The 115,343-nt window shown below is 53.4% G+C and carries 103 protein-coding genes, 1 tRNA gene, 3 pseudogenes and 1 riboswitch (1 of these 108 running past the window's edge); of the genes and pseudogenes, 51 read left to right on the top strand and 56 right to left on the bottom strand.

The window, feature by feature from the left end:
• The 6 genes from ygjK to ebgR all read right to left on the bottom strand — a co-directional run.
• Positions 1 to 170, bottom strand: the beginning of a protein-coding gene (gene ygjK, locus QNN88_RS14770) for an alpha-glucosidase (protein ID WP_414240888.1). The gene continues 2,182 nt to the left of window position 1, outside the view; 170 of the gene's 2,352 nt are visible here — the first part of the coding sequence; its start codon is at positions 168 to 170; the stop codon falls past the left edge of the window.
• 16 nt (positions 171 to 186) lie between these two features.
• Complete coding sequence (gene ygjJ, locus QNN88_RS14765; protein ID WP_414240887.1) at positions 187 to 1,248, bottom strand: protein YgjJ; 1,062 nt, start codon at positions 1,246 to 1,248, stop codon at positions 187 to 189.
• A gap of 46 nt (positions 1,249 to 1,294) precedes the next feature.
• Entirely contained in the window at positions 1,295 to 2,728 is a 1,434-nt protein-coding gene (locus tag QNN88_RS14760; RefSeq protein WP_414240886.1) for an amino acid permease, read from the bottom strand.
• Positions 2,729 to 2,787: 59 nt separating this feature from the next.
• Positions 2,788 to 3,237, bottom strand: a complete 450-nt coding sequence (locus tag QNN88_RS14755; RefSeq protein WP_414240885.1) for a beta-galactosidase subunit beta — start codon at positions 3,235 to 3,237, stop codon at positions 2,788 to 2,790.
• Positions 3,234 to 6,326, bottom strand: a complete 3,093-nt coding sequence (ebgA, locus tag QNN88_RS14750; RefSeq protein ID WP_414240884.1) for a beta-galactosidase subunit alpha — start codon at positions 6,324 to 6,326, stop codon at positions 3,234 to 3,236. The genes QNN88_RS14755 and ebgA overlap by 4 nt, the downstream gene beginning before the upstream one ends.
• A 195-nt stretch (positions 6,327 to 6,521) precedes the next feature.
• Positions 6,522 to 7,505 carry a transcriptional regulator EbgR gene (gene ebgR / locus QNN88_RS14745; RefSeq protein WP_414240883.1) on the bottom strand — a complete coding sequence of 328 codons (984 nt, stop codon included), beginning with the start codon at positions 7,503 to 7,505 and terminating at the stop codon, positions 6,522 to 6,524.
• Positions 7,506 to 7,723: 218 nt separating this feature from the next.
• Here ebgR and QNN88_RS14740 point away from each other — a divergent pair, with 218 nt between their 5' ends.
• On the top strand, positions 7,724 to 8,056 hold the full coding sequence (locus QNN88_RS14740; RefSeq protein ID WP_414240882.1) for a tRNA-binding protein: 333 nt from the start codon (positions 7,724 to 7,726) through the stop codon (positions 8,054 to 8,056).
• Positions 8,057 to 8,151: 95 nt separating this feature from the next.
• Here QNN88_RS14740 and ygjG read toward each other — a convergent pair whose 3' ends face one another.
• A complete protein-coding gene (ygjG, locus tag QNN88_RS14735) occupies positions 8,152 to 9,531 on the bottom strand; it encodes a putrescine aminotransferase (RefSeq protein ID WP_414240881.1) in 1,380 nt (459 codons plus the stop codon).
• A 430-nt stretch (positions 9,532 to 9,961) separates the two neighbouring features.
• On the opposite strand from ygjG, the gene QNN88_RS14730 reads away from it, so the two are divergent.
• A complete protein-coding gene (locus QNN88_RS14730; protein ID WP_414240880.1) occupies positions 9,962 to 11,482 on the top strand; it encodes a methyl-accepting chemotaxis protein in 1,521 nt (506 codons plus the stop codon).
• A gap of 310 nt (positions 11,483 to 11,792) precedes the next feature.
• Complete coding sequence (locus QNN88_RS14725) at positions 11,793 to 13,358, top strand: methyl-accepting chemotaxis protein (protein WP_414240879.1); 1,566 nt, start codon at positions 11,793 to 11,795, stop codon at positions 13,356 to 13,358.
• Here the strand turns inward: QNN88_RS14725 and QNN88_RS14720 are convergent.
• Positions 13,355 to 13,909 (bottom strand): PadR family transcriptional regulator, encoded by a 555-nt coding sequence (locus QNN88_RS14720; RefSeq protein ID WP_414240878.1) that lies wholly within the window; start codon positions 13,907 to 13,909, stop codon positions 13,355 to 13,357. The two genes, QNN88_RS14725 and QNN88_RS14720, sit on opposite strands and share 4 nt — an antisense overlap.
• Positions 13,910 to 14,148: 239 nt before the next feature.
• On the opposite strand from QNN88_RS14720, the gene QNN88_RS14715 reads away from it, so the two are divergent.
• Positions 14,149 to 14,916 (top strand): siderophore-interacting protein, encoded by a 768-nt coding sequence (locus QNN88_RS14715; RefSeq protein WP_414240877.1) that lies wholly within the window; start codon positions 14,149 to 14,151, stop codon positions 14,914 to 14,916.
• Between the two features lie 34 nt (positions 14,917 to 14,950).
• Here QNN88_RS14715 and QNN88_RS14710 read toward each other — a convergent pair whose 3' ends face one another.
• Both QNN88_RS14710 and QNN88_RS14705 read right to left on the bottom strand, forming a co-directional pair.
• Entirely contained in the window at positions 14,951 to 16,528 is a 1,578-nt protein-coding gene (locus QNN88_RS14710; protein ID WP_414240876.1) for a rhodanese homology domain-containing protein, read from the bottom strand.
• A 2-nt stretch (positions 16,529 to 16,530) separates the two neighbouring features.
• Positions 16,531 to 17,130, bottom strand: coding sequence for a cysteine dioxygenase (locus QNN88_RS14705; RefSeq protein WP_414240875.1), 600 nt, complete (start codon positions 17,128 to 17,130; stop codon positions 16,531 to 16,533).
• Between the two features lie 107 nt (positions 17,131 to 17,237).
• Between QNN88_RS14705 and QNN88_RS14700 the strand changes: the two genes are divergently transcribed.
• The 8 genes from QNN88_RS14700 (at position 17,238) to QNN88_RS14665 (ending at position 24,761) form a co-directional block, all read left to right on the top strand.
• Positions 17,238 to 18,131, top strand: coding sequence for a LysR family transcriptional regulator (locus tag QNN88_RS14700; RefSeq protein ID WP_414240874.1), 894 nt, complete (start codon positions 17,238 to 17,240; stop codon positions 18,129 to 18,131).
• A 150-nt stretch (positions 18,132 to 18,281) separates the two neighbouring features.
• Complete coding sequence (locus QNN88_RS14695; RefSeq protein ID WP_414240873.1) at positions 18,282 to 19,367, top strand: LLM class flavin-dependent oxidoreductase; 1,086 nt, start codon at positions 18,282 to 18,284, stop codon at positions 19,365 to 19,367.
• 1 nt (position 19,368) lies between these two features.
• Positions 19,369 to 20,523 carry an acyl-CoA dehydrogenase family protein gene (locus QNN88_RS14690; RefSeq protein WP_414240872.1) on the top strand — a complete coding sequence of 385 codons (1,155 nt, stop codon included), beginning with the start codon at positions 19,369 to 19,371 and terminating at the stop codon, positions 20,521 to 20,523.
• On the top strand, positions 20,507 to 21,469 hold the full coding sequence (locus QNN88_RS14685; protein ID WP_414240871.1) for an ABC transporter substrate-binding protein: 963 nt from the start codon (positions 20,507 to 20,509) through the stop codon (positions 21,467 to 21,469). The genes QNN88_RS14690 and QNN88_RS14685 overlap by 17 nt, the downstream gene beginning before the upstream one ends.
• Positions 21,466 to 22,512: an ABC transporter substrate-binding protein gene (locus QNN88_RS14680; protein WP_414240870.1), complete on the top strand. Its 1,047-nt coding sequence runs from the start codon at positions 21,466 to 21,468 to the stop codon at positions 22,510 to 22,512. The genes QNN88_RS14685 and QNN88_RS14680 overlap by 4 nt, the downstream gene beginning before the upstream one ends.
• Positions 22,493 to 23,491: an ABC transporter permease gene (locus tag QNN88_RS14675; RefSeq protein WP_414240869.1), complete on the top strand. Its 999-nt coding sequence runs from the start codon at positions 22,493 to 22,495 to the stop codon at positions 23,489 to 23,491. The genes QNN88_RS14680 and QNN88_RS14675 overlap by 20 nt, the downstream gene beginning before the upstream one ends.
• The gene (locus tag QNN88_RS14670; protein ID WP_414240868.1) at positions 23,485 to 24,273 is read left to right on the top strand and encodes an ABC transporter ATP-binding protein; all 789 of its coding nucleotides are present in this window, start codon (positions 23,485 to 23,487) and stop codon (positions 24,271 to 24,273) included. Before QNN88_RS14675 ends, QNN88_RS14670 begins: the two co-directional genes overlap by 7 nt.
• A 149-nt stretch (positions 24,274 to 24,422) precedes the next feature.
• On the top strand, positions 24,423 to 24,761 hold the full coding sequence (locus QNN88_RS14665) for a DUF1889 family protein (protein ID WP_414241026.1): 339 nt from the start codon (positions 24,423 to 24,425) through the stop codon (positions 24,759 to 24,761).
• 107 nt (positions 24,762 to 24,868) lie between these two features.
• Here QNN88_RS14665 and QNN88_RS14660 read toward each other — a convergent pair whose 3' ends face one another.
• From QNN88_RS14660 to QNN88_RS14645, 4 genes are all read right to left on the bottom strand, one after another.
• The gene (locus tag QNN88_RS14660) at positions 24,869 to 25,447 is read right to left on the bottom strand and encodes a serine acetyltransferase (RefSeq protein ID WP_414241025.1); all 579 of its coding nucleotides are present in this window, start codon (positions 25,445 to 25,447) and stop codon (positions 24,869 to 24,871) included.
• Between the two features lie 297 nt (positions 25,448 to 25,744).
• Positions 25,745 to 25,954: a hemolysin expression modulator Hha gene (gene hha / locus QNN88_RS14655; protein ID WP_414240867.1), complete on the bottom strand. Its 210-nt coding sequence runs from the start codon at positions 25,952 to 25,954 to the stop codon at positions 25,745 to 25,747.
• A 95-nt stretch (positions 25,955 to 26,049) separates the two neighbouring features.
• Positions 26,050 to 33,555, bottom strand: a complete 7,506-nt coding sequence (locus QNN88_RS14650; protein WP_414240866.1) for an autotransporter outer membrane beta-barrel domain-containing protein — start codon at positions 33,553 to 33,555, stop codon at positions 26,050 to 26,052.
• Between the two features lie 1,491 nt (positions 33,556 to 35,046).
• Positions 35,047 to 35,122: transfer RNA gene (locus QNN88_RS14645), tRNA-Ile, on the bottom strand.
• 125 nt (positions 35,123 to 35,247) lie between these two features.
• On the opposite strand from QNN88_RS14645, the gene mug reads away from it, so the two are divergent.
• A complete protein-coding gene (mug, locus tag QNN88_RS14640) occupies positions 35,248 to 35,754 on the top strand; it encodes a G/U mismatch-specific DNA glycosylase (protein ID WP_414240865.1) in 507 nt (168 codons plus the stop codon).
• A 44-nt stretch (positions 35,755 to 35,798) separates the two neighbouring features.
• On the opposite strand, the gene rpoD is transcribed toward mug, so the two are convergent.
• The 3 genes from rpoD to rpsU all read right to left on the bottom strand — a co-directional run bounded on the left by rpoD (position 35,799) and on the right by rpsU (position 40,032).
• Positions 35,799 to 37,643, bottom strand: coding sequence for an RNA polymerase sigma factor RpoD (gene rpoD, locus QNN88_RS14635; RefSeq protein ID WP_414240864.1), 1,845 nt, complete (start codon positions 37,641 to 37,643; stop codon positions 35,799 to 35,801).
• 234 nt (positions 37,644 to 37,877) lie between these two features.
• Positions 37,878 to 39,623 carry a DNA primase gene (dnaG, locus tag QNN88_RS14630; RefSeq protein ID WP_414240863.1) on the bottom strand — a complete coding sequence of 582 codons (1,746 nt, stop codon included), beginning with the start codon at positions 39,621 to 39,623 and terminating at the stop codon, positions 37,878 to 37,880.
• A gap of 193 nt (positions 39,624 to 39,816) precedes the next feature.
• On the bottom strand, positions 39,817 to 40,032 hold the full coding sequence (gene rpsU / locus QNN88_RS14625; protein WP_001144069.1) for a 30S ribosomal protein S21: 216 nt from the start codon (positions 40,030 to 40,032) through the stop codon (positions 39,817 to 39,819).
• A gap of 227 nt (positions 40,033 to 40,259) precedes the next feature.
• Here rpsU and tsaD point away from each other — a divergent pair, with 227 nt between their 5' ends.
• Positions 40,260 to 41,273 carry a tRNA (adenosine(37)-N6)-threonylcarbamoyltransferase complex transferase subunit TsaD gene (gene tsaD / locus QNN88_RS14620; RefSeq protein ID WP_414240862.1) on the top strand — a complete coding sequence of 338 codons (1,014 nt, stop codon included), beginning with the start codon at positions 40,260 to 40,262 and terminating at the stop codon, positions 41,271 to 41,273.
• A 123-nt stretch (positions 41,274 to 41,396) separates the two neighbouring features.
• Here the strand turns inward: tsaD and ureG are convergent, their stop codons facing one another.
• From ureG to ttdA, 10 genes are all read right to left on the bottom strand, one after another.
• Positions 41,397 to 42,014 (bottom strand): urease accessory protein UreG, encoded by a 618-nt coding sequence (gene ureG, locus QNN88_RS14615; RefSeq protein WP_414240861.1) that lies wholly within the window; start codon positions 42,012 to 42,014, stop codon positions 41,397 to 41,399.
• A 9-nt stretch (positions 42,015 to 42,023) separates the two neighbouring features.
• Positions 42,024 to 42,698: an urease accessory protein UreF gene (locus QNN88_RS14610; RefSeq protein ID WP_414240860.1), complete on the bottom strand. Its 675-nt coding sequence runs from the start codon at positions 42,696 to 42,698 to the stop codon at positions 42,024 to 42,026.
• A complete protein-coding gene (ureE, locus tag QNN88_RS14605; protein ID WP_414240859.1) occupies positions 42,698 to 43,156 on the bottom strand; it encodes an urease accessory protein UreE in 459 nt (152 codons plus the stop codon). Before ureE ends, QNN88_RS14610 begins: the two co-directional genes overlap by 1 nt.
• 9 nt (positions 43,157 to 43,165) lie before the next feature.
• Positions 43,166 to 44,869: an urease subunit alpha gene (gene ureC, locus QNN88_RS14600; protein WP_414240858.1), complete on the bottom strand. Its 1,704-nt coding sequence runs from the start codon at positions 44,867 to 44,869 to the stop codon at positions 43,166 to 43,168.
• Positions 44,862 to 45,182: an urease subunit beta gene (locus QNN88_RS14595; protein ID WP_414240857.1), complete on the bottom strand. Its 321-nt coding sequence runs from the start codon at positions 45,180 to 45,182 to the stop codon at positions 44,862 to 44,864. Before QNN88_RS14595 ends, ureC begins: the two co-directional genes overlap by 8 nt.
• 9 nt (positions 45,183 to 45,191) lie before the next feature.
• Positions 45,192 to 45,494, bottom strand: a complete 303-nt coding sequence (locus QNN88_RS14590) for an urease subunit gamma (protein WP_414240856.1) — start codon at positions 45,492 to 45,494, stop codon at positions 45,192 to 45,194.
• 9 nt (positions 45,495 to 45,503) lie between these two features.
• Positions 45,504 to 46,328 carry an urease accessory protein UreD gene (locus tag QNN88_RS14585; RefSeq protein WP_414241024.1) on the bottom strand — a complete coding sequence of 275 codons (825 nt, stop codon included), beginning with the start codon at positions 46,326 to 46,328 and terminating at the stop codon, positions 45,504 to 45,506.
• Positions 46,329 to 46,451: 123 nt separating this feature from the next.
• Positions 46,452 to 47,915 (bottom strand): anion permease, encoded by a 1,464-nt coding sequence (locus QNN88_RS14580; RefSeq protein ID WP_414240855.1) that lies wholly within the window; start codon positions 47,913 to 47,915, stop codon positions 46,452 to 46,454.
• 48 nt (positions 47,916 to 47,963) lie between these two features.
• Complete coding sequence (gene ttdB / locus QNN88_RS14575) at positions 47,964 to 48,569, bottom strand: L(+)-tartrate dehydratase subunit beta (RefSeq protein WP_042324302.1); 606 nt, start codon at positions 48,567 to 48,569, stop codon at positions 47,964 to 47,966.
• Positions 48,566 to 49,477 (bottom strand): L(+)-tartrate dehydratase subunit alpha, encoded by a 912-nt coding sequence (gene ttdA / locus QNN88_RS14570; RefSeq protein ID WP_414240854.1) that lies wholly within the window; start codon positions 49,475 to 49,477, stop codon positions 48,566 to 48,568. The genes ttdB and ttdA overlap by 4 nt, the downstream gene beginning before the upstream one ends.
• A 210-nt stretch (positions 49,478 to 49,687) precedes the next feature.
• Between ttdA and ttdR the strand changes: the two genes are divergently transcribed.
• Positions 49,688 to 50,620, top strand: coding sequence for an L-tartrate utilization transcriptional activator TtdR (gene ttdR, locus QNN88_RS14565; RefSeq protein ID WP_414241023.1), 933 nt, complete (start codon positions 49,688 to 49,690; stop codon positions 50,618 to 50,620).
• 33 nt (positions 50,621 to 50,653) lie between these two features.
• Here the strand turns inward: ttdR and plsY are convergent, their stop codons facing one another.
• Complete coding sequence (gene plsY / locus QNN88_RS14560; RefSeq protein WP_414240853.1) at positions 50,654 to 51,271, bottom strand: glycerol-3-phosphate 1-O-acyltransferase PlsY; 618 nt, start codon at positions 51,269 to 51,271, stop codon at positions 50,654 to 50,656.
• Between the two features lie 106 nt (positions 51,272 to 51,377).
• On the opposite strand from plsY, the gene folB reads away from it, so the two are divergent.
• Entirely contained in the window at positions 51,378 to 51,743 is a 366-nt protein-coding gene (gene folB / locus QNN88_RS14555; RefSeq protein WP_042998186.1) for a bifunctional dihydroneopterin aldolase/7,8-dihydroneopterin epimerase, read from the top strand.
• Between the two features lie 150 nt (positions 51,744 to 51,893).
• The gene (gene bacA, locus QNN88_RS14550) at positions 51,894 to 52,715 is read left to right on the top strand and encodes an undecaprenyl-diphosphate phosphatase (protein ID WP_042324294.1); all 822 of its coding nucleotides are present in this window, start codon (positions 51,894 to 51,896) and stop codon (positions 52,713 to 52,715) included.
• A gap of 104 nt (positions 52,716 to 52,819) precedes the next feature.
• Here the strand turns inward: bacA and QNN88_RS14545 are convergent, their stop codons facing one another.
• Together QNN88_RS14545 and QNN88_RS14540 are read right to left on the bottom strand one after the other, a co-directional pair.
• On the bottom strand, positions 52,820 to 54,061 hold the full coding sequence (locus QNN88_RS14545; RefSeq protein WP_414240852.1) for a multifunctional CCA addition/repair protein: 1,242 nt from the start codon (positions 54,059 to 54,061) through the stop codon (positions 52,820 to 52,822).
• 65 nt (positions 54,062 to 54,126) lie between these two features.
• A complete protein-coding gene (locus QNN88_RS14540; RefSeq protein WP_042998183.1) occupies positions 54,127 to 54,747 on the bottom strand; it encodes a TIGR04211 family SH3 domain-containing protein in 621 nt (206 codons plus the stop codon).
• A gap of 241 nt (positions 54,748 to 54,988) precedes the next feature.
• Between QNN88_RS14540 and QNN88_RS14535 the strand changes: the two genes are divergently transcribed.
• From QNN88_RS14535 to hldE, 3 genes are all read left to right on the top strand, one after another.
• Positions 54,989 to 56,290, top strand: coding sequence for an inorganic triphosphatase (locus QNN88_RS14535; protein WP_414240851.1), 1,302 nt, complete (start codon positions 54,989 to 54,991; stop codon positions 56,288 to 56,290).
• Between the two features lie 105 nt (positions 56,291 to 56,395).
• Positions 56,396 to 59,224, top strand: coding sequence for a bifunctional [glutamate--ammonia ligase]-adenylyl-L-tyrosine phosphorylase/[glutamate--ammonia-ligase] adenylyltransferase (glnE, locus tag QNN88_RS14530; RefSeq protein ID WP_414240850.1), 2,829 nt, complete (start codon positions 56,396 to 56,398; stop codon positions 59,222 to 59,224).
• Positions 59,225 to 59,271: 47 nt separating this feature from the next.
• Complete coding sequence (gene hldE / locus QNN88_RS14525; protein WP_414240849.1) at positions 59,272 to 60,708, top strand: bifunctional D-glycero-beta-D-manno-heptose-7-phosphate kinase/D-glycero-beta-D-manno-heptose 1-phosphate adenylyltransferase HldE; 1,437 nt, start codon at positions 59,272 to 59,274, stop codon at positions 60,706 to 60,708.
• 121 nt (positions 60,709 to 60,829) lie between these two features.
• Here the strand turns inward: hldE and QNN88_RS14520 are convergent, their stop codons facing one another.
• Positions 60,830 to 60,889 carry a type I toxin-antitoxin system Ibs family toxin gene (locus tag QNN88_RS14520; RefSeq protein WP_414241022.1) on the bottom strand — a complete coding sequence of 20 codons (60 nt, stop codon included), beginning with the start codon at positions 60,887 to 60,889 and terminating at the stop codon, positions 60,830 to 60,832.
• 326 nt (positions 60,890 to 61,215) lie between these two features.
• Between QNN88_RS14520 and glgS the strand changes: the two genes are divergently transcribed.
• The gene (gene glgS / locus QNN88_RS14515) at positions 61,216 to 61,422 is read left to right on the top strand and encodes a cell surface composition regulator GlgS (RefSeq protein ID WP_414241021.1); all 207 of its coding nucleotides are present in this window, start codon (positions 61,216 to 61,218) and stop codon (positions 61,420 to 61,422) included.
• Between the two features lie 33 nt (positions 61,423 to 61,455).
• On the opposite strand, the gene ubiK is transcribed toward glgS, so the two are convergent.
• Positions 61,456 to 61,752: a ubiquinone biosynthesis accessory factor UbiK gene (ubiK, locus tag QNN88_RS14510; protein ID WP_042324283.1), complete on the bottom strand. Its 297-nt coding sequence runs from the start codon at positions 61,750 to 61,752 to the stop codon at positions 61,456 to 61,458.
• Between the two features lie 132 nt (positions 61,753 to 61,884).
• Positions 61,885 to 62,034, top strand: a riboswitch (FMN riboswitch).
• A gap of 105 nt (positions 62,035 to 62,139) precedes the next feature.
• Here ubiK and ribB point away from each other — a divergent pair.
• The gene (gene ribB / locus QNN88_RS14505) at positions 62,140 to 62,793 is read left to right on the top strand and encodes a 3,4-dihydroxy-2-butanone-4-phosphate synthase (RefSeq protein WP_414240848.1); all 654 of its coding nucleotides are present in this window, start codon (positions 62,140 to 62,142) and stop codon (positions 62,791 to 62,793) included.
• A 213-nt stretch (positions 62,794 to 63,006) separates the two neighbouring features.
• A complete protein-coding gene (locus QNN88_RS14500; RefSeq protein ID WP_414240847.1) occupies positions 63,007 to 63,183 on the top strand; it encodes a hypothetical protein in 177 nt (58 codons plus the stop codon).
• A gap of 19 nt (positions 63,184 to 63,202) precedes the next feature.
• Here the strand turns inward: QNN88_RS14500 and zupT are convergent, their stop codons facing one another.
• Positions 63,203 to 63,976 carry a zinc transporter ZupT gene (zupT, locus tag QNN88_RS14495; RefSeq protein WP_414240846.1) on the bottom strand — a complete coding sequence of 258 codons (774 nt, stop codon included), beginning with the start codon at positions 63,974 to 63,976 and terminating at the stop codon, positions 63,203 to 63,205.
• A 132-nt stretch (positions 63,977 to 64,108) separates the two neighbouring features.
• Between zupT and ygiD the strand changes: the two genes are divergently transcribed.
• The gene (gene ygiD, locus QNN88_RS14490; protein WP_414240845.1) at positions 64,109 to 64,906 is read left to right on the top strand and encodes a 4,5-DOPA dioxygenase extradiol; all 798 of its coding nucleotides are present in this window, start codon (positions 64,109 to 64,111) and stop codon (positions 64,904 to 64,906) included.
• A gap of 80 nt (positions 64,907 to 64,986) precedes the next feature.
• On the opposite strand, the gene QNN88_RS14485 is transcribed toward ygiD, so the two are convergent.
• From QNN88_RS14485 to tolC, 3 genes are all read right to left on the bottom strand, one after another.
• Complete coding sequence (locus QNN88_RS14485; protein WP_414240844.1) at positions 64,987 to 66,147, bottom strand: glutathionylspermidine synthase family protein; 1,161 nt, start codon at positions 66,145 to 66,147, stop codon at positions 64,987 to 64,989.
• Positions 66,148 to 66,152: 5 nt separating this feature from the next.
• On the bottom strand, positions 66,153 to 66,818 hold the full coding sequence (locus QNN88_RS14480; protein ID WP_414240843.1) for a DUF1190 family protein: 666 nt from the start codon (positions 66,816 to 66,818) through the stop codon (positions 66,153 to 66,155).
• 149 nt (positions 66,819 to 66,967) lie between these two features.
• Entirely contained in the window at positions 66,968 to 68,452 is a 1,485-nt protein-coding gene (gene tolC / locus QNN88_RS14475; RefSeq protein ID WP_414240842.1) for an outer membrane channel protein TolC, read from the bottom strand.
• Between the two features lie 204 nt (positions 68,453 to 68,656).
• On the opposite strand from tolC, the gene nudF reads away from it, so the two are divergent.
• From nudF to QNN88_RS14445, 6 genes are all read left to right on the top strand, one after another.
• A complete protein-coding gene (gene nudF / locus QNN88_RS14470) occupies positions 68,657 to 69,289 on the top strand; it encodes an ADP-ribose diphosphatase (protein WP_414240841.1) in 633 nt (210 codons plus the stop codon).
• Positions 69,286 to 69,708, top strand: coding sequence for a DUF1249 family protein (locus QNN88_RS14465; protein ID WP_414240840.1), 423 nt, complete (start codon positions 69,286 to 69,288; stop codon positions 69,706 to 69,708). Before nudF ends, QNN88_RS14465 begins: the two co-directional genes overlap by 4 nt.
• 24 nt (positions 69,709 to 69,732) lie before the next feature.
• Positions 69,733 to 70,560: a 3',5'-cyclic-AMP phosphodiesterase gene (gene cpdA, locus QNN88_RS14460; RefSeq protein WP_414240839.1), complete on the top strand. Its 828-nt coding sequence runs from the start codon at positions 69,733 to 69,735 to the stop codon at positions 70,558 to 70,560.
• Positions 70,560 to 71,141: an esterase YqiA gene (yqiA, locus tag QNN88_RS14455; RefSeq protein WP_414240838.1), complete on the top strand. Its 582-nt coding sequence runs from the start codon at positions 70,560 to 70,562 to the stop codon at positions 71,139 to 71,141. The genes cpdA and yqiA overlap by 1 nt, the downstream gene beginning before the upstream one ends.
• A gap of 27 nt (positions 71,142 to 71,168) precedes the next feature.
• Positions 71,169 to 73,061 (top strand): DNA topoisomerase IV subunit B, encoded by a 1,893-nt coding sequence (gene parE / locus QNN88_RS14450; RefSeq protein ID WP_414240837.1) that lies wholly within the window; start codon positions 71,169 to 71,171, stop codon positions 73,059 to 73,061.
• Positions 73,062 to 73,237: 176 nt separating this feature from the next.
• A complete protein-coding gene (locus tag QNN88_RS14445; protein ID WP_414240836.1) occupies positions 73,238 to 74,422 on the top strand; it encodes a PLP-dependent aminotransferase family protein in 1,185 nt (394 codons plus the stop codon).
• Positions 74,423 to 74,458: 36 nt separating this feature from the next.
• Here the strand turns inward: QNN88_RS14445 and QNN88_RS14440 are convergent, their stop codons facing one another.
• The 4 genes from QNN88_RS14440 to qseB all read right to left on the bottom strand — a co-directional run bounded on the left by QNN88_RS14440 (position 74,459) and on the right by qseB (position 77,500).
• Positions 74,459 to 74,773: a putative quinol monooxygenase gene (locus QNN88_RS14440; protein WP_414240835.1), complete on the bottom strand. Its 315-nt coding sequence runs from the start codon at positions 74,771 to 74,773 to the stop codon at positions 74,459 to 74,461.
• A gap of 30 nt (positions 74,774 to 74,803) precedes the next feature.
• Positions 74,804 to 75,385 carry an NAD(P)H-dependent oxidoreductase gene (locus QNN88_RS14435; protein ID WP_414240834.1) on the bottom strand — a complete coding sequence of 194 codons (582 nt, stop codon included), beginning with the start codon at positions 75,383 to 75,385 and terminating at the stop codon, positions 74,804 to 74,806.
• Positions 75,386 to 75,494: 109 nt separating this feature from the next.
• A complete protein-coding gene (qseC, locus tag QNN88_RS14430; RefSeq protein ID WP_414240833.1) occupies positions 75,495 to 76,838 on the bottom strand; it encodes a quorum sensing histidine kinase QseC in 1,344 nt (447 codons plus the stop codon).
• Entirely contained in the window at positions 76,835 to 77,500 is a 666-nt protein-coding gene (gene qseB / locus QNN88_RS14425; protein ID WP_414240832.1) for a quorum sensing response regulator transcription factor QseB, read from the bottom strand. The genes qseC and qseB overlap by 4 nt, the downstream gene beginning before the upstream one ends.
• Positions 77,501 to 77,651: 151 nt before the next feature.
• On the opposite strand from qseB, the gene QNN88_RS14420 reads away from it, so the two are divergent.
• The 5 genes from QNN88_RS14420 (at position 77,652) to QNN88_RS14400 (ending at position 85,207) form a co-directional block, all read left to right on the top strand.
• On the top strand, positions 77,652 to 78,044 hold the full coding sequence (locus QNN88_RS14420) for a YgiW/YdeI family stress tolerance OB fold protein (RefSeq protein ID WP_414240831.1): 393 nt from the start codon (positions 77,652 to 77,654) through the stop codon (positions 78,042 to 78,044).
• Between the two features lie 130 nt (positions 78,045 to 78,174).
• Positions 78,175 to 80,433, top strand: a complete 2,259-nt coding sequence (gene parC / locus QNN88_RS14415) for a DNA topoisomerase IV subunit A (protein WP_414240830.1) — start codon at positions 78,175 to 78,177, stop codon at positions 80,431 to 80,433.
• A 277-nt stretch (positions 80,434 to 80,710) separates the two neighbouring features.
• Positions 80,711 to 81,448, top strand: a complete 738-nt coding sequence (gene plsC / locus QNN88_RS14410) for a 1-acylglycerol-3-phosphate O-acyltransferase (RefSeq protein ID WP_414240829.1) — start codon at positions 80,711 to 80,713, stop codon at positions 81,446 to 81,448.
• Positions 81,449 to 81,511: 63 nt separating this feature from the next.
• Positions 81,512 to 82,924, top strand: a complete 1,413-nt coding sequence (gene ftsP / locus QNN88_RS14405; protein ID WP_414240828.1) for a cell division protein FtsP — start codon at positions 81,512 to 81,514, stop codon at positions 82,922 to 82,924.
• Between the two features lie 111 nt (positions 82,925 to 83,035).
• Positions 83,036 to 85,207, top strand: a complete 2,172-nt coding sequence (locus QNN88_RS14400; RefSeq protein ID WP_414240827.1) for a YgiQ family radical SAM protein — start codon at positions 83,036 to 83,038, stop codon at positions 85,205 to 85,207.
• Between the two features lie 73 nt (positions 85,208 to 85,280).
• On the opposite strand, the pseudogene QNN88_RS14395 reads toward QNN88_RS14400, so the two are convergent.
• The 3 genes and pseudogenes from QNN88_RS14395 to yqhD all read right to left on the bottom strand — a co-directional run bounded on the left by QNN88_RS14395 (position 85,281) and on the right by yqhD (position 89,019).
• A pseudogene (locus QNN88_RS14395) lies at positions 85,281 to 86,767 on the bottom strand (DASS family sodium-coupled anion symporter).
• A gap of 155 nt (positions 86,768 to 86,922) precedes the next feature.
• The gene (dkgA, locus tag QNN88_RS14390) at positions 86,923 to 87,750 is read right to left on the bottom strand and encodes a 2,5-didehydrogluconate reductase DkgA (RefSeq protein ID WP_414240826.1); all 828 of its coding nucleotides are present in this window, start codon (positions 87,748 to 87,750) and stop codon (positions 86,923 to 86,925) included.
• A gap of 105 nt (positions 87,751 to 87,855) precedes the next feature.
• Entirely contained in the window at positions 87,856 to 89,019 is a 1,164-nt protein-coding gene (gene yqhD, locus QNN88_RS14385) for an alcohol dehydrogenase (RefSeq protein ID WP_414240825.1), read from the bottom strand.
• A 193-nt stretch (positions 89,020 to 89,212) separates the two neighbouring features.
• Here yqhD and QNN88_RS14380 point away from each other — a divergent pair, with 193 nt between their 5' ends.
• Entirely contained in the window at positions 89,213 to 90,112 is a 900-nt protein-coding gene (locus tag QNN88_RS14380) for an AraC family transcriptional regulator (RefSeq protein ID WP_414240824.1), read from the top strand.
• Positions 90,113 to 90,160: 48 nt separating this feature from the next.
• On the opposite strand, the gene yghB is transcribed toward QNN88_RS14380, so the two are convergent.
• Positions 90,161 to 90,820 (bottom strand): DedA family general envelope maintenance protein YghB, encoded by a 660-nt coding sequence (gene yghB, locus QNN88_RS14375; RefSeq protein WP_414240823.1) that lies wholly within the window; start codon positions 90,818 to 90,820, stop codon positions 90,161 to 90,163.
• Between the two features lie 140 nt (positions 90,821 to 90,960).
• Complete coding sequence (gene metC / locus QNN88_RS14370) at positions 90,961 to 92,148, bottom strand: cystathionine beta-lyase (protein WP_414240822.1); 1,188 nt, start codon at positions 92,146 to 92,148, stop codon at positions 90,961 to 90,963.
• 249 nt (positions 92,149 to 92,397) lie between these two features.
• On the opposite strand from metC, the gene exbB reads away from it, so the two are divergent.
• Entirely contained in the window at positions 92,398 to 93,132 is a 735-nt protein-coding gene (gene exbB / locus QNN88_RS14365) for a tol-pal system-associated acyl-CoA thioesterase (RefSeq protein WP_414240821.1), read from the top strand.
• A 6-nt stretch (positions 93,133 to 93,138) separates the two neighbouring features.
• Positions 93,139 to 93,564 (top strand): TonB system transport protein ExbD, encoded by a 426-nt coding sequence (gene exbD / locus QNN88_RS14360; RefSeq protein ID WP_414240820.1) that lies wholly within the window; start codon positions 93,139 to 93,141, stop codon positions 93,562 to 93,564.
• A gap of 62 nt (positions 93,565 to 93,626) precedes the next feature.
• Here exbD and QNN88_RS14355 read toward each other — a convergent pair whose 3' ends face one another.
• On the bottom strand, positions 93,627 to 94,058 hold the full coding sequence (locus QNN88_RS14355) for a cytoplasmic protein (RefSeq protein WP_414241020.1): 432 nt from the start codon (positions 94,056 to 94,058) through the stop codon (positions 93,627 to 93,629).
• Positions 94,054 to 94,464: a hypothetical protein gene (locus QNN88_RS14350; protein WP_414240819.1), complete on the bottom strand. Its 411-nt coding sequence runs from the start codon at positions 94,462 to 94,464 to the stop codon at positions 94,054 to 94,056. Before QNN88_RS14350 ends, QNN88_RS14355 begins: the two co-directional genes overlap by 5 nt.
• 104 nt (positions 94,465 to 94,568) lie before the next feature.
• Between QNN88_RS14350 and QNN88_RS14345 the strand changes: the two genes are divergently transcribed.
• Positions 94,569 to 95,072: an ESA_00282 family adhesion-associated protein gene (locus QNN88_RS14345; RefSeq protein WP_414240818.1), complete on the top strand. Its 504-nt coding sequence runs from the start codon at positions 94,569 to 94,571 to the stop codon at positions 95,070 to 95,072.
• Between the two features lie 103 nt (positions 95,073 to 95,175).
• Here the strand turns inward: QNN88_RS14345 and QNN88_RS14340 are convergent, their stop codons facing one another.
• Entirely contained in the window at positions 95,176 to 96,216 is a 1,041-nt protein-coding gene (locus tag QNN88_RS14340; protein WP_414240817.1) for an aldo/keto reductase, read from the bottom strand.
• A gap of 81 nt (positions 96,217 to 96,297) precedes the next feature.
• Here QNN88_RS14340 and yghX point away from each other — a divergent pair, with 81 nt between their 5' ends.
• On the top strand, positions 96,298 to 97,185 hold the full coding sequence (gene yghX, locus QNN88_RS14335) for a YghX family hydrolase (protein WP_414240816.1): 888 nt from the start codon (positions 96,298 to 96,300) through the stop codon (positions 97,183 to 97,185).
• Between the two features lie 46 nt (positions 97,186 to 97,231).
• On the opposite strand, the gene QNN88_RS14330 is transcribed toward yghX, so the two are convergent.
• Entirely contained in the window at positions 97,232 to 99,610 is a 2,379-nt protein-coding gene (locus tag QNN88_RS14330; RefSeq protein WP_414240815.1) for an autotransporter domain-containing protein, read from the bottom strand.
• Between the two features lie 731 nt (positions 99,611 to 100,341).
• Between QNN88_RS14330 and QNN88_RS14325 the strand changes: the two genes are divergently transcribed.
• From QNN88_RS14325 to hybG, 10 genes are all read left to right on the top strand, one after another.
• A complete protein-coding gene (locus tag QNN88_RS14325) occupies positions 100,342 to 101,982 on the top strand; it encodes a methyl-accepting chemotaxis protein (RefSeq protein ID WP_414240814.1) in 1,641 nt (546 codons plus the stop codon).
• An 84-nt stretch (positions 101,983 to 102,066) separates the two neighbouring features.
• A complete protein-coding gene (locus QNN88_RS14320; protein WP_414240813.1) occupies positions 102,067 to 102,354 on the top strand; it encodes a DUF2623 family protein in 288 nt (95 codons plus the stop codon).
• Positions 102,355 to 102,543: 189 nt separating this feature from the next.
• Entirely contained in the window at positions 102,544 to 103,662 is a 1,119-nt protein-coding gene (gene hybO, locus QNN88_RS14315; protein WP_414240812.1) for a hydrogenase 2 small subunit, read from the top strand.
• Positions 103,663 to 103,664: 2 nt separating this feature from the next.
• Complete coding sequence (hybA, locus tag QNN88_RS14310; RefSeq protein ID WP_414240811.1) at positions 103,665 to 104,651, top strand: hydrogenase 2 operon protein HybA; 987 nt, start codon at positions 103,665 to 103,667, stop codon at positions 104,649 to 104,651.
• The gene (gene hybB / locus QNN88_RS14305; RefSeq protein ID WP_414240810.1) at positions 104,641 to 105,819 is read left to right on the top strand and encodes a Ni/Fe-hydrogenase cytochrome b subunit; all 1,179 of its coding nucleotides are present in this window, start codon (positions 104,641 to 104,643) and stop codon (positions 105,817 to 105,819) included. Before hybA ends, hybB begins: the two co-directional genes overlap by 11 nt.
• Positions 105,816 to 107,519 carry a hydrogenase 2 large subunit gene (gene hybC, locus QNN88_RS14300; RefSeq protein ID WP_414240809.1) on the top strand — a complete coding sequence of 568 codons (1,704 nt, stop codon included), beginning with the start codon at positions 105,816 to 105,818 and terminating at the stop codon, positions 107,517 to 107,519. Before hybB ends, hybC begins: the two co-directional genes overlap by 4 nt.
• Positions 107,519 to 108,013 (top strand): HyaD/HybD family hydrogenase maturation endopeptidase, encoded by a 495-nt coding sequence (locus QNN88_RS14295; RefSeq protein ID WP_414240808.1) that lies wholly within the window; start codon positions 107,519 to 107,521, stop codon positions 108,011 to 108,013. Before hybC ends, QNN88_RS14295 begins: the two co-directional genes overlap by 1 nt.
• Positions 108,006 to 108,494: a hydrogenase-2 assembly chaperone gene (hybE, locus tag QNN88_RS14290; RefSeq protein ID WP_414240807.1), complete on the top strand. Its 489-nt coding sequence runs from the start codon at positions 108,006 to 108,008 to the stop codon at positions 108,492 to 108,494. The genes QNN88_RS14295 and hybE overlap by 8 nt, the downstream gene beginning before the upstream one ends.
• Positions 108,487 to 108,828 carry a hydrogenase maturation nickel metallochaperone HypA gene (gene hypA, locus QNN88_RS14285; protein WP_414240806.1) on the top strand — a complete coding sequence of 114 codons (342 nt, stop codon included), beginning with the start codon at positions 108,487 to 108,489 and terminating at the stop codon, positions 108,826 to 108,828. Before hybE ends, hypA begins: the two co-directional genes overlap by 8 nt.
• A 30-nt stretch (positions 108,829 to 108,858) precedes the next feature.
• Positions 108,859 to 109,107, top strand: coding sequence for a hydrogenase maturation factor HybG (gene hybG / locus QNN88_RS14280; RefSeq protein WP_414240805.1), 249 nt, complete (start codon positions 108,859 to 108,861; stop codon positions 109,105 to 109,107).
• A gap of 40 nt (positions 109,108 to 109,147) precedes the next feature.
• Here the strand turns inward: hybG and yghU are convergent, their stop codons facing one another.
• Entirely contained in the window at positions 109,148 to 110,014 is an 867-nt protein-coding gene (gene yghU, locus QNN88_RS14275) for a glutathione-dependent disulfide-bond oxidoreductase (protein WP_414240804.1), read from the bottom strand.
• A gap of 195 nt (positions 110,015 to 110,209) precedes the next feature.
• On the opposite strand from yghU, the gene gss reads away from it, so the two are divergent.
• Complete coding sequence (gene gss / locus QNN88_RS14270) at positions 110,210 to 112,069, top strand: bifunctional glutathionylspermidine amidase/synthase (protein WP_414240803.1); 1,860 nt, start codon at positions 110,210 to 110,212, stop codon at positions 112,067 to 112,069.
• Between the two features lie 341 nt (positions 112,070 to 112,410).
• On the opposite strand, the gene QNN88_RS14265 is transcribed toward gss, so the two are convergent.
• From QNN88_RS14265 to QNN88_RS14240, 6 genes and pseudogenes are all read right to left on the bottom strand, one after another.
• Positions 112,411 to 112,875 carry an adhesin gene (locus QNN88_RS14265; RefSeq protein ID WP_414240802.1) on the bottom strand — a complete coding sequence of 155 codons (465 nt, stop codon included), beginning with the start codon at positions 112,873 to 112,875 and terminating at the stop codon, positions 112,411 to 112,413.
• Between the two features lie 20 nt (positions 112,876 to 112,895).
• Positions 112,896 to 113,381: a M23 family metallopeptidase gene (locus QNN88_RS14260; RefSeq protein ID WP_414241019.1), complete on the bottom strand. Its 486-nt coding sequence runs from the start codon at positions 113,379 to 113,381 to the stop codon at positions 112,896 to 112,898.
• A 186-nt stretch (positions 113,382 to 113,567) separates the two neighbouring features.
• Positions 113,568 to 113,732: pseudogene (locus QNN88_RS14255) on the bottom strand (EndoU domain-containing protein); the annotation flags it as partial.
• Between the two features lie 39 nt (positions 113,733 to 113,771).
• Positions 113,772 to 113,963: pseudogene (locus QNN88_RS14250) on the bottom strand (RHS repeat-associated core domain-containing protein); the annotation flags it as partial.
• A gap of 117 nt (positions 113,964 to 114,080) precedes the next feature.
• Positions 114,081 to 114,551, bottom strand: coding sequence for a hypothetical protein (locus tag QNN88_RS14245; protein WP_414240801.1), 471 nt, complete (start codon positions 114,549 to 114,551; stop codon positions 114,081 to 114,083).
• A 5-nt stretch (positions 114,552 to 114,556) separates the two neighbouring features.
• The coding region (locus QNN88_RS14240; RefSeq protein ID WP_414240800.1) for an RHS repeat domain-containing protein at positions 114,557 to 115,343 on the bottom strand (787 nt) is incomplete at its 5' end.

Below are 115,343 nucleotides of genomic sequence, written 5' to 3'. Positions count from 1 at the left end.
TCAAAAAACGGATTAAAGCGTTGATGGTCGTCGTAATCGTAATCGTGCATATAGCCAGGCGTACCGCTGCGGTTAATGACGTTTTTAAAATCATTAGCGGTAGTGGCATGGGCGGAAACACTCAGCAGCAGCGTACAGGCCAGCGGCGTGAGTAACGTGTGGATTTTCATGGTATCGCTGTCCTTCTTACCAATAGAAATATTGCATCAGGAAGATCTGATCGCTGGGATCGCCAGAAGCGTTCTGCATATAGAAGCGGCTGTCGAACGCCGTGGCAAAACGCCCCTTGCCGTACTCGTACCAGATGCCGAACTGCATGAAGGAGGTGGTCTCTTCGTCGGCATGATCCGGGCGATGTTTAGCCCATGTGTATGCGGTGGAGAGATAAACGCCTTTAAGCGCTTCATACATGGCGCTTACCATCGTGCCTGTTTCGCTCCCCGGATCATCCAGACCATTCGCGCGTCCGGTGTGGTGCCAGGCGCGAGCGGCAAAGTGAGGTGAGAGGAGACCGGTTAAAAAGAGCTGCCCGGTGCCATCGGTAACCTCCAGCCCGTTCATCCAGGTGACGCCTTCAGCCAGGTCATACTGCACGTAGCCGTTCATCATCGCCGGATAGGTGTATTTATCGTCATAGCGATCGTACTTGCCGAAGTGCAGCCAGGCTTTGCTTTCATTGTGATGCCCGGCGGGCGTTGCAGTTACGCTATAGCGCAGCGGGCCGGTCAGATTTTGCACCTTTAGCGCGGTCATAATGTCGCGGGTGTTGGGAATGACGTAACCGAGGTCCGGCGTGAAATCCCCCCACCATTGCAGGTCATCCAGCGAGGAGTCCTGACGCAGGCTCAGCATGATCTCCGTGTCATTGTCAGTGCGATAGCCGCCGTAAAAGCGATTGATGCCGCCTTCAAAGCCTCCCCAACTGTGATCGGGCACCCAGGCGTTACCGTCGTGATCGGCTTGTACCGTCCAGCCTTCGCCATAAACCAGGCCGAACCAGGAGCCGTACTTCATCTCCAGACCGCCCTCAATATAGGTGCCGTCGCTGTATTTATGTTTATTCTCGCCTTCTAAATCCATGTAGCCGCCGACGCCCATTTCGCCATAAAAACGAAAAGCGGGTGTAGTCATAGCGGGTGTCCGGGTGTCATCGTGTTCCGCCGGACGAGTCTCCTCGGCTGCGAGTGAAAAAGCGCAGCAAAAGGACAGGGCAACGAATGCCCTGCAATACGGGATAGACAATTCCATTTTTTATTCCATGCCTTAAAAATTGATAGCCTGTTTATTTTTATCGTTACTGGATAGTGGTCGCCGGAGCGGCTTCAATATCTTTTTCTTGTTGGGTTAATCCCTTTATATATTTGCTGTATTTCCACCATGCGAAGCCGAGGAAAATAACAATGCCGCCGACGTTATAAAAAATAATCGTCAAGATATTGCCGCCAGTCGGAAATGTGGAGGCAATGAAACCCACGGTAAAAATGACAATGAGCATTGAGACGACAATAATGCCGGTGCGCTGAGAACCCATACGGAAGTCACGAGGTAAATGGTCCAGTCTGGCGCGCAGGTTGAGATAAGCCAGCATGATGAATAATGGCGGCAGCATCGATGCCGCAGCGGTCATGTTGATGATGGTATTCATCAAATCCTGTACCGTATTGGATCCCAACATCGGGATAATCATCAGCGGAATGACAATAAAAAACTGGATCCACGCCGCGCGAGCGGGGACGCCGTTCTCGTTCAACGCCACGGTTTTTTTGCCAAAAATACCCTCAGGAATTTCGGAGAAAAAGATTTTAACCGGGGTTGCCGTCCACATCAGCAGGGAGCCGAACATCGCGGTAAAGGAGACCAGACCAACAAAGCGGTTCATTAGCACTTCCGGCAGGCCAAAGTATGCCGCCAGACCGTGGAAGACCTGCACGGAACCCCCGGTAAATTTCAGCTCTTTACTGCTGACAAAGACGTTAATCAGCACTGAGGAAATCGAATACAGAACGCCGATAAATAGGCCGGCAAGAATGATCACCTTCACAAACGATTTCGAGCCGCCTTTCACGTCGTTAACGTAGACAGCGACGGATTCGGCGCCACCTGCTGCCATAAAAATCCAGGTCGTGATGCCAAGGAATGCCCAGCTAAAGTTGGGGATCATCGCCTCAACGGAAATCGGATCGGCAGGCTGTACACCGCCAAGCAGCGCGGCACCGGCTAACAGAATGTAAGAGAGGGTCAGTAATAACATCAACGTTGAGGTGACTGACGTAATCGGCCCCAGCATTTTTGCCCCGTTGGTGGATACCCAGGTTGAGAAGGCGAAAAGAACCATGCTTAATACCGTTGTCGCGATCGGCGTCAGCATATATTCATAGCCGAGGAACGCATAGGAAGCATAGGCGATCACGCGGGGTAACAGCGAGGTAAAGAAGAACAAATTCACAAACCAGTAGGTATAGGCGGTAATAAACGCCCAGCGGCCGCCCAGCGAACTTTTTACCCACGCGTAAACGCCAGCTTCTGAGTTTTTGTTCAGTGAAACAAATTCCGCAATAATTAAGCAGAAAGGAATAAAGTAAAATATCGTGGCGAGGAAAAACATCGGCGCAGAGGCCAGCCCAAGCTCGATATTATTATTGATAACGTTGTTAAAACTGTATACGGCGGCAAAGGTCAGCGAAAGTAGTCCGAATTTGCCGATGGTGTTGCGCTTTATATTCGACATAACACACTTCCTATAGGGACAGGGTAGTAGGCGGCGCGACATTAATCGCGCCTGAGTTTTTATTTGTTATGAAAATAACCATCTTCGATGGTGACTTTGAGTACGACTTTTTTTACGGCATCCTGGCAAATAAAACGATACGCTTCACGGTTATCGCAAATGACCATTTGTCCTTCATGAATGTCGACGGTTTCACCGCAGCCTTTCAGGTATTCGCGATCGGTTTCGTCGCGGTAATATTCGACGACCTGCAACTGATCCTTAGCGGCGAACTCAATTTTCTGCTGCCCTTGCAGGTAATAATGAATTTCAAAATAGCGGCGATGTCCGGTAAACAGGGCATCCGTCGCCGAGTCGATTTGCACACGGTAGGTTAACGAATCGCCGATCGAGTGTGCGACGCCGGGCCGGATATTGTCGATGTTTTCAATGGCTTCAACGCAGCGCTGCCATTTCCGCCCGGAGGAATAGAGTTGGCGAAACTGCGCCAGATTATCGAGGATTCTCATAGTTGATTCTCGCTGTGCAAATTCGTGGAAAAGAAATCCCCGCCAAAGGTGTGACGAGCGATAGTTTGCGCGGTGGTGAAACCACCGGAAACCGGCAGCAGCGTGAAGCCGTAGCGAAAGTCGTTGAACCAGACGCGCCAGCTATCAAGCACTTCACTTCCCCAGGAGTTAGATCCCAGCCCAAGAAGTTGATGGTCCAGATTCAGCGTGATGTCATCGCTACGTGTAAGCTCATTACAGTGCTGCGCGGCAAACAGGTTTTCTGGGGTATAGCGCCAGGCGCTGAAGTTAATTGGCTGCTGCGGCACCACCAACAAGCCGTTACCCTGACGGTTGGTTAATGCCGCCCAGCGCACGTGCTGGCGGTTGCCGTTGTTTTGCGGGAAGGGATAGTTTTCAAACATCGCATCCACGCTGCTTTGCCAGATATCAATGATGTTGGCTTGCTGGCTGTCGGGATAGTTTTCACCAGGACCGCGCCCGTAATAAGCGACTTCGCTGAAATCTCCGTTAATACCCATCGTGAAACCTATGCATGGAATCACATGCGGATAGTCGCCGTAGTGTTCGCCGGAAAGCGTTACGTTAACCTGGCCATCTGGCGCAATGCGCCAGCGGTAGGTGCAGCGCATACCGAAATCAAATACCGGCGGGGCAATAATCGTACGGCTGGTAATCAGTACGGCATCCTCTGTCTGCTCAACGCTAAATTCGCGCAAATGCTCCTGCATAATGTGCAGATGGTTCGGCTGCCAGAGACCTTCAAATTCCTGCTTGTGGTTATCTATTGTCGGTTTGAAGAAGTTGATCTGCGGGGGACGCGTTATCAGCGCTTCGCCATTGACACTCCACGCTGTGGGTTTGCCGCTCAGTCTGGAGAAAGTCAGTTGGAAGCTGTCCCCACGAACGGTACAGCTCAGGCGATCGCTTTCCAGCACCAGCGGACAGGCCTGTGGTTGGTTGAATGGCGTAAGCGTCGCGGTGCAGGCCTTGAGCGGGAATTGATAGCAGGCAACAAGATGCCCCGCCTCGCTATAACGCGTGCGTGAGTCTTTCGTAACGGTGACGTTGAGGAACGTTTCCCGCGTATCCAGTTCCGGCAGCGTGCAACACAGTACGATTTCACTGTTGGGTGCAACATTGCGTGGTTTGATGTGTTGTGTGGAGAGCGTTTCGCCTTCGGCACGAACTTCCAGATTCAGGGTGTAGTCATCCAGCGAGGTAAACCACAGCTTATTTTCGATCCGCAATTCACCGCGTGACAGGTCTTGTGCAAATACTTTCACCGGGGCAATGACCTGTTTGTATTCTTTTAATCCCGGCCCCGGTGTCTGGTCTGAGTAAATCAGACCGTCAAGGCAGAAGTTATAGTTGTTCGGATAGTCGCCGTAATCCCCGCCGTAGTTGTACCAGACGTTACCGTTGTCATCCTTCGCCTGAATACCATGATCGCACCACTCCCAGACATAATGTCCCTGAATACAATCGTGCTGATAAAAGACGTTCTGATATTCCGTCAGGCCACCGGGGCCGTTACCCATCGCATGGGCGTATTCGCAGATAATGCGCGGCTTCGGATGTGGATATTCGCCAAACTCATTCATCAGCGGGACGCGTGTGTACATCGTGGAGATGATGTCAACGACTTCAGCGTCGCGGTCTTCCTCATAGTGAACCAGGCGACTCGGGTCCAGCGTTTTCGCGGCATGGCACATCGCGCGGATATTACAGCCGTAGCCGGACTCATTACCGAGTGACCAGATAATGATGGAGGGGTGGTTTTTCTGCGCATGGATATGGCGCACGATGCGTTCTACATACACCGGTTCCCAGTGCGGGTCGTCAGTGATCCTGCTGATATCGCCAACGTTGGCGAAACCGTGTGATTCGACATCCGTCTCAGCCATGACAAACAGACCGTAGATGTCGCACAGTTCGTAAAAACGTGGATCGTTTGGGTAGTGCGCGGTACGGACTGAATTGATGTTGTGTAATTTCATCAATTGCAGATCTTTTTCCACGCGATCCATGCCAACCGCCCGACCTTTTAAATGATCATTGTCGTGACGGTTCACGCCGTGCAGCATCACGTAACGGTTATTGATGTAAAACAGACCGTCGCGCACTTTAATATCGCGAAAGCCTACACGCTGCGGAACCACTTCCAGTATCTTTCCGGCGGCGTCTTTAAGGGTCAGAACCAGGTGATAAAGATAGGGGGTTTCAGCGGACCACTGCTGCGGATTTTTCACCGTAAATGCAAAGTGCGTAGCGGCGTGTTGATGGATGATCAGATTATCAATGGTGCCCGTATGGACCACCGATTCGCCATCAAACAGCACATAATCCAGCGTCGTGACTGCCGGGGTTGCCTTCAGGTTTTCCAGTTCAACGTCACAGGAGAGCGTCGCGTCGCGATAGTCGCAATCGAAATCGGTCTGTACGGTGAAATCCTGAATATGTGTCTTATCTCGACCGATAAGATAGACATCGCGAAAGATCCCCGCCGACCACCACATATCCTGATCTTCAACATATGTGGAATCAGCCCATTGCATCACACGTACGCAAAGAAGATTGTCGCCGGTTTTGACAACCGCGCTGATATCAAACTCTGCGGTCAGGCGACTGCCTTTACTGAAACCAACATAGTGGCCGTTTACATACACTTCAAAATAGGTTTCGACGCCGTCGAATTTGATGATGGTCTGTTTATCTTGCCACCCTTCGCTCAGGGTGAAGATACGCTGGTAGGCTCCGGTCGGGTTATCGCTTGGGACATACGGCACGTCGATGGGGAACGGGAAGCCTTCATCGGTGTATTGCAGTTTGCCATAACCTTCCATCTGCCACATGGAGGGCACCGTGATCGTATCCCAGCCCGCGATATATTCAGAGGTAAAGGTTTCGGGTACGTACAAAGGGTGCTCAAAGAAACGGAAGTTCCATTGACCGCTCAGTAGCAAAAACGCGCTGCTGGTTTCGCGGACAAAAGAGCGGGCTTTGGCAACGGAGTCATAAGGAAAAAAATAGGCGCGTGGCGGTAGTCTATTTTCATGAGTAAGCTGAATGTTTTCCCAGCGATTCATAGGGCCTCCCGGTGGAGAGAAATCGGAACCATGCAAGATAATGGTGATTAAGTGAATTACGGTGATTTTAGTAAAAATTTTACTAAAATATAGCGGGCATAGTGATTTACTTTAACTGGATCACGAAAAAGCGTGTTGGGGGAGAATCGAGACAGGCAACGACCCGCCCGGTACAAAGCCGGACAGGTGCAGAGATTAGTGGGTCGTACCGCGTAGTTTCAGTTTGCTGGGAACAAAGACCAGAAGCGGCAGCGCACGACCATCGCGGACTTTTTCGAAAAGCAGGTTTACCCCCTGGCTTCCCATCATTTCTGAGTGAATACGTACGGTGGAGAGCGGTGGGAAGGTGAAGCGCGCCGTCGGTATATCGTTCACGCTAATCAGTGAAATATCGCCAGGGATCGCCAGGCCGTGTTCGTGGATGGCTCGTAAAACGCCAATGGCAATAGAGTCAGATGCCACAAACAACGCGCGCGGATAATCGGCTTTCGCCAGCATCTGTTTCGCGAGTTCGTAGCCGGAGGAGCTGGAGAAACCGCCACGCCAGATATCCTCTTCCTGGACTACCTGCTTCAGACGTCCATATTCAACAAATGCCGCTTCACGGATATCGGCTTTACCGGGTTCGTCTTCACCACCGATAAATCCAATGCGGTTCACGCCCTGGGCGCTATAAAAATCAATGATCTCTTTACTGATTCGCACCAGATCGATGTCAACAGCATCATATTCGCTGCCGGGTTCGTGAAAGTCGATAAAGCAAATGTTGTCGGTCAGCGCAGTCGCTGCCGTGCGCAGGGCTGGCGACGGTTTACCGACAATTAAAATACCGGTGATGTTTCTGATATCGGGCAACCCGCTATGTTCATAGCAGTTGGTGAGCTCAATGCCCAGCTTTTCGCATTGTGTTTCAATGCCATGCCGGATTGCCAGATAGTAAGGATCGTTAATTTCGAGATCCTGCTGATAACTGTAAATGGCAAGGATATGGTGCTGGCTGACCGAACTGCTCTGACTTTTGCGGGCGCTGCTGGTTTTGTATTCGAGTTTTTCCGCGATCTCCAGGATGCGATGCTTCGTCTCTTCCTTCACGTTCAACGTGGGATCGTCATTCAGGACCCGGGAAACTGTTGCCAGGGAGACACGTGCTTCAATTGCAATATCTTTTAGTGTGGCCATGGTTACCTTATGTCAACGTTGCCCCGAGATGCATTTTCATTGTAAAGGAAGCGCTTTTCTATGCATCTGTTTTCAGTAAATAAAGCGTGAATATTTGACGCGCTCGGGGGAAAACCGAAGATTCTGAATGTGATCTGTACAACGTTTTCCTCCTCTCACGCGCCTCGGCAATAAAATGTTTTGCTATGATTTAGTAAAAATTTACCTGGAGGCATTATATGGAAAGCGTTGCGTTTACCGATTTTACGCGTATGGAGATTCGGGTTGGAAAGATCACTGAGGTAAAGCGTCATGAGAATGCTGACAAGCTGTATATCGTGCAGGTGAATGTGGGAGAAAGGACCCTGCAAACTGTTACCAGCCTGGTACCCTATTACGCGCAAAACGAGCTGTTAGGAAAAACGGTGGTGGTGCTGTGTAATCTGCAAAAAGTGAAAATGCGCGGTGAAACGTCAGAATGTATGCTGTTATGCGCAGAAACTGATGACGGCAGCGAAAGCGTATTGTTAACGCCGGAGCGTGCCACGCCCGCCGGCGTGAGAATTGTCTAATCGGTTAAAATACCGGGTGGCGGTTGCGTATATCCGGCCTACGGGCGCGATGCTATTGTAGGCTGGATACGCGCAGCGCCATCCTGTATTGCAGACTACACCTCTTCTACGCTTACCCGCAGTGCCGCCAGCGCTTTTCGTGCCGACTTCAGCACCAGTTCGCACTGCTCGATGGTAAGGGTGAGCGGGGGTTCGATGCGGATCGTTTTCGCGTTGTTGAGCGTCCCGGCAACCAGTACCCGCTGGCGGAACATTTCGCTCGCGAAACGGTAGCCTGTCTCATTGTCGACAAACTCGATTGCCATCAGCATCCCTTTCCCACGCGCATCCTGCACCAGGTCCGGGTACTCCCGCGCTAACTGACGAAAACCGTCGAGCAACATGTCGCCTTTTTGCTCTGCCTGCGCGGGCAGATTTTGCTCCAGCAGCACATTGATGGTGGCCAGCGCGGCCGCACAGGCCAACGGGTTACCGCCAAAGGTGGTGGTGTGCAGGAACGGGTTATCAAACAGTACCGAGAAGACCTCTTCGGTGGCGATCGTCGCGCCAATCGGCATTACGCCGCCACCCAGCGCTTTTGCCAGGCATAAGATGTCAGGCTGCACGTTCTCATGCTCGCAGGCAAACATCTTGCCGGTACGCCCCATCCCGGTCTGTACTTCGTCGAAAATCAGCAGCGCGCCAAACTCATCGCACAACTGACGCACGGCAGGGAGATAGCCCTGTGGAGGCAGGATCACACCGCCTTCGCCCTGAATGGGTTCCAGGATCACCGCCGCCACATCATCTCCGGTTTTTTTGCACTCGCTGAGCGCGGTACGCATAGCCTCGATATTGCCGAACGGCACATGACGGAAGCCCGGCAGTAGCGGCATAAACGGCTTGCGGAAAGTGGACTTGGCGGTAGCGGACAATGCGCCCAGCGATTTCCCATGGAACGCGCCGCTGGTGGCGATAAAGGTAAATTTGCCGCGCGGTGACTGGTACGCTTTCGCCAGTTTCAGCGCCGCTTCGACCGATTCGGTCCCGCTGTTGCTAAAGAAGCTGTATTTGAGTTTTCCGGGCGCCAGGGCAGCAAGGGTTTTTGCCAGCATAGCCCGCAGTGGGTCAAGCAGTTCCTGGCTGTGAAGCGGTTGCTTCGCAAGTTGATTCTGTACGGCGGAAACCACAACTGGATTACGGTGCCCCACGTTGAAAATTCCAAAACCTCCCAGACAGTCGACAAACTCCTGTCCCTGGGTGTCGACAAGCGTGTTCAGACTTCCCGCTTGCCACTCTACGGCTCCGTAATCCCCGCCGGCGGTAACAGATTTGCGATACTCTAAAAACCCCGGATTAACATGCTCTTTGAAGTAATCAATCACCTCTCGGTTAAGTGCTTTCATCTCCTCATGATCAAGCGTTCGCTTTTCAATGAGATTCAGTGCGTGTGCGCTACAGGCCAAAGCCGATGCGCTGGAAGGTAACCTGTTCAAAATAGACTCCCGGAGCTCGCGTATCACATGATACCGATTTAAGTATTGCAGGGATTGCGCCATCCCGGCGGCGCTGACGAAAATCGGGATAAACACCAGGGAGAACAGTTATTGCGCAACATTTAATCTCATTTGTTAACAGTTGTTGGGTTTTTGCGCAAAATGAAGACCGGGCGAGAGCGGTGTCAGAAGGGGCGATTGCGCTGAAATAGTGCAAAATTTGCGCGATAACGGTGCGGGTACTATAGTGCGATTTTATAGTTTCAATATGAAAGTATTTTAAATCAATCAATTAGAATTCGTACAAATTATGAGGTTTAATCGCAAATTGCGATCTAAATCAAATTTAACATCTAAAGATAAATCCGTTAGCGCCGAAATAACCTCTGACAAAAAGTTAACAACCAGATAACCTGCACAGGACGCGATTATGTCTTCTCAGCTCTACGTTACCCAGCAAAATACGCCGCTGGATGACGATACGACCCTCATGTCGACGACCGATCTCCACAGTTATATTACTCACGCTAACGATACATTCGTTAACATCAGCGGTTACGCGCTTAAGGAATTACTGGCGCAGCCGCACAATCTGGTGCGTCATCCGGACATGCCGAAAGCAGCCTTTGCCGACATGTGGTACACCCTGAAACAGGGCGAGCCGTGGAGCGGTATCGTCAAGAATCGTCGTAAAAATGGCGATCACTATTGGGTTCGGGCCAACGCCGTACCGATGGTGCGTGAGGGGGAGGTGACGGGTTACATGTCAATTCGCACTCGCGCGACGGACGACGAGATCGCCGCCGTTGAGCCGTTATATCAGGCGCTCAATGAAGGCCGCTGTCGACGCCGGATCCACAAAGGACTGGTGGTGCGTAAAGGCTGGCTCGGTAAACTGCCGGCAATGCCCGTGCGCTGGCGGGTTCGCAGCGTGATGGCGCTTCTCTATGTAGTGCTGGCGGCAACGTTGCAACTTTCTGCTGCCCCAGGGATCGCGCAACTGATGTGCGCGCTGGTGATGCTGTTGGGTACGGCGGCGTTTGAGTGGCAGATTGTTCGTCCGATTGAGAATGTGGCAAAACAGGCGCTGAAGGTCGCGACCGGTGAGCGCAACAGCGTGGCGCATCTTAATCGCAGCGACGAACTGGGGCTGACGCTTCGCGCCGTCGGGCAACTGGGGCTGATGTGTCGCTGGCTAATCAACGACGTTTCAAGTCAGGTGTCGAGTGTGAGAAACGGCAGTGAAACACTGGCAAAAGGCAACGACGATCTGAATAAGCACACTCGCCAAACGGTTGATAATGTACAGCAGACGGTGGCCACCATGAATCAAATGGCGGCATCTGTAAAACAAAACTCAGAAACCGCGTCCGCTGCCGATAAATTGTCGATTGCCGCCAGCAGCGCGGCGACGCAAGGCGGTGAGGCGATGGATACCGTGATTAAAACGATGGATGACATCGCCGACAGTACGCAGCGCATCGGCACTATCACCACGCTGATTAACGATATCGCGTTCCAGACCAATATCCTTGCTCTCAATGCTGCCGTTGAGGCGGCGCGGGCCGGTGAGCAGGGGAAAGGATTTGCGGTTGTCGCGGGCGAGGTACGCCATCTGGCCAGCCGTAGCGCCAGCGCGGCGAACGATATTCGTAAGTTGATTGATGCCAGCGCAGATAAAGTGCAATCGGGTTCCCGGCAGGTTCATGCGGCGGGGCGCACGATGGACGATATTGTCGCTCAGGTCCAGAATGTCACCCAGTTGATTGCGCAGATCAGCCATTCCACGCTGGAGCAGTCTGACGGGCTGACCAGTCTGACCCGTGCAGTAGATGAGCTTAATAACATCACGCAGAAGAACGCCGAGCTGGTTGAAGAGAGCGCTCAGGTGTCCGCCATGGTGAAACACCGCGCCAGCCGTCTGGAAGATGCTGTAACGGTACTGCATTAATTCCTGGTCAATTTTCCTGCCAACGCTTACCGTGATGGTAAGCGTTATTGTAATAATAATGTTAATGATATATTAAATAATACCACCTGCGGGTGGTTTTTTTATTTTATTCACGTGTTTCAATTTCTGTCTTCTGGCTATTTAGAAATGAGAAAAAATCGTTTATATAACGATCGGTCTGCCTTTATTCATCGTCAAAAACTATTTATAGACGTGGATAGATAATAAAAAGCGATCAATATCATAAAGTTAGTGAGTTTGTTACCGATAAAGGAATCTGTCTGAAGAAAACTATCTCCAGGGAGAATATATGTTTTTGCGTAACGTAAAGATTCGCTCGAAATTATTTATCGCGTTTGGTTTGTTTATTGTACTGATGATGGTGAGTTCGGGCCTTTCATTATTTAGCCTGGACCGGGCCAACCGCGGTATGCAAAACATCATTACCAATGATTATCCCATCACGGTAAAAGCCAACCAGCTCATTGACCATTTCCAGGATTTTGTCAGTACGCAGCAGTTGATGCTGATGGACGAGGAAGGGCGATGGACCCAGACATCGCAGAAAAAACTCGACACCATTAGCCAACAGATTACGGTACTGCTGGATGAGCTAAGCGCTGCGCCGCTGAATGCCGAATCGAAAAAGGTGATTGCCGGGATCCGCGACGTGCGTGAACAGTACCTTGCTTCCCGTTTCCGTATTTTACAGGCGCTGCAAAATCATAACCGTCAGGCGGCGATGCAGGAGATGATGACCACAACGGTCAATCTACAGCAGGCTTATAAAGCCAAAGTTCATGAACTGATTGCCATTGAAGATGCGCAGATGGTCAATGCTGGCGCGCAGGTGGAAAGCGATTTTCACACGAATCGGGCGCTGCTCAGCGCACTGGCGCTTATCGGTATTGCTGCCGGCTGTATGATGGGCTGGTATATCGTACGTTCCATCACCCGGCCGCTGAATGAGGCGGTGCAGTTTGCCGAAGCGATTGCCGGGGGCGATCTGACGCGTAATATCATCACCACGCAGAAAGATGAGACCGGCGTACTGCTGCATGCTCTCATGGCAATGAAAACCCGCCTGCTGGAGATTGTCCAGGAAGTCCAGAACGGCTCAGAGAATATTTCCAGCGCCGCAGCGCAGATTGTTGCCGGAAACCAGGACCTGGCCGCGCGAACGGAAGAACAGGCCAGTTCCGTTGAGCAGACCGCCGCGTCGATGGAGCAGATCACCGCCACGGTAAAAAACACCGCAGAGCATACCGGCGAGGCGACGAAGCTCTCTGCGGGGGCGGCAACGGTGGTGAAAAATAATGGCGAAATGATGAATCAGGTCACGCAAAAAATGCGCGTGATTAATGAAACCTCTCACCGGATGTCGGACATCATCAACCTGATAGACGCTATTGCCTTTCAGACCAATATTCTGGCGCTGAATGCGGCGGTTGAAGCGGCGCGGGCGGGTGAACATGGGCGCGGGTTTGCTGTCGTGGCGGGAGAAGTGCGGCAACTGGCTCAGAAAAGTGCCTCCTCTGCCAGCGAGATCCGTCATCTGATTGAGGATTCCACCGGGCAGACCCAGGAAGGGATGCTGTTGGTGGAGAAAGCCAATGCCCTGATTAATGGCATGGTGACTAACGTTGAAGAGATGGATGTAATACTGCGCGAGATCGGTCAGGCCAGCCGTGAACAGACTGACGGTATCTCGCAGATTAACAGCGCGATTGGCCTGATTGACGCCACCACGCAGCAGAACTCCTGTCTGGTCGAGGAGTCGGTTGCGGCGGCGGCGTCGCTAAACGAGCAGGCGTTACACTTAAAAGAGATGGTGAAAGTATTCCGTGTTCGTGAAGGTGACGCCCTGCCGGTTTAATCGAGCTGGGCGATTTCCAGCGCCGCGCGGTCGATCACGCCAATGATCTTTTTAAGCTGCGCGTCGCTGATCTCACCCTGATTCACCCGGAGATCCAGCACCGCTTTGAAGTTTTCCAGCGCCCGCTTCATCTGCGGATTCTTACGCAGCTCAACGCCAACATTGCGCGCCTGAACGCGTTCCTGAATGTGGCCGAGATGCTCACGATTCTCCTCCAGCCATTGCGCGCCGGTATCAGTGATGGTGATTTTTTTGCGTCCGCCATCCTCTTCGCTAATGGTTATAAATGCCTGATCCTGGAGAAAATCCAGCGTCGGGTAGATCACGCCAGGGCTCGGTGTATAGTTGCCCTGCGTCAGATTCTCGATGGCTTTGATCAGCTCATAACCGTGGCTGGCCTCGCGGGAGAGAATGTCCAGAATCACCAGACGCAGTTCGCCGTGACCGAAAAAGCGCTGACGCCGACCACCGCCGCCTCTACCGTGACGATGTTCGCAACCGTCGTGATGATGCCCTTCGCCTTTACAGCAGCCTTCATGAAGATGTCGCATGATGTTCTCCTGATACTAATTAGATATATCTAATCTATATCTAAATTGATATTTAAAGCAAGTGGTGTTAGCTCAAAAATTCTAACGCACTGAATTTAAATGTGAAAAACAAGTCAGGAAAGGACCGGTAAACCCTATCAAAAAAGGGCTTGCAATTCTGGCTATTAGCAATCATTATCATTTAAATCTCGATTTCGATATATCTGATTATCATACGACGACACAAACGAAGGCAAACAATGACGAATAAAACCTCACGCTATCCCCAGCGCGTGCGCAATGAACTGCGCTTTCGCGAACTTACCGTTCTGCGCGTAGAACGTATCGGTATCGGTTTTCAGCGTATTGTGCTGGGCGGCGAGGCGCTGGAAGGCTTTCGCTCGCACGGTTTTGACGATCACACCAAGGTCTTTTTTCCCGAGCCGGGAAGCCATTTCGTTCCGCCAACCGTAACCGATGAAGGCATTGTCTGGGGAGAGGGCGTGCGCCCCGCGTCCCGCGATTACACACCGCTGTATGATGAAGCCCGCCATGAACTGGCGCTGGATTTTTTCATCCATGATGGCGGCGTGGCGAGTACCTGGGCGTTGCTGGCGCGTGAAGGCGACAGGCTGACTGTCGGCGGGCCACGTGGTTCGCTGGTGGTACCGGAAGATTACGCCTGCCAGGTTTATGTTTGCGATGAGTCCGGTATGCCAGCGTTGCGTCGTCGTCTTGAAGCACTGAGTCGCTTACCGGTAAAACCGACGGTGACTGCGCTGGTGAGCGTCGCCGATCCGGCATATCAGGATTACCTCGCGCATCTGGACGATTTCGCGATTGAATGGCTGGGGCATGATGAGCAGGCGGTTGCCGCACGACTGGCGCAGATCGAGGTGCCGCAAGACGATTACTTCATCTGGATCACCGGCGAAGGGAAGGTGGTGAAAAACCTCAGCCGCCGCTTTGAGCAGGAACCGTTTGATCAACAGTTAGTGCGCGCCGCGGCGTACTGGCATAAGAAATAAGCGGTCGCCAGGCACTCCGGCAACGTGTGTGCCCTCAGACGGTGTAGAAACCGTGCGTACCGTCGCGCTCAAGCTGGGCTACCAGTCCGTACTCCCAGTCGAGATAAGCCTGCGTCGCGTGCGCAGAGTTATCCGTTCCTTCATAAGGGCGACGATAGCGATCGCGACGGGCGACCGCAAGCCGTTGTGCCCCGTGTTCCAGCGGAAGATTCTGCGCAATCCATGCCTGAGTGCCGCCTGTCAGGAGCTTCACCGGTTTGCCGGTCAGCGCGGCGACATCTGCTATCGCATAACGGGCAAGCAGACTACTGCCGCAGGTCAGAACATAGCGCCTGGCTTCTGGTATGTTTTCCAGCGCCTGCGGGAGCTGTGAGCGCGTCAGCCACCATGCGCCAGGAATATGCCGGGCGATATAGTTCGCGCTGGTGGTGAAATCAAGCAACACCGTGCCGTCCTGGGTTAAGTCATCAGCCAGTTGCTGCGGAGAGATCTCTTCGGCAATCGGGGCGGGCGGCAGCTCAGCGATGGCTGCGCCCGATGCCGTGAACGCCGCCGGGTTGGCGTTTAACACGGCCACTTCCCACCCCATCTGCGCTAGCCAGGAGGCCGTCATCGCGCTGCGCACCCCGTCGTCATCAATCAGCACTATCCGCGCTCCGCGAACGCTGGCGAAGTGGTCGGTCTCCTGGACCAGTTGCCCGCCGGGGGCGCTGATGCTGCCCGGCAGATGCGCGGTTTCGAACTCCTGCTGACTGCGAACATCAAAAAGATAGGTGGTGCGCGAGTCATCCTGTCGCCAGCGGGCAAGCGTGGCGTTGTCGATGAAAATGACCCCGGCACGTTCAGCCAGCGCCCGGGCCTGCACACGCGTAGCTTCGGGGGCGACAGCGGCATCGTCATAATAGCGTTGCTGCTGGTGCTCCAGCGTAAAGCCTGCCAGCGTCCAGCCAATCGTGCCATTACGCAGCGCGAAGACCGGATTTTCTATACCGGCGTTAATCAGTGACTGGGCGCCAATAATACTGCGGGTGCGTCCGGCGCAGTTCACAATCACCTGCGTTTCGCGATGAGGGACGAGGGCGGCAATGCGCTGCGCCAGTTCTGCTCCCGGTACGCTAATACTGCCGGGGATGCTCATCGTCTGGTACTCATCAAAGCGTCTGGCATCGACAATAACGATGTCTGCCTGCTGATCGATTAACGATTTCACATCCTGTGCGCTGAGCGAGGGTGTGGCTTTATTCGCTTCGACAAATTCACCGAAGGCTTTACTGGGGGAATTCACATCCTGGAACAGTTCACCTCCCGCCGCTTTCCAGCCAGCAAGCCCACCTTCCAGTTGTGCGACATCCGTATAGCCCCATTGTTGTAGTCGCGCGATCGCCAGCGCCGCTAATCCTTCGCCATTGTCATAGACCGTGATGGCGGTGTGGCGACGGGGTATGCGGCGAAAGATCTCCAGTTCGAGTTTGCTCAAAGGCAGATTCGCGGCAAACAGCGGGTGATTTTGGGCGAAGTCGGCCTCTTCACGGACATCGATAATCGCGACTTCTTCTTTCGCCAGTAGCTGCTGGCGCAACTGGCTAAAATGACGGGTCTGAAAACGGGCCATGGTCAATTTTCCTTTGAAAGATCCCAGATATTGGGGATGTGGCTGTTGGAGTACCCGGAGATAAACGGTTTAACTGTGCCGTCAGGCATGTAGACGGCACGTCTGACGGCGCCGATATTGCCGCCATAAACATGGATACTGATCGATGTGCGATCGGTATAGGCGTTGCTGACCCGATGAATGTCGCCATCCCATTGCGAGACGGTTTCGACCTGCCCAGCGTGGAGTGTTCCCTCGCCACCGAAGGGGAGGGGAACGCCGTGACGGTCGAGGCGAAAGCGTTCATTTTTTTCTGCTCCACGCAGCATGCCGATCGCTCCCCAGACCCGATGATCGTGAATCGGCGTGGCTTGTCCCGGCCCCCAGACAAAACTGACGACAGAAAAGCGCTGCGCCGAATCCACATGCAGTAAATACTGCTGGTAGTGCTGCGGATGCGGGAGGCTGTACGCCTCAGGCAGCCAGTCGTCGTGTTGCACCAGTTCGGCAACGTAATTTGCCGCTGTTGCCAGGCGTGCTGGTTCATCAACAGTATGCGAAGTGAGGTGCGCCAACTGTTCGATGAGCAGGCGTAACCGATCGAGTCTCAGAGGTGTTGTCATGGTGGATTCCTTACTGAAGCACTGGTCAACACCATAACAAAGGCCTTAATATTATATAAATGCATTTAATGCATATTCTAATATGCAAAATAGACATTAAGGAAACCATGCGTACTGATGACATTGATGCACTGCTGGCGGTCGTGCAGTTCTCCTCACTCAACCAGGCGGCAGAATATCTGGGTATTACGCAGTCAGCGATCACCCGCCGTTTGCAGCGCCTGGAACAAACCCTCGGCGCGACGCTGCTGGACAGACAAACTAAACCCCTGACGCTGACGGCAGTAGGACACCGGGTTTATGAGCAATGTCTGACCATTAAACGTGAAACGAAACGACTCGAAAGTCTGCTTAACAGCGATGCGGAACCCAGCGGCGTGCTGCGTCTTGGCGTCCCGCAGAGTATCAGCGAGCTGGCCCTGCAGCCCGCACTGACAGCATTGCAGGCGCATTATCCTCAACTGGATATCCGCGTCACCTGCGGCTGGAGTGGGCAGCTTCAAAAACGGCTGGAGAACGTAGAACTGGACAGCGTGCTGGCGATGGGCCCGGCGCAGCAAACTTTCCGGGAGGGGCTGCACGGGCGTGCGCTCTGTCCCCTGGACATTGTTGTCATTGCCGGTAAAAACCTGCGTCTGCGCGCACAGGATTTGCGGGACTGCGCTGCGCACGGCTGGCTGTTAAATCCGGACGGCTGTGGTCTGCGTGCGGGCCTGATTCGCACGCTACAGGCGCAAGGGCTGAGTCTACCCCTCAGTGTCGAAACGCCTTCGGCACAACTGCAAATTTCGCTGGTTGCGCAAGGGCTGGGATTGGGGCTGGTGCCAAAAGCAGCGCTAATGAAGCATCCGCTCCGCGATGAGATTGACATCCTGACGCTGGCAGATTTTCAGCCGCAGGTGCACATTTGGCAGGTCAGCACGCATGATCTCGGCAGCCTTCAGCATCCGGTGACTTTTTTTTCCGGGAAAGTAGTCCAGGCGCTGTCAGTAACTGACTGAAATTATTTGTTTATCTCTTAGTATGCGCATATGGCATATTAAGTTATGATAAAAATGCATTTAGTTCATTAGAACGTTGCGTATAGGGTAATTCTACATCGCCGCAGCTTGCGGCTTCCTGTACCCGACATCCTGACAGAAGGAGTTCTAATGAGCGTTCAGTTCATCGGCATGATTGGTCATCGCCTCTCTTCAGAAACTATCGCCCCCGTCGGCCCGATTTTCGATCGTGATTATATTGTGCGCTTTGCACAGACTCATGAGGCGGCGGGCTTCGATCGCCTGCTGGTCGGACACTGGTCCGATCAACCGGACGGCTTTCTGGTTACCGCGCTGGCGGGGCTGTCCACGCAAAAAATCCACTTTCTGCTGGCGCACCGTCCCGGGTTTGTCTCCCCAACGCTGGCGGCACGTAAACTGGCGACGCTTGAGCATCTGCTGGACGGGCGACTGGCGGTGCATATTATCACCGGTGGAAATAATGCGGAGCAACGCCGCGACGGCGATTATCTTGACCACGACCAGCGTTATGCGCGTACCGACGCCTTTCTTGAGGTGGTGCGCCAGACCTGGACGCAGTCTGCGCCGTTTGATGTTAACAACGCCTTTTATCAGGTCGAGCAGGCGTATTCCGCGATTCGTCCTCTCCAGCAACCGCATATCCCGATTTACTTTGGCGGTTCTTCCGATGCGGCCATCGCGGTTGCCGGTAAGCATGCCGACGTCTTCGCTTTGTGGGGCGAATCGCTGGCGCAGACGGAAGAGACAATTCACCGCGTGCGTGCAGAAGCCGCAAAACATCAGCGCGAAATAGATTTCAGCGTCTCGTTCCGCCCCATTATCGCGGATACCGAAGCGCAGGCCTGGGAAAAGGCGGAAGAGATCCTCCATATTGCCACCGAGCGTGCCGACAAAGTCGGCGGCGGTTACAACATCAAACCTGACAGCGTGGGTGCGCAGCGTTTGCGCGAAACCGCCGCGCTGGGCCGCGTAGTGGATAAACGTTTGTGGACCGGCATCGCCAGCCTGGTCGGCGGTGGGCAGAACTCCACGGCGCTGGTGGGAACGCCGGAGCAGGTCGCCGACGCGCTGCTGGATTACTACGATCTTGGCGTGCGTAATTTCCTGATCCGCGGCTTCGACCCGCTTAACGATGCGCAGGACTACGGTAAAGCGCTGCTGCCGATCACGCGTGAGAAAGTGGCGCAGCGTGATGCTCAGGAAAAGGCGTCCTGATATGCGCCCGCCCGTCACGCCTCCTACACCGGACGTGCTCACTCGCCTGACCGCTGAACTGGCTGAACAGGCAGGGGCGCTCGATAAAAAGGGTGATTTTCCGCATGACAATCTGGCCCGCCTGCAACAGCTGGGCTGGCTCAGCCTTGCCTGTCATGACGACACGGATCTCGCGACGCTCCAGCGGGTGATTAGCGCCATTGCCCAGGGCGAACCGTCTACGGCGCTGATCGTCTGCATGCAGTATCTGCATCATTTGCGGCTGGCCGATAACGATAGCTGGCCCTCAGCGTTACGTCAGCAGGTTACAGAAAGCGCCAGGGAAAAAGGGGCGCTGATTAACAGCCTGCGCGTGGAACCAGAACTGGGCTCGCCCGCTCGCGGCGGTTTGCCGCAGACGGTAGCGACCCGCACGCCGCAGGGCTGGCGAATCAACGGTCATAAAATCTACACCACTGGCATCGAAGGGCTGAGCTGGCTGGCGTTGTGGGCGCGTAGTGACGATCCCACGCCGCAGGTTGGTGTCTGGCTGGTGCCGCGAGAGAGTGAGGGGATTCGTGTGGTGAAAAGCTGGGATCACATAGGCATGCGGGCCAGCGGCAGCCACGAGGTGATCCTGACCGATGTGAGGGTTCCGCTGGAAAATGCCGTTGACACCTTTGCCTTCGACCAGCCACCTACGGCAAACGCTGAGCAGACGCGCCTGTTTGCCAATCGCCACACCGCACTGCTGGCGGCGATTTATGACGGCATTGCGCGTGCCGCCACGCAGTGGCTGATCGGCTGGCTGCGCCATCGCGTACCGGGCAGTCTCGGTCATCCGTTAGCGACATTACCTCGCGTGCAGGAGAGCGTGGGGCAAATCGACGAGTGGCTACTGGTAAACCAGAGCTTGCTGCGTCAGGCCGCAGCGCTGGCGTTGACCACGGAACAGGCCAATCTGGCTAAGGTCACTATCACGCAACATGCGGTGCAGGTGGTGGAAAAAGCGCTGTCGCTCACCGGCAACCACGGACTGACGCGTGATAACCCGCTGGAGCGCCATTATCGCAATGTCCTTTGTGGCAGAGTACATACCCCTCAACAAGACAGCGCCTGGATTGCTGCCGGTCGTCAGTCACTGACTCAACAGGATTATCATGAAAAAACGTTATAAATCGTGGCTTATCAGTGCGTTATTACTGGTTTTTAGTTCGCAGTCGTGGGCAGCGGAGCGCATTACATTGCGCATTGCCGATCAGAAAGGTGGTATGCGTTCCCAGCTTGAGGCGGCGAATGGTTTGCAGAACCTCACTTACGACATCAAATGGGCGGAATTTCCGGCGGCGGCTCCGCTCGCGGAAGCGCTTAATGCTGGAGCGGTGGATGTCGGTATCATCGGCGATGCGCCGCTGTTGTTTGCGCTTGCGAACGGCGCGCCGGTAAAAGCGGTAGCGGTGGATAAAAGTAATCCGGCAGGGACGGCGGTGCTGGTGGCAGACGGAGCGACGCTGAAAACAGCGCAGGACCTGAAAGGTAAACGTATCGCCACCGGTAAAGGCTCGATTGGACATTTTGTCGCGTTGAAAGCGCTGCAACAGGCCGGATTAAAACCGGAGGATGTGCAGTGGGTTTTCCTCGGACCGGTGGATGCCAAAATTGCGCTGGTCAGTGGCTCCGTGGACGCCTGGGCAACCTGGGAACCGTACACCACGCAAATGGTGAAAACAGCGCAGGGGAAAATACTGGTCAGCGGCGAAGGTCTGCTGCCGGGGAATACCTTCCTTGCGGCCACGGACACCACGCTTGCCGATCCGGCAAAACGTGCGGCGTTGCAGGATTACCTCAACCGACTGGCGAAGGCAGAACGCTGGGCCTATGCCAACCTCGACAGCTACGGCAAAACGCTGGGAGAGATTATTAAGTTCCCTCCTGAGATCGCCCGTGCGCAGTTTGCCAACCGCCAGTCGCGCTGGCAGGTCGTCGATACGAAGACCGTCAGCCAGCAGCAGGCCACGGCAGATTTTTATCAGGCAAACGGATTAATTCGCCAGAAGCTGGACGTGCAGCCGACCTTTTATCATGACTTCACCGTACCGCCCGCCACGGAGATCCTCCCATGAGCCTGACCTCTCTTTTTTCACGCCGTCAGTTTTTACGCCTGAGCGGTGGTGCGCTGGCGCTGCCTGCGCTTGGTGGTTTTTCTCCGGCGCTGTGGGCGCACGATCATGTTCCGCCGTCTTCGCAGAATCTGGCTCTGCGACTGCCGGAACCGGTCAAAATCAAGCTTGCGGTGAATAAGAGTGCGGTCTGTCTGGCACCTGTCACGGTGGCGGAGCAGCAAAAATTCTTCAGTAAATACAATCTGGATGTTGAGCTGGTGAACTTCGGCAACTCCACCGACGTCCTGCTGGAGGCCATCGCCACCGGAAAAGCTGATGCGGGAGTGGGGATGGCGCTACGCTGGCTGAAGGCGCTGGAGCAAGGCTTCGATGTGAAGCTGACGGCAGGAACGCACGGTGGCTGCCTGAACCTGTTAACCGCGAAACAGTCTCCCTTCACCCAACTGGAAAAACTGAAAGGCCAGACCATCGGCGTGACGGACATGGCCGGGCCGGATAAAAACTTCTTCGCCATTTTGCTTAAGCGTCACGGCATCGATCCGATTGCTGATGTGCAGTGGAAAGTGTATCCCGCCGATCTGCTCAGCGTGGCGCTGGATAAACAGGAGATCGCGGCGATCAGCGGTAGCGAGCCGTTCAGCTACCGTCTGCTGGAGACGGGTAAATACCAGTTGCTCGCCAGCAACATGACTGGTGAATATGCCAATCTGAGCTGCTGTGTGCTTGGCGTTAGTGGTTCGCTCGCACGGGATCATAAACCGGCTGCGGCGGCATTAACTCAGGCGATTCTGGAGGCGCACAGCTATGCCGCGCAGCATCCGGAAAGTGTGGCGGATGCGTTTATGGCTCATGCGTTAAACACTAACGTGGCGGAAGTGCAGGGCATTCTGCACGGGCAGGGGCATGGGCATCATGCGGTCGGCGAAGCGTTTGTTAACGAGATAGCCCAGTACGTGACGGATCTGAAGTTAGTTCAGGTGATTAAGCCGACCACCGATCCTCATCAGTTTGCGGAGAGTATTTATGTCGACGTATTTTCCTGAAACCGCGCTGCCCACCTCCTCACCGCGACGCGTACTGTTCTGGCGTAACGGCCTGCTCGCCGCGCTGAGCTGGCTGGCGACGGCAACGGTGACGCTCTGGTGGCCTAATCTGAACCGGGAGTGGCCGTTCAGCCAGAGTTGGGCGGGGATCCAGCTGGCGCTGAGTGGTGCGTTGTTGCTCTCTGCACTGACTTTTCGCTACTGGTCTGCGCGGGCGGTACGGTTACAAAATGCCGGGAAATGGCTGGTGGCGCTGCCGCTGCTGTTCAGCGTCTGGGAGCTGCTGACGGTTAAAACCGGTACGCTGCCGGTGCCTTTTTTTGCGCCGCCGCAGGCGCTGATTGAAGTGCTGCATGATGACTGGCGGCGTCTGCTGGAAAGTCTCGCGCATTCCTTGTTATTGCTGGGACTGGGAGTGATCGTCGGCACCTCGCTGGGGTTTGTCACCGGCATTGCCATCGGCTGGTCACAGCGTATAGGTTACTGGATGCATCCGGTGCTGCGTCTGTTAGGGCCGGTTCCTTCGACGGCGCTGTTGCCGTTATGTATGTTTATTTTTCCCAGCAGTTTTGGCGCCAGTGTGTTTCTGATTGCCCTGAGTACCTGGTTTCCGGTGACGGTGCTTACCTGGTCCGGCGTCACCAGTATCGACAAAGCCTGGTACGACGTGGCGCGTACGCTCGGCGCCAGCCAGCGTTTTCTCATCCTGAGAGTGGCGATTCCGGCAGCCTTGCCACATGTTTTTGTCGGCGTGTTCATGGGGCTTGGCGCGTCATTTTCGGTGCTGATTGTCGCTGAAATGGTCGGGGTAAAATCAGGGATCGGCTTTTATCTGCAATGGGCGCAGGGCTGGGCGGCCTATCCCAATATGTACGCCGCACTACTGGTGATGGCCTTTCTGTGTTCCGGTTTGATTAGTGGCCTGTTTCTGATCCGCGATCGTCTGTTGAGCTGGCAAAAAGGAGCAGTGCAATGGTGACGTTGGCTGAGAAATTCGACACGACGACGCAGGGCCTGACGATTGATATTCAACATCTCAGCCACGCTTTTCACCTCGGCAAAAAGACGCTGCCAGTGCTGGATAATCTCTCACTGACCATTCATCCAGGCGAAAGCGTTTCGCTGCTGGGGCCTTCGGGCTGCGGTAAGTCGACATTGCTGCGTCTGTTGGCGGGACTTGATCCGGTACAGAGCGGTCAACTCCTTGCCGATGGGCGTACGATTCAGCAACCTGAACCCGAACGGATTCTGGTGTTTCAGGATCCGACGCTCTATCCGTGGCGAACCGTGCGACAAAACGTTCTGCTTGGCCCACAGGCGCAGGGAAAGTCGGGGCTGGATGCGGCAGCGGATGCGCTGATTGCGCGCATGGGGCTTGGTGAATTTACGCATGCGTATCCGAAACAGCTCTCCGGAGGCATGGCGCAACGCGCGGCTCTGGCGCGGGCGCTGCTGAATCAGCCGCGTCTGCTTTTACTGGATGAACCGCTGGGCAAACTCGATTCATTGACGCGGATGAGCATGCAGCGTGAGCTGATTACGCTCTGGCAGAGCCAGGGCTATACCAGCGTGCTGGTCACTCACGATATTGAAGAGGCGCTGCTGCTCAGTGACAGAGTGATTGTGATGTCACCGCGCCCGGCGAAGATCCTCGCTGAATTTACCGTACCGCTGAGTTACCCCCGGCATCGTGACGCTCCACTTTTGTTACAACACCGGCAGGATATTTTGACGTTGCTGGGGCAGGAGCAGGACTGGTGACCGGGAGAATGACGTATTACGCAGGAGAATATAACCACCCTAAAAGACTGAAAATGTGAGGTCTGCTACTTTAGCTATGATTAACGAAATTTAATGATTTCTTTGAGGCTGAAATCGGTTTAAGGTCAAAGGGTCGTCTTGTGTTTTACATGGTAAATTTTAAGGATAAAAGTATGCCAGCAGTCATTGATAAAGCATTAGATTTCATCAACGGGATGAACACCTCGGCCACTTCTCCAGAACCCATGGATGAAAGCACGGCGAAAGGGATTTTGAAATATTTGAAAGAACTGGGCTGCCCGGCAAGTGCGTCGGATATCGTTGCGCGTGGGGAGCGGGAGGGGTGGAACCCTGGATTTACGCAAAAACTGGTTAAGTGGGCTCAGAAGTTTGAAGCCGGAGAGCGGGTTTTGATTAGAGACCCTGAGTATTTTTCATTGTATATGCGCGAGCAACTTCAGGAACTGGTCGACGTTGAGCGCGCGTGATATGCCCCATCACTCTGCCCCGATGCTCTCGCCGTTGCTGTGAGAGCATTCTTTTTGTGTTGTATTACTCGCTCAGGGCCTTAACTGGCCAGTAAAAACCGCGCTTTTTATCTGCTTTTCGGGATCAGTACCGGCGTTATCTTGTTGGTATAAATCGTATTATCAGGAATTGGCTTAAGTACCAGCGAATGCGCGCCAATGGTGACATTGTCGCCAATACGAATTTTTCCACCCAGAACGGAGGCGTTGCAGCCAATGTCTACGTTGTCTCCAATTTCAATCAATGTCTCTGCGGGTGGCGTTCTTCTGCCGATTGTCACGCCCTGTTTCAGATGCAAGTTTTTACCAATAACGCAGAGATCGGTAATCACGATCCCGGAGAAATGCGCTAAATCCAGACCCGGGCCAATTTTGGCCGTTAACGGTATTTCAACATCATAAAGGCGCAGAAGTTTTGCTTCTATTCGCTTTGCGAAACGCCGCTTAATACCGCCCCGGGTGTAGAGATAACAAGCTACTCGCCACCAGAACATATAATACTTTCTACGGTTGTTCCTGATACGGGTGAGCGCTTTGCGCCATGAGAAAGAGTGATCCCGACCAATGACTTCGACGCGTATGCACTCTTTAAGGAATTCCATGTTCATCGTTATGGGGAGCGTGTGATTGATACCGGCGGCAATCATACCTGACACATAACAAGATTCAATGAGTTTTGAGTGAAGGTGTATGCGTTCTGTGAGACGCTTGCCTGTGCATGACAAAGCTGGCTTTACTGGGCTTGTGATTCTTCAATAATAAAATTAACCATCTTTAGACTGAAGGGTCACGCTTCCGGAAAAAACGCCAGTACTGCATTACAGGCTAAAACATGTATTCAAACGGCTTTGGTTATTGAGAATATTGGCCTTTGGCAGATTATTCATTCAAACATTTTAAAAATTGCATTGTCCGCCATGTTATTACTCATCGTAGGACATCTATTATCGCACAAATGTCCAGACGGACATGGGAACCTTGTCATACAATTTATTGGTGACTATTTCTGCTAATCTGTGATCTGCTGCTGCATTAAAGCTTTCTAACTCGTCCATAGTCAGGCAATAGATATTCTTTTCGATGATCTTCTCGAGAGTTTCCTGGTTGGTGCATTGCCTCAACTGGAAAAGCCACTCCTGTTTTGTTTTACTCATACTTTGTTCCTGCTCATGATTACCGTAGCTGTCCTGCATTTCTGAAAAACAGGAGCCGTGTTGGCGACTCCTGCTTTTCAGGCTCCTTTATTTGACTACCAGCTGTATTTCACTCCTATCATGCCCTGAGTGTCGCTGTAGCCTTTATCGCCCATCTGCACGCCCACGTTGCCCCACACGCTCAAACGGTCATTCAGTTTGCCTTCCACCCCGGTGCGGACCTCGCCCAGGTTGCGGGCACCGTCACGGCTGACTTTGGTGCCTTCCATCTTCACGCCGAAGGACTCAGTGTTGTGGATCCAGTTCACCTCCACGAACGGCTGGAAGGTGCGCTGTTTTCCGTCATCCATTTTGTGGTGGCTGTTCAGGTACGTTCTTACCCCGAGGCGCGTCTGGATGTTACCGTCGCCTTCTGTTTCGATGCGGGTTCCGTCTTTGCGACGATGCCCATCGTCCTTCACGCCCATCCAGGTGACCTGCGCCTGAGGCTGGACATACCAGGTGTTCAGTGTGCCCTGGCTACCGTAAAATTCTCCGGCTTTCAGGGTATATCCCGCTTCGGCGGACGCGGTCAGACCTTTCGATTTGTAGCTGTCGCTGTCACGATTGTCTGATTCCACGCTGCTGTCGAACCAGTTGTACAGCATCCAGCTGTCCACATACATGCCGGTTTTGTCCGCATCGTTCTGGAACCAGGTACCGTACAGACCGGCGCTGTAACCGCTGACGCGTCCGTCAGAACTGTAGCCGGCGCGGTCGCTGCGGGTGTTGCTGTGCTCGTTCGCATAGCCGCCCATCACGCCCAGGTGCCAGCGGTCCAGACCGTCAGAACTCCACTGCGCGATATCGCCCCCCAGTTGCAGCACATAGCGGTTGCTCTGGGTTTTCAGTTGACCGTCACCTGCGCTGGAACGCTCGTGACCGCCGACTTGGCGCATCCACAGGCTGCTGACGTTCTCCTCGCCGTTGTACAGTGCATCGGTGTACTGCGGTTCACCGAGACGGTCGTGCAGACGGTGGTTAAACAGTGTGTTGGCCGCCGCGATATTGCTGATATAGCTGCCGGCTTCCGGGCGCAGGGCGTCCGGCGCAGTGGGGTCCACCGCAACCGGTGTTGGAACATCATGTGGCGGTATGGCGTTACCTTGCCATTTACTGGTCAGGTACCAGTTCTTCACGCCGTTACCGGTGCCTTTCGCCAGGGTATAGACATAGGCTCCGGCTTCCACGGTGCCGGTGGTCAGAGCAAAGTTCCCGGCTGAGTTGCCGTTAACCTCAATCACCTCGATACCGTTCACCGTCTGTGCACCGGTCCCGCCAGTATTGGTCACGCTGACACGGGTGTTGCCGGCTGTATTGCCCTGTACCGTCAGTTTGTCCGTCGCTGAGCTGTCATCGCCGAGTTTGGTATTGAACGCCAGCAGGCCGTTGTTCCCGGTGTAGTTGCCGTTGACCGTCAGGGAGTTGCCAGGCATTCCATCCTCACGGGTCAGCAGAACAGAACCGCTGTTGGTCAGGCTGCCGCCCACCATGAAGTCGGTCATCTGCATGGTCCCGCCCTGCATGACGTTGACATCCCCAGCGGTGCTGCCGTAACCGGTGAAACGGGCATCGTTTTGAACGTTCACCAGCCCGCTCGCCATATCCACCGCCGAAGCAGCGTCGCTGCCCAGCGCCAGCGTACCGGCGGTGATATCCGTGGTGCTGGTGAAGGCCGCAGAAGCCTGCGTCAGGGTCAGGGTACCTGTACCCGCTTTGGTCAGGCTGCCACTGCCGCTGACGCTGTTGCTGAGCGTCCAGTCGCTGGCGGTGTTCACTGTAAGTAATCCGTTATCATTGACCGCTGCGGTGCCGAGGTTGTTCTGCTCGCTGACGGTCAGATTACTGCCGCTGTCGATATTGAACATCCCGCTAAAGCCGCTATTGTCGCCGGAAATCTGCGCACGGGTGCTGTCAGTGGCATCCACGTCACCGGTACCGCGAATGCTGTTCGCCAGCATGCCGATAACGCTGTCCAGCGTCAGGGTACCTTCATTAGAAATATCGCCGGTTCCTGCGCCCTGAGCATCATTAATAATCACTTCCGCACCGTTGCTGATGGTGGTGGTGGCGCTCAGTCCGCTGTTGGCGCCTTCTATGGTAAATAAACCGTTATAAACATTTAAATTACCAGAGCCAGTCAGTATGCCCTCACTAATACCACCGTTTTGCAAGGTCAAAGTACCGCCATTGAAATGCAGGGTTGAGCTCTCCAGTGCCTCCAATTTACCAGCGCTCTGTATAGTATTATTAAGATCTACCATGGCGCTGTTATTTATTTGCAATGACTCCGTATTACCCAGCGCATGGTTAGCATCAGTTCTCAGAATACCAGACTGAACCTGAGTTAAACCTGTATAGTTATTAAGACCGTTAGAAAGTGAAACCTGTCCGGTTGTATTGATGGCAAGATCACCCGAACCAGAAATTTTCGCAGACATATCAGCATTCGCTCCAGTAGCATTTGCATACTCTGCTAACGTCAGCGTCTTCCCGTTACGAATATCGACTTCCTTCAGACCGTAATTTACATATAGACCGTCGCCAGGTGCGGTAGTTAAGCGGATACCATAGAGACCATCAGCGACAACTGAACCATTCTGTTCAATGGCGATATTTCTATCAGTTCCAAGACTGTTTCCGTCTTGATCAGTTAATGTAAGTGAACCACCGGAGCCGATAACAGTATTTGCATGTATTAACTGGATATCTGCATGAGTGTCATCTTGTTGCAGCAGATTCAGTGTCGTGTCTGGATCTGCTGTAAGTCCTGGATCAATCCATGGGTCAGCCAGAGTCACCTGAACGGTACCCGTACCGCTTGCCTGGAAGTTTCTACCATTTGTGCTGAAAGTGCCTGCACCAGCGACAAGCGTTTCTGCATGCAAAATATTGTCAGAATGAGTGGCTCCAGGAAGAGTAATACCCAGAATTAAATTACCACCGTTAAAAGCCAGTCCGCCTATTTGCTGGTCACCAGCATTTACTACAGTTGTATTTCCAACACTTGTCATCAGTGTTGATTTTGTCAATGCTGTCGCATTATCTCCAGAAAGTGAGAAAGTACTATTCTTAAGTTCGGTTACTCCGGAAAAACTTGAACCAACAGAATTTGCAAAGGTGAGTACATCTGTAGCTGAAGTCAGATCAACACTGATTAGCCCTTTACCCGTTAGCGCATTTGTAAAGATGAAGTTACCTGTACCATCCGTTGTCGCCCCGGCCACCTCCAGCGTCCCTTGAGTGGCAATATCAACTATGCTGGTACCGAGACCAGTATTACCACTTGTTGAATGTGTGGTGGTGGTAAGCGTACCGCCGTTGACAAGGGTAGTGCCACTAAAAGTATTCTCCGCGCTCAGAACCGTATGTCCCGCATCCTGCATAACAGAACCTTTTCCGGTAATCATTGGCGTGAATTGATAACCTCCGGCTGTGCTGGGATCAGTCTCCGTATGGTTAAATACTAATGTTGCTGAGCCTTCCCCCATAATCAGACTGTCTGCACCAGTAATAAATCCGGCCTCTGTTGCCGCCGAACCATGTGTAGCACCAATATTAAGTGTTCCAACACTTCCTGAAGTTGTCGCGATCTTGACAGGATTATCAGTAGCGAGAGTACCTTCATTACTTAACGTCAGTACGCCGTTGCCCACGGTCCCGATGGCAATATCGGGTGTGCTTAATAAAGAACCCGTTCCGTCTACTGTGATGATGCCAACCCCATTAGCGAGCTCACCTACGACGACATTAGTTTCGTTACTAATTACTCCCTCGTTACGGATATTAATAGTCGCTTTTCCTGATGACCCGGCTATCAGATTACCAGCACCATGCTGCGTCAGAGAAGAACCGGCACCATCAACATTCACCGTCCCTGAACCTGTCACGTTTTTGCCAAGGAAAAGTGTATGCTCATCACTATTTACGGTACCTCCATGCGTAATATCCATAGTGCCGGTGCCGCTCAGACCGACAATGAACTGGCCCTGAGAGTCCAGCATGGATCCTGAACCATCCACACTTACGGTACCATTTCCAGTAGAGGCATTACCAAGTGTGACAGCAGTTTGCCCACTGGTAACGCTCCCCCCTGTTTTAACGGTAAGATTACCCGTACCGGCATCGCCTACAATGAGTGAGGAAGAAGCACTGCCAGTGATAAGCCACTCGGCCCCGGAGCTGACTGTGGCAGTGCCAATACCATCAACAAGCAACCCAAGTGTTCCACCTGAAGAGTGGACTGTGGCATTGTTCGTCGCCGTCAATTTACCTGGACCAGATGAACCCAGGGTCAGGGAGTTCGTATTCAGAGCAGAGTCAGTACCATCTACCCTTACGTTACCTGAGCCAGTAAACTGTGTTCCAACCGTAATGTCGTCAGTGTTTACGGTACCTGCTGTGGTAATGTTGAGAGCACCTACCCCGGCAGCACCTACCTCAATGCTATCAGTGGCGTTATTCCAGACCGAGTCGGAGTTGATATTTACCGTCCCGTTGCCACCAAATGATTTGCCCACGACAGAGGAAATACTCTGAAGCTGCGCACCATCTATTAGCTCAACGAGACCTGTACCTGCATTCCCTACCGTCAGGGGACCACTGTTGTTGAGCCACTGAGAATCAGCCCCCTCCAGGGTGACAGCACCTGTACTACCGGCATTAGCGCCTACGGTTGCACTATTGCTATGAACCACACCACCATTTGCCACGGCCATCTTGCCTGTACCAGACTGGCCAACGGTTAACGTCCCGGCAGTCAATACGGAACCTAAATCATCCACATTTATTGTGCCGTTACCCGTATTCAGACTACCAATGATTGTTGAGGCTGCATCCACAGTCCCCCCGTCATGGATAGTCAGTGTACCCATCGCACCGTTACCCGCGGTGAGTGTACCTGAACCGTTGGTCCACGCTGCACCGGTACTGACATCTACGATGCCTTTTCCTGCACCAGTGTTACCAATAATCCCTCCCTTGCTGAGTACATTAGCATGGTCAGTCAGTGTCATTGTGCCAGTACCGGCTCCACCAATGGTCACAGTACCCGCTATGTCCCATAGTGAGTCCTCCCCATCGACGATGACATTACCAGTGCTCGTCGCTGCGTTACCTACAATGCCGGCGCCTGTGCTTTTAACGATGCCAGTATCAGAAATACTCAACACACCTTTGCCAGACTGTCCTACGGTCAATGCGATTGTATTCATCAGGGCATCAACACCGGACACATTTACGGTACCGCTCCCCGCAGCGGCCCCGCCAAGAACAGTTGTTCCCGCAGTGACACTACTGGTGGCATTGATATTGAGGGTGCCCGTACCTATGTTGCCCACCGTCAGGGTTTGGCCTGCACCTGCAGTGTTGAGAAGATTCCATTGACCACCGCTGCTGACATCAACCTTACCGATACTGCCAGTGTTGTATGCTATTGTTCCTGCGCCAGTACTGGTCACTAAGCCATTATCAGCAATGGTCAGTGTACCCTGACCGTAACTGCCCACGGTTATGGTGGTTGTATCCAATATTGCGTCGGTTCCATTGATATTAACTTTACCCACGCCTTTTGCGGCGCTACCAATAACCGTGATAGCAGTAGTAACCTTACCGGTGGAACCAACATTCATCGTCCCTGTACCACTGTTACCCACAGTCAGCGGTTGCCCGGAACCGCTTGCATTTGTGAGTCGCCACAGCCCACCATTACTAATATCAACAGTGCCATTGCTTCCTGCCGTGTTTGCGATAGTGCTTGCACTTGAGCTGTTAACGACGCCATCATCACTGATGATAAGCTTACCTGTTCCTGACTGCCCGACCGTCAGTCCTGTTGTTTTCATGACAGCATTGGAACCGTCAACTTTAACGGTTCCACTTCCTGTAACAGCACTACCCAGGAGGGTGGTTCCTGCGGTTACTGTACCGGTGGTATTGATATTTAGAATACCCGTACCGATGTTACCCACAGTAAGTGTCTGAGCAGTGCCTGCTGCATTTACAACATTCCAAAGTCCGCCGCTACTGATATCAACGGTACCGGTACTGCCGCCATTGTTTGCAAGTATGCTTGCACCTATGCTGTTAACGACGCCGTTATTAGCAATGTTGACGTTCCCCTTGCCGAAACTGCCGATTGTTAAAGCACCGGTATTCATTACTGCATCTACACCGTTAGCATTAACAGTGCCAATTCCGCTAGCCAAACCTCCTACGAGAGTCGTGCCGGCTGTGACTGTACCCGTTGTATTAATATTAAGAATGCCAGTACCGATATTTCCGATCGTAAGTGTCTGTCTTGTTCCGCTTGAGTTAGTTAGATTCCACTTGCCACCACTATTAATATCAATTTGACCATTGCTTCCCGCATTGTTTGCTATTACGCCAACACCAGAACTGTTGACTAAGCCATTATCAGCAATAGTAAGCGTTCCTTTCCCGAAGCTTCCCATTGTCAACGCTCCGGTATTCATAACGGCATCTGTTCCGGAAACCTTAACGGTACCCGTGCCAGTATTCTGCCCCCCAATGAGTGTGGTACCCGCAGTTACTGTTCCGGCAGCATTGATATTAAGATTCCCTGTACCGCTGTTCCCAACAGTTAATGCCTGCCCGGCTCCACTGGAGTTGACCAGATTCCACTGACCGCCGCTGCTGACATCAACATTGCCTATACTGCCAGTAGTGGCCCCTATTGTACCTGCGCCAGTGCTGGGACCCGTTGTGTTCACAACACCATTATTCGCGATAATGAGCGACCCCTGCCCTGCATTACCGACTGTTATAGTAACCGAGTTCAGCAACGCATCATTCCCGGTTACATTCACAGACCCTGTACCGGAAGCTGTACCACCAAGGCTTACCATTCCTGCCGTTAGGGTACTATTTGATTGAATATTAAGATTTCCTGTTCCGGCATCGCCTACAGTAAGTGGTTGCGCTGTGCCACTTGGACTGAGAATATTCCATTTACCTCCATTGCTTAAATCAACAGTACCTGAACTTCCTGCTAAGTTACCGAGAACGACTGGTGTGGCGCCGCTACTCTTACTGTTGACTTGACCGCCATTGGTAATAAGCAATATGCCAGTACCATAATTACCTACAGTCAGACCAATATTCGTTGTCCAGATGGAGTCAGTCCCATCCACAGAAACTGTTCCTGAACTACCGGTTAGTTGGCCAATTGTACCTGAGCCGCTAAGAACACTACCGCCATTATTAATATTGAGCACACCCGTACCGCCAGTAGTACTACCCACAATAATGTTATCCGCATTTGAAATAGAATTTCCTTGCGTAATAATTAACGGCGAGTTAGCCAAACTACTGTCCACAATCATGTCAGCAAAGGTGATGCCAGGTAACGATATCAATACTATCAGTGATAATGCACTGATTCGCGACGGCAAATGGTATGAAGCGGGTAGATTTAAATGCGAGGTTTTTGCAATTGCGACACTTCCTACCAACGCTCCACGTTGTTTTCCAGTCACTAATTCAGAACCGACTTGAAAGACCCGAAGAGTATTATTCCAGATTACGCGATATACTTTATTCATTTTTAAAACCTTTATAACTGCATCAGTACTGACTACACAGGTGTTTGCTCTGTCACCGCTCTGAGCCTTCCCTGTACCACTACGCATCACTGGCGTAGTATCTTCCTTTTTCTGGATAAAATTTTTTCTCTTCTGGTGAGTTTCCCCGGTATCGAATGCAGAATTCGAAAGTTAGTGAATGTATGATCGTTGCCTTTTCTATATCACTTTTTTATTGATGCTAAAATGTGGCTATTTTATTTCATGTTTTTAATGTTTTATAATTTGAGGTTTCGACTCTTTGAAGAATGATGAAAATTTCTGGCATTCATAATATCTGAAACGTAGAAACAGACTTCTTGAAATTTATGGAGATATATTTAATGGTCTCCTCATGAAAATGAGTTGAAAGGCGTTAATCAAAGCTACTCATTTGCCAAAAGCTATAGATAGCAACACTTAACCAGAAATATACCACTATTAATAATTGATGCGGTTTACAGACAAACCACGAGTAATGAAAATGGTCTGCATTTCAATTGGCCGATGTAAAAAATACAATGATAAAAGACAGTATAAGAAAACATCAGAATGATATTTTCGCTTCCAGTTTATATATCATTAGCACACCTGATAATGCCAGTGAACAGTGAAATTTATTTCTCGCTATTCTATGTCTGCAGTGTTGCACCAGGCTTAAAGAGAGTCAAGTGGGGGTGAATTGTTAAAAATGTTATGAAAATGTATCTGGGCCAATCAGATGCATTTATTCCTGGAGGCCAGTCAGGATACCTTTTGATTTATCCAACACAAGGAGAATCCTAATCACCAAAATTAAGATATTTAGACAGAACCATAGGTGAATTATCAAAAGAATGGATTTTTAAATTTGCTGCGCGATAGCACAATATGATAAATGTTAATCAATGACAGATTTACCTATTATTTTAATTATTTGTATTTATTGGGTATTTTTTTTATTTCGGCATGATTGTCTCTAAAAAAAGTTTAAAACTTAATATTTATTTGATAATACGGCTTTTTTTGTACTGAAGAATGGATAGGAATTGTTAAAAAATATCGCATCCATGAAAAATAACAGGGGATTCACTATTTATCTCGCCCAAAAAAAAGATACTTTCAGACTTTTCTTTTTCTGGTTGTCGGCTCGTGACGCTCAGGTTGCAGGGGAAAGTATTACGGGAGAAGACTGGACAACTGAACCCTGATTATATGCCTTGCATATTGCCCCATCTGACTACGGGTTTTTTTGCCAGAATGCCGGGTTTACTCGGCTTGAGTGTCCCGAGCCCGGCAGCCAACTGGCTTGTTGCTACGCAGCCGTAATAATGCTGCACATGTGATCATGTAAGCTGTATTACTGATTTATAACACTCTCCGGGGATGCCGGCAGCGAGATGAAGAGGGCAGGGAGACAATTCCTTACCTGACCCAATTCGTATGAAACGAAAAAGGAGTCAGACGATTTCTCATCTAACTCCTTGTTTTATCTGGTGGCCCCTGCTGGACTTGAACCAGCGACCAAGCGATTATGAGTCGCCTGCTCTAACCACTGAGCTAAGGGGCCGTGGCGGTGAATTATAAAGTAACTCCTGCGAGCAATCCAGCGATAACCGTACGTATGCTGTTTTATTAAACAACGTATTTTCAATCCGTTATACTTTTCTCATGACGTAACGTTGTGAGGTATTCATGGTAAAAGATATTTTAGCGCCGGGTCTGCGAGTGGTCTTTTGCGGCATCAATCCGGGGCTCTCTTCTGCCGGGACGGGGTTTCCGTTTGCGCACCCGGCGAACCGTTTCTGGAAGGTGATTCATCAGGCAGGTTTTACTGACCGCCAGCTCAAGCCGGAAGAAGCAGAACACTTACTGGATTTTCGCTGTGGCGTAACCAAACTGGTCGACAGACCGACGGTGCAGGCGACTGAAGTTTCGCGTAAAGAACTGCATGATGGTGGTCGTCAACTGATTGCCAAAATCGAAGATTATCAGCCGCAGGCTCTGGCGATTTTAGGTAAGCAGGCATTTGAACAAGGCTTCAGCCAGCGTGGCGTGCAGTGGGGAAAGCAGAGCATAACGATTGGCGCAACGCAGGTGTGGGTGTTGCCGAATACCAGCGGACTGAGCCGTATCACCCTGGATAAACTGGTGGAAGCCTTCAGGGAACTGGATGAGGCGCTGATCGTGCGCGGAAGGTAAAAAAACGCCACCTGAACGGTGGCGTTGCTGTTTTCGCGACGGGATTAATCGTCCAGGAAGCTACGCAGGACCTCAGAACGGCTCGGGTGACGCAGTTTACGCAGTGCCTTCGCTTCGATCTGACGGATACGTTCGCGGGTTACGTCGAACTGTTTACCCACTTCTTCCAGCGTGTGGTCGGTGTTCATATCGATACCGAAACGCATACGCAGGACTTTCGCTTCACGCGCGGTCAAACCGGCCAGTACGTCGTGCGTCGCAGCGCGCAGGCTTTCGGTGGTTGCAGATTCCAGCGGCAGCTCGAGGGTAGTATCCTCGATGAAATCACCCAGATGCGAATCTTCATCGTCACCGATCGGGGTTTCCATGGAGATAGGCTCTTTGGCGATCTTCAGTACTTTACGGATCTTGTCTTCCGGCATCAGCATGCGTTCAGCCAGTTCTTCCGGCGTCGGCTCACGACCCATCTCTTGCAGCATCTGGCGAGAGATACGGTTGAGTTTGTTGATCGTCTCAATCATATGCACCGGAATACGGATGGTGCGCGCCTGATCCGCGATAGAGCGAGTGATCGCCTGACGGATCCACCAGGTTGCGTAGGTGGAAAACTTGTAACCACGACGGTATTCGAACTTATCGACCGCTTTCATCAGACCGATGTTGCCTTCCTGAATCAGATCCAGGAACTGCAGGCCACGGTTGGTGTATTTTTTGGCGATAGAGATAACCAGACGCAAGTTGGCTTCAACCATCTCTTTCTTCGCACGACGCGCTTTCGCTTCGCCGATGGACATACGACGGTTGATGTCTTTAACCTGCTCGATAGTCAGGCCGGTCTCTTCTTCGATCTGTTGCAGTTTCTGCAGGCCACGGTGAACGTCATCGGCCACATCGTGCAGTTTTTCGGACCACGGTTTGTTCATCGCGATAGCCGCGTTGAACCAGGTTTCGCTGGTTTCGTTGCCGGTGAACAGGGTGATGAAGTTCTTCTTCGGCATTTTGCACTGCTCAACGCAGAGCTTCATGATCAGACGTTCCTGGGTACGAACCCTGTCCATCATGACGCGCATGCTGTTCACCAGGTAGTCGAACTGCTTCGGCACCAGACGGAACTGCTTGAACACTTCAGACAGCTTCAGGATCTCGGCCTGAGCGTCGGCGTGGCTACGACCTTTGGCTTTGATGGTGTCACGCGTGACTTCATACTGCGTACGCAGCTCACCAAATTTTTCACGCGCCAGTTCCGGATCGATGCTGTTATCGTCGTCAGAGCTGTCGTCGTCTTCTTCTTCGTCTTCGTCCTCGTCGTCATCCATATCTTCCTGAGATAACTCAGAACCGACATGTGTGGCGGTAGGCGCCAGATCTTCTTCCGCGTTCGGATCGACAAAACCGGTGATCAGATCGGACAGACGCGCTTCTTCGGCTTCAACGCGATCGTACTGCTCAAGCAGATAGGTGATCGCTTCCGGATATTCTGCAACGGAGCACTGAACCTGGTTGATCCCGTCTTCGATGCGTTTCGCAATATCGATTTCGCCTTCGCGGGTCAACAGTTCAACGGTACCCATTTCACGCATGTACATGCGAACCGGGTCAGTGGTACGACCGATTTCAGACTCTACGCTGGACAGAACTTGCGCAGCCGCTTCTTCCGCGTCTTCGTCGGTACTGGTGGTGTTTTCAGCAAGCAGTAGATCATCGGCATCCGGTGCTTCTTCCATCACCTGAATACCCATGTCGTTGATCATTTGGATGATATCTTCAATTTGATCTGAATCGACGATATCTTCCGGCAGATGGTCATTGACCTCGGCATAGGTCAGATAGCCTTGCTCCTTACCACGGGTGACAAGAAGCTTCAGCTGTGACTGCGGGTTTTGCTCCATAAGACGGTATCCACACTTAATTCGTTTGATTAGCGTCAGCAAGCCGTTGCTGCCAACATTTAAAGCGAGGGCGTACTTATATTTGTGCCGCTGCCTCTCAGTGCGGCTGTCGGGGGCTTCCCGAGCGATATTCGGCACTTAAGCCGTTAAATACGTCATCCTTCAGGTTGTCTTTGCACGAGCGATGTTCTCTTTCTGCTCTGATAAAACCTGAATGATATTGTCTGTTTCAATTCATTTCTTCGCCAGTTCCTGGTTCAACGTCCAGAGTTCCCGGCGTTCTTCGCTGCTTAAACCGTGTGTGCGCTCGCGGGCAATTAGCTCTTCCTGGCGCAGCTCAAGCATCGAATCAAACATATGGTTGAGTGAGTCGGTGAAGGTTTTTTCAGCAATATCCTTATCTGCTATATCGTCCCACATCGACAGTTTTTCAAGGGTGGCCGCATCATTTGTGCCACGATAGTGTTCTAAAAGCTGTCCGGTGGTGAGTCCAGGCTGGGACAAACACGTGTTGACCAGTTCCGCAAATAAGCCAAGCCCGGGCAGTTTGTTCTGATCCAGACCGCTTAACGGCGGCACCAGCGGGGCCAGCTCCGGATTTTGCACCAGCAATCCTATCAGTATACGCATGGTCGTACGTTTTAGCTGCGGTGCGGGTCGGGAAGCCCCACTTTCAGACAATTTCGGCATTAAGCGTTCAAGCTGGCTGTCATCCAGAATGCCCAGCTTGTTGCCCAGTTCCTGGCGCAGATAAATGCGCAGCGTTTCGCCCGGAACCTGCGTGATGAGCGGCAACGCCAGCGTACTGAGCTGCGCCCGCCCATCCGGCGTGCTCAAGTCCACCTGCGGCAACAGGCTGTTAAACAAAAACGCGGAGAGCGGCAGGGCCTGCTCCATCCGGGCTTCGAAGGCCTCTTTCCCCTCTTTACGCACCAGCGTATCGGGGTCTTCGCCATCAGGTAAAAACATAAAGCGTAGCTGACGACCATCTGTCATATACGGCAACGCAGTTTCCAGCGCACGCCAGGCCGCGTCTCTTCCGGCGCGGTCACCGTCATAACAACAAATGACGTTGTTCGTGGCGCGGAACAAGAGCTGGATGTGATCAGCTGTCGTTGATGTACCCAGCGAGGCAACAGCATAGTTAATGCCATACTGCGCCAGCGCCACCACATCCATATAGCCTTCCACCACCAACAGTCGTTGCGGATCGGCGTTATCCTGCTGCGCTTCATAAAGGCCATACAGCTGGCGACCTTTATGGAAAATATCGGTTTCCGGGGAGTTAAGGTACTTCGGCAGGGCATCACCCAGCACGCGCCCACCAAAACCGATTACCCGGCCACGTTTGTCGCGGATGGGGAACATCACCCGTTCGCGGAAACGATCGTAACTGCGTCCCTGATCGTTGGTGACCAACATGCCCGCATCCACCAGTGACTGGCGATTTTCGCTATTGCCACCAAACCGTTTCAGGACGTTGTCCCAGCCGGGGGGCGCAAAGCCAATAGCAAAACGCGCGATCACTTCACTACTGAGTCCTCGCTTTTCCAGATACTGGCGCGCAGGGGTAGCGGCGGGTTGCATCAGAGATTGCTGATAAAACGTGTTCAGGCCATCCATCAATTGATAAAGACTTTGCCGTTGGTGGCGCTCTATCTGACTGGTGCCCGTACCTGCTTCAAACGGGACGTCAAGGTTATGCATGGCCGCCAGTTCTTCGACAGTTTCCACGAACTCGAGCTTGTCGTAGTTCATCAGGAAGTCGATAGCGTTACCGTGCGCGCCGCATCCAAAGCAGTGATAAAACTGTTTTTCACCGTTCACGGTGAAAGAGGGGGTTTTTTCGTTATGGAACGGACAACACGCGTGATAATTTTTGCCCTGCTTTTTCAGCTTTACCCGCGCATCGATAAGATCGACGATATCGGTTCGTGCCAGCAGGTCATTGATAAATACGCGTGGAATTCGTCCAGCCATACGCCCCTTTTATACGCATTACCGTTCAGGCTACCCTGATGTTGGCGTCATTGATTGACCGCCTTGAAGGCACCGAGAATGATTCTGTGTATATGCTAATGCATAAACGAAAATAAGCCGCGCATTCCTTCCGGAAGCACGGCCTTACAACGACAACTCAGTCTGAATCGAGAGCCGTAACTCCCGACAGAGATTAGTACAGACGAGTGCGGCGTGCGTTTTCGCGAGCCAGTTTCTTCGCGTGACGTTTCACAGCAGAAGCTTTAGCGCGCTTACGTTCGGTCGTCGGTTTTTCATAGAACTCACGACGACGTACTTCCGCCAGAACGCCTGCTTTCTCGCAGGAACGCTTGAAGCGACGCAGTGCTACGTCGAACGGCTCGTTTTCACGTACTTTAATTACCGGCATGTAACTCTCACCTTTAATAAATTCGGTTTGCCGCTGGCATCAACGCCAGCTTATTTCAAAATGGTGCGGAATTTTACTGCAATTGCTGCTGCTTTGTAAAGCACCGATGCGATTTTGAAAGGGACTTTTATAAGGGGGGAGAGTATACACGAAATCGGGGCTGAGGGTATACATCTACCCGCATTCGACCTACACTGCGCGGTAATAATGTGAGGTAAAAACAAGTCATGCGTGTACTGGGAATTGAAACATCCTGCGATGAAACCGGCATCGCTATTTACGACGACGAAAAAGGTCTGTTAGCCAACCAATTGTATAGTCAGGTGAAATTACACGCTGATTACGGCGGCGTCGTACCTGAACTGGCCTCCCGCGATCATGTTCGCAAAACCGTCCCGCTGATCCAGGCGGCACTGAAAGAGGCGGGACTGAGTGCAAAAGAGATTGATGCGGTGGCGTATACCGCAGGACCGGGTCTGGTTGGCGCGCTGCTGGTCGGCGCAACCGTCGGTCGTTCACTGGCATTTGCATGGAATGTGCCCGCTATCCCCGTACACCACATGGAAGGGCATCTGCTGGCGCCGATGCTGGAAGACAATCCGCCTGAGTTCCCGTTTGTCGCGCTGCTGGTGTCCGGCGGTCATACTCAGTTGATAAGCGTAACGGGCATTGGCAAATATGCGTTGCTGGGTGAGTCTATCGATGACGCGGCGGGTGAAGCCTTTGACAAAACCGCCAAGCTGCTGGGCCTCGACTATCCAGGTGGCCCGATGCTGTCAAAAATGGCGTCACAGGGCACCGCCGGGCGTTTTGTCTTCCCGCGCCCGATGACCGATCGTCCGGGACTGGATTTCAGCTTCTCCGGGCTGAAAACCTTTGCGGCAAATACCATTCGTAACAACGGCGACGATGAGCAAACTCGCGCCGATATCGCCCGGGCGTTTGAAGACGCAGTGGTCGATACGCTGATGATCAAGTGCAAACGCGCGCTGGATCAGACCGGCTTTAAACGTCTGGTGATGGCGGGCGGCGTCAGTGCCAACCGTACGCTGCGGGCGAAGCTGGCGGAGTTGATGCAAAAGCGTCGCGGCGAAGTGTTCTATGCCCGCCCGGAATTTTGTACCGATAACGGGGCAATGATCGCCTATGCTGGCATGGTGCGCTTTAAAGCGGGCGTCACGGCGGATCTCGGCGTGACCGTACGTCCGCGCTGGCCATTGGCGGAACTGCCTGCTGCTTAAGAGTGGTTTGTCCTGCCCGGTGGCGCTACGCTTACCGGGCCGACGAATCTCTTCTCTGCGTTTACCGGATCGACAAGACCGTAGGCCGGGTCAGGCGAAGCCGCCACCAGGCAATACACCGCATTACACCCGCAGCATTCCTTTCTCTTCCAGAAACGCGATAATCGTCGCCAGACCGTCACCCGTTTTTAAATTGGTAAAGGTCCACGGCCGGTCGCCGCGCATACGCAGCGTGTCGCGCTTCATTACCTCCAGCGATGCCCCAACATAGGGGGCGAGGTCGGTTTTGTTGATCACCAGAAAATCGGATTTCGTGATCCCCGGCCCGCCTTTGCGCGGGATCTTTTCCCCTTCGGCCACGTCGATCACGTAGATCGTCAAATCGGCCAGCTCCGGGCTGAAGGTGGCGCTCAGGTTGTCGCCGCCGCTCTCGACAAAAATCAGATCCAGATTGCCAAATTTTTCGCTTAGCGCTTCCACTGCCGCCAGATTCATCGAGGCGTCTTCACGGATGGCGGTGTGCGGACAGCCGCCGGTTTCTACACCGACAATGCGGTCCGGCGCCAGCGCGCCCGCTTCCGTCAGGATACGCTGGTCCTCTTTGGTGTAGATGTCGTTAGTGACCACCGCCAGTTGATAACGGTCACGCATCGCTTTACATAACGCTTCCAGCAGGGCGGTTTTACCGGAACCGACCGGGCCGCCAACGCCAACGCGCAGGGGATGTTTATACTCACTCATTGTTTCTCCTCAGGAGCGAAATAATCGGCAATATTGGGTTTCATGGCGTGCAGAGGCGATGGCGGCGAGCGGTGTGGCAGAACCCAGATGGTCATCCGGGCACGCCAGCGCCTGCGTCATGCCTTCAGCATAGCGTGCACAAAGCGAAAGAATCAGACGCTGCGCGGCCTGTTGACCAAACGGCACCAGCTTGACGCCGGCCATCACGGCGCTCTCGATCCAGCTATAGCCGAGCGTTAACGCCAGGTCATGCAGCGGAATGCGCCACTGCACGCCGAGCCAGGCCATACCGCACAACTGGCTGTCGGCAAAGGACGCGCGCCACGCGGGCGGGCATTCAGGCTGCCAGTCCATCACCAGTCGGGTGAACGCCGCGCCCCGGCTACGCTCTTCTTCACGCAGCTCGCGGGTTTCCCGACAGGCCAGCAGATACGCCGTCCAGCGACGTGCGGCGTCAATATCGTTCTGCTCACAGGCGTGGTAGAGACGGGCGAACAGCGGCAGATCGACTGTGAAAAAATTGTTTTCCATCTGCTGGATTTGCCAGCGGTCAAACGCCTCCACGCTATTCACCCAGCCGGTTTCAACCGCCCACTCCAGCCCCTGGGACCAGGTAAACGATCCCACTGGCAGGCTGCTGCTGGCGAGCTGTAGCAGACGCAACTGCTGTTGTGCGTCACGCATCAGTGTGCATGGCTATGATGATGGCCGTGGGATTCACTGGCATACGCTCCCGCTTCGGGTTCAAACGGCAGGTGGGCAAACGTCACCTGTAGCCTGAACTGGCGCAGCATCGCGTCGAGTACATGATCGTGATGATAGCGCAGCTCGTCCGGCAAAATTTGCAGCGGGACGTGGCGGTTGCCGAGGTGATAGCAGGCTTTGGCGAGCAGGAACGGATCGGCGCAGCGCACCACCGAAACCGCCTCGCTGGCGGCGATAATCTCCACGATTTCTGTACCGTCCTCTGTGCTCAGGCAATCACCGCCGCGCAGCAGCAGACCACGGGGTAACATCAGACCCGCTTCCCGCCCGTCATTCAACTGGACTTTGGCCCGGCTTTTCACGCGAATATCGATTGGCAGCGTCAGCGTGGCAGTTACCTGCTCCGGGGATTCAACGCGTTGCGTCAATAACAGCATTCTGGCTCCTCAAAATAAAAAGTAACGTTGCGCCATTGGCAGAACGTCAGCGGGGTCGCTGGTGATGAGCTCGCCGTCGATGCGAACTTCATAGGTCCGGGCATCGACGGTAATATTGGGTTGCAGGCTGTTGTGGATCATGTCGGCTTTTTTAACCGTCCGGCAGCCTTTCACCACGGCGGTGGTACTGCGTAAATTGAGCTGCTGCGCGACGCCGTTTTCCACCGCGGCCTGTGAAAGAAAAGTCAGACGAGTGTGATGACGCGCCGCGCCGAGCGCCCCGAACATCATGCGGTAATGTACCGGCTGTGGCGTGGGGATGGAGGCATTGATGTCGCCCATCGGCGCGCAGGCGATCATTCCGCCTTTCACAATCGTGGCAGGCTTCACGCCGAAAAAGGCCGGAGACCAGAGCACCAGATCCGCCAGCTTCCCGGCCTCAATGGAACCGACTTCGTGGGCGATGCCGTGAGTCAGCGCCGGGTTAATGGTGTACTTGGCGATATAGCGCTTCACGCGCAGATTGTCGTTCTCACCCGTTTCTCCCGCTAACGGACCGCGTTGTACTTTCATCCGGTGCGCAACCTGCCAGGTGCGCAGGATCACTTCCCCCACACGCCCCATTGCCTGAGAATCTGATGAGGTCAGCGAAAACGCGCCAATATCATGCAACACATCTTCGGCGGCGATGGTCTCCCGGCGGATCCGTGATTCGGCAAAAGCCACGTCCTCGGCGATATCCGGATCCAGGTGATGGCAGACCATCAGCATGTCGAGATGCTCATCAATAGTGTTGACGGTGTAGGGCAGCGTCGGGTTGGTGGAAGAGGGCAGGATATTCGGATGCGCGCAGGCGGTAATGATATCCGGCGCGTGCCCGCCGCCAGCCCCTTCGGTGTGAAAGGTGTGAATGGTGCGATCGCCAATCGCCGCCAGCGTATCCTCCACAAAACCGGATTCGTTCAGGGTATCGCTGTGCAGCGCAACCTGAATATCCATCTCCTCCGCCACGGTCAGCGCGCAGTCGATAGCCGCAGGTGTTGCGCCCCAGTCTTCATGGATTTTCAGACCGATCGCTCCGGCAGCAACCTGCTCGCGCAGCGCATCGGCTGTGGAACCATTACCTTTGCCAAGCAGGCCGATGTTGACGGGCAGGGTATCGGCGGCCTGTAACATGCGGGCGATATACCACGGGCCCGGCGTGCAGGTGGTGGCGTGAGTGCCAGCGGCAGGCCCGGTGCCGCCACCAATCATGGTCGTCACGCCGGAGACCAGCGCTTCTTCTGCCTGCTGCGGACAGATCCAGTGAATATGGGTATCCACGCCACCCGCTGTGACGATCTTCCCTTCAGCGGCGATCGCTTCGGTCCCGACGCCGATCGGGATTGTCACATCCGGTTGAATATCAGGATTGCCTGCTTTGCCGATGGCCACGATCCTGCCGTTTTTAATGCCAATGTCCGCTTTCACGATCCCCCAGTGATCGACGATCAACGCATTAGTGATCACCAGATCCACGCAGGCGTCGGCAGACATCTGTCCCTGGCCCATGCCATCGCGGATCACTTTGCCGCCGCCGAATTTCACCTCTTCACCGTAGGTGGTGAGATCGTTTTCCACTTCGATCCACAGATCCGTATCCGCCAGACGCACTTTATCGCCGGTGGTCGGGCCGAACATGTCAGCATAAGCCTGTCGGGAAATCTCAGTCATGTTTCACCTCCAGCGTGCCCATCACTTCACCGCGAAAGCCAAAAATACGCTGCGCACCCGCCACGCGAACCAGCTCGATTTCCCTTTTTTGCCCCGGCTCAAAACGCACCGCTGTCCCTGCCGGAATATTCAGGCGAAAACCCAGCGCAGATTCGCGGGCAAAGCGGAGCGCCGGATTCACCTCGTAGAAGTGGTAGTGTGATCCCACCTGAATGGGGCGATCACCATGGTTTTCCACCACTATCGTTCGTGTTTCCCGTCCAGTGTTGATCGGGATAGTTCCCGACGCGATCCGGTATTCACCTGGAATCATGGGTTCTCCTTAGATAATCGGGCTATGAACGGTGACCAGCTTTGAGCCGTCCGGAAAGGTCGCTTCGACCTGGATATCCGGGATCATCTCCGGAACGCCTTCCATCACCTGTTCGCGGGTCAGGACATGGCGACCTTCTTCCATCAGCGAGGCGACACTTTTGCCATCGCGTGCGCCTTCCATAATCCAGGCACTGATGAGTGCCACTGATTCCGGATAGTTCAGCTTCAGTCCGCGCGCCAGACGGCGCTCCGCCACCAGCGCGGCGGTAAAGAGCAACAGCTTATCTTTCTCTCTGGGGGTCAGTTCCATAGGTGTCTCTCAGGTTTGCCAGATGCGCGGCAGGTGCGGCGGCCTTTGGGTTAACAGCGGGCGTAAAAACTGCCAGATTTCGCGCATGACGCGCTGAACAATCAGGTTGTCATCCGCCAGAAAACGAACCGTCAGCAGTGAGTCGACGAGTGTCGCCCCGGCATAATCACCGAGCGGAGCCAGACGTTCCCGCGCACCGTCGAGCATCTGTTCCGTGGCCGGATAGCAGAACAGCGTGCCGCACCACGGTTGACGGGCGACGGCGGTGAGATTTCCATCCGTTAGCTTCAGACGCTCGATAAGCAGCGGCTGCCCGTCGCGCCAGATCTCCAGACGGTTTTGTAGCGTGCCGTGACTGAACGTTTCCTGCATGACCGGTCGCCCGAGGCAGAGCAGATCCCAGCCCAGCAGGCGACTTTGTGATGTCAGATGAAACACGGAGCGGAGGCTGGCGTTTGCGCCAGGGAACAGGATCGTATCCTGCGGCAACCATTCGAGTGTGGCATCCGGCGCGAGCGTAAACGTCTGAGACAGCCGGGCAAGCGGACCCGCGCTCCGGTAAAATTTTCCCGCGCCGGGCTGAGTGATTAATACGTGGCTGTTTTCGTCCAGTGTGACGAAAATTCGTAGCTCATCGCCACCGACAATGCCGCCGGGTGGATGGAGTAAATAGAGGTGGCAAACGCCGTCTTGCGGATAAAACGGGCGCTGAACTGTCAGGGGACCGACGTGGCGTGCGCAGGTGAGTACCGTTTTGGCCGCGGTGCAAGTAAACCGCAGGTCGATTTCGGCCTGCCAGCCCCGTGTCGGTGTCTTGTGCGCAACGGTTTCCAGAACGTTTCCCTTCTCAGCGTGAGGGTGTTTGCATAGCAAAAAGTATGCCTCAGCGCGGCGGGAAAACGGTCATATGAGACGCTTATGGAAAAAAGGGGCGACAGCCCTGCCGCCCCAACGGGGTTAAAGCAAAACGAGAGGCATCCAGATAAGCCCGGTTGCCAGTAGCAGTATCAGGAAAATCAGGCCGAAAATCGCTCCCAACCGCCAGTAATCTACTGTCGGCAGATAACCGCTACCGTAGTAGATAGGGCTTGGACCGGTTGCATACGGGGTGAGAATGCTGCCCAGACCAATAGCCGCCCCGACCATCAGACAGAATACCGGTAATGGAATTTCCGGCATCGCCAGTGCGGCAGCGATCATCATCGGTGCCAGTGCGGACGTATACGCTGTGGCGCTGGCAAAGAAGTAACGCAACAGCCAGAACACCACGATCAGCGCGACCATCACCATCACCGGTGAGTAGCCGCTCAGACTGCCTGCCAGTAGTTTGCCAAACCAGGTGATAAAGCCAGTGTTATTCAGTCCGGTTGCCAGCGTAATCAGCGAGGCCAACCAGAAGAAGACGTTCCACGCCGATTTATTACTGACGATGTCATCCCAGGAGATGATGCGCAGCACCAGCATCAGCGCCACCACGCTGTAACCGACCATCGCGGCATCAATATAGTCCCCGCCGAAGATCCACAGCACCAGCGCGCCTACCATCAGCACCAGCATCTTTTTCTCACGCGAGCAGAGCGGTCCCATCTCCTTGAGTTCCGACTCTGCCCAGCGCGGCACCTGATCGCCCGATTTCAGCACGGGCGGATACAACACATAGGCGAGCCACGGCACCAGCAGCACCAGCAGAATGCTCAGCGGCAGCATGCCTAAGAACCAGTCGCCCCAGCTCAGCGCCGTATGGGAGGCGGTTTTCATCAGGCCTATCAGCAGCAGGTTCGGCGCCATTGCCGTGAGGAAAATGGCGCTGGTCACGCAGTCGGCGGTGATCCCCATCCACATAATGTATGAACCAATGGAACGGGCGCTGGGATCGTTGGGTTTTGAGTTATAGAGCGGCGGCAGGTTGCGGATAATCGGATAGATGATCCCTGCGCCGCGCGCGGAGTTAGACGGCGTGACAGGGGCGAGGATCAGCTCGGAAAACATCACCGCGTAGCCGAGAAACAGCGTGCGGTGCCCCATTTTTTTCACCAGCATTAGCGCGATACGCCGACCGAGGCCGGTTTTTTCATAACCGGTGCCAAACATAAAGGCGGCGAAAATCAGCCAGATCACCGAGTTAGAAAAACCAGAAACCGCCCACGAGAGCGCTTTGGCGGTAAATTTGAAGCCGTCCTGGGCGAGTTGTTCCGGGCTGAACAGCAGCCACGGTGAGAGGACCGCGATAATCGAGATACCGATCATCGCCACCACCGCGCCGGGTACAGGTTCCAGAATGAGTCCCACGATAACCCCGGTAAAGACCGCAAAGTAGAGCCAGGTGTGGCTCTCAAGACCGGTGGGGACGGGCAAAACAGCAATAATGGCGATGACCACCAGCGGAGCCAGATATCGCCACCAACCAGATAAAGGTGCCATTGTCGTATCCCTGCGAAAGAGGGAGAGGCACAGGCCTCTCCGGAAGGGTTATTTGATGTAATGCACGTGTTCGCAGATTTCGTCGACGATGGGACCGCGACGTTCGGCGAACTGTTTTTTGTTTTCGGCGATCAGGTTGTTGCCGTGGGTGTCGATAGAGACAATCAGCGGACCGAACTCTTTTACCCGGCAGACCCACAGCGATTCCGGCATACCAAGCTCCATCCAGTGCACCTCTTCAATCTCTTCCACCTGGGTGGCTGCCAGCACCGCGCAGCCTGCCGGGAAGATCACATGCAGCGCTTTGAATTTCTGGCAACCCTCTTCCGTTAGCGGCCCCATGCCGCCTTTACCCACCACCAGTTTGACGCCGGTTTGCTCAATGAACTCTTTTTCAAAGGCTTCCATGCGCATGCTGGTCGTTGGACCAACGGAGACCATCTCCCATTTTTCGCCGTTCTTACGCACGATAGGTCCGGCATGGAAAATCGCTTTGCCGTTGAGATCGTAGGGGATCGGGCGCTTCAGTTCGATCAGTCGGCGATGGCAGACGTCGCGACAGGTCACCAGCGTGCCGGTCAGGTAGATCACATCGCCCACGCGGATGTCTTCCAGGTCTTCAGCTTTGATCGGGGTTGTGAGGATCTTTTTCATAACGCGCTCCGGGTGTGAGACAGGTTTTCGAAGGAGAGGTCAGAATGGACCAGCAGCGTACCGCGACGGTGTGCCCAGCAACCCGTGGAAACCGCCACGCCAATGGTGGACGGATGGCGCGCGGCGGATTCAATATGCACGCCCATCACCGAACTGTTGCCGGTGAGCCCCTGCGGGCCAATGCCCAGCCGGTTGAGTCCTTCTTCCAGACGCAATTCAAGCTCTGCCGCTTTGGGATTCGGATGGCGGGTGCCTATCGGACGCAGGATCGCTTTGCGCGACAACACAGCGGCGGTTTCAACGGAGGTGGCGATCCCCACGCCGACCAGCACCGGCGGGCAGGCGTTGACGGCCAGCGTCGAGATGTTTTCAAAGACGAACTTCACCACGCCTTCGTAGCCTTCGGAAGGCATCAGCACTTTGGAGCGCCCTGGCAACGTGCAGCCACCACCGGCCATGTAGACTTCAATTTCCGCGTCTTCACCATCAGGGACGATGTCCCACGTCACCCACGGTACGCCGCTACCGGTGTTTTTACCGGTATTCACTTCGTCAAAAATTTCTACCGCGTTGTGGCGCAGTGGCGCTTTCACTGTAGCGTCTTCCACCGCTTGCTTGAGAATGCTTTGCAACTCACCCAATAGCGGAAAACGGGAACCGACCTTCACGAAGAACATGATCTCACCGGTGTCCTGGCAGGCCGGACGGTTAAGATCGATAGCCTTCTGCATGTTGTCGAACATTGTGTGGTAGATGATTTGCCCCATCTTCGAGGTTTCGGCATCCCGCAGCTGTTTTAATTTGTCCACCACATCGTCTGGCATTCGGGTAGAAATCATGGCGGTAAAATTGGCGACTATTTCCGTCAGCGTATTAACCGCATTTTGGTTATTTTTATTGCTCATCATGTCAACTCCAGTTCTTTTATTTGTCTGGAAATAAATTCTCCCTCATAAACTACCATCAAAAGTGTGGTTTTATATTCGTTGTCGCTGTGTATGTGCAATTAACAGTTCGTGAATGATGGCGAAGAAAGACGATGAAAATTGAGCAAAGGCAGAGATTATCCTCAAATCGCGAATTACACTTCAGGTATCAATTTTATGGATACCCCGAAAATGTTGAAAAACTGGCCCTTAGCCAAAGACCTTCAGGTGCTGGTGGAAATTGTCCATACGGGCAGCTTTAGCGCAGCGGCAAGTGCCCTCGGACAAACGCCTGCCTTTGTAACGAAGCGGATTCAGATCCTGGAAACCACGCTCAACGCTACGCTGCTTAACCGCTCCGCACGCGGGGTGGCGCTGACGGAAAGTGGTCATCGCTGTTACGAACAGGCGCTGGCGATCCTGACGCAATATCAGCGCCTGATTGATGATGTGACGCAAATCAAAACGCGCCCGGAAGGAATGATTCGTATTGGCTGTAGCTTCGGATTTGGCCGCAGTCACATTGCGCCTGCCATTACTGAATTGATGCGCAATTATCCTGAATTACAGGTGCATTTTGAACTCTTCGATCGGCAAATTGATTTGGTTCAGGATAATATCGATCTTGATATTCGTATTAACGATGAAATTCCGGATTATTATATTGCGCATTTGTTAACAAAGAATAAAAGAATATTGTGTGCCTCTCCTGGATATTTACAAAAATATCCAGAACCCAAAACTTTGCAGGAATTAAGTCACCACGATTGTCTGGTGACAAAAGAACGTGATATGACGCACGGAATATGGGAACTGGGCAATGGCACCACGAAAAAATCGGTCAAAGTCAGCGGGCATCTCTCTTCCAATAGTGGTGAAGTCGTCCTGCAATGGGCGCTGGAAGGTAAAGGCATCATGTTGCGTTCGGAGTGGGATGTGCAGCCGTTTCTGGCGAGCGGCAAACTGGTGCGGGTATTGCCGGAGTACGCACAGAGCGCCAATATCTGGGCGGTGTATCAGGAGCCGCTGTATCGCAGCGTGAAGCTCAGAGTCTGCGTGGAATTTCTGGCGGCATGGTGTCAGCAGCGATTAGGCAAGCCGGACGAAGGCTATCAGGTGCTGTAAGCTGCGCCTGACATCCCCCTTTTCCGCTCAATCTTACTCAGGATCTTTCTCGCGTTTCTTGCGCAATTTGGTCCAGATTTTTGTCTCCTGGCGACGCCACAGGCGCTGGATGTTGTCATGATGGCGCAGCAAAATCAGGCACGACAGCATGGAGACCGGGAAGGTGAACTGCGGTTTGAACCACCAGACATAGAACGGCGCGATCAGCGCGCTGACAATTGCCCCCAGCGACGAATAACCGCTTAGCAGGACGGTGAGCAACCAGGTGCCTGCCATTACGCCGGTGAGATCCCAACCGATAGGGGCGATAGCGCCAAACGCTGTGGCGACACCTTTCCCACCTTTGAAGCCAAAGAAGACTGGCCAGATATGCCCCAGACAGGCGGCGATGGCGATAAGACCCAGCCAGAACGGGCTGACGCCCAGCGCATAGGCGCCCCAGACGGGTAACATCCCTTTCAGGACGTCAAAAATCAGGACCGCTACGGCTGCTCCCTTGCCACCGATTCGTAACACATTGGTCGCGCCAGGATTACCGGAGCCGCTGCTGCGCGGGTCGGGTAAGCCAGCAATGCGGCACACCAGAATGGCACTGGAAATGGAGCCGCAGAGGTACGCGAAGAGGATCATTCCAGGCGCGATTGCACTCATAAGCTGTTCCGTTTTGAAAATGTCGTGTAAAACGCTACTTCTGTGGATAATACGCATATTTCGCCGGAAGTGGTATCCGGGTTAGCCAAAAAGCAGGCAGGTCGTGATGGATATTGTATTTATAGAGCAACTTTCGGTCATCACCACGATTGGTGTTTACGACTGGGAACAGACGATAGAACAGAAGCTGGTGTTCGATATCGAAATGGCGTGGGATAACCGAAAATCAGCAAAAAGTGACGATGTTGCCGACTGCCTGAGCTACGCGGATATCGCCGAGACGATCGTTAACCACGTAGAAGGTGGGCGTTTTGCGCTGGTGGAGCGCGTAGCCGAAGAGGTGGCCGAACTGCTGCTCACACGCTTTAACTCACCCTGGGTGCGCATCAAACTCAGCAAGCCTGGCGCGGTGGCGCGCGCGGCCAATGTGGGCGTAATCATTGAGCGTAGCAATAATCTGAAAGAAAAATAATTATCTTCATCTTTGTTAAACCAAACGGATATAAAAGAGTCCTATACCCGTCATACTTCAGGTTGCAGGTGCGTTGGCTGCACTCGAATTATTGAGGGTATAAAGCTGGATCATTTTGCGCTGTAAATTTTTCTACTTAGGGGTTTATTGATGAGCGATATGCACTCGCTGCTGATTGCGGCAATTTTGGGTGTGGTCGAAGGATTGACGGAGTTTTTGCCAGTTTCCAGCACCGGTCACATGATCATTGTGGGCCATCTGCTGGGATTTGAGGGTGATACGGCAAAGACCTTTGAGGTGGTGATTCAGTTGGGATCCATTCTTGCGGTCGTCGTGATGTTCTGGCGGCGTTTGTTTGGTCTGATCGGCATTCACTTTGGTCGTCCGTTGCAGCGTGAAGGGGAAAGCAAAGGCCGCTTAACGCTGATCCACATTCTGTTGGGGATGATCCCGGCAGTGGTGCTGGGACTGGTGTTCCACGATACGATCAAATCGCTGTTTAACCCGGTTAATGTGATGTATGCGCTGGTGGTCGGAGGTTTACTGTTGATCGCCGCAGAGTGCCTGAAGCCAAAGGAGCCGCGCGCGCCTGGTCTGGATGACATGACTTACCGTCAGGCGTTCATGATTGGCTGCTTCCAGTGTCTGGCGCTGTGGCCGGGATTCTCCCGTTCCGGGGCGACCATTTCTGGCGGGATGCTGATGGGCGTAAGCCGTTACGCGGCCTCTGAATTCTCGTTCCTGCTGGCGGTGCCGATGATGATGGGGGCAACCGCACTGGATCTCTACAAAAGCTGGTCGTTCCTGACCGTGGCCGATATTCCGATGTTTGCCGTTGGGTTTGTCACCGCTTTTGTGGTTGCGCTGGTTGCTATCAAAACGTTCCTGCAACTGATTAAGCGGATCTCGTTCATTCCGTTCGCAATCTATCGCTTTATCGTCGCCGCGGCGGTTTATGTGGTGTTTTTCTGACAGACCTCTTATACCGGATGGCGGCGTAAACGCCTTATCCGGCCTACGCGTTGAGATGCGATATCGTAGGCCGGATAAGCGCCGTGCCATCCGGCATTCACACCTTAATTGACCGCCTTCGGAAAACGGGTCTCTTTCCAGCGGGCAAGTGCCGCAATCCGGCGTCGGGTCAACTCCTCGCGAATCTCAATACCTTTAAATCCGGCCTCGACAACGTCTTTGGTGGGCACCGATTGCGCCACTTCCCACGCTTCACGCAGCAAACGTCCCTGCGGATAATCCGCCGCTTCAAATCCTGTCCGTCCGCGCACGTCGGCTTCGCTGGTGAGCGCAATTTGCTCCACGCGCTGCGGTTTACGCCAGGCGTCGATCGAATCAAACAGCTTCACGATAGTTTTTGGTTGCAGTATCGGGAAGGTATGGATGAGATCGTGGAACTCCGCCACCAGTTTGGCTAAGTCACGGATTTCATTCGGGACGCGCAGGCGCTGGCATAACTGTTCGACCAGCCTGACGCCCGCCGGGCCATGCCCGTGGTGACGCGGCCAGAGCTCCGGCGGCGTCAGGCCTTTGCCGAGGTCATGACACAGTGTGGCAAAGCGCACGTCAACGGCTGGGCTGAGCAGCGCCGCCATTGACAGCGTCATCAGAGTATGAATTCCAGTATCGATTTCCGGATGCCACTTCGCCGGAGCAGGGACGCCAAACAGCGCATCAACCTCCGGGAACAACACGCGTAACGCGCCGCAGTCGCGTAAGACCTGGAAATAGACCTGCGGATTGCGTGTGGTTAAGGCGTTTTCGGTCTCTTTCCATACGCGCTCTGCCGTCAGGTGTTCCAGCTCTCCGGCGTGCGTCATTTCGCGCATCAGGGCCAAGGTTTCGTCAGCAATGCGGAAGCTCAGATGCGCATAGCGAGCGGCAAAACGCGCCACGCGCAGGACGCGCAGCGGATCTTCATTAAAGGCCGGCGAAACATGGCGCAGCAGGCGTTGCTCCAGATCGCGGCGACCGTGATAGGGATCGACTAACTCTCCGTCATCATCCTGCGCCAGGGCGTTAATGGTCAGGTCACGGCGCTGGAGATCGTCTTCCAGCGTGACGTCCGGCGCGGCATAACAGGTGAACCCGGTATAGCCTGAGCCGGACTTACGCTCGGTACGCGCCAGGGCATACTCTTCGTGGGTTTGCGGATGGAGAAAAACAGGAAAATCGCGACCTACCTGCTGGTAGCCCGCGTCGAGCATTTGTTGCGGCGTGGCGCCAACCACCACCCAATCTTTATCTTTAACCGGTAGCCCTAACAATCCATCACGTACCGCACCACCGACCAGATAAATCTTCACGCCACACCACCTCTCCAGGGAAATACAATCCCTTAATCATATGACAGTGTGGCGGAGAAGGCGATTTAGTTCATCCAGCGGTCTTTGCGTTTCCGGCTTGGGATCATGTGCGGCAGGATCAAACCGAGCAGCAGGCCGAGCCCCAGTACGCCGCCACCATACATAAACCACTGCATGATGATGGTGCGTTGCTTATCATCAAGCTGCAAATTCGCGGCGCTGACCTTCTTCTGCGCCACAATCAGCTCATTCTTCAGCTTCTGGTTCTCTTCTTTCAGCCCGTTGATCACGCTATCGCTCTGCGACACTTTTTGCTGCATGTCCGCCGTGCGTTGATTCCAGGTGGTGTCGATATTGTTGAGCTTATCGGTCAGCGTTTTGACCTGATTTTCCAGATCCGGCACGCGGGTGCGCAGGCTGGGCGTGCTGTTCAGCTCTTTCATCGGGATCCAGGCCGTCCGCCCGGTGCTGTCTTTAACCTGCGCGTAGTTCGTGTTGGCGTCAGTTTGTAACAGTGTGACTTCTTCGCCCGCGTTGACCGTGCCGACGAGGCGATAATTATCCCCCGGACCACTGCGGACCCAGGTGTTCAGTTCATCAGAGACATAGCGCTTTTCTTCGGCGTGTGACACGGCAGTAGCGCTAAGTGCGAGTAACATAAATCCAATCAGGCGTAATTTTGGCATCAGGCTGTCGTTATTGTCATAGAAAGTGGAACGATAGTAGTGGTATCAGTGTCTCTACGCAAAGCATTCAACATCAATCGGAATCATCTGTGTCCGTTTTACCGCTACTTCAAAACTTTTACGCCCGTCAAATTGCTCGTTGCATGGCAATTTGGCGCAAAATACTATCTACTGACAAAAAAGATCACCGTTAGTTCGTCGTGATCCTCTCTTATGTGACATAACCGGTAAGTACAAGGCCATGGCTCAGGAAATTGAATTAAAATTTATCGTCCATCGCGAAGCCGTCGATGCGCTGCGTGACCACCTCAATACGCTCGAAGGCGAGCATCATGCGCCCAGCCCGTTACTCAATATATATTACGAAACTGAAGATAACTGGCTGCGTCGCCACGATATGGGGCTGCGTATCCGTGGGGAAAAAGGGCGCTACGAGATGACCCTGAAAATCGCCGGGCGAGTAACCGGCGGTTTACATCAGCGACCCGAATACAACGTCCCCCTGAACGAGCCCACGCTGGATTTAACGCAGTTTCCGCCGCAAGTGTGGCCAAACGGTGAGTTGCCTGCCGATCTCGTCACTCGCGTGCAGCCGCTGTTCAGCACTGATTTTGAACGCGAAAAATGGCTGCTGGAGGTGGATGGCAGCCAGATTGAAATCGCTCTCGATTTGGGCGAAGTGAAAGCGGGCGAGCTGGCTGAGCCGATTTGCGAGCTGGAGCTTGAACTGCTGAATGGTAACACCCGTGCGGTGCTGAAGCTGGCAAATCAACTGGTGAGCCAGGCGGGGCTGCGTCAGGGCAGCCTGAGTAAAGCCGCGCGCGGTTATCATCTGGCGCAGGGGAATCCCCCACGCGAAATCAAAACCACCAACGTACTGAAAGCGCCCGCGAAAGCCAGCGTAGAGCAAGGGCTGGAAGCGTCTCTGGAATTGGCGCTGGCGCAATGGCAGTACCATGAAGAACTTTGGGTGCGTGGCAATGAGGCGGCGAAAGCAGACGTTCTGGCTGCGATGGGTCTCGTTCGCCATACGCTGACGCTGTTTGGCGGTATTGTTCCGCGTAAAGCGAGCACTCACTTACGCGATCTGCTCACTCAGTCGGAAGCGACGATTGTCTCTGCGGTGTCTGCCGTCACTGCGGTTTACACCACCCAAACGGCAATGGCGAAACTGGCGTTGACCGACTGGCTGGTGACCAAAGCCTGGCAGCCGTTCCTTGATGCAAAGGCGCAGGCGAAAATGGCTGACTCTTTCAAGCGGTTCGCCGATATCCATCTTTCACGTACCGCTGCAGAGCTGAAAAGCGTTTTTGGTCAGCCGCTGGGCGACCAGTATCGTGATCAATTGCCGCGTTTACGCCGTGATATCGACAGCGTATTGCTGCTGGCGGGTTATTACGAAGACGTGGTTGTTCGTGCCTGGCTGGAGAACTGGCAAGGGCTATATCACGCTATCGCCAACGGTCAACATATTGAAATTGAACATTTCCGCAATGAGGCGAATAACCAGGAACCGTTCTGGTTGCACAGCGGAAAACGTTAACTGAAGTGCCTGGTGGCGCAACGCTTATCAGGCCTGCAGACTGGCATGTTGTGTAGGCCGGATAAGACGCAACGCTGCCCTCCGGTAACTTTAAGGAACCTTTTAATGAAGCCGCTCTCTTCACCGTTACAGCAGTACTGGCAAATCATTGCAGAACAGTTACCTGAATCCGTATCTGGCGTACAAGCGAAGTCAGTACTTACATTCAGTGATTTTGTGCGGGACAGCGTTATCGCCCATCCTCACTGGCTGACGGAGCTGGAAAGCTCGCCGCCGCAGGCTGATGAGTGGCAACAGTACGGAGAATGGTTGCAGGCGACGCTGGCAACGGTGAATGATGAAGCGGCGCTAATGCATGCGCTACGTCTGTTTCGTCGCCGTGTGATGGTGCGAATTGCCTGGGCGCAGGCGCTGTCGTTAGTGGACGATACCGATATTCTGCAGCAGCTAAGCCATCTGGCCGAGACGTTGATTGTTGGTGCACGTGACTGGCTGTACGACGCCTGCTGTCGCGAATGGGGAACGCCGTGCAACCAGGACGGTATCCCACAGCCGTTGCTGATTTTGGGTATGGGCAAACTGGGCGGCGGCGAACTGAATTTCTCTTCGGATATTGATTTGATTTTCGCCTGGCCGGAGCACGGCTCCACTCAGGGTGGACGTCGGGAGTTGGATAACGCGCAGTTTTTTACCCGCATGGGACAGCGGCTGATTAAGGTGCTGGATCAACCTACCCAGGATGGCTTCGTCTATCGTGTAGACATGCGGCTGCGTCCGTTTGGCGACAGCGGCCCGCTGGTATTGAGCTTCGCCGCGCTGGAAGATTATTACCAGGAACAGGGGCGCGACTGGGAGCGCTATGCGATGGTGAAGGCGCGGATTATGGGTGATACCGATGGTCGCTATGTCGATGAGCTGCGCGCCATGCTGCGCCCGTTTGTTTTCCGCCGCTATATCGATTTCAGCGTGATTCAGTCGCTGCGCAATATGAAAGGGATGATTGCCCGTGAAGTGCGTCGTCGGGGGCTGAAAGACAATATCAAGCTCGGCGCGGGCGGCATTCGCGAGATTGAATTTATCGTGCAGGTGTTTCAGTTGATTCGCGGCGGCCGCGAGCCGTCGCTGCAATCCCGTTCGCTGCTGCCAACTTTACGTGCGATCGCCGCACTGCATCTGCTGCCGGAAAACGATGCCGAACAGTTGCGACTGGCCTACCTCTTCCTGCGCCGTCTGGAAAACCTGCTGCAAAGTATTAATGATGAACAAACGCAGACACTGCCGGGGGATGAACTTAACCGGGCGCGGCTGGCCTGGGGAATGAATGCTGATGACTGGCAGCAACTAACCGAAATGCTCGAGGCGCACATGGCGAACGTGCGCCGCGTGTTTAATGAGCTGATCGGCGATGATGAAACGGAAACCCAGGAAGATGCGCTGTCAGAACAGTGGCGCGAACTGTGGCAGGACGCCTTGCAGGAGGACGATACGCCGCCCGTATTGTCGCATCTTGCAGATGACGATCGTATTCGCGTGCTGGCCTTAATTGCTGATTTTCGTAAAGAGCTGGATAAGCGCACCATTGGTCCGCGCGGGCGTCAGGTACTCGATCATCTCATGCCGCACTTGCTGAGCGATGTCTGTACGCGCCAGGATCCCGCCGTGCCTCTGTCGCGCATTACGCCGCTGCTGGTGGGCATTGTTACGCGAACCACCTATCTCGAACTGTTGAGTGAATTTCCCGGTGCGCTCAAGCATTTGATTTCGCTCTGCGCCGCGTCGCCGATGGTCGCCAGCCAACTGGCGCGTTACCCGTTGTTGCTGGATGAGCTACTCGACCCGGCTACGCTCTATCAGCCGACGGCGACTGATGCTTATCGCGATGAGCTTCGTCAATATCTGCTGCGCGTGCCGGAAGAGGATGAAGAACAACAACTGGAAGCTCTGCGTCAGTTTAAACAGGCGCAGCTTCTGCGTATTGCTGCCGCCGACATCGCCGAAACGTTACCGGTAATGAAAGTGAGCGATCATTTGACCTGGCTGGCGGAGGCGATGATTGATGCCGTTGTCCAGCAGGCGTGGCTGCAAATGGCCGCGCGCTATGGCCAGCCGACGCATCTGGCTGAGCGGGAAGGGCGCGGCTTTGCGGTGGTGGGTTACGGCAAACTGGGCGGTTGGGAATTGGGCTACAGCTCCGATCTCGATCTGATCTTCCTGCATGACTGCCCGGTTGATGTGATGACCGACGGCGAGCGCGAAATTGACGGGCGCCAGTTCTACCTGCGTCTGGCACAGCGCATTATGCATCTGTTCAGCACCCGCACCTCTTCCGGCATTTTGTATGAAGTGGATGCGCGTCTGCGCCCGTCGGGTGCTGCGGGTATGCTGGTGACCTCTGCCGAGGCCTTTGCGGATTATCAGAGAAATGAGGCCTGGACGTGGGAGCATCAGGCGCTGGTGCGTGCCCGCGTCGTTTATGGCGACCCGCAACTGACCTCGCAGTTTGATGCCGTGCGTCGCGATATCATGACGCTGCCTCGCGACGGCAAAACGTTGCAGACGGAGGTGCGCGAAATGCGTGAAAAAATGCGCGCGCATCTGGGCAATAAACATCGCGATCGCTTTGATATTAAAGCCGATGAAGGCGGTATTACCGATATCGAATTTATCACGCAATATCTGGTGTTACGTTATGCCCATGACAAACCTAAACTGACCCGCTGGTCGGATAATGTGCGCATTCTGGAACTGTTAGCGCAAAACGACATTATGGACGAGCAGGAGGCGATGGCATTGACCCACGCCTATACCACGCTGCGTGATGAGTTACATCATCTTGCTTTACAGGAACTGCCAGGTCATGTGGCGCAAACCTGTTTTGACGCCGAGCGCACGCTGGTGCGGGCAAGCTGGCAGAAGTGGCTGGTTGAAGAATGAAGTGTGCTATTATCGCGCGCAAATTTTGAATCTCTCAGGAGACAGGAATGAAAGTAACGCTGCCAGAGTTTGAACGTGCAGGAGTCTTGGTCGTCGGTGATGTGATGCTGGATCGCTACTGGTACGGGCCCACCAGCCGTATTTCGCCGGAAGCGCCAGTACCGGTGGTGAAAGTGGATACCATCGAAGAACGGCCGGGCGGTGCAGCCAACGTGGCGATGAACATTGCCTCTCTGGGCGCAAATTCGCGTCTGGTCGGACTGACCGGTATCGATGATGCCGCACGCGCGCTCAGCAAAACGCTGGCGGACGTCAACGTGAAATGCGACTTCGTTTCTGTGCCGACCCATCCGACGATCACTAAACTGCGCGTTCTTTCACGTAATCAGCAGTTGATTCGTCTGGATTTTGAAGAGGGTTTTGAAGGTGTAGACCCACAGCCGCTGCATGAACGCATTAACCAGGCGCTGGGCTCTATTGGCGCGCTGGTGCTGTCTGACTATGCCAAAGGCGCATTGGCCAGTGTTCAGCAGATGATCTCCCTGGCGCGTAAAGCCGGTGTGCCGGTATTGATTGATCCGAAAGGGACCGATTTTGAACGCTACCGTGGCGCGACGCTGCTGACGCCGAACCTCTCTGAGTTCGAAGCGGTAGCAGGAAAATGCAAAAGCGAAGAAGAGATTGTGGAACGCGGCATGAAGCTGATTGCCGATTTCGAGCTTTCCGCACTGCTGGTGACACGCTCCGAGCAGGGGATGACGCTACTGCAACCGGGTAAAGCGCCGCTGCACATGCCGACGCAGGCGCAGGAAGTATATGATGTGACCGGTGCAGGCGACACGGTGATTGGCGTGCTGGCGGCGACGCTGGCGGCCGGTAATTCGCTGGAAGAAGCGTGTTTCTTTGCCAACGCTGCGGCAGGCGTCGTGGTCGGCAAGCTGGGGACCTCTACCGTTTCGCCTATCGAACTGGAAAACGCGGTACGTGGTCGTGCGGAAACCGGCTTTGGTGTGATGACTGAAGAAGCGTTGAAACAGGCGGTCGCCAGCGCCCGTAAGCGCGGTGAGAAAGTCGTCATGACCAACGGAGTGTTTGACATTCTGCATGCGGGCCATGTCTCCTATCTCGCAAATGCGCGTAAGCTGGGCGATCGCTTAATTGTCGCGGTCAACAGCGATGCGTCGACGAAACGCCTGAAAGGGGAAACGCGTCCGGTGAACCCGCTCGAACAACGTATGATTGTGTTGGCCGCGCTGGAAGCCGTTGACTGGGTGGTTTCCTTTGAAGAAGACACGCCGCAGCGTCTGATTGCAGGCGTATTGCCGGATCTGCTGGTAAAAGGCGGAGATTACAAACCGGAAGAGATAGCAGGCAGCGAGGAAGTGTGGGCCAACGGCGGTGAAGTGTTGGTGCTTAACTTTGAAGACGGTTGCTCCACCACCAATATCATCAAGAAAATTCAGAAAGACAGCGATAAAGGATGAATGCTGGAGGCGCATCGAACATTTTATATCGGTGCGTTCCTCACGGTTGACGCTGCTGTTTTTTCGACCTAGAGTAAAGGAATAAGGGTGAGAGGGGATTGCTCCCCTCTCTGATTGCCTGTTAGTAAGCGTGGAAACTTATCAGTAACAGCACAACCAGTATGATGACCCGTATCATCATAACCCTTTCCTTATTAAAGCCCCTTCTTCGGGAGGGGCTTTCCCGTCTCAGCTCCTTGCTGACTCAACGATTGTTCGCGAACTCATCTGACAGGTACAGCCCTTTCGCCCGGCAATTTTGAATTACTGGAGCGTCTACGCAAAACGTCAAATCGTGAAGGGAAAAGGGTTATTAGGAATAAAAAAACTTCAGTAAGGATTTCCCTAAAAGTGTGACATCAGGCCGTTGATTTGCGCACAATATGTACAAACCTGCTACGCCTCCCGGTAAATACTGGTATCAGAAAAAAGCATATGACCTTAACAGAGATTCACCGACTGGAGGATATGCTAATGAACAACAGCGTTTATTCGATGAACAATTTCGATTTCCTGGCGCGGAGTTTTGCCAGAATGCAGGCGGAAGGTCGCCCTGTTGATATCCAGGCCGTTACCGGCAATATGGATGAGGAGCACCGCAGCTGGTTTTGCAAACGCTACGCGCATTACTGCCAGCAGGCATTGAACGCCAGAAAGTTAGAAGTGGAACATTGATATGTCAACGGGCCTTACGGCCCGTTGCTGTTTTTACGCTTGCGGTTCTACTGGCGGGATGGCGGGTGCGGGTTTGACTTCTTCAGTAGCCTGACGTGCTTCCAGCTCGCTCAACCGTTGCTCCAGCAGCGCCAGCTTTTCACGAGTACGTAACAGCACCTGGGTCTGAACATCAAACTCTTCGCGGCTCACCAGATCGAGACGCGTCAGCTGAGATTGCAGCGTTTGACGGATCTTCTTCTCGACATCTTCCCCGAACTCCCGGATCCCTTTCGGCATCGACTCGTGAACCTGGCGAGCAATCTGCTCAATTTTTTTCGGGTCAATCATAGTGGTTTCCCTGAACTGGTAAGTGTTACTGCCCATTGTAGTGCGATCTGCGAAAGGCATAAACCAGAATTGTGTGATGTTAATGCGGGTAAAGGCGTTGATGAAGGTAATCAATAGCGTTATAGTTAATCCGCTTATTCTCAGGGCGGGGCGAAATTCCCCACCGGCGGTAAATCAACTCAGGTTGAAAGCCCGCGAGCGCTTTGGGTGCAAACCTAAAGGTCAGCAGATCCGGTGTAATTCCGGGGCCGACGGTTAGAGTCCGGATGGGAGAGAGTAACGATCCAGTCGGGCATGGACCCGCTCACGTTATTTTTTTGCCGCTTGTCGGTACTCCTAAGACTGCCCTGATTCTGGTAACCATAAATTTAGTGAGGTTTTTTTACCATGAATCAGACGCTACTTTCCTCTTTTGGTACGCCTTTTGAACGTGTCGAAAACGCTCTGTCTGCGCTGCGCGAAGGCCGCGGTGTGATGGTGCTGGACGACGAAGATCGTGAAAACGAAGGCGACATGATTTTCCCGGCAGAAACCATGACCGTTGAGCAGATGGCACTGACCATCCGTCACGGTAGCGGTATTGTCTGCCTGTGCATCACCGAAGATCGTCGTAAACAACTCGATCTACCGATGATGGTGGAAAATAACACCAGCGCTTATGGCACCGGTTTTACCGTGACCATTGAGGCTGCGACAGGGGTCACGACCGGTGTTTCTGCTGCCGATCGCGTAACCACCGTTCGCGCGGCAATTGCCGATGGCGCAAAACCTTCCGATCTGAACCGTCCGGGGCACGTCTTCCCGCTGCGCGCTCAGGCGGGTGGGGTATTGACGCGCGGCGGTCACACCGAAGCGACTATCGACCTGGTCACGCTGGCGGGGTTCAAACCAGCAGGCGTGCTGTGCGAACTGACGAATGACGATGGCAGCATGGCGCGCGCGCCAGAGTGCATCGAATTTGCAGGCAAACACAATATGGCCGTGGTGACGATCGAAGACCTGGTGGCTTACCGCCAGGCACACGAACGTAAAGCCAGCTAATCCTGCCTTGCCGGATAGGGGGAACACGCTCCTTATCCGGCAAATTCCGCTTTTTCAAACATTCTTTCGGTTAATAAACATCCAATCTTTTTCTCTATGATCGAAATCATCTTTTCGATTTCATACTGTGCCAGTATATAAACCTACCTAAAAATAGGTATGTTAAATATTAACGCTAAATATCTGTTAATGTTAAATTTTAAGGGTAAAAGGATGTTTATTGCCTGGTACTGGATTGTCTTAATTGCACTGGTGGTTGTGGGCTATGTTTGCCACATGAAACGCTACTGTAAAGCGTTTCGACAGGATCGTGATGCGCTACTGGAAATTCGCAATAAATTACTTCGTCGTGATGAAGAAGAACGCGTCATGACAAAAGAGCAGGAATAACCGCTTCCTGCTCTCTGCGTTACCCAATCCCCATCGTCTGAAGTACCACCAGACTCAACCCCATCACCGACATTCCACACAGAACGCCATAGCTGGGGTTGTTATTGGGATCGATCTCTTTTGCCAGCGGCATCAATTCATCCACCGACAGCGCCACCATAATACCTGCGACAGCCGCCATAATCGCCGCCATAACGACGGGCGACACCAGGCTGCCAAGAATAAGCCATGCCAGCACGCCGCCTAATATTTCGGCCATGCCGGAAATGCCCGCCCAGAAAACAGCGGTGCGTTTAGAGCCGGTGGCGGCGTATACCGGACCGGCAACGGCTAAACCTTCGGGGATATTGTGCAGAGCAACCGCCAGCGCGACACCAAATCCTAACTCCAGGTTGCTGCTGGCGGTCACGTAGGTTGCAATTCCTTCCGGGAAGTTGTGCAAACTGATCCCCAGCGTGAGCAGAATGGCAGTACGTTTGATCGAGCCGGGAATCGGTTGCGTTCTTTTTTGCACCAGATCCTGTGGGTGGGCGTGGGGAAGAAGACGATCCAGACCAAAGTAACCCAGCAAGCCGATGATAAACATGCCGTAGCCCAGAAGGGGCGACATTCCCTTTGTACCTAATGCGGCAGGCAGCATCTCCATTAAGGAGATCAGCAGCATGATCCCGGCGGCAAATCCGAGTGAAAACGCCAGCAGGCGGTTCGACGGTTTTTGTCCCAGCACGCCAAGAAACGCGCCAATAAACGTGGCGGCCCCCGCAAGTAAGGTCAGAATTAAAGGTACTGACATCAATGACTCCTCATACATCTCACTGACCTTCAAAATAACTGATGATCATCATCATGGTTATCAGAGTTCTTCATTCATCGAAAGAGCGTATCGTAAGACTATCAAAATGACTCCCTGAGTAAGGATATCATCATGTCTTCAATTCGTATGCCAGCATTGTTTTTGGGACACGGTAGCCCAATGAACGTTCTGGAAGATAACCTGTATACCCGCGCCTGGCAGCAGCTTGGGGAGACATTGCCGCGTCCAAAAGCGATTGTTGTCGTCTCTGCTCACTGGTTTACACGAGGCACTGGCGTCACCGCGATGGAAGCGCCTAAAACCATTCATGACTTTGGCGGTTTCCCGCAGGCGTTGTACGACACGCATTACCCGGCGCCCGGCTCCCCTGAACTGGCACAGCACCTGGTTGATTTGCTTGCACCGGTGCCGGTTGCGCTCGACAAAGAAGCCTGGGGCTTTGACCACGGTTCCTGGGGGGTGCTGATCAAAATGTACCCGAACGCCGATATCCCGATGGTGCAGTTGAGTATCGACAGTACCAAACCAGCGGCCTGGCATTTTGAAATTGGGCGCAAACTGGCGTCGCTGCGTGATGAAGGCATCATGCTGGTGGCCAGTGGCAACGTTGTGCACAACCTGCGTACGGCGCGCTGGCACGGCGATAATAACCCATATCCGTGGGCAACATCGTTCAATGATTTTGTCAAAGCGAACCTGAGCTGGCAGGGACCGGTTGAACAGCATCCGCTGGTCAATTATCTCGATCATGAAGGCGGTTCACTGTCGAACCCGACACCAGATCACTATCTGCCGTTGTTGTACGTACTGGGCGCGTGGGATGGTAAAGAACCGGTGACGATCCCGGTTGATGGGATTGAGATGGGCAGCCTGAGTATGTTGTCGGTACAGGTGGGGCAGGCCGGGTAAGGCAAAGCCGCTACCCGGCAAGTCTCTATTGCCTGATTGCGACACAGAGTGTCTTATCAGGCCTACATAGTAGTGCCATCTTACTCGACAAAAATATGCGGGTAGAAGCGGGACAGATCCTGAGTGATCAGCGCTCTGTCTTCGCGAATACCGATCCCGGCAGGCTGATCGTTGATCAACCAGCTACCGATCAGCATATAACTGTCGCCAAATTTCGGCAGTTGATGAAACTGCTGCACGATCATGCCTTCTTCACCGTACGGTCCTTCCACCGCTTCGATCGTTTTACCATTCTCGATAATGGAAACGTTCGCGCCTTCACGTGAGAAGATCGGTTTCACGACGAATTTTTCCATCTGGGGATAGTCGTCTTCGGCGAAATAGGCGGGAAGAAGATTCGGATGGTTCGGGAACATCTCCCACAGCAGCGGCAACAGCGCCTTATTGGAGATGATGCTCTTCCAGGCCGGTTCCAGCCAGCGTACGCCAGCGTCTTCCAGTTTGGTGGAGAACATCTCGCGCAGCATAAACTCCCACGGATAGAGCTTGAACAGGTTGGCAATCACCTGATCCTGCAGATCCGTAAACTGGCCTTTTTCACCCAGCCCGATATCTTCAATATAGAGGAATTCAGTGGCGATTTCCGCCTCAGCAGCGCAATCCTGCAGATACTGAATGGTGCCGCGATCTTCAACGGTATCACGACAACAGGTTAAATGCAGAAGCTGGAAACCGTACTGCTCACGCAACTCGGCGAAGCGCTCAATGAGCTTTTCCTGCAGGCTGTTAAACTGATCGCTGCCTTCTGGCAGATTGCCCGCATTGATCTGATCTTCAAGCCAGATCCACTGGAAAAACGCCGCTTCGTACAGCGAGGTCGGAGTATCGGCGTTATTCTCCAGCAGCTTCGGTTCGCCGGTGCCATCCCACGCCAGATCAAGACGCGAGTAGAGCGACGGCTGGTTTGTCTGCCAGGACTGACGGACAAAGCCCCAGGTGTGTTTAGGAATACGGAATTTGGTCATCAGCTCGTCGCTGGCGATCACTTTCTCGACCACCCTGAGGCACATCTGGTGCAGCTCTGCGGTCACATCTTCTAGCTTTTCAACCTGGGCCAGCGTCAGCTTGTAATAGGCATCTTCACACCAGTACGGTTCGCCGTACATGGTGTGAAAATTAAAACCGTATTCAGTAGCTTTATCGCGCCAGTCCGGGCGTTCGGTAATACTGACTCTTTCCATGCGGATCAGCCACCCATTGAACGGGTGGAGGTGCCGCTTGCGCTACGCTGCATGGCGCTCTGTTTGGCAACGGATTCACCGAAGCCGCCGCGCGTAACGGTAGAGGTGGTGGCAGGTTTTGGCGCCATGGCGGTTTTGGGGACCGTCATCGTACGCCCAGGCTGTGCGGCGCCGTAGTTTTTACCACCCGCATCGGTGTATTTTCCGTAAGCCGGACTGGCCGGGTTTTTCGAGCTGAACAGCGGCTGCTGCGCAAAGCCCGCGCCGCCACCCATCATGCGGCCCATCATATAACCCGCCATCAGCGGCATCCAGAAACTGCCGCTGGACTGCTGTGCCTGAGCTTCTGGCGCCATGCCTGCCTGAGCAGGGGCTTGCTGGCACTGGCCTTCACCGAACTCGGCGATACAATCTTCGCGAGTGGCATATTTCGGCGCGGTACGTTCCGCTTCTTTCAACGCATTGTTGTAGGCGGTAGTACATTCCGCACTTTTACCCGGATTGGCAGCCGAGCAGTCATCCGCATTTTGATACAGCGATACGGTTTCATCGCTTTTCTCACAGCCCGCCAGCATAAACACAGCGGTAACGGCTAACGCCACAGGCGTCAGATGCCGTGCGCTCCAGCTTTTGCGGAACGAGGCGTGATGTATGGATTTTGTCCGTTTCATTTTCGTCTTTCCTGGACCCAGTGGTTATTACTGCTCAGGATAGAGGATGAGTGGTTGAAAATGAAGCGAGAAGAGGCTGGAATGCGGCACATTGGCGGGATCTTTACGTTGCCTTACGTTCAGACGGGGCCGAAGCCCCGTCATCGCGTTTAATTACGGAACGGATTATTACCTTTACTACTGGAAGAACGTGCCGATGCCGGTTGCGCGGCGGGCGCTGTCGAATTCGCGGCATAGCCGTCGGCGTTAGCGTCCATCTGCGGGGTTTCCGGCGCGACGTGTTCCGGAGACGTGGAAATGGGTTTACCCAGCGTGTTGTTCAGCGCCACCAGATCCTGTTCGTTCAACGTACCCAGCGCTGACTTAATATTCAGCTGGTTGATCAGGTAGTTATAACGGGCATTCGCCAGTTGTTGCTTGGCGTTATACAGCGTGGTAGTCGCATCCAACACATCAACAATGGTACGTGTACCCACGGAATAGCCTGCTTCCATCGCATCTAATGAGCTCTGGGCGGAAACCACCGCTTGTTTGTACGCGTTAATGCTGCTGATTGACGCATTGATGTTATTGAAGGAGGAGCGTACGGTCTGCACCACGCTACGGTGGGCGCTTTCCAGTTGCTCACTGGCGCCAACAAAGTTGTACTGCGCCTGTTTCACCTGCGAGTTCACCATCCCGCCCTGATAAATCGGCAGCGAGAAGCTCAGGCCAACTTTGTTCTGACCCATTTCGCTGTCGTCATACTGGGAGCCTACCGCGCTGCCGCGGGTTTTCGAACCGCTATAGGAGGTGTCAGACACCCCGGTAGAGGCGGTTAAATCCAGCGTTGGCAGGTGGCCATCCTGCGCCTGGCGAATCTGCTCACGGGCCAGATCCTGGCTAAGACGCGCCTGCAACAGCGTCAGGTTGCGGTTTTCGGCTTCTTTCAGCAGGGCGTTCACTGCCTGTGGTTTGTCGGTCTTAAAGCTGTCAACGTTCAGCGACGCCAGTTCCGGGTAATAGTTGCCGGTAACCTGGCGCAGCTCTTCTACCGCATTGTCGAGGTCGTTACGCGCGGTGACTTCGTTCGCCAGCACGGTATCATATTGCGAGCGGGCGTTTTGCACGTCAGTGATCGCCACCAGGCCCACGTTGAAACGCTGGGTGGTTTGATCCAACTGACGATAAATCGCCTCTTTCTGCGCCTGAGTATAAGAGAGAACGTCAATGGCGTTCAGCACTTTAAAATAGGCGCTCGCGGTGTTGAGGATCAGCGTTTGCTGGTCCGTCTGGAAGGTTACATCCTGAATACCCGCCGATTTTTCCTGCAGGGTCAGCGCACGCCATTTCGACATATCGAAAAGGGTCTGCGTTAATTGCAGGGAAGCGCTGGTAGCGTTCGAGTTCACGCCGTTTGCATCGCGGTAGCCATTGCTGTAGGTGTAATCGGCACCTAAGCCCAGTTGAGGCAGTAAAGGACTACGTGCTTCGTTAATTTTTTCGAATGCAGCATCGCGATCGGCGGCGGATTTACGCAATTCCGGGTTGCTCAGGCGTGCTTGCTGATAAACTTGCATCAGGTTCTCTGCCTGGCTCAGTGTGCTGAACCCCGACAGGCTCAGGCCGATAAGGATGGGGAGCAATTTCTTCATTTGCATTCCTTGTTGTGAAGCAGTATTTAGCGCTGATCAAATTGTAAAAATAATTGCTGATTCTAGCAGAATCCGCCACTGCAAAAAGTTGGCGTTCTGTGCCATCAGGCGTTAATTTGCACCAATTTACCACAAGGTCGATGAAACGGCAGTCAAACGCCCTTGATATTCACATTTAAATCACTATTGGTACAGGACGGCACAATGCGTAAATCAGGCAACTCGCCAGTAACTTTCGCCAAAAACGATGTAGAAATTATTGCACGAGAAACGCTTTATCGCGGTTTTTTTTCGCTGGATCTTTATCGCTTTCGCCACCGATTATTCAATGGCGAAATGAGTCAGGAAGTGCGTAGAGAAATTTTTGAGCGCGGTCACGCGGCAGTCTTGCTACCCTTTGACCCTGAGCGGGATGAAGTGGTGCTGATTGAACAGGTGCGTATTGCCGCTTATGACACCAGTGAAACGCCGTGGCTGCTTGAGCTGGTAGCCGGGATGATCGAAGACGGTGAAACTGTTGAAGATGTGGCCCGCCGTGAGGCGATGGAAGAGGCCGGCATCGTGGTAAAACGGACGAAACCGGTGCTCAGTTATCTGGCAAGCCCTGGCGGCACCAGCGAGCGCTCGTCAATAATGGTGGGTGAAGTGGACGCCACGACCGCGAACGGGATCCACGGTTTGGCTGATGAAAACGAAGATATTCGGGTTCATGTGGTAAGCCGGGAGCAGGCTTACCGTTGGGTAGAAGAGGGGAAAATTGATAACGCGGCTTCGGTCATCGCCTTGCAATGGTTACAGCTGCACTATAAAGAGTTAATACACGAGTGGAAAAAATGAAGCGCTATACACCTGACTTCCCTGAAATGATGCGTCTTTGCGAAACCAATTTTTCGCAGTTGAGACGCCTGTTGCCGCGCAATGATACGCCTGGCGAAACGGTGAGTTACCAGGTGGGCAACGCACAATATCGGATTACGATCGTTGAATCGACCCGATACACGACGCTGGTGACTATCGAGCAGACGGCGCCGACCATCACCTACTGGAGCCTGCCGTCGCTGACTGTACGGCTCTATCATGACGCGATGGTCGCCGAAGTGTGTTCAAGTCAGCAGATCTTTCGCTTCAAAGCGCGGTATGATTATCCAAATAAAAAGTTGCATCAACGCGACGAAAAGCATCAAATTAATCAGTTTCTGGCCGACTGGCTGCGATACTGTTTAGCACATGGAGCGATGGCGATTCCGGTTTACTAGCGTCGTGAAACCTAAGGACACCATTTGGAAAGCCTGTTAAACCTTTCTCTGGCTGGTGAGGCCAGGGTCAGGATCTTACAAATTACTGATACTCACCTGTTTGCCGAAAAGCACGAAACGCTGTTGGGCGTAAACACCTGGGAAAGCTACCAGGCCGTGTTGGATGCCATCCACGCCAACGGGCAGGAATACGATCTGATCGTGGCGACAGGTGACTTAGCGCAGGATCAAACCGCTGCGGCCTATCAGCATTTTGCTGAAGGTATCGCAAGCTTTCGTGCGCCTTGCGTTTGGTTACCCGGTAACCATGACTTTCAGCCCGCGATGTACAGTGCGTTACAAGAGGCGGGGATCTCCCCGGCAAAGTGCGTCATGGTGGGTGAGCAATGGCAAATCCTCCTGCTGGACAGTCAGGTCTTCGGCGTGCCTCACGGCGAACTGAGTGAATTTCAGCTCGAGTGGCTGGAGCGCAAACTGGCCGAAGCCCCTGAGCGCCACACTCTGCTGCTTTTGCACCATCATCCGATGCCGGCAGGATGCAGTTGGCTGGATCAACACAGCTTGCGTAACGCCGCAGAACTGGACAACGTGCTGGTGAATTACCCGTGCGTGAAGTATCTGCTGTGTGGGCATATTCATCAGGAACTGGATCTCGACTGGAATGGGCGCCGTCTGCTGGCGACACCCTCCACCTGCGTTCAGTTTAAACCCCATTGCGCGAACTTTACCCTTGATAACATCGCTCCTGGCTGGCGTACGCTGGAGCTGTTTGCCGACGGTACGTTGAAAACGGACGTCTGTCGTTTGCAGGGTGCTGAGTTCCGACCTGATACCGCTTCTGAAGGCTACTGATGTCTACGCTTCTCTATTTGCACGGCTTCAATAGCTCGCCCCGTTCGGCGAAGGCCTGTTTGCTGAAGAACTGGCTGCGCGAACAGTATCCTCATATCGAAATGATTGTGCCGCAACTGCCGCCGTATCCGGCTGATGCCGCAGAGATGCTGGAGTCTATCGTGCTGGAACATGGCGGCGAGCCGTTGGGCGTAGTGGGATCGTCGTTGGGCGGTTATTACGCCACCTGGCTGTCACAGTGCTTTATGCTGCCCGCGGTGGTCGTCAACCCGGCGGTCCGGCCATTTGAACTGTTGACTGACTACCTCGGTCAGAACGAGAACCCCTACACGGGGCAGCAATATGTGCTAGAGTCACGCCATATTTACGATCTAAAAGTCATGCAGATCGACCCGCTGGAAGCGTCAGATTTACTCTGGCTGCTGCAACAGACGGGTGATGAAGTGCTGGATTACCGCCAGGCAGTGGCGTATTACGCTTCTTGCCGCCAGACTGTAATTGAAGGTGGAAACCACGCATTCACTGGCTTCGAAGATTATTTCAACCCGATTGTCGATTTCCTTGGACTGCACAGTTGCTGACAATCATTTCGAATTGCTATTAAAACCATGACGCAAACTTATAACGCTGATGCCATTGAGGTACTCACTGGGCTTGAGCCGGTACGCCGTCGCCCGGGGATGTATACCGATACGACGCGCCCTAACCATCTTGGGCAGGAAGTGATTGATAACAGTGTGGATGAAGCACTGGCAGGCCACGCGAAACGCGTGGATGTGATTTTACATGCCGATCAATCTCTGGAAGTTATCGATGACGGTCGCGGTATGCCCGTGGACATTCACCCGGAAGAAGGCGTTCCGGCGGTTGAACTGATCCTCTGTCGGCTGCATGCGGGCGGCAAGTTCTCGAATAAAAACTACCAGTTCTCCGGCGGCCTGCACGGCGTAGGGATCTCCGTGGTTAACGCCCTGTCGAAGCGCGTGGAAGTGAACGTGCGCCGTGATGGGCAGGTGTATAATATTGCGTTTGAAAATGGTGATAAAGTTCAGGATTTGCAGGTTGTTGGCACCTGCGGTAAGCGCAATACCGGCACCAGCGTTCACTTCTGGCCTGACGAAACCTTTTTCGACAGTCCCCGCTTTTCCGTCTCCCGCTTAACACATGTGCTGAAAGCGAAAGCGGTGCTGTGCCCTGGCGTTGAAATCACCTTTAAAGATGAAGTTAATAACAGCGAACAGCGCTGGTGCTATCAGGATGGCCTGAACGATTATCTGCGCGAAGCGGTAAACGGCCTGCCTACGCTGCCGGAAAAACCGTTCATCGGCAATTTTTCCGGTGACACGGAAACGGTCGACTGGGCGCTGTTGTGGCTGCCGGAAGGTGGCGAACTGCTGACCGAAAGCTACGTGAACCTGATCCCAACCATGCAGGGCGGGACGCACGTCAATGGTCTGCGTCAGGGGTTGCTTGACGCGATGCGTGAGTTCTGCGAATACCGCAACATTCTGCCGCGCGGCGTGAAGCTCTCAGCGGAAGATATCTGGGATCGCTGCGCCTACGTGCTGTCGGTGAAAATGCAGGATCCGCAGTTTGCCGGACAGACCAAAGAGCGTCTCTCGTCGCGTCAGTGTGCAGCGTTCGTCTCTGGCGTGGTGAAAGATGCCTTCAGCCTGTGGCTGAACCAGAACGTCCAGTCAGCCGAGCAGTTGGCGGAGATGGTGATCTCCAGCGCCCAGCGCCGACTGCGCGCGGCGAAAAAAGTGGTGCGCAAAAAGCTGACCAGCGGTCCGGCGCTGCCGGGAAAACTGGCGGACTGTACCGCGCAGGATCTGAATCGTACCGAACTGTTCCTGGTGGAAGGGGACTCAGCAGGCGGCTCCGCCAAGCAGGCGCGCGATCGTGAATATCAGGCGATCATGCCGCTGAAGGGTAAGATCCTGAATACCTGGGAAGTCTCTTCTGATGAAGTGCTGGCCTCGCAGGAAGTCCACGATATTTCTGTTGCGATCGGCATCGATCCGGACAGCGACGATCTGAGTCAGTTACGTTATGGCAAGATCTGTATCCTGGCGGATGCAGACTCCGATGGTCTGCACATCGCCACGCTGCTTTGCGCCCTGTTTGTGAAGCATTTCCGCACGCTGGTAAAACACGGACATGTCTACGTCGCGCTGCCGCCGTTGTATCGTATTGACCTCGGCAAAGAGGTCTATTACGCGCTGACGGAAGAAGAGAAAGCGGGCGTACTGGAACAGTTAAAGCGCAAGAAAGGTAAGCCGAACGTACAGCGCTTTAAAGGGCTGGGTGAAATGAACCCGATGCAGTTGCGCGAAACCACGCTGGATCCCAACACGCGTCGCCTGGTCCAGCTTATCATTGATGATGAGGACGATCAGCGCACTACCGCCATGATGGATATGCTGCTGGCGAAGAAACGCTCCGAAGATCGCCGTAACTGGTTGCAAGAAAAAGGCGACCTCGCGGATATCGACGGGTAATTATCCGCTTCATTGTTAATCAAAAGGGTAAGCCATGATGGCTTACCCTTTTGCTTTCAGGATATCTGATTGATCTTGCCAGAGAGGTCTATTAGGCTCAATCGAGGCGAGAACGCGGATTGACGTTATGGTACTGACCGGGGATGGACGCCAAAAATACATAATAAGGAAACAGGATGAACAACACACATCTCTCTAAGAGCGTCGACGCCCTTAAACCCTCCGCTATCAGGGAATTACTCAAACATAGCAAAATGCCTGGCGTGATTTCGCTGGGCGGCGGTATTCCCAGCCCGGAACTGTTTGATAACACAGGGCTGGAAATGGCCACGCGCAACATGATGGAAAATCAGTTTCTGGATGCGTTCCAGTACGGCCTGAGCGAAGGTTTTCCGCCTCTGCGTGAAGCCATCAGTCAGTTGTGCCAGAAACGAGGTATTCAGGCCGCGTCTGACGCAATCCTGGTGACCAATGGTTCACAGCAGTCGCTGGATATCCTGGCGAGAACGATGATCAATCCGGGCGACAAAGTGGTCGTCGAACGTCCGACTTATCTTGCCGCCTTGCAGGTGCTGCAACTTTCTCAGGCGGATATTTTGTCTGTTGGCACGGATAAAGACGGTATGATCGTAGACGATCTGGAAGTGTTGCTACAGAACAACACGATTAAGTTTGTGTACATTGTGCCAACGTTTGGTAACCCCGGCGGCGTGGTACTGAGTGATGCCCGTCGTCAGAAGTTGGTACAACTGGCGAAACAGCATGATTTTGCCATCGTCGAAGATGATCCCTACGGCGAAATTAACTTCACCGACGAGACCTATAAAACGCTGTCCCAGCATGCCCGGGAGAGCGGGTGCCCTGAGCGAGTGATTTACACCTCGACCTTTTCCAAGATTCTGGCCCCAGGTCTGCGTGTGGGTTGGGTAGTACTGCCGGAATGGATCAGACAAAAAGCGACCATCGTTAAACAGGCGACGGATCTGCATACCAGCGCGCATTCGCAGGCGATGGCGGCCAGCTATTTGACGTTAGGCCGTCTGGACGATCAAATTACGCTCATTCGTCAGGCGTATCGTGAGAAATGTAATGTGCTGGCGGATGCGATGCGTAGCGAATTGGGCGAGCATATCTCATTCCATATGCCGCAGGGAGGGATGTTCCTGTGGGGGACGTTCCGTTACGATTTCGATACCACCACCTGGCTTTCCCGCACATTGCAGGAAAAAGTGGTATTCGTACCGGGAGAGTTTTTCTTCTGCGATAATCCGGACAAACGGACGCTGCGAATGTCTTTTGCGACGCCAACGGCGGATGAACTGGAAGAAGCAGTGCGGAGACTGAAAAAAGCATTGCCCTGACTGCGTATTGGCCGGGTCTGAGACCCGGCACTACGCTTAAATACCGGATTCCAGAATACGAATATTCATCTCCAGTACGTCGCCCTTAACGGCTTCGCTGTAGGCTTTCATATGCGGGGTCTGCAGGTGCGCTTCAAGATGCGCGATGCTTTCCCACTGTTCAATCATCACGATTGAATCCGGCGCCGTGGTCTGGAAACTCACGTTAGCCGCATGATCCACCATCGGCGCGTAGCCGTGGCAGCCTTCTTCTTTCAGTACGGTTGGAACGATTTTCGCAAACTGATCCAGGACGGCCTGACGGTGATGTTGTCCCGGACGGGTGCGGATTTCAGCAATAACGGTAAGCATGGTTAACTCCTTCTAATTTCAGATAACCAGTTAACCAAAAATTTTCGTCAGATGCTCGCGATATTCTGCAATTGAGCGTGGTACATCCGGCATTTTAATGACGTCATTGGTAATAAAGGTCGGCAGCGCTTCCATTCCCAGGAATTGATTCGCCTTATGGAACGGCAAATAAACGCCATCAACCCCCACGCCGTGGAAGAACTGATCTTTATCGGTGAAGGCTTCCATCGGCGCGTTCCAGGTCAGGGAAAGCATATATTTTTTGCCCTGAATCAGGCCGCCGGAACCGTATTTTTTCGAGGCATCTGAGCGGGTACGACCATCGCTGGCATACAGTGTGCCGTGACCTTCGGTAAACACGTCATCAATGTATTTTTTAACGGTCCACGGCGCACCCATCCACCAACCCGGCATCTGCCAGATAACCACGTCAGCCCAGACGAAGTTCTGTACTTCTTCTTTCACGTCGTAATCGCCGTCAGCGCGAACGATTTTTACGTTATGCCCGAGGTCACGCAGCGTGCCGTCAGCGACTTCCGTCAGCGTGTCATTCAGTTGGCCGTTGGAATGGGCGAATTTTTTCGCGCCGTTGATAATCAGGATGTTGCTCATTGTTAATCTCTCTCAGAAATGCGTTTGAGGTTAATTTTACGTCAACATGCGGCACGGTGAAATTAGCAAAATGTGCAAAGTCTTTTGCTTTTGATGCAATAATCGAGGATCACCAGCGCATTGTGGCGATAAAACCGCCGTCTGGCGCATTGCCAAACGACACCGTCATTCCGTGCAGCGCGGCAATGCGGCGGACAATCGACAGCCCCAGCCCACTGCCGGTAACCTGCTGGCCTGGCGGGCGATAGAAACGCTCACCAATGTGGGGCAAGACATCCGTCGTGACGCCTGGGCCATTATCTCTGACGGTAAACTGTCTGCCGTCGAGCGTAACTTCAACCACGCTGCCTTTCGGGCTGTAGCGGATGGCGTTATCCAGCAGATTGCGCACCAGCAGGCTTAACAGCAGTGGTTGTCCGGCGCGTGTCACATCGTGGGCATTGATTTGCAAACGCACATCAATCTGCGCCTGTTGTGCGGGCTGCCAGATATCCATAACGGCAGACTGAAGCACGTCCGCAAGAGAGAGCATTGCCACATCCTGCAGGTTATCCAGCGAATCGAGGCGGGAGAGCGTCAGAAGCTGATCGACCAGACGTGTGGCGCGATCGATGCCCGTATGGAGTTGCATCAGCGCTTTCTCCCGCGCTAACGGGTCATCATCTGACAGTTGCGCCACCTCCGTCTGGACTTTCAGCGCCGTTAACGGACTGCGCAGTTCGTGGGCGGCGTCAGAGGTGAAGCGCCGCTCGCGCACCATAGTTTTATGGATTCGGATAAAGAGCTGGTTGAGAGATTCCACCAGCGGGCGCACTTCACTCGGTACGCCGTCTGAACTGAGCGGCTCGCTGGACTCTGGATCGCGTAAGCGCAGCGCCTGCGCCAGCTTTTTCAGCGGCATGAGTTCCCGATGCAGCAGCATAATCAGCAACAGCAGCATTAATGGCAATGCGATAAGCCAGGGGACCAGTTGCGCCGTCACAATCGCCAGCGCCATATCTTCGCGGTATTCCCATTCCTGACCGACGACGATGCGGTACTTACCATCGGCGGAGGTCAGCCAGATAAAGCGCCATTTATCGTCATCGCCAATTAATTGACCGTCATCAAACCCTTCCCGGCGGTAGCTATAAGGGATGTTCTGACCATTGTCGCCATCATGCAGCACCATCTTGCCCTCCGTGGTATAGACGGCAAACGTCAGCACATCATCGTCAATATGCCCGTGCTTGAATTTTTTTGGCGTATGCGCCATCCGTTCTGTCGCATGCAGTTCGTTGATATCGAGCGTAATCAGCCGTTTGGCGAAGAGCATTAACTGCGTATCAAACAATTCATCGACATTATCGGTCGTTTTTTTCCAGGCGACAAAACTCGACGCCGCCCAGGTGATGGCAGCCAGAATCAAAAAGATGAGGGTAAGCCTGACGCGCAGGCTGAGTCGCCGGGTCACGAGGAGGCCTCGCCAAGCGTATAGCCGATGCCGTGGACGGTGCGAATGAAATCGCTGCCCAGTTTGCGACGCAGGTGGTGAACATGCACTTCGACGGCATTGCTGGTGACCTCTTCGTCCCAGTTATACAGCTTCTCTTCGATGAGTTTGCGCGGCAGTACGCGCCCGGTATTACGCATCAGTAACTCCAGAAGTGCGAATTCCTTAGGCTTGAGTATCAGCGGTTCACCCGCCAGCGTTGCAACCCGATCGCCGGGCGTTAAGGTAACCTGCCCGTGACGCAGTTCACTGCTGGCCTGCCCGCTGGCACGACGCATCAGCGCCTCCAGCCTGGCGGCGACCTCAATCAGTGCAAAGGGCTTACACAGATAATCATCCGCTCCGAGGCGAAGGCCTTCCACTCGCTCGGCCAGCGCATCGCGTGCGGTAAGGATAAGCACCGGCTCGCGCTTTCCCTGTTCGCGCCAGTCGCGCAGAATGTCGCGTCCGTCCATTCCCGGTAAGGTGAGATCGAGGATCACCGCGTCGTAAGGCGCGCTGTAGAGCGCTTCTTTCCCCTGACGACCTTCGGTAAACCAGTCGACGCTAAACCCCATTTTACTCAAACCTGTTTTGATGCCGTCGCCAATCAACGCATCATCTTCAACCAGTAAAATTCGCATTTTTCATCCCTGCGCCTGCTGTCATAACGGCAAGTAAACCCTGATGTCGCCTGTGTTGTACAGCAAAAAAGAGACTTTTTTTTGCCTTAAGAACTCGTTAAGGATTACCGTGTTTAATGCTCGTGAGATGACATCAAAGGGAGAAATGATCATGAAGAAATTAGCTGCAATTTTCGCTGTTATGGCGATCTGTTCCGCACCGGTTCTGGCGGCGCAACAGGGTGGTTTTTCCGGTCCGTCTGCGACGCAAACGCAGAGCGGCGGCTTCCAGGGACCTAACGGCAGTAGTACGACGGTAGAAAGTGCGAAATCCTTGCGTGATGACACCTGGGTGACGCTGCGTGGCAACATCGTTGAACGCATTTCCGATGACCTCTACGTGTTCAAAGATGCCACCGGTACGATCAATGTCGACATTGACCATAAACGCTGGAATGGTGTGACGGTCACCCCTCAGGATACCGTTGAAATTCAGGGTGAAGTGGACAAAGACTGGAATTCCGTCGAAATTGACGTGAAGCAAATCACTAAAGTCAGCAAATAATCCCTGTCAGGGCCGCGTTCGCGGCCCTTTTCTTTGTGACTCAACGCGTCAGATAAGGTAGTATCTGCGGCAATATTGCCCGAAAAGATACCGCGTATCTGGCGGGCTTACAGTTGAGGAATCACGATTAATGAGCGATATGGCAGAGCGCCTTGCGCTGCATGAATTCACGGAAAACGCCTATCTGAATTATTCCATGTACGTCATCATGGACAGGGCGTTGCCGTTTATTGGCGATGGTCTGAAACCCGTTCAGCGCCGCATCGTCTATGCGATGTCAGAGCTGGGGCTGAACGCCAGCGCCAAATTTAAAAAATCCGCCCGTACCGTCGGCGACGTGTTGGGTAAATACCACCCGCACGGAGACAGCGCCTGCTATGAGGCGATGGTGCTGATGGCGCAGCCGTTCTCTTACCGTTACCCGCTGGTTGATGGCCAGGGGAACTGGGGGGCGCCGGACGATCCGAAATCCTTCGCGGCGATGCGTTATACCGAATCCCGCCTGTCAAAATACGCCGAACTGCTGCTGAGCGAACTCGGCCAGGGAACCGCTGACTGGGTACCAAACTTCGACGGAACGATGCAAGAGCCGAAAATGCTGCCCGCGCGTCTGCCGAACATCCTGCTTAACGGTACGACTGGTATCGCAGTCGGCATGGCGACCGATATTCCGCCGCACAACCTGCGTGAAGTGGCAAAAGCCGCGATCACCCTGATTGAGCAGCCGAAAACGACGCTGGACGAACTGCTGGATATTGTCCACGGCCCGGACTACCCGACCGAAGCGGAAATCATTACTCCGCGCGCCGAAATTCGTAAAATTTATGAAAACGGGCGCGGCTCCGTGCGCATGCGCGCGGTGTGGAAGAAAGAAGACGGCGCGGTGGTGATTACCGCGCTACCGCACCAGGTTTCCGGCGCGCGCGTGCTGGAGCAAATCGCGGCCCAGATGCGCAATAAAAAGCTGCCGATGGTAGACGATTTGCGCGATGAGTCAGACCACGAAAACCCGACCCGTCTGGTGGTGGTGCCGCGTTCCAATCGCGTGGACATGGAGCAGGTGATGAACCACCTGTTTGCCACCACCGATCTGGAAAAGAGCTATCGTATTAACCTCAATATGATCGGTCTTGACGGGCGTCCGGCGGTGAAAAACCTGCTGGAGATCCTCACCGAGTGGCTGGCGTTCCGTCGCGATACCGTGCGTCGCCGTCTGAACTATCGCCTGGAGAAAGTCCTCAAACGCCTGCATATCCTGGAAGGTTTGCTGGTGGCGTTTCTCAATATTGACGAAGTCATTGAGATCATCCGGACGGAAGATGAACCCAAACCGGCGCTGATGTCGCGTTTTGGTATCACCGAAACACAGGCCGAAGCGATCCTCGAACTGAAATTGCGTCATCTCGCCAGACTGGAAGAGATGAAGATTCGCGGTGAGCAGGATGAACTGGCGAAAGAACGCGATCAGTTACAGGCCATCCTCGCGTCGGAACGCAAAATGAATACCCTGCTGAAGAAAGAGCTGCAGGCCGATGCCGACGCCTATGGCGACGATCGCCGTTCACCGCTGCGCGAACGTGAAGAAGCGAAAGCGATGAGCGAACATGACATGTTGCCGTCTGAGCCGGTGACGATCGTGTTGTCGCAGATGGGCTGGGTGCGTAGCGCCAAAGGCCATGACATCGACGCGCAGGGGCTGAACTACAAAGCGGGCGACAGCTTTAAATCCGCAGTGAAAGGGAAGAGCAATCAGCCCGTGGTGTTTATCGACACCACCGGGCGCAGCTACGCTATTGATCCGATCACGCTGCCGTCGGCGAGGGGTCAGGGCGAACCGTTGACCGGCAAACTGACGCTACCGCCAGGCGCGACCGTTGAGCATATGCTGATGGAAGGCGATGAGCAGAAACTGTTGATGGCATCGAATGCGGGTTACGGTTTCGTCTGTACGTTCAACGATCTGGTGGCACGTAACCGTGCCGGTAAGACGTTGATTACGCTCCCGGATAATGCTCGTGTGATGCCGCCGGTGGTGATTGAAGATGAAACGGACATGCTGCTGGCGATAACGACGGCCGGACGTATGCTGATGTTCCCGGTCAGCGATCTGCCGCAGTTGTCGAAAGGCAAAGGGAACAAGATCATCAACATTCCGTCTGCTGAAGCGGCGCGAGGCGATGATGCGTTGGCGTTACTCTACGTTCTGCCGCCGCAAAGTACGCTGACGATTCACGTCGGCAAACGTAAGATCAAACTGCGTCCTGAAGAGTTGCAGAAGGTGGCAGGCGAGCGCGGCCGTCGCGGGACGTTGATGCGCGGTTTGCAACGTATCGATCGCATCGACATTGATTCGCCGCGTCGTGCCAGCAGTGGCGACAGCGAAGAGTAAGACGTTTTAAGCGCCTGAAGGCATGAGTAGGCCTGATAAGGCGCAACGCACCGCCATCAGGCAACACTATCGTGCCGGATGGCGGCGTTAATACCTAATCCGGCCTGCGGTTTGAATGATGCCGCCAGGCCGGAAAACAGTAAAATTTCCCGTAAAACCGTTGTTTATTCGTGAGGCGCGATTAACAATACCGTTTTCCAGAGAGCCACATTAACAATACCCTAACCTGATAGCAGGTGACGTAGAATCCCGGGCTCTTAGGCCTTCAGAGGTTGTTATGCTATTTATTTTTCGACTTATTATTACCGTTATCTATTCCATTCTGGTGTGTGTATTTGGTTCTCTTTACTGCCTGCTCAGCCCGCGTAACCCAAAGCACGTCGCGACCTTCGGCCATATGTTTGGTCGTCTGGCGCCGGTGTTCGGTCTGAAGGTGGAGTGTCGTAAACCCGCGGATGCGGAAAGTTACGGCAACGCAATTTATATTGCCAATCACCAGAATAACTACGATATGGTGACCGCCGCGAATATCGTTCAGCCACCGACCGTCACTGTCGGAAAGAAAAGCCTGCTGTGGATCCCGTTTTTTGGCCAGCTGTACTGGTTGACGGGTAACCTGCTGATCGACCGCAATAATCGTGCGAAAGCGCACGGCACGATTGCTGAAGTAGTGAATCATTTTAAAAAGCGTCGTATCTCCATCTGGATGTTCCCGGAAGGGACCCGCAGCCGGGGGCGTGGCCTGCTGCCGTTTAAAACCGGGGCTTTTCATGCCGCGATTGCGGCCGGCGTCCCGATTATTCCGGTGTGCGTGTCCAATACCTCGAATAAAATTAATCTTAACCGCCTGAAGAATGGCCTGGTGATTGTGGAAATGCTGCCGCCGGTGGATATCAGTCAGTATGGTAAAGATCAGGTTCGTGAACTGGCTGCGCACTGCCGCTCGTTGATGGAACAAAAGATTGCTGAACTGGATAAAGAAGTCGCCGAGCGAGAAGCCGCCGGGAAGGTTTGATCCAGGTTTTTTGCAGGAAACGAGTTCCTGCCCGTATTTTAGCCAGTTTTACATGGAGCTTATATGTCACTCAGTCGGCGTCAGTTCATTCAGGCATCGGGGATCGCTCTGTGCGCAGGTGCCGTTCCGCTGAGGGCCAATGCTGCCGGTCAGCAACAGCCGCTGCCCGTTCCGCCGCTCCTGGAGTCCCGTCGGGGCCAGCCGCTGTTTATGACGCTGCAGCGTTCGCACTGGTCGTTTACCCAAGGGACGCGTGCGCCGGTCTGGGGGATTAACGGGCGTTACCTCGGGCCGACGATCCGCGTCTGGAAAGGGGATGACGTTAAGCTGATCTACAGTAACCGTCTGGCGGAAAACGTCTCAATGACCATCGCGGGTTTACAGGTTCCGGGGCCGCTGATGGGCGGTCCGGCGCGCATGATGTCGCCAAACGCCGACTGGGCGCCGGTACTCCCCATCCGTCAGAACGCCGCCACGCTGTGGTATCACGCCAATACGCCGAACCGCACCGCGCAGCAGGTTTATAATGGCCTGGCCGGGATGTGGCTGGTAGAGGATGAGGTCAGTAAATCGCTGCCGATCCCCAACCATTACGGTGTCGATGACTTCCCAATTATTATTCAGGACAAGCGTCTGGATAACTTCGGCACGCCGGAATACAGCGAACCCGGAAGCGGGGGCTTTGTTGGCGATACGCTGCTGGTTAACGGTGCGCAAAGTCCTTACGTGGAAGTCTCTCGCGGTTGGGTGCGCCTGCGTTTGTTAAACGCTTCTAACTCGCGCCGCTATCAGTTGCAGATGAGTGACGGACGCGCGCTGCACGTGATCTCGGGCGATCAGGGCTTTTTGCCTGCGCCGGTGTCGGTAAAACAACTGTCGCTGGCGCCGGGCGAGCGCCGTGAAATTCTGGTCGATATGACTAATGGCGATGAAGTGTCGATTACCTGCGGCGAAGCGGCGAGCATTGTCGACAGGATCCGTGGCTTCTTTGAGCCGTCGAGCATTCTGGTTTCGACGCTGGTGCTGACGCTGCGCCCAACTGGCCTGTTACCGCTGGTCACTGACAGCCTGCCGATGCGTTTGCTGCCGACTGAAATCATGAGCGGTGCGCCGATTCGTAGCCGCGATATCAGCCTGGGCGACGATCCGGGCATCAACGGGCAACTGTGGGACGTGAACCGCATTGATGTCACTGCCCAGCAGGGTTCCTGGGAGCGCTGGACGGTGCGGGCGGATATGCCGCAGTCGTTCCACATCGAAGGCGTGTCGTTCCTGGTGCGTAACGTCAACGGCGCGATGCCGTTCCCGGAAGATCGTGGCTGGAAAGATACCGTCTGGGTGGATGGGCAGGTCGAGCTGCTGGTTTACTACGGACAGCCTTCCTGGGCGCATTTCCCGTTCTACTTCCACAGCCAGACGCTGGAAATGGCGGACCGTGGTTCCATCGGTCAAATTCTGGTGAATCCGGCGCCGTAATCCTCTTCTCTCTCGCGGTGCTACGCGAGAGAGATTATCTTTCGATTTCTCTTACGTTCCGGCATATAATCGCCGGCCTTTGATTATTTTTTTACCATTTTTGGAAGCACTATGAGCGCAATATCCCTGATCCAGCCAGACAGAGATCTCTTCTCCTGGCCTCAGTACTGGGCGGCCTGTTTTGGTCCCGCTCCTTTTTTGCCGATGTCACGCGACGAAATGGATCAACTTGGCTGGGATAGCTGCGACATTATTTTGGTTACCGGTGATGCGTATGTCGATCACCCAAGCTTTGGCATGGCGATTTGCGGCCGTATGCTGGAGGCCCAGGGCTTCCGGGTCGGCATCATTGCGCAGCCCGACTGGAACAGCAAAGACGACTTTATGCGTCTGGGCAAACCGAACCTGTTTTTCGGCGTAACCGCCGGCAACATGGACTCCATGATCAACCGCTACACTGCCGATCGCCGCCTGCGCCATGACGATGCCTACACGCCGGATAACGTCGCGGGCAAGCGACCGGACCGCGCTACGCTGGTCTATACCCAACGCTGTAAAGAGGCCTGGAAAGATGTGCCGGTGATCCTCGGCGGTATCGAAGCGAGTCTGCGTCGTACCGCGCATTATGATTACTGGTCCGATACCGTGCGCCGTTCCGTGCTGGTGGATTCTAAAGCCGATATGCTGATGTTTGGCAACGGCGAGCGTCCTCTGGTGGAAGTGGCGCACCGTCTGGCGATGGGCGAAAGCATCGATCAGATCCGCGATGTGCGTAACACCGCGATCATGGTGAAAGAAGCGCTGCCAGGCTGGAGCGGCGTGGATTCCACGCGTCTGGATACGCCAGGGAAAATTGACCCGATTCCGCATCCGTATGGTGAAGACTTACCGTGCGCGGATAACAAACCGGTGGCACCGAAAAAGCAGGAAGCAAAAGCCATTACCGTGCAACCCGCGCGTCCGAAACCGTGGGAAAAAACCTACGTTCTGCTGCCGTCCTTTGAAAAAGTGAAGGGCGACAAAGTGTTGTATGCGCACGCTTCGCGGATTCTGCATCATGAAACCAACCCCGGCTGTGCGCGTGCGCTGATGCAAAAGCATGGCGACCGCTATATCTGGATCAACCCGCCGGCGATCCCGCTCTCCACTGAAGAGATGGACAGCGTTTTTGCCCTGCCGTATAAGCGCGTGCCACACCCGGCATACGGCAACAGCCGTATTCCGGCCTACGAGATGATCCGTTTTTCCATCAACATTATGCGCGGCTGTTTCGGCGGATGTTCCTTCTGTTCGATCACTGAACACGAAGGACGCATTATTCAGAGCCGTTCTGAAGATTCGATCATCAATGAGATCGAAGCGATCCGTGATACTGTGCCTGGTTTTACCGGCGTGATCTCCGATCTCGGCGGACCGACGGCTAACATGTATATGCTGCGCTGTAAGTCACCGCGCGCAGAACAGACCTGTCGTCGCCTGTCGTGTGTTTATCCGGATATCTGTCCGCATATGGATACCAACCACGAACCGACCATTAATCTCTATCGCCGTGCGCGCGATCTGAAAGGAATCAAGAAGATCCTGATCGCCTCCGGTGTGCGTTACGACATTGCCGTGGAAGATCCGCGCTATATCAAAGAGCTGGCGAGCCATCACGTTGGCGGCTATTTGAAGATTGCGCCGGAGCACACCGAAGAAGGACCGCTGTCGAAGATGATGAAGCCGGGCATGGGCAGCTATGATCGCTTCAAAGAACTGTTCGACCTCTACTCGAAGCAGGCGGGGAAAGAGCAGTATCTGATCCCATACTTCATCTCTGCTCACCCGGGGACGCGTGATGAAGATATGGTAAATCTGGCGCTGTGGCTGAAGAAACATCGCTTCCGTCTCGATCAGGTGCAGAACTTCTACCCGTCGCCGCTGGCCAACTCGACCACCATGTATTACACCGGCAAAAACCCGCTGGGTAAAATCGGTTATAAGAGTGAAGATGTGGTGGTGCCGAAGGGCGATAAGCAGCGTCGTCTGCATAAAGCGCTGCTGCGCTATCACGATCCGGCAAACTGGCCGCTTATTCGTCAGGCGCTGGAAGAGATGGGGAAAAAACATCTGATTGGCGGACGTCGCGAGTGTCTGGTGCCTGCGCCGACGCTGGAAGAGATGCGTGAGGCGCGTCGTCAGAACCGTAACACCCGTCCGGCGCTGACCAAACACACGCCGGTGGCGCATCAGCGTCAGAGCTTTGCCGCCAATAAAAAGCGCGGTAAGGTGGCCGGGCGATAAATCAACCTTCCCGGTATAACGGGTGGGTGTGATGGTAAGCATGAGGGCTGCGCTGGCAGCCCTTTTTTATTGCTTAATACAGTCCTAACACCTTCCACCACGCGAGGCCGACGGTCAAAAAGACTGCCTGATTAAACAGACTGATGACAAAACCCGTTCGCCACCAGACACCCGTGGGGACATACCCGGCGCCAAACAAAATCGGCCCGCGAGCGTGAGTGTACTGCGTCAGAGAGCAATACAGACTGCTGGTGAAGGCCAGCATCAGCGCCATGGGCGCTGCCGGAATATGCAGGTGTAGCCCGACGCCGAGAAACACGGCATACAGCGCGGCGATCTGTGCATTGCCGCTGGCAAAGAAGTAATGGGTATAGAAATACGCGGCGTTCAGTAACAACAACACGATAACCCAACTGGTGCCGTGCATCGTACTGCCGATGCTGTCGCCAATGAGATTGCCGAACCAGGTGGTGAAGCCCAGTTTTTTCAACTGATTCGCCATCATCAACAGTGCGGCAAACCAGATGAGCGTGTCCCATGCGCCTTTTTCGCTTTTAACATCTTCCCAGCTCAGGACGCCGCTGAGCAGCAGGATGGAAAGGCCCACGAACGACGCCGTGGTCGCATCAACGCCCAGCACATCGCCAAAAATCCACAGAATCAGCAATACGCCGACGGTGCCCAGCATCAGCCACTCACCACGCGACATCGGCCCCATTTGCGCCAGCTCGTTACGCGCCAGCGCCGGGGCATCGGGCGTGTGTTTGATTTCCGGGCGGGTCAGCCAGTACACCAGCACCGGCACGATCAGCAGCGATACCAGGCACGGCAGTAGCGCTGCCATAAACCAACTCCCCCAGGTCAGCGTCACGCCAGCGTTAGCCGCCAGTTTTACCGCCAGCAGATTTCCGGTATAGCCGGTCATAAACAGAGCGGCGGTGACGTCGTTGACGTTACCGATACAGGTGATCAGGAACGTCCCGATTTTACTGCGCGACTCATCTTCCGGGCGAGAATCGAAACTGCGTGCCAGCGAGTCGGCAATCGGATAGATAACGCCGCCGCAGCGTGCGGTATTGCTGGGCATAGCGGGCGAGAGAATCAGGTCGGCAAAGGCCAGACCATAGGCAAGCCCCAGCGTTCTTTTTCCTAACAGACGAATCATCTGTAAGGCGATCCGTCGTCCCAGCCCGGTTTTAATAAAGCCACGGGCGATCATAAAGGCCACGACGATAAGCCAGATCAGCGAGCTGTTTAATTCACTCAGGGCTGTTGTGATGGCCCCACTGGCGGTTTTATCCCCAGCGGCATAAGCGAGGGCAAAAACCGTAATCCCGATAATACCTACCGCGCCGATCGGCAAGACCTTTGCGACAATCGAGGCAATGGTGGCAACGAAGATAATAGCCGAATGCCAGGCTGGCGCGCTTAACCCTGTCGGTGGGGTCAGTTGCCAGAGTATGGCGGCAATAATAAGAATGAGAATTAATGGGAGCCATTTAACTCCCTGAGGTCTGTTTTCCGCCACAGTGTTGACACCTATAAATATTTAATATGAATTGATGATATTTATAATAACCATTGATAATTAGTGGGTTATCTGAAGGTTATGCTGCACTGGGATGTGCGGAAAATACACTGATAACCTGGCGTCAATTGTTTCTTAATGTGTCAGAGAAAAAGCCCGGCAGGAAACCGGGCTTGAAAGGCGAGAATTAGCCGCCGAACTGGTCAGGATCGGGGCCTAAGCGTTTGCCCTGATCGAGCTTTGCAATTTCGCTCAGTTCGTCTTTATCAAGGCGGAAATCCCAGACGTCAAAATTCTCGGCGATACGCGATGGCGTAACGGATTTCGGGATCACCACCAGCCCGTTGTCGAGGTGCCAGCGAATGACAATCTGTGCCGGCGTCTTCCCGTACTTGTCTGCCAGGTCGCGAATGATTTTTTGATCAAATACGCCTTCGCCGCCTTGCGCCAGGGGACTCCAGGATTCGGTCTGGATTTTATGCGTCGCATTCCACGCATGCAGCTGGCGTTGTTGCATCAGCGGATGCAGCTCTATCTGGTTAATCACCGGCGTAACGCCCGTTTCATCAATCAGACGCTGGAGGTGGTTAACCTGGAAATTACACACCCCGATGCTCTTAATCAGCCCCTCTTTTTGTAGCTCAATCATGCCCTGCCAGGCGTCAACATAGTGATCAATTGCCGGAACCGGCCAATGCATCAGATACAAATCAAGATAATCAAGCTGTAGTTTTTCCAGACTCTCCATCAACGCGTCGCGGGGGCGTTTCTGGTCGTCATTCCACAGTTTCGTGGTGATGAATAACTCATCGCGGGGGATACCGGCGTCGGCTAGCGCTTTACCCACGCCGTCTTCATTTTTGTAGGCGGCGGCGGTATCAATGGAACGATAGCCGACCTCCAGTGCTTTATGAATGGCGGAGACGACCTCGTCGTTACCGGCTTTCCATACGCCTAACCCCAGTTGGGGCATTACGTTGCCATCCTGAAGCTTAATTACGGTTTGGTTTGCCATTTTTCCTCCTTCATTTACTCATCACCGGAGGGGAGCCTCCGGTGATGTGGGGTGACTTAAGTCTGGACGAAATGCCCAAAAACGAAAGTCAGAGGTGAAAAAAGCTTAGCGAGCTGCCTCGTAAATGCGGCGGCTGACATCCAGGGTAATATCTTTGTGTTCACCCAGTTGCGTCATGCCGTGCTCTTCCAGTTTCGCCAGCAAGGCCGGAATTGAACTGCCATCAAGGCCATAGCCAGACAGGCGCGTCGGGACGCCCAGTTGCTCGAAGAAATTACGGGTGGCCGCAATGGCTGCGTCGATACGCTCGTCTTCAGTGCCGTCGGTGATGTTCCATACGCGCTCGGCGTATTGCAGCAATTTAGCGCGTTTGGTATCACGTTTCTCATTCCACAGCGCGGGAAGTACGACCGCCAGCGTCTGCGCATGATCCAGACCGTGCATAGCCGTCAGTTCGTGGCCCAGCATATGCGTTGCCCAGTCCTGCGGCACGCCAGCGCCAATCAGGCCGTTCAGCGCCTGAGTCGCTGCCCACATCACGTTGGCGCGAACGTCATAGTTTTCCGGGTCTTTTAGCGCTTTCGGGCCGTCTTCAATCAGCGTCAGCAAAATGCCTTCCGCAAAGCGATCCTGAATTTTGGCATCGACCGGATACGTCACATACTGCTCAACGGTATGCACAAACGCATCAACCACGCCATTGGCCACCTGACGCGGCGGCAGGGTGTAGGTATAAACCGGGTCCAGTACCGCAAAGACCGGCTGCACATGTTCAGAATGGAAAGCCTGCTTATCGCCGGTGGTTTTGCGCGAGATAACTGCGCCTTTGTTGGATTCCGAACCGGTGGCGGGCAGCGTCAGCACGGACCCCATCGGGATTGCGCTTTTGATGTCGCTCCCGCTGGTTTGCAGGATGCGCCATGGATCAACACCGTCCGGGTAATGCGCGGCAGCGGCGATAAATTTAGTGCCATCAAGGACAGACCCCCCGCCGACGGCCAGCAGGAAGGTCACCTTCTCGTCACGGGCGATTTTGACTGCGTTCATCAGCGTTTCGTAGGAAGGGTTAGGCTCGATGCCGCCAAATTCGCGGACATCCAGACCTTTCAGGGCGTCCTGAACCTGTGCCAGTACGCCAGTCTTTTTCACACTGCCGCCACCATAGGTGATGAGAACGCGAGCATCCTGTGGGATTTGCGCACGCAGTTCAGCGATTGCGCCTTTACCAAACAGAATGCGAGTCGGGGTATGCAGATTAAAATTATTCATTGCTCGTTCCCTTATGTGGGTAAAAAAGAGGGCAGGCGGAGGTCTGCCTGATGGAGAACATTGTGGTCGCGCACGGCTATCCTCTCAATGCTCATTTCTGCCAATGTCTTGCCCATTTCTCCAGAGTGCTGGAGAAAAACGATAAATTTGCGCACAATCAAGGCGTCGTCATCCGTTGAGAAAATAACCTGTTATGAACCGAGAAGAGATCTGTTTACTGCTGACAGATAAAGTTAAGCAGTTGAAAAACAATGAACATAAACTCAGTGAGCTGCTGCCGGACATTCGTCTGTTGTATGGTATCGAACCGGGTTTACGGACACCCGTGATGTACGACCCCGGCATCATATTTCTCTTTTCCGGCCATAAAATCGGTTACATCAATGAGCGGGTTTTCCGTTACGACGCCAATGAATACCTGCTGCTGACCGTACCTTTACCCTTCGAATGTGAAACCTATGCGACACCGGACGTACCGCTCGCCGGATTTCGCATCAATGTCGATATCCTGCAATTGCAGGAACTGCTGATGGATATTGGCGAGGACGAACATTTTCAGCCGTCGATGGCGGCAAGCGGGATCAATTCCGCGACGCTCTCTGAGGAGATTCTCTGCGCGGCAGAACGTCTGCTCGACGTCATGGAGCGCCCGCTGGACGCGCGGATCCTCGGTAAACAGATTATCCGTGAAATTCTCTATCACGTCCTGACCGGACCGCGTGGCGGTGCGCTGCTGGCGTTAGTAAGCAGGCAAACCCACTTCAGCCTGATCAGCCGCGTGCTCAAACGCATTGAAAATAAGTACACCGAAAACCTCAACGTCGAGCAACTGGCGGCTGAAGCCAACATGAGCGTCTCTGCGTTTCACCATAATTTTAAGTCAGTAACCAGCACATCGCCGCTGCAGTATCTGAAAACCTATCGGCTGCATAAGGCGCGGATGATGATCATCCACGACGGCATGAAGGCCAGCGCGGCGGCCATGCGGGTGGGTTATGAAAGCGCGTCGCAGTTCAGTCGTGAATTTAAGCGCTATTTTGGCGTGACGCCGGGAGAAGATGCGGCGCGGATCCGCACTATGCAGGGGAGTTAACGGATGGCGCTGGCCGGATAAGCAGAACGCTATCCGGCAATCAACGTATCAGGCGCTGCAGTATTTCTTCTTAATCACCACCACCACCGTGCCGATCAACCCCGCCGCCAGCAGAAAAATGGGCAGGATCATCAGAAAGGTCATGACCTGATCTTCATGGCGCTTCACAAAGGGGATCATGCTGAGCGCGTAGCCAAAGCTTGTGACCACACCGACCCATAGCAGCCCGCTCAGCCAGTTGAAAAACTGGAAGCGACGGTTGGAGAGCCCGGAAATCCCCGCCATGGTGGGCAGCAGGGTGCGCACGAACGCCAGAAAACGTCCTGCCAGCAATGCCAGCAGACCGTGGCGGTCGAACATGCAGGTCGCGCGCTGGTGGTATTTCGCCGGAAGTTGCGCCAGCCAGCCTTTTACCGTTCGCGTATTGCCCAGCCAGCGCCCCTGAATATAGCTGAGCCAACAGCCGAGGCTGGCCGCTGTCGTCAGAATTATCAGGGTTGGGACAAAGCTCATGACACCCTGCGCGACTAGTGCGCCGGCTAAGAGCAGCAGACTATCGCCGGGTAAAAATGAAGCCGGTAACAGGCCATTTTCTAAAAACAGCGTGGCGAACATCACAAAGTAGACGACGCTAACAACGTGTGGGTCCGCCAGCGCGGCAAAATCGTGTTGCCAGAGCGCAGCGATAATATCTTGAATGACAGCCATGGACTTTCCTGTGGAACAGCGTTTACGCCTTAATGGTCCTATTGTACTCCTGAACAACCCCGGATGCCTTGATCCCAGGCGCAACTCATGCAGACAATTTCGGGAAAAAGTGTCTGCACAGATGTCCATTGGCGTCAATTTTACACGATACGCGAAAATCCGGCGGCTAAATCTGCAATCAGATCGTCAACATTTTCTAAACCAATATGCACACGGATAAGCGTTCCGCTGAAATCCACCCCTCCTTCCGGACGAATTTCCGCAATCTGCTCAGGCTGATTGGCCAGAATCAGCGACTCAAATCCCCCCCACGAATAGGCCATGCTGAAGAGGCTGAAGTGATCGAGATAAGCGGACAGCTCGTCATTATTGAGCTTTTTATTCAGCACAAACGAGAACAGGCCGCTGCTCCCTGTAAAGTCACGTTTCCAGAATTCGTGTCCTTTACTGCCTGGTAACGCCGGATGATTAACCCGTGCGACCTGCGGATGGGCAGCCAGCCATTCGGCAACCTTCAGGCTGCTTTCATGATGCTGACGCAAACGTACCCCCAGGGTACGCAGTCCGCGGCTGGTCATATAGGCGGTATCGGCATCGACCATCTGTCCCATCAAATAGGCATTCTCACGTAACTGATCCCAGCAGCGGGCATTGGCGACGGCCGTGCCGATCATGCCGTCAGAATGACCAATCAGATATTTGGTCGCGGCCTGAATGGAGATATCGATACCAAAATCGAGCGCTTTGAACAGTACGCCCGCCGCCCAGGTATTGTCGATCATGATAATGGCGTCCGGGGCGACGCGTCTGACGGCGGCGACAATCGCCGGTACGTCGTGCACTTCCATCGTCACAGAACCCGGCGACTCAAGAAACACTACTCGGGTATTGGGTTGAATATGCTTTACGATATCGGCGCCCACCAACGGATCAAACCAGCCGGTGGTGACGCCCAGTTTCCCGAGGATTTTGCTACAGAAATCCTGGCTCGGCTCATAGGCCGTGTTGGTCATCAACACGTTATCGCCCTGTTCGACAAAAGCCAGAATCGTATTGGCGACGGCAGCAGCGCCGCAAGGGAAGAGCGCGCAGCCTGCGCCGCCTTCCAGTTCGCACATCGCTTCCTGCAGTGAGAAATGGGTTAATGTGCCGCGGCGTCCGTAAAAGAGTTCGCCGTTAGCGCGGTTGCGGGTGGCGTGCTTTTTGGCCTCGACCGTTTCAAATACCAGTGATGAGGCGCGTTGAATCACGCTGTTTACCGATCCCAGCGTGTATTTTTTGCTGCGCCCGGCGCTGACCAGTTTCGTGTCCAGTTGTTTTTCTGCCATGTTGTGTTTCCTGTTTTTATACGTCTGGACGTCTAAACTACCACGAATGATAAAATACGCATCCCAGGGAATGGGATTAAGCACAATATTTTATCAAAATCGTCTCTCGTGATGTTTTACTGCGTAAGCGCAAAGAAAAGAAACCAAAGGTGCGGCACTATGTAAATAGTAATGAGAACGACTATCAATTCGACGTCGTTTTGATATTATTACGCTCAGGTTTTGTGATTTGCGTCCTGGAGATACAGAGTGGGTAATAATTTGATGCAGACGGATCTTTCCGTCTGGGGTATGTATCAGCACGCCGATATCGTGGTTAAGTGCGTGATGATTGGTCTGATTCTGGCGTCAGTGGTCACCTGGGCTATCTTCTTCAGTAAGAGTGTCGAGTTCTTCTCCCAGAAGCGCCGACTGAAGCGCGAACAGCAACTGTTAGCTGACGCCCGCTCTCTGGATCAGGCAAGTGACATCGCCGCAAACTTTGCTGCTAACAGTCTCAGCACGCAATTACTCAATGAAGCGCAGAACGAACTGGAACTGTCACAGGGCAGCGAAGACAACGAAGGGATCAAAGAGCGCACCGGTTTTCGTCTTGAGCGTCGCGTTGCGGCGGCAGGACGCCATATGGGGCGTGGCAATGGTTACCTGGCGACCATCGGGGCGATTTCACCGTTTGTCGGTCTGTTCGGTACGGTCTGGGGCATCATGAACAGCTTCATCGGGATTGCGCAAACGCAGACGACCAACCTTGCCGTTGTCGCACCAGGTATTGCGGAAGCGCTGCTGGCGACGGCTATCGGTCTGGTTGCAGCTATACCCGCCGTGGTTATCTATAACATCTTCGCCCGTCAGATTGGCGGTCTTAAAGCGATGTTGGGCGATGTGGCGGCGCAGGTGCTGTTACTGCAAAGTCGCGATCTGGATCTGGATGCAAGCGCATCCGCGCATCCGGTGCGTACCGCGCAGAAATTACGTGTAGGGTAAGGCTTCATGGCAATGCGTCTTAATGAAAATCTGGACGATAACGGTGAAATGCATGAAATCAACGTGACGCCGTTTATCGACGTCATGTTGGTCCTGTTGATCATCTTTATGGTGGCCGCGCCGCTGGCGACCGTGGATGTGAAGGTGAATCTGCCAGCCTCCACCAGCACGCCGCAACCGCGTCCGGAAAAACCGGTTTATCTGTCGGTGAAAGCAGATAACAGCATGTTTATTGGCAACGATCCGGTGACGGACGAAACCATGATTGCGGAACTGAACGCGCTGACCGAAGGCAAGAAAGACACCACGATCTTCTTCCGGGCAGATAAAACCGTCGATTATGAAACTCTGATGAAGGTGATGGACACCTTGCACCAGGCAGGCTATCTGAAAATTGGTCTGGTCGGTGAAGAGGTCGCGAAAGCGAAATAGCCGTGTCGTCGCGATGCGATGAGATAAAAGGCCGGGTCATGCGTTATTGCAGCCCGGCTTTTTTATGGCTTCTCGCTTTTCTTCTGCGCCAGATGTTCATTAAGCGCGACGGTGGTGATATTGATTGTGCGGTAGTTACCTTCGGCAAGCTTACGTGTCAGGCGCAACGTTGCCGTCTCGCGTGCCAAAAAATGCTGCCAGGTACTCTCCAGACGCGCCATAATTTTGTCACGCAGTTCCGGGTTGCGCCTGATGATGGCGTTAATCGTCGCGCCATAAATTTCTTCTTTAACCTGTAGCGCATAGATTTCCCGGCGGTTTTGCCATTTCAGACGTACCAGTGCTGCAGGGATAGAGGTGACCTCCTGCGCCACACTTTCAAGAATGGCATTTTTACTGGCGATCAGCGCAGCAAGATTCTGCTTTAAGATAAATTGATCGCTTTTATTATTATCTAAAGCCAAATAGACATTGTTATCTTCAACATCTTTAATCATTGTTATCATCCAGAGAATAGAAAAGGGACGAGTCTTTTTCCCGGGTAATTAAATTAAGCCAAATTTCATTGCCGTTTTCATTTATATGCGTGGTCATTTCAGCCAGTATTTTACTTAAGGTCTGCGCGTCGATATCGCCTTCGGCCTGTAACGCATTAATAACCCGTGCGAAAGTCTCAATTTTTGCCACCCGCTCCAGACGTTCTTTAAAATGACGATCGCGTTCTTCAAGCAGGATATTTTTAGATTGCCCGGTGGGTGTGGTACTCATTAAGATATCGGCCTCATAATCGCTGAGGCTTATTTTGCCCTGAGTGAAATTAACATTGTTTTCTGCTGTTTCTTCTGTCTTGCGTGCGGCTGACAGATGAAAACGCGGCGGGACCAGATGCTCGGGAAGCATGTCACAATATCCTTTAATATCAAAAGTATAGTTATTTTTATTTGGCAGGTCGCGTTGACAATAACATGGGGTAATTTTAGAATCAAAAAAAATGGAGTCATTCTATGAACAGTATTTTTTATTCTGTCATTACTTTGCTATTGCTGACCGTCGGCGTGCTTTTATTAATGCGCGAATTTAATAAACCGCGCAACGCCGAAGAACTGGCCTCTGCGACGCAATCAATGCCGCTGACTAAAGAAGAGGGGGAGGACCATTTTTCCGCGCTGATGAATGCTATTACACCGGTATGGTACTGGCGCGTCAATCACGAATATATTGATTTCCTTCACGCAACGATAAAACGCATGACGATGGCGCAATTGAATGACACGCCAGGGCTGTTTGATGCGCAACGGCGCTGTAGCGATCTCAATTCCGCAGTGTATAAATACTACGATACGATAAAAAAACGCTGTCTCAACGGTGAAAAAGTTCCCCATTCCGATCTCGATGTGCTGAACTTACGCCAGTGTTTCCGGGAATTTAGCGTCGAGGCGTATCCTGCACTGGTAGCGCTGGTGTGGCCTGAGTATCAGCGTCCACAGGTCGAACCTAAGGACGTTTGAAGTGTGTTGATCTGATGTTGCAGAGTGGGGATATCCCGACAGACTGACTCGTCATCAGCACTGAAAAAGGCCGGGCAGCCGCGTCGCTACCCGGCTTTGTGCGTTATTTATCTGACGATGCCTGCCAGAGATTAAGCTCGCCATCAGCGACATGCTTATCGATTTGCGCCAGCTCTTCTGCAGTGAACGACAAATTCTTCAGTGCCTGCGCATTTTCTTCCAGTTGTTCCGGGCGGCTTGCGCCAATCAGGACAGATGTAACGCGATCGTCTTTCAACAACCAGCTTAACGCCATTTGCGCCATGGACTGACCGCGCTGTTGCGCCATTTCATTAAGCAGTCGCAGGCTGCTCAGGTTGGCTTCCGTCAGCATGTTTTCTGTCAGACCGCGCGCTTTCTTCCCTTCGCGCTGCATACGAGACCCTTCCGGGATGCCGTTCAAATACTTCCCGGTGAGCAATCCCTGCGCCAGTGGCGTAAAGGCGATACAGCCCGCGCCGTTGGCTTTTAACGTATCCAGCAAACCGCTTTTATCCACCCAGCGATTCAACAGATTGTAAGAGGGCTGATGGATCAGCAGTGGGATCTTCCACTCGCGCAAGAGTTCGGCCATTTTTTGCGTTCTTTCCGGCGAGTAAGACGAAATACCGACATACAGCGCTTTACCGCTTTGTACGGCGTGAGCCAGCGCAGATGCCGTCTCTTCCATCGGTGTGTTTTCATCCACGCGGTGAGAATAGAAGATATCGACATAATCCAGCCCCATACGCTTCAGGCTCTGATCGAGACTGGCAAGCAGGTATTTACGCGAGCCGCCGGAGCCATAAGGGCCTGGCCACATGTCGTAGCCGGCTTTGGTCGAAATAATCAGTTCATCACGATACTGGGCAAAGTCTTCGCGCAGCAGACGCCCGAAATTTTCTTCGGCGCTGCCCGGAGGCGGCCCATAGTTATTGGCTAAATCAAAGTGAGTAATGCCTAAATCAAAGGCTTTTCGCAACAGCGCGCGCTGTGAGTCGAGGGCCTGAATGTGGCCGAAGTTGTGCCACAGGCCGAGCGACAGTGCAGGGAGTTGGAGGCCACTTTTACCGCAGTAGCGGTACTGCATCGTTTCGTAGCGGCCAGGGGAGGCGTTCCAGGACATGATGTCTCCTTTCTTGTGATGAATTTTCGAAACAGCGTTTTCATTCTATGCTTATAAAATCACAAATCCGGGAGATATGCGATGCCGCGTCTGACAGCCAAAGATTTTCCCCAGCCATTGCTCGATTATTATGACTACTATGCGCACGGGAAAATTTCGAAACGGGAGTTCCTCAATCTCGCAGCAAAGTACGCCGTTGGCGGGGTGACGGCGCTGGCGTTGTTCAATATGCTCAAGCCTAACTATGCGCTGGCGGAGCAGGTGAAATTTACCGATCCTGATATTTTGCCTGAGTATATTCACTATCCATCGCCAAACGGTCATGGCAACGTGCGCGGTTATCTGGTGAAGCCGGCGAACGCGACGGGTAAAGTCGCCGCCGTGGTGGTAGTGCATGAGAATCGTGGGTTGAATCCTTATATCGAAGATGTGGCGCGACGGGTGGCGAAAGCGGGGTACATTGCATTGGCGCCCGACGGCTTAAGTTCGGTGGGTGGCTATCCCGGGAACGATGAAGAAGGGAAAGTGTTGCAGCAGAAAGTGGATCCGACGAAGTTGATGAACGACTTTTTCGCTGCCATCGAGTTTATGCAAAACTACCCTGAGGCGAGCGGAAAAGTGGGGATCACCGGGTTTTGCTACGGTGGGGGAGTTTCAAATGCGGCTGCCGTGGCTTATCCGGAACTGGCGTGTGCAGTACCGTTTTATGGTCGCCAGCCTGCCGCTGCGGATGTGCCGAAGATAAAAGCACCGATACTCCTGCATTACGCGGAACTGGATAAAAATATCAATGAAGGTTGGCCTGCGTATGAAGCCGCGCTAAAGGCCAATAATAAGGTCTTTGAAGCCTGGATCTACCCGGGCGTAAACCACGGATTTCATAATGATTCCACACCGCGTTATGACGATGCGGCCGCAGAGATAGCGTGGAAACGAACGTTAGAGTGGTTTGAGAAATATTTGCGCTAGCGAAAATTGCCCGGCAGAGACAACACAGCCGGGCAATCTGTCTCACTTAGAAGCTGTAACTCATACCGGCCTGCACGCTGGCATCGTTATCCACATCACCCGTTCCGACGTAAACGCCGGTATTCACAGAGAAGTTATGCGCGATAGTCGCATTGATGCCCGCACCAAAGATGCCCATCGTGTTGTTATGACCCGCGGTGTTGTGATAATCCGCGGCCTGGATGTCAGTATCATCACTGAACTCTTTCTGGAAGCGTGCATCGATCCACGGCATCACCTGTACATTCTTATTCAGATCGCGGATAGCTGTCGTCAGACGAATACCCGCGCCGCCGTTCCAGGAGGAGACCTGGCTGTCAGAGAAAGCGATCTGTTGGTCGGAGAAGCTATCGGCTTTGGTCTGATCCCAGCCCAGTGTTGCATACGGTTGCAGCAGCGTTTCGCCCGGTAGCAAAATGTTGACGCCGGTACGGCCTTGCGCCATATACAGGCTGCCATCTGTAGAACCGCTCAGCGCTTCGGTCATCCCACTGGTATCACCGGTTACGTTATTGGCTGACAGCGAGTAACGCATGTCGCCGTAGCTGAAGCTACCATCCGCGAACAGACCCCAGTCCTTACCGTTTAATGCCTGCTGCCATCCGCCGTACAGGCTGTAATAGTTGCCGTAAACGGTGTCTTTGAAGCTATCTGCGCTGTTACTGGTGTCCTGCACACGACTGCGGGTCCAGGCCAGTGCGATCCCCCCCGTTACGCTGTCGCCATTATCCAGATGCGCCGTCCAGTCAACGCCGCCCTGTGCGCCCTGGGTGATGCTCTTATAGTCAACGTCATTACTGAAGTTACCGTTCTGGTACAAGAAATCGCCCCACACCTGCGCTCCGTCCTGTTGTTCGCCAAACAGGCTGGCGAGATGCACCTGGTTCATATGATTACTGATGTCGTCAGCGACCTGATGGCCCGCCTGTTCGGCGGCATCCAGACCGGCAATCAGACCCTGAACGTCGCTTGCCAGCGCCCCCTGGGAACTGCTGAACAGGATATTCCAGGTCTGGCTATTCTCCGCTTTCAGCATCGTTTGCGGTGAGGTGTCGGCAGCGACAATATCCAGGCTGTTGTCGTAGTTGTAGGCACCGCTGCGGTTTTCAACGGATTGCTGCCCGTTAGTGAATGAGGCGGCTGCGTAGGTTTTTGGGTCAGCGGTGCCCGAGGTCCTGAAGGAGCCCAGCATCAGGTTTGACTGATTCTGTGAGGACGGAGAAATACTGTTCACGATGACAGTATTATTCGTTCCCGTAATGGTGCCAAAATCCACAAAGCTGTCGGTACTCATGCTGACCGACGCATTGCTGCCTGTCGTGCTGGCGACCAGTCTTGAACCACTTTGCAGGTTCCAGACTGTCGCATCGTTAATCGTATCGATGTTGATGTTGTTATTACTGGTGGTATTGACCGTTTCGAACTGACTGATTTGGCCGGAAACAGAGCTGCCTGCATCCATTGACAGGGAATCGCTACCGTCGCCGCCGTTAACATTGCCGCTCACGTGGGAGTTATTCGTCAGTACCACCGTGTCATTGCCCGCCCCTGTCGTAATATCTCCCTTGACGTTGGCATTATTTTGCAACGTGATGGTGGTATTGCCGGTGTTCGCGCTGGCGTCCACGTTGCCATTAATGGCACTGTTATCGACCGTAATATTATTATTTGAATCGCCACTCAGAATGACATTACCGTTGATGCTGCTGTTGTTGGTGAGAGAAATTTTGCTCGTTCCCTTTCCATTTTCATTTTCTATACCGACTTCACCGGTTACGCTGCTGTTATTCAGTGAAAGCGACGTATTGGTGGTACCAAACATCGCGACGGCAAGATCGCTATTCGCATCAAGGTTAGCGCCTTCAAATACTGTCTTTTTCAAAAAGTCAGCGGCTTTATCAGGATTCAACGCCACTCGACTCTCGGTGCCATTTACCGTCGAATTGGTCAGTGAAATTGTGGTATCAGAATTTTCGCTACCGGCATAAATACCGCCTTTATCCAGGGTGCTGTCGCTCATGGATATCGTTTGTGTCCCTGCGCCACCGCTCATAATACTGCCGTGTAAAACGCTGCCATTAGTAATATTGGCAGTATGATAACCGTTATCAGCAGGATCGAGATAAATGGCCGCACCCAGCATATAATCCTTTTTATTCGGATATAAAACAGCATCGTTTTCGCCATTTAGCGTCGAATGATCGACAGTGACAGTGGTATTGGTGGTGAAGCCGACATCGCCCACTTCAATCATATCGACGGTTGCGCCGTTGGTAACGGTAATATTTGCCGTGCCACCCTTACTCCCCTGGATATAACTGCCGGTCATATTTGTGCCGCTAACGATTAACGACTGGGTATCGTCTGCACCGGTATGCCCATTCATAAAAATCGAGCCTGATGTTGGGTCCGCCATTACCGCATTGCTCACACCTGTGTCTTGCTGATAAACGTTAATTCCGTCTGTGGTTGTGGCAGCCCTTAAACCGCAGGTCTGTGAGGTATTTCCATCAGAACATGGTGTGTTAGTAGCAGCGGAAGCATAAGCGCTAAAGGAGGCTAAAGCGACGAATACACATTGGGATAATAGTGTACGGTTCATTATTTTGCGCATTTTTAATTCCATTTGGGATTGGATTGAATTTGATCTCTTTTTAATGGAAATAAATGGAATTAAGAAACATCTTAAGTGGTGCAGATGTAATAAAGTCTAAAATTGGACTCAAAATGATTAGGTGACATTTCTATTTTTCAAACTGATTAATAACGTACTTCGCATTTTTAAAATCAATGTTGCAGTTCGCTTAGTGGGCAAATTATTAGGCTCTTATCTAAATTCTGCGCAATCCATAGACAGGATCGAATAAACCCCATAACCCATTCGGAACATGAGGGTAATTTGCTGAGCAAGTGTTTTACATTTTCACATTCGCTGAAAAGATAAAACATCTCCTTTGCAAAGGGATTTCATACTCTGAGATTGTTTTTTCTCACACAGGATGACCGCAATTATTTTTATAAAAAGAGTTCTGAAAGATTATAACTTCGTCCGTTTCTGCCGATAACGAGATTAAGACTCGCCTCTGGGCGACTTTTCCCTAACGGCAAGGAACAACTATGCAACTACTTCGTAATTTCACTATCCGTGTCGTCATGCTGACGATTCTGGGTATTTTCTGTTTAATGTGGGTGGGTGTGGGTTTGTACAGCACCTGGTCTCTTTCCCGTGTCGCGGAAGGCAACGAAGTCGATCGCCATCTTGTTCGCCAGATGACGGTACTCAGCCAGGGCAACGATCAGTATTTCCGTTTTGTTACCCGACTCAGTCGTGCGATGGAGTTGAAAGCCAGCGGCGGAACGCCAGATTTCGCCCCCGTGCAGCAGGCGCTGGATAATATGAGCAAAAAGTTGCAGGAAATGAAAACACTCTCGCCTGGGCCAATGGATCCTGAGGTTGCCGCAGCAGTGCTGGCGAGCTGGCAGGATCTGCTCGATAAAGGCGTCACGCCGCAAATGCAACTGGCGCAGCAGGGCACGCAGAGCGCCTGGAGTGAGCAGTCGAATAATGTGACGCCTGCGCTGAGCCGGGCGTTTGGTGCCAGTGCGGAACGCTTTAATAAGGCCGCAGGCGTGAGGCTCGATCAAACTCGCGTGATGGTGGACGGTAAAACGTCGATCATCCGTACCCTGATCATTGGCGCGGTGATCCTGGGCATTGCAATCCTCTTCTTCACCGATCGCTATCTGGTGACCATGCTGGTGAAACCGCTGGCGCGGATCCGTCAACAGTTTCGCCAGATAGCTCAGGGCGATCTCAGCCAGCCGATTGACGATATTGGGCGTAACTGCGTCGGTCAACTGGTGCCTTTATTGCGCGCAATGCAGGACAGTCTGCGCGACGCGGTCCACACCATCCGTTCCGGCAGTGACAATATCTGGCGGGGCGCCACTGAAATCTCCAGCGGTAACAATGACCTTTCATCACGAACGGAAGAGCAGGCCGCGGCGCTGGAAGAGACGGCCGCCAGCATGGAACAGCTTACCGCCACGGTGAAGCTGAATGCGGATAACGCGCGTCAGGCTAGCCTTCTGGCAGATGCCGCATCACACACCGCAGGAAAAGGCGGCTCGCTGGTGTCTGAAGTGGTTGAAACCATGGACGGGATTTCCGCCAGCTCGAAGCAGATTGCTGAAATCACAACCGTCATCAATAGTATTGCTTTCCAGACCAACATTCTTGCATTGAACGCTGCGGTCGAAGCGGCGCGTGCGGGTGAGCAAGGGCGTGGATTTGCTGTCGTCGCCGGTGAAGTACGTAATCTGGCAAGCCGTAGTGCAAACGCGGCAAAAGAGATTGAAACGCTGATTGCTGAATCCGTGCGCCGTGTCGACCACGGCGCGACCCTGGTGAAGGATACCGGCTCAACGATGGAGGCAATTCTGCGTGGCGTGACGGAAGTGAACACCATTATGAAGCAGATTGCCTCGGCGTCTGAAGAGCAGAGCAAAGGGATTTCGCAGGTGGGCGTTGCGATTACTCAGATGGATGGCGTCACGCAGCAAAACGCCGCGCTGGTGGAGCAGGTTTCCGCCGCCGCTGCGGCGCTGGAGAGACAAACGGAAGACTTACAGCGTTCTGTGCAACAGTTCCGGTTATCGCAAAATGACGCCCCCAGTCTCCCCGAAAAAGGTGCCGCTCCTGCCGGGCAGCGACGCCCGGAGCCCGCTGCGGCAGGCGATGAATGGGTGGCATTCTAAGGCCCAGTAAAAAGTCGCTGAACCCTCTGGCCTTTGCTTAAAAAATCGCTATATAATTCATTGTATAGCGATTAAGGAGAGGTCATGAACAATCATTTTGGCAAGGGCCTGATGGCCGGATTACGCGCCACGCAGGCTGACAGCGCCCGAAATGTGGCGAAATTTTGTTCCGATTATAAACGTGGCTTCGTATTAGGATTCTCGCATCGCATGTTTGAAAAAACCGGCGACAGGCAACTCAGCGCCTGGGAAGCGGGGATCCTGACGCGCCGCTATGGGTTAGATAAAGAAATGGTGATGGATTTCTTTCGGGAAAATCAATCCAGCATCACGATTCGTTTTTTCATGGCCGGCTATCGACTCGAAGGTTGATCCAAAGGGGGTATTATCTTGCTTTAATTAATTACACTACCGGCTATTCCCTTCGTTTTAGTATCCCCTCGCAGTATCATAGGCTACATAACCATAACAAAAGTGTGGTAAATGGCGCACCGATCGCAGTTACGGTTTTGCGATTGATGCAAAATAAGAGCCAGGTCTTCGTAACGGAATAACTATAAAATGACTGGAGATAACACTCTCATCAATTCCCATGGCGTCAACCGCCGTGATTTCATGAAGCTTTGTGCAGCACTCGCCGCCACAATGGGGCTCAGCAGCAAAGCCGCCGCCGAAATGGCTGAGTCGGTATCCCGTCCGCAGCGCCCGCCGGTTGTCTGGATTGGTGCTCAGGAATGCACGGGCTGTACCGAATCCCTGCTACGCGCGACCCACCCCACGGTAGAAAACCTTGTCCTGGAGACCATCTCTCTGGAATATCATGAGGTGCTTTCCGCCGCCTTCGGCCACCAGGTTGAAGAGAACAAACACAATGCGCTCGAGAAGTACAAAGGGCAGTATGTGTTGGTCGTTGATGGTTCCATCCCGCTAAAAGATAACGGTATTTACTGCATGGTTGCCGGTGAGCCCATTGTGGATCATATCCGCAAAGCGGCAGAAGGCGCGGCAGCGATTATCGCTATCGGTTCCTGCGCTGCGTGGGGCGGCGTCGCCGCTGCTGGCGTGAACCCAACCGGTGCGGTTGGCCTGCAGGAAGTTCTGCCGGGTAAAACCATCATCAACATTCCGGGCTGTCCGCCGAACCCGCATAATTTCCTGGCGACGGTTGCCCATATCATTACTTACGGTAAGCCGCCGAAGCTGGATGCGAAAAACCGTCCAACCTTCGCCTATGGCCGCCTTATTCACGAACATTGCGAACGTCGTCCGCACTTCGATGCCGGGCGCTTCGCCAAAGAGTTCGGCGATGAAGGCCACCGTGAAGGCTGGTGCCTCTACCACCTTGGTTGTAAAGGTCCAGAAACCTGGGGTAACTGTTCCACACTACAATTCTGCGACGTTGGTGGCGTATGGCCGGTCGCGATTGGTCACCCATGCTACGGCTGCAACGAAGAAGGCGTTGGTTTCCATAAGGGCATTCACCAACTTGCTCATGTGGAAAACCAGACACCCCGCTCCGAAAAACCTGATGTGAACATGAAAGAAGGCGGCAACGTGTCTGCGGGTGCCATTGGGTTACTCGGCGGCGTCGTTGGTCTGGTTGCCGGCGTCAGCGTGATGGCGGTTCGTGAACTGGGGCGTCAGCAAAAGAAAGATAACGCTGACTCACGGGGAGAATAACCGTGAACAGACGTAACTTTATCAAAGCAGCCTCCGGCGGGGCGTTGCTGTTAGGCGCTGCGCCGTCTATCAGCCACGCGGCTGCAGAAAATCGCCCGCCCATCCCCGGTTCTCTGGGTATGTTGTATGACTCGACGCTGTGCGTGGGCTGTCAGGCCTGTGTGACCAAGTGTCAGGATATCAACTTCCCGGCGCGTAACCCGGAAGGGGAGCAGACCTGGTCGAACAACGACAAGCTGTCGCCGTACACCAATAACATCATCCAGGTGTGGCGTAGCGGCACAGGCGTGAATAAAGATCAGGAAGAGAACGGCTATGCATACATCAAGAAACAGTGTATGCACTGCGTCGATCCCAACTGCGTTTCCGTCTGCCCGGTTTCCGCGCTGAAAAAAGATCCCAAAACCGGCATTGTTCATTACGACAAAGACGTCTGTACCGGCTGCCGTTACTGCATGGTTGCCTGTCCATACAATGTGCCGAAATATGACTATAACAACCCGTTTGGCGCGCTTCACAAATGTGAACTGTGTAACCAGAAGGGCGTTGAGCGTCTTGATAAAGGCGGCTTGCCGGGCTGTGTCGAGGTTTGCCCTGCGGGCGCGGTGATTTATGGCACTCGCGAAGAGCTGATGGCTGAGGCGCAAAAACGTCTGGCGCTGAAGCCTGGCAGCGAATACCACTATCCACGCCAAACCCTGAAAACGGGCGATACCTACGTGCATACCGTACCGAAGTACTATCCGCATCTTTACGGTGAGAAAGAGGGCGGCGGAACTCAGGTGTTGGTACTGACCGGAGTGCCTTACGAGAATCTGGATCTGCCGAAGCTGGATGAGATTTCAACCGGCGCACGTTCCGAACATGTTCAACACACCCTGTATAAAGGCATGATGCTACCACTGGCCGTGCTGGCGGGCTTGACCGTGCTGGTTCGTCGTAATACCAAAAACGACCATCACGACGGAGGAGACGATCATGAGTCATGATCCTAAACCGCTGGGCGGCAAAATTATCAGCAAACCGGTCATCATCTTCGGGCCGTTAATCATCCTCTGTATGCTCCTGATCGTGAAGCGTCTGGTATTTGGATTGGGGTCTGTCTCCGATCTGAACGGCGGCTTCCCGTGGGGCGTCTGGATTGCCTTTGACCTGTTGATCGGCACCGGCTTTGCCTGTGGCGGTTGGGCGCTGGCGTGGGCGGTGTATGTCTTCAACCGGGGACAATACCATCCGCTGGTGCGTCCGGCGCTGCTGGCGAGCCTGTTTGGTTATTCACTGGGTGGCTTGTCGATCACCATTGATGTGGGTCGCTACTGGAACCTGCCGTACTTCTACATTCCGGGCCACTTTAACGTGAACTCGGTGTTGTTCGAAACGGCGGTCTGTATGACCATCTATATCGGGGTGATGGCGCTGGAGTTTGCTCCTGCGCTGTTTGAACGACTGGGCTGGAAGGTGTCGTTAAAACGCCTGAACAAGCTGATGTTCTTCATTATCGCCCTGGGCGCTCTGCTGCCGACGATGCACCAGTCTTCAATGGGATCGCTGATGATCTCGGCGGGTTACAAAGTGCATCCGTTGTGGCAAAGCTATGAAATGCTGCCGTTATTCTCGGTATTAACCGCGTTCATCATGGGCTTCTCGATCGTCATTTTTGAAGGTTCGCTGGTTCAGGCCGGTCTGAAAGGCAATGGTCCGGATGAGAAGAGCCTGTTTATTAAGCTGACGAATACGATCAGCATGATGCTGGCGATTTTTGTCGTCCTGCGCTTCGGTGAGCTGATTTACCGGGACAAGCTGTCGTATGCCTTTGCCGGCGATTTCTACTCGGCCATGTTCTGGCTTGAAGTCGTACTGATGCTCTTCCCGCTGGTCGTCCTGCGCGTTGCTAAATGGCGTAATGATTCACGCATGTTGTACCTGTCTGCGCTCAGCGCGCTGCTCGGTTGCGCGACATGGCGTCTGTCCTATTCCCTGGTGGCATTTAATCCAGGCGGCGGTTACCACTACTTCCCAACCTGGGAAGAGCTGTTGATTTCTATTGGTTTTGTGGCTATTGAGATTTGCGCTTACATCGTACTCATTCGTCTACTGCCGATACTTCCTCCTTTAAAACAAAACGATCACAATCGTCATGAGGCGAGCAAAGCATGAGCCAGAGAATTACTATTGATCCTGTAACCCGTATTGAGGGGCACTTACGTATCGATTGCGAAATCGAAAACGGCGTTGTATCAAAAGCATGGGCCTCCGGTACCATGTGGCGCGGCATGGAAGAGATCGTGAAAAATCGCGATCCGCGTGATGCGTGGATGATTGTGCAACGTATTTGCGGCGTTTGTACGACCACGCACGCGATCTCCTCGGTTCGTGCGGCAGAAAGCGCGCTGAACATTGACGTTCCGGTTAACGCACAATACATCCGTAACATCATTCTTTCAGCGCATACCACTCATGACCATATCGTTCACTTCTATCAGCTTTCGGCGCTTGACTGGGTGGACATCACGTCTGCACTGAATGCCGATCCGGCGAAAGCTTCTGCAATGCTGAAGGGCGTGTCGACCTGGCACCTGAACAGCGCGGAAGAGTTCACGAAGGTTCAGAACAAGATCAAAGACCTGGTTGCCAGCGGCCAGTTGGGGATTTTCGCTAACGGTTACTGGGGACACCCGGCGATGAAACTGCCGCCGGAAGTGAACCTGATTGCGGTAGCTCACTATCTGCAGGCGCTGGAATGCCAGCGTGATGCCAACCGCGTGGTGGCGCTGCTGGGCGGTAAAACGCCGCACATTCAGAACCTGGCGGTGGGTGGCGTTGCTAACCCGATCAACCTCGACGGCCTGGGCGTTCTGAACCTGGAACGTCTGATGTACATCAAGTCTTTCATCGACAAGCTGGGCGACTTTGTTGAACAGGTGTACAAGGTCGATACTGCAGTTATCGCCGCATTCTATCCAGAATGGCTGGAGCGCGGTAAGGGGGCTGTTAACTATCTGGCCGCGCCGGAATTCCCGACTGACGGTAAAAACGGTAGCTTCCTGTTCCCTGGCGGTTATATCGAGAATGCCGATCTGGCGAGCTATCGTCCGATCACCTCTCACTCTGACGAGTACCTGATCAAAGGGATTCAGGAGAGTGCGAAACACGCCTGGTATAAAGACGAAGCACCGCAGGCTCCGTGGGAAGGCACCACGATCCCTGAGTACGACGGATGGTCTGACGACGGAAAATATTCGTGGGTGAAATCACCAACCTTCTACGGCAAAACGGTAGAAGTGGGGCCGCTGGCGAATATGCTGGTTAAACTGGCATCCGGGCGCGAGTCCACGAAGGCGAAGCTGAACGAAATCGTTGCGATTTATCAGAAGCTGACCGGTAAAACCATCGAAGTCGCACAACTGCATTCCACGCTGGGGCGTATTATTGGTCGTACCGTTCACTGCTGTGAGCTGCAGGGTATCCTGCAGAATCAGTACAGCGCGCTGATCGCGAATATTGGCAAGGGCGATCACACCACGTTTGTGAAACCGAATATTCCGGCGACAGGCGAATTTAAAGGTGTGGGCTTCCTTGAGGCACCGCGCGGGATGCTTTCTCACTGGATGGTGATTAAAGACGGTATCATCAGTAACTATCAGGCGGTCGTGCCGTCAACCTGGAACTCTGGCCCGCGTAACTTCAATGATGACGTTGGGCCGTACGAACAGTCTCTGGTCGGTACGCCGATCGCCGATCCGGAAAAACCGCTGGAAGTGGTGCGTACGATTCACTCCTTCGACCCTTGCATGGCATGTGCGGTGCACGTTGTTGATGCCGACGGGAACGAAGTTGTCTCTGTGAAGGTTCTGTAATGCGGATTTTAGTCTTAGGGGTCGGCAATATTTTGTTGACCGATGAAGCCATCGGAGTGCGTATCGTTGAGGCCTTAGAGCAGCGATACGTATTGCCGGATTTCGTTGAGATCCTCGATGGCGGCACGGCGGGAATGGAACTTCTTGGCGATATGGCGAACCGGGATCATCTGATCATCGCGGACGCCATTGTCTCAAGAAAGAACACGCCGGGTACGATCATGGTCCTGCGGGATGATGAAGTGCCGGCGTTGTTTACCAACAAGATCTCCCCGCATCAGTTAGGCCTGGCCGACGTACTGTCGGCCCTGCGTTTCACCGGCGAATTTCCTAAAAAGCTGACGCTGGTTGGCGTTATTCCGGAATCGCTGGAGCCGAACATTGGCTTAACGCCAACGGTTGAAGCGATGATTGAACCTGCGCTTGCGCAGGTTCTGGCCGCGCTGCGTGAGTCAGGTGTTGACGCTCTCCCACGGGAGGCCGCTCATGTCTGAGGAGATTTCCGGATTCCAGACTGCCCCGAGGACGCAGGTTCAGGCTGCATTTGAAGCGATTGCGCAGCATTCAATGCACGATCTCTCGTTCCTGCATCCCAGCATGCCGGTGTATGTTTCGGACTTTACGCTGTTTGAAGGGCAGTGGACGGGATGCGTGATTACGCCGTGGATGCTGAGTGCGCTGATTTTCCCCGGTCCAGATCAGCTCTGGCCGGTGCGCAAAGTCAGTGAAAAACTTGGTCTGCGTCTGCCATATGGTGAGATGACGTTCACGGTGGGCGAACTGGATGGCGTATCGCAATATCTCTCCTGTTCCCTGATGTCGCCGCTCAACCACAGTATGTCGGCTGAAGAGGGCGTACGTCTGGCTGATGACTGCGCGCGCATGCTGTTGTCGTTGCCGGTCAGTCATCCGGATGCGCCCCAGACGAGTCGGCGTGCGCTGCTCTTCGGGCGTCGGAGCGGCGAGCATGCATGAGCTGTCTCTTTGCCAGAGTGCGGTTGAAATCATTCAACAGCAGGCTGAGCAGCACGGTGTAAAGCGCGTCACCGGCGTGTGGCTGGAGATTGGCGCGCTTTCCTGTGTCGAAGAGAGTGCGGTACGTTTTAGTTTTGATATCGTCTGCCAGGGTACGGTCGCGCAGGGTTGTGAGTTGCACATCGACTACAAACCGGCGCTGGCATGGTGTTGGGATTGCAGCCAGGTAGTTGAAATCACGCAGCACGATGCGCGATGTCCGCGTTGTCATGGCGACCGACTGCGTGTTGATACCGGCGATTCGCTGAAAGTGAAAAGTATTGAAGTTGAATAACCCATGATGTGACATGGGGCGGAGTCAGATATGTGTATAGGCGTACCGGGCCAGGTTTTGGCCGTTGGCGAAGATATTCACCAGTTAGCCCAGGTGGAAGTGTGCGGCATCAAGCGTGATGTGAATATTGCGCTGATCTGTGAGGGTCATCCCGCAGAACTGGTCGGGCAGTGGGTGTTGGTCCATGTGGGGTTTGCGATGAGTATCATCGATGAAGCGGAAGCCAAAGCCACGCTCGATGCGCTACGCCGTATGGAGTACGACGTCACCAGCGCATGAGAATGAATGCCGGATAGGTTCTGTCCGGCATTTTTTTGCGTTAATTCTGGCGCTTATCTTCGGTATTGGTCTCGAAATCGCTGGCATCATGACGTTCATGAAGCTGCTCATTCAATGGCCCGTTGGTCCGGTTCACAATCCGCCCGCGTTTAACTGCCGGACGTTCAGCTATCTCTTTTGCCCAACGCTGCACATTTTTGTAACTGCCCGCGTCAAGAAATTCTGCCGCATCGTACACATTGCCCAGCACCACGTTGCCAAACCACGGCCAGATAGCCATATCGGCAATGGTGTACTCATCGCCTACCACGTAAGCGTTATTCGCCAGCTGTTTATCCAGCACGTCGAGCAGGCGTTTGGCTTCCATCGTAAAGCGGTTGATCGCGTACTCAATCTTCACCGGCGCGTAGTGATAGAAGTGACCGAAGCCGCCGCCGAGGAACGGCGCTGCACCCTGCAGCCAGAACAGCCAGTTCAATGTCTCTGTACGTTTTGCTAAATCCTGTGGCAGGAAATAACCATATTTTTCTGCCAGATACAGTAGGATCGAGCCCGACTCAAACACGCGCACCGGCGGATTCTGCGAATGATCGCGCAGTGCCGGGATCTTCGAGTTAGGGTTTACCTCCACAAAGCCGCTGGAGAACTGATCCCCTTCGCCAATGCGAATCAGCCAGGCATCATATTCCGCACCGCTCACTCCCTGTGCCAGCAGTTCTTCCAGCATGATGGTGACTTTCTGACCGTTCGGCGTGCCCAGCGAATAAAGCTGAAGCGGATGTTTACCGACCGGAAGCGTTTTGTCGTGCGTCGGACCGGAGACAGGACGGTTGATGTTGGCAAACGCACCGCTATTGGATTTTTCCCACGTCCAGACTTTCGCGGGTTGATAAGTGTTATCTGACATGTTGACCTGCCTTCTGAGTGGTTGTGTTGAAGCAGTGTAGCAGGTCGCCATCCGTACCTTTAACAGATCGGCACATTTACACCTGCCTATTTTTTGTTGTTGCGCACGCACCCGCTGCGTTGAGGTGTATGATGGTCGGCGGTGTAGGGCAGGCAAGCAGAAGCTGCCCAGCTGTACAGTTTTGAGGTAAGGTGCATGAGCAAAGGAACGACCAGTCAGGATGCCCCGTTCGGGACATTATTGGGCTATGCCCCCGGTGGTGTAGCGATCTACTCTTCAGATTACAGCTCCCTCGACCCGCGGGACTATGACGATGACGCCGCGTTTCGCAGCTACATCGACAACGAATATATGGGCCATAAATGGCAGTGCGTCGAATTCGCGCGCCGTTTTCTCTTCCTGAATTATGGTGCGGTGTTCACCGATGTCGGCATGGCGTGGGAGATTTTCTCGCTGCGTTTCCTGCGCGAAGTGGTGAACGACAACATTCTGCCGCTGCAGGCGTTTCCTAACGGTTCACCTCGCGCACCGGTCGCCGGGGCGCTGCTCATCTGGCAGAAAGGCGGAGAATTTAAAGACACCGGCCACGTTGCGATTATCACGCAACTGCTGGACAACAAAATCCGCATCGCCGAGCAGAACGTCATTCACACGCCGCTTCCTCCCGGACAGCAATGGACGCGTGAGCTGGAGATGGTGGTGGAAAATGGCCGCTATACCCTGAAAGACACCTTTGACGACACCACTATTCTGGGCTGGATGATCCAGACCGACGATACTGAGCACAGCCTGCCGCAGCCGGAGATCGCCAATGATTCACTGAAGATTGGCGCGGCAAGACTGGAAGAACAAGGCCAGTTTGACGGTAAATGGCTGGATGAACAGGATCCGCTGCAAAAAGCTTATGTGATGGCGAACGGTCACGTGATCAATCAGGATCCGTATCAGTATTTCACGATGACCGAGAGTGCCGAACAGGAGTTGATCAAAGCGACCAACGAGCTGCATCTGATGTATCTGCACGCTACAGACAAGGTGCTGAAAGACGACAACCTGCTGGCGCTGTTCGACATTCCTAAAATCCTCTGGCCGCGTTTGCGTCTCTCCTGGCAGCGTCGACGCCACCATATGATCACCGGTCGTATGGATTTCTGCATGGATGAGCGCGGGCTGAAGGTGTACGAATACAACGCTGATTCCGCGTCGTGCCATACCGAAGCGGGGCTGATCCTCGAACGCTGGGCGGAGCAGGGCTATACCGGAAAAGGACATAACCCGGCGGAAGGCCTGATCAATGAGCTGGCGGGGGCCTGGAAACACAGCCACGCGCGTCCTTTCGTGCACATCATGCAGGATAAGGATATTGAGGAGAACTACCACGCACAGTTTATGCAGCAGGCGCTGCATCAGGCCGGGTTTGAAAGTAAGATCCTGCGTGGGCTGGATGAACTGCGCTGGGACGATGCCGGTCAGTTGATTGATGGCGACGGGCGGTTGGTGAACTGCGTCTGGAAAACCTGGGCGTGGGAAACGGCGATTGAGCAGGTGCGTGAAGTCAGCGAAACCGAGTATGCCGCCGTGCCGATTCGTACCGGGCATACCCATCAGGACGTACGGTTGATCGATGTGCTGCTGCGCCCGGAAGTGCTGGTCTTTGAGCCGCTGTGGACGGTAATCCCGGGTAACAAAGCGATCCTGCCGATCCTGTGGCAACTCTTCCCGCACCACCGCTATCTGCTGGATACCGATTTTGTCGTCAATGATGAGCTGGCGCAGACCGGTTATGCGGTGAAACCAATTGCTGGTCGCTGTGGCAGCAATATCGATCTGGTCAGCCATCAGGAAGAACTGCTGGACAAAACCAGCGGGAAATTTGCTGCGCAGAAGAACATCTATCAGCAATTATGGTGCCTGCCAAACGTTGCCGGTAAATACATTCAGGTGTGCACTTTTACCGTTGGTGGCAACTACGGCGGTACCTGCCTGCGCGGCGACGAATCGCTGGTTATTAAAAAAGAGAGCGATATCGAACCGCTGATTGTGCTGAAGGGGTGAGCTCTCAGCAGGATACGGTTAAAGCCGGAGCATGTCTCTAATGCCGGGTAGCTGACCGATATAGTCGTTGTGTAAAAATCCGTAATCTCCCAAGGATTACGGATTTTTTATGTTTCTTAACCTGGTTCCCAGTATTGTCTGTTTGCGGTTGTAATGGCATATTAAAATAGTCACTTGATTAACATTTTCCTTAACCTTTTGTTTTTCAAGACTATAATTCACTCTCTTTATTATCCAGAAGGTATTTGATCATAGACGATATTTAGTTATTAAGCTGGGTAGTGGAATTGTAACGACGTCGTAATCTGTTTAATGTGAAAGAGAATACTTAACTCCCTCTTCTAAATACCACAGTATCCAGACAGATCAAATTTCTTCTCACTGTTTCTTGCCCTGATAGTGATGCTTAATTTGACATTGTTACCTTCTTCTTCCATATTTGATTTTTGTAATGAAGACTGTATCGTAGTAATTGAAATATCATTATTTTTGAACGTTGATGTGGTCTTATCTGATTGTGTCCGCTTTAATGTTAACATTTTGCCATTCAGTTTTATACTCGCTGAGTATGTACAGGCTCCTCCACCCACAGGACAAATATCACCTTCTACATAATCAAACAACTCTTCAGAAGTATTATTACTCTGGGTTAGGGTGCAAACGGGGTGTCCTAAATCAGCAATCTCATTAACTTTAAAACTGTCTATGAATAAAGCGTCTGAATGCAAACTACTACGTTCTGCAGCAATGCAAACAAGAACGCTCGATGACATCAAAGCGGCCAGAAATACTATACTTTTTAACATATTGAAAAATTCCTTGAGTATCAGGTTCTGGGAAGATTGGTTTTCCACATATTAAGATATGGAGCCGGATCTGTCACATCAGCACGTCTTTTAAAACCTCCTCCACCTGAAAGGCTAGCTGTTGATGAACCATTGGTATAGACTTCCAGATGCAACATGGATGAACCACTTCCCAGTGTTCCTACCTTAGCAATAACTTGTCCCTTTTTTACAGATGCTCCACCAGTGTATGAGCCACTAGCTATTTCACCATAACGAAGCAGCAGGTTGCCATGTCTTATTTCGACAGCATAAGTGCCAGAGTAAAAATAATATGGACCACGGACTAAAATACCATCAGCAACGGCATGAATAGGCGTTCCTGGCGGGAATATCAAATCACAACCCGCATGTTTACGAGTGCCTCCACTGCGTGGTGCACCAAATTGACGTCCTCCGTTTGTCCATGACTTAAGTGGGAGTTTCGTGAAGGGAAAGCAGAAACTCTCATCTGAACCTGCAATCACAACGTTGGATGACTCAGGAATCGTAAGGTTGGAATCTGTAGAAGAAACCAATGGAGTGATAGCAGATGAGTCCTGGATTCCCAGTTTCAGGGCTTCGTGACGAAATTCAGGCGTGTGCTGCTTACGTGGCTTTTTGGTCGTCGATACAGGCTTTGTCATGTGAGTCTCCTCTGGTTGAGAGTTTACTCACTTAGTCGCGTGTCCACTATTGCTAGGTAAGATCACATAAGGTGAATTCCATTTTCCAACTCCAGAAACTGAGTTTGGATCAGTTGCAACATCCGAAACATGATGGAGTATATCATCATCACTCCAGCTTGCCGGAAATTCTGTTTTGTCAGGTTTGTTAGCACCATACCGATGCCTATTCAAAATATGATCTTTTCTATGTTCAGTAAGATCTACTTTACACAACCCTAATGAGTCTATATATTTTAGCGGATTATTAACATACCCGTAAGGGTTTATTCCTCCACCCAGACCTATCGGATCCGGACAAAGATACTGCCCTGCCTCACAATCATAGTACCGGAAACGGTTGTAGTACAGCCCTGATTCTGCATCCTCATACTGCCCGGAAAACGTAGCCAGTATGAGGGGGTTTCATCGCCAGCGCTCTCTTCCCGGGCCAGCAGTTGTTGCTTACCCCGCCAGACAATTGCTCACTCAATAAAAATAGAATGTTCAAGTATTCCGATTTTATATTATTTCAAATGTGGTTTTTTCAATGTAAAAAAAACTTCCCTCCTCATAATAATCAAGATCTATCAAATGACATAAATCTTCTGAAATAAAAAAAATGCCATTAACGATATCATTGCCAAATGTAAAATCTTTGTTCAACACGGAAAGAGAATTAACAAAAAAACAGCCACAGTACTTCCAGTCATTATCTATGAACACATAATATCCACCAGGAAGAGAACACTCAATTTCTAATAAATGGCCTATTTTATCCGGAGGGCATTTTTCTTTACCACACATTCTACGTTGTTTTTTTTGTGAGTCTATAATTTTATCAGTACTCCGAAGAGATAATGTTTTTATTTTGCTTTCATCTATATTGACGAGTGAGGATATTTTTTTTCTGTATTTATTTATTATGGCTTTGCTATTCCCTTTGCGATATATTAATTCCCGACGGTACTGCTCATCATTCTCAATATTCATGACATTTAGGCTCCGGGACATTTTTCATAATAGGCTTTCCCCTTTGGATTTTCTATTTTGGGTCGTCCATAATCATTCATTCGTGGCTCACCAGTTATGGGGTCTGTTTTCACTTTTCCAGCCTCCCAATGAGGTTGTTCCGGGTGGCTTACATCCATCGTCTGTTGCTGGACGGTCGCTTGAGTCGTTCCACCTCCATTTTGTGGTACATCATATCTATATTCCCATCCAGACGCATTCTTGGATTGACTTACAGGTTGTTGACTCGTAGGGATACCAGCTTGCCTCATAGCTTCACGGCGAGCGGCGCGAGAAGAACCAAATGGATTGTTCTCACTGCCTATTGGTTCTCCAGCCAAACCCAGCGGGTCTATCCATTTCAGCGGATTCTGTACATATGAATACAGATTTAACCCACCACGTAGCCCCACCGGATCCGCGCAAAGATACTGCCCCGCGTCACAATCATAGTACCGGAAACGGTTGTAGTATAGCCCTGATTCGGCATCCTCATACTGCCCCGGAAAGCACAGCCTGCATGAGAGAGTATCGTGGTTAGCGCTTTCCTCACGGCCCCAGAGTTGTTGCTTACCGCGCCAGGCAATTTCGCCGTCTTCGGCCAGGAGTTCCTGAATGCGGCCCACCGTATCCGTTACTGCATAGTGCAGTTTCCCCTTTTCGTAACGCGCCAGCGGCGTAAAACTTCCCGGTTCGTATATCCAGCGGATAGCGTTTTCTTGTTCCGGTGAACCGTCAGCACTGACCGGGATTTCTTCCGTCAACTGGTCGCCA

Origin of the sequence: Citrobacter sp. ANG330 (assembly GCF_047467925.1) — a bacterium.
GTDB classification, from domain to species: domain Bacteria; phylum Pseudomonadota; class Gammaproteobacteria; order Enterobacterales; family Enterobacteriaceae; genus Citrobacter_A; species Citrobacter_A amalonaticus_G.
The sequence above is the reverse complement of the archived record's forward strand: the minus strand, read 5'-3'. Positions and strand labels throughout refer to the sequence as shown.

Coding starts and splice junctions, on each gene's coding strand:
- QNN88_RS14715 (WP_414240877.1), top strand. CDS start 14,149: ATGACGAATAAAACCTCACGCTATCCCCAGCGCGTGCGCAATGAACTG.
- QNN88_RS14500 (WP_414240847.1), top strand. CDS start 63,007: ATGTTTATTGCCTGGTACTGGATTGTCTTAATTGCACTGGTGGTTGTG.
- ttdR (WP_414241023.1), top strand. CDS start 49,688: ATGTTGAAAAACTGGCCCTTAGCCAAAGACCTTCAGGTGCTGGTGGAA.
- QNN88_RS14435 (WP_414240834.1), bottom strand. CDS start 75,385: ATGAGCAACATCCTGATTATCAACGGCGCGAAAAAATTCGCCCATTCC.
- metC (WP_414240822.1), bottom strand. CDS start 92,148: ATGGCAGAAAAACAACTGGACACGAAACTGGTCAGCGCCGGGCGCAGC.
- hybB (WP_414240810.1), top strand. CDS start 104,641: ATGAGTCATGATCCTAAACCGCTGGGCGGCAAAATTATCAGCAAACCG.
- ttdA (WP_414240854.1), bottom strand. CDS start 49,477: ATGATGAGCAATAAAAATAACCAAAATGCGGTTAATACGCTGACGGAA.
- exbD (WP_414240820.1), top strand. CDS start 93,139: ATGGCAATGCGTCTTAATGAAAATCTGGACGATAACGGTGAAATGCAT.
- QNN88_RS14740 (WP_414240882.1), top strand. CDS start 7,724: ATGGAAAGCGTTGCGTTTACCGATTTTACGCGTATGGAGATTCGGGTT.
- nudF (WP_414240841.1), top strand. CDS start 68,657: ATGCGTAAATCAGGCAACTCGCCAGTAACTTTCGCCAAAAACGATGTA.
- hybG (WP_414240805.1), top strand. CDS start 108,859: ATGTGTATAGGCGTACCGGGCCAGGTTTTGGCCGTTGGCGAAGATATT.
- tolC (WP_414240842.1), bottom strand. CDS start 68,452: ATGAAGAAATTGCTCCCCATCCTTATCGGCCTGAGCCTGTCGGGGTTC.
- QNN88_RS14295 (WP_414240808.1), top strand. CDS start 107,519: ATGCGGATTTTAGTCTTAGGGGTCGGCAATATTTTGTTGACCGATGAA.
- hypA (WP_414240806.1), top strand. CDS start 108,487: ATGCATGAGCTGTCTCTTTGCCAGAGTGCGGTTGAAATCATTCAACAG.
- hha (WP_414240867.1), bottom strand. CDS start 25,954: ATGAGTAAAACAAAACAGGAGTGGCTTTTCCAGTTGAGGCAATGCACC.
- QNN88_RS14400 (WP_414240827.1), top strand. CDS start 83,036: ATGAGCGCAATATCCCTGATCCAGCCAGACAGAGATCTCTTCTCCTGG.
- QNN88_RS14725 (WP_414240879.1), top strand. CDS start 11,793: ATGTTTTTGCGTAACGTAAAGATTCGCTCGAAATTATTTATCGCGTTT.
- ygiD (WP_414240845.1), top strand. CDS start 64,109: ATGTCTTCAATTCGTATGCCAGCATTGTTTTTGGGACACGGTAGCCCA.
- QNN88_RS14380 (WP_414240824.1), top strand. CDS start 89,213: ATGAACCGAGAAGAGATCTGTTTACTGCTGACAGATAAAGTTAAGCAG.
- QNN88_RS14440 (WP_414240835.1), bottom strand. CDS start 74,773: ATGCTTACCGTTATTGCTGAAATCCGCACCCGTCCGGGACAACATCAC.
- QNN88_RS14345 (WP_414240818.1), top strand. CDS start 94,569: ATGAACAGTATTTTTTATTCTGTCATTACTTTGCTATTGCTGACCGTC.
- dnaG (WP_414240863.1), bottom strand. CDS start 39,623: ATGGCTGGACGAATTCCACGCGTATTTATCAATGACCTGCTGGCACGA.
- hybE (WP_414240807.1), top strand. CDS start 108,006: ATGTCTGAGGAGATTTCCGGATTCCAGACTGCCCCGAGGACGCAGGTT.
- QNN88_RS14730 (WP_414240880.1), top strand. CDS start 9,962: ATGTCTTCTCAGCTCTACGTTACCCAGCAAAATACGCCGCTGGATGAC.
- ebgR (WP_414240883.1), bottom strand. CDS start 7,505: ATGGCCACACTAAAAGATATTGCAATTGAAGCACGTGTCTCCCTGGCA.
- ribB (WP_414240848.1), top strand. CDS start 62,140: ATGAATCAGACGCTACTTTCCTCTTTTGGTACGCCTTTTGAACGTGTC.
- hybO (WP_414240812.1), top strand. CDS start 102,544: ATGACTGGAGATAACACTCTCATCAATTCCCATGGCGTCAACCGCCGT.
- hybC (WP_414240809.1), top strand. CDS start 105,816: ATGAGCCAGAGAATTACTATTGATCCTGTAACCCGTATTGAGGGGCAC.
- QNN88_RS14675 (WP_414240869.1), top strand. CDS start 22,493: ATGTCGACGTATTTTCCTGAAACCGCGCTGCCCACCTCCTCACCGCGA.
- QNN88_RS14720 (WP_414240878.1), bottom strand. CDS start 13,909: ATGCGACATCTTCATGAAGGCTGCTGTAAAGGCGAAGGGCATCATCAC.
- ubiK (WP_042324283.1), bottom strand. CDS start 61,752: ATGATTGACCCGAAAAAAATTGAGCAGATTGCTCGCCAGGTTCACGAG.
- QNN88_RS14325 (WP_414240814.1), top strand. CDS start 100,342: ATGCAACTACTTCGTAATTTCACTATCCGTGTCGTCATGCTGACGATT.
- QNN88_RS14245 (WP_414240801.1), bottom strand. CDS start 114,551: ATGAATATTGAGAATGATGAGCAGTACCGTCGGGAATTAATATATCGC.
- zupT (WP_414240846.1), bottom strand. CDS start 63,976: ATGTCAGTACCTTTAATTCTGACCTTACTTGCGGGGGCCGCCACGTTT.
- dkgA (WP_414240826.1), bottom strand. CDS start 87,750: ATGGCAAACCAAACCGTAATTAAGCTTCAGGATGGCAACGTAATGCCC.
- ttdB (WP_042324302.1), bottom strand. CDS start 48,569: ATGAAAAAGATCCTCACAACCCCGATCAAAGCTGAAGACCTGGAAGAC.
- QNN88_RS14465 (WP_414240840.1), top strand. CDS start 69,286: ATGAAGCGCTATACACCTGACTTCCCTGAAATGATGCGTCTTTGCGAA.
- QNN88_RS14420 (WP_414240831.1), top strand. CDS start 77,652: ATGAAGAAATTAGCTGCAATTTTCGCTGTTATGGCGATCTGTTCCGCA.
- ftsP (WP_414240828.1), top strand. CDS start 81,512: ATGTCACTCAGTCGGCGTCAGTTCATTCAGGCATCGGGGATCGCTCTG.
- QNN88_RS14755 (WP_414240885.1), bottom strand. CDS start 3,237: ATGAGAATCCTCGATAATCTGGCGCAGTTTCGCCAACTCTATTCCTCC.
- QNN88_RS14340 (WP_414240817.1), bottom strand. CDS start 96,216: ATGTCCTGGAACGCCTCCCCTGGCCGCTACGAAACGATGCAGTACCGC.
- rpsU (WP_001144069.1), bottom strand. CDS start 40,032: ATGCCGGTAATTAAAGTACGTGAAAACGAGCCGTTCGACGTAGCACTG.
- yghB (WP_414240823.1), bottom strand. CDS start 90,820: ATGGCTGTCATTCAAGATATTATCGCTGCGCTCTGGCAACACGATTTT.
- hldE (WP_414240849.1), top strand. CDS start 59,272: ATGAAAGTAACGCTGCCAGAGTTTGAACGTGCAGGAGTCTTGGTCGTC.
- glgS (WP_414241021.1), top strand. CDS start 61,216: ATGCTAATGAACAACAGCGTTTATTCGATGAACAATTTCGATTTCCTG.
- QNN88_RS14540 (WP_042998183.1), bottom strand. CDS start 54,747: ATGCCAAAATTACGCCTGATTGGATTTATGTTACTCGCACTTAGCGCT.
- QNN88_RS14760 (WP_414240886.1), bottom strand. CDS start 2,728: ATGTCGAATATAAAGCGCAACACCATCGGCAAATTCGGACTACTTTCG.
- QNN88_RS14665 (WP_414241026.1), top strand. CDS start 24,423: ATGGTAAATTTTAAGGATAAAAGTATGCCAGCAGTCATTGATAAAGCA.
- bacA (WP_042324294.1), top strand. CDS start 51,894: ATGAGCGATATGCACTCGCTGCTGATTGCGGCAATTTTGGGTGTGGTC.
- QNN88_RS14710 (WP_414240876.1), bottom strand. CDS start 16,528: ATGGCCCGTTTTCAGACCCGTCATTTTAGCCAGTTGCGCCAGCAGCTA.
- QNN88_RS14680 (WP_414240870.1), top strand. CDS start 21,466: ATGAGCCTGACCTCTCTTTTTTCACGCCGTCAGTTTTTACGCCTGAGC.
- mug (WP_414240865.1), top strand. CDS start 35,248: ATGGTAAAAGATATTTTAGCGCCGGGTCTGCGAGTGGTCTTTTGCGGC.
- qseB (WP_414240832.1), bottom strand. CDS start 77,500: ATGCGAATTTTACTGGTTGAAGATGATGCGTTGATTGGCGACGGCATC.
- QNN88_RS14610 (WP_414240860.1), bottom strand. CDS start 42,698: ATGCGTGACGCACAACAGCAGTTGCGTCTGCTACAGCTCGCCAGCAGC.
- QNN88_RS14320 (WP_414240813.1), top strand. CDS start 102,067: ATGAACAATCATTTTGGCAAGGGCCTGATGGCCGGATTACGCGCCACG.
- QNN88_RS14595 (WP_414240857.1), bottom strand. CDS start 45,182: ATGATTCCAGGTGAATACCGGATCGCGTCGGGAACTATCCCGATCAAC.
- yghU (WP_414240804.1), bottom strand. CDS start 110,014: ATGTCAGATAACACTTATCAACCCGCGAAAGTCTGGACGTGGGAAAAA.
- QNN88_RS14480 (WP_414240843.1), bottom strand. CDS start 66,818: ATGAAACGGACAAAATCCATACATCACGCCTCGTTCCGCAAAAGCTGG.
- tsaD (WP_414240862.1), top strand. CDS start 40,260: ATGCGTGTACTGGGAATTGAAACATCCTGCGATGAAACCGGCATCGCT.
- QNN88_RS14660 (WP_414241025.1), bottom strand. CDS start 25,447: ATGATTGCCGCCGGTATCAATCACACGCTCCCCATAACGATGAACATG.
- yqhD (WP_414240825.1), bottom strand. CDS start 89,019: ATGAATAATTTTAATCTGCATACCCCGACTCGCATTCTGTTTGGTAAA.
- QNN88_RS14580 (WP_414240855.1), bottom strand. CDS start 47,915: ATGGCACCTTTATCTGGTTGGTGGCGATATCTGGCTCCGCTGGTGGTC.
- QNN88_RS14690 (WP_414240872.1), top strand. CDS start 19,369: ATGCGCCCGCCCGTCACGCCTCCTACACCGGACGTGCTCACTCGCCTG.
- ureC (WP_414240858.1), bottom strand. CDS start 44,869: ATGACTGAGATTTCCCGACAGGCTTATGCTGACATGTTCGGCCCGACC.
- plsY (WP_414240853.1), bottom strand. CDS start 51,271: ATGAGTGCAATCGCGCCTGGAATGATCCTCTTCGCGTACCTCTGCGGC.
- yqiA (WP_414240838.1), top strand. CDS start 70,560: ATGTCTACGCTTCTCTATTTGCACGGCTTCAATAGCTCGCCCCGTTCG.
- ebgA (WP_414240884.1), bottom strand. CDS start 6,326: ATGAATCGCTGGGAAAACATTCAGCTTACTCATGAAAATAGACTACCG.
- rpoD (WP_414240864.1), bottom strand. CDS start 37,643: ATGGAGCAAAACCCGCAGTCACAGCTGAAGCTTCTTGTCACCCGTGGT.
- plsC (WP_414240829.1), top strand. CDS start 80,711: ATGCTATTTATTTTTCGACTTATTATTACCGTTATCTATTCCATTCTG.
- ureG (WP_414240861.1), bottom strand. CDS start 42,014: ATGAGTGAGTATAAACATCCCCTGCGCGTTGGCGTTGGCGGCCCGGTC.
- QNN88_RS14670 (WP_414240868.1), top strand. CDS start 23,485: ATGGTGACGTTGGCTGAGAAATTCGACACGACGACGCAGGGCCTGACG.
- QNN88_RS14445 (WP_414240836.1), top strand. CDS start 73,238: ATGAACAACACACATCTCTCTAAGAGCGTCGACGCCCTTAAACCCTCC.
- folB (WP_042998186.1), top strand. CDS start 51,378: ATGGATATTGTATTTATAGAGCAACTTTCGGTCATCACCACGATTGGT.
- QNN88_RS14330 (WP_414240815.1), bottom strand. CDS start 99,610: ATGAATGGGCATACCGGTGCAGACGATACCCAGTCGTTAATCGTTAGC.
- yghX (WP_414240816.1), top strand. CDS start 96,298: ATGCCGCGTCTGACAGCCAAAGATTTTCCCCAGCCATTGCTCGATTAT.
- QNN88_RS14590 (WP_414240856.1), bottom strand. CDS start 45,494: ATGGAACTGACCCCCAGAGAGAAAGATAAGCTGTTGCTCTTTACCGCC.
- glnE (WP_414240850.1), top strand. CDS start 56,396: ATGAAGCCGCTCTCTTCACCGTTACAGCAGTACTGGCAAATCATTGCA.
- QNN88_RS14695 (WP_414240873.1), top strand. CDS start 18,282: ATGAGCGTTCAGTTCATCGGCATGATTGGTCATCGCCTCTCTTCAGAA.
- parC (WP_414240830.1), top strand. CDS start 78,175: ATGAGCGATATGGCAGAGCGCCTTGCGCTGCATGAATTCACGGAAAAC.
- ygjJ (WP_414240887.1), bottom strand. CDS start 1,248: ATGGAATTGTCTATCCCGTATTGCAGGGCATTCGTTGCCCTGTCCTTT.
- QNN88_RS14265 (WP_414240802.1), bottom strand. CDS start 112,875: ATGTTAAAAAGTATAGTATTTCTGGCCGCTTTGATGTCATCGAGCGTT.
- QNN88_RS14700 (WP_414240874.1), top strand. CDS start 17,238: ATGCGTACTGATGACATTGATGCACTGCTGGCGGTCGTGCAGTTCTCC.
- QNN88_RS14650 (WP_414240866.1), bottom strand. CDS start 33,555: ATGAATAAAGTATATCGCGTAATCTGGAATAATACTCTTCGGGTCTTT.
- QNN88_RS14685 (WP_414240871.1), top strand. CDS start 20,507: ATGAAAAAACGTTATAAATCGTGGCTTATCAGTGCGTTATTACTGGTT.
- ureE (WP_414240859.1), bottom strand. CDS start 43,156: ATGCTGTTATTGACGCAACGCGTTGAATCCCCGGAGCAGGTAACTGCC.
- QNN88_RS14350 (WP_414240819.1), bottom strand. CDS start 94,464: ATGCTTCCCGAGCATCTGGTCCCGCCGCGTTTTCATCTGTCAGCCGCA.
- gss (WP_414240803.1), top strand. CDS start 110,210: ATGAGCAAAGGAACGACCAGTCAGGATGCCCCGTTCGGGACATTATTG.
- parE (WP_414240837.1), top strand. CDS start 71,169: ATGACGCAAACTTATAACGCTGATGCCATTGAGGTACTCACTGGGCTT.
- QNN88_RS14485 (WP_414240844.1), bottom strand. CDS start 66,147: ATGGAAAGAGTCAGTATTACCGAACGCCCGGACTGGCGCGATAAAGCT.
- QNN88_RS14705 (WP_414240875.1), bottom strand. CDS start 17,130: ATGACAACACCTCTGAGACTCGATCGGTTACGCCTGCTCATCGAACAG.
- QNN88_RS14535 (WP_414240851.1), top strand. CDS start 54,989: ATGGCTCAGGAAATTGAATTAAAATTTATCGTCCATCGCGAAGCCGTC.